The sequence below is a fragment of the Amycolatopsis heterodermiae genome, assembly GCF_034929455.1.
GTDB lineage: Bacteria > Actinomycetota > Actinomycetes > Mycobacteriales > Pseudonocardiaceae > Amycolatopsis > Amycolatopsis heterodermiae.
This window is the reverse complement of record NZ_JAYFSI010000001.1, coordinates 224,980-334,732: the sequence shown is the minus strand read 5'-3', so window position 1 is coordinate 334,732 and position 109,753 is coordinate 224,980. Positions and strand designations below refer to the sequence as shown.

Here is a 109,753-nt window from a genome sequence, read left to right as displayed (position 1 = left end):
GTTCGGGTGGAGCGACAAGCCCGCCCGGAAGATCCCGCGGGTCGCCGCGTTGTGGGACGAGCTGATGACCTCGCTCGGCTACGACCGCTACGGCGCCCAGGGTGGCGACTGGGGTGCGGCCGTCACGAACGCGCTCGCCGGCGTCGCGCCCGAGCGGGTCGCCGGGGTGCACGTCAACTTCGTGCCCGTGCGGATGGGGCAGGACGACTCGACGCCGGACGAGCGCCGGGCCTACGCCGACCTGGAGGAGTTCCGGCGGACCGGCGCCGGGTACTCGGCGCAGCAGGGCACCCGGCCGCAGACGCTCGGGTACGGCCTGACCGACTCGCCGGCCGGCCAGGCCGCCTGGATCGCCGAGAAGTTCTGGGCCTGGACCGACCACAAGGGACACCCGGAGGACGCCGTCTCCCGCGAAAAGCTCCTCGACGCGATCTCCGTCTACTGGTTCACCGCGACGGCCACCTCCTCGGCGCGGATGTACTGGGAGAACAACGACCGCGACCTGTCCCGGATCACCGTGCCGGCCGGGATTTCCGTGTTCCCCAAGGAGATCGTGCGGCCGTCGCGGCGCCAGGCGGAGCAGCGCTACGCCGACCTGCGCTGGTTCGAGAACCTGCCCGTCGGCGGCCACTTCGCCGCGCTCGAGCAGCCCGCACTCTTCGTCGAACAGGTCCGCGGCTTCTTCCGCCTGGTGCGCTAGCCGGCGCCGCAGTGTGACCGGTCCGACTGACGGGAAACCCCTCCTGGTGGATTGGTCCGTGCGGGTGGGCGGAGTAGCTTTCCGGGGGTGAACTTAGGGTGCCCTGTATTGCACATATGCGCATCTGACTATATGTTTGCTCTCGACGGTGAACCGGGAACGGAGGCGAAATGGGGCACGGACACGGGCACGGCCAGTCGGTCACGCCGGCGAGCGCGTCGGGCAAGTACACCCGCAGCCTGACGATCGCCCTCTGCGTCGGCGCCGGGTTCATGGTGCTGGAGTTCGTCGTGGGCTTCACGACCGGCTCGCTGGCCCTGATCTCGGACGCGGCGCACATGTTCACCGACGTCCTCGGGGTCGGCATGGCCCTGACCGCGATCATCCTGGCCCGCCGCTCCGGCCCCACGGTCAGCCGCACGTTCGGCCTCTACCGCGCCGAGGTGCTGGCCGCGCTCGGCAACGCGATCCTGCTGTTCGGCGTCGCGGGTTACGTCCTGATCGAGGCCGTCGGCCGGATCAGCGACCCGCCCGCGGTGCCCGGTCTCCCGGTGCTCCTGGCCGCGACGGCCGGCCTGGCGGCGAACATCGTGTCGTTCGCGGTGCTGCGCTCGGGCGCCAAGGAGAGCCTCAACGTCCGCGGCGCGTACCTCGAGGTGCTGGCCGACCTGATCGGCTCGGTGGGCGTCCTGCTCAGCGGCGCGCTGACGCTGCTCACGGGCTGGCGCTACGCCGACCCGATCATCGGTGTGGCGATCGGCCTGTTCGTGCTGCCCCGCACCTGGACGCTGGCGCGGCGGGCGTTGCGCATCCTCTTCCAGCACGCCCCGCAGGGCGTCGACGTCGGCGCGATCAGCGCGGAGCTGGCGGCGCTCCCGGGCGTCGCGGACGTGCACGACCTGCACGTCTGGACGCTGACGTCGGGCATGGAGGTGGCCTCGGCGCACCTGACGCTGGCCCCGCCGGCCCAGCAATCGGACGTCCTCACGGAGGCGCAGAACCTGCTCTCGACGCGGTACGCGATCGAGCACGCGACCCTGCAGGTGGAGGCGCCGCACTGCGCCCGCCGCTGCCAGGAGCTGTCCTGGTGACGCGGTCGTCCTGGTCCGAGTCGATCACCGAAGACTTCACCGCCCCGCGGGGGCTCACTGCCGAGCGGTTCCGCCTGGAACCCTTGGGGCCGCACCACAACGAGCGTGACCACGCGGCGTGGACGAGCAGCATCGAGCACGTGCGGTCGACGCCGGGCTTCGAGAGCGGGAGCTGGCCCCCGGCGGACGGGATGTCCCTGGAGCGCAACCTCGCCGACCTGCGCCGGCACGCCGACCAGTTCGCGAGCCGCGCCGGATTCACGTACTCGGTCGTCGAGGTGCCGGGGGACGACGTGATCGGCTGCGTGTACATCTACCCGGCCCGGGACGGCGCCGCCTCGGCGGACGTGCATTCCTGGGTCCGTGCCGACCGCGCCGACCTGGACCGGACGCTGTACCAGGTGGTGTCGGCCTGGCTGGCGGCCGACTGGCCCTTCGCGGACGTGCGGTACGCGCCCCGGCCGTAGCCGTTACGGCAGCGGCTGCGCGCCCCGGCCGGTGAGCATCAGCTTCATCTGGTCCATCTCCGCGCCCTGGGACGCGAGGATGCTGTTCACCAAGGCCTTCAGCGCCGGCAGGTTCGAGTGCTGCGACGCGTACTGCGCCATCGAGGTGCCGCCCTGGTGGTGGCGGAGCATCAGCTGTAGGAAGTAGACGTCGAACGCGCGGCCCGACAGCGAACGCAGCTTCGTCAGCTCCGTGTCCGTCGCCATGCCCGGCATCAGCGCGCCGCCGGACGGAGACACCGACTGAGGGGCCATCGACATGCCGTCGTGGCCCGACATCGGCTCCGTCATCCACTTCATCGGCGCGCCGATCGCCTGCTCCGGCTGGTCCCACAGCATGAGCCAGCCCTTCATGCGCCCGACCTGCTCGAGCTGTGTGCGCTCGATGTCGAACGCGAGCTGCTTGATCTCCGGGTCGGTCGTGCGGTCGCGGGCGATGCCCGACATCGTGACCGCCTGCAGGTGGTGCGTCGACATGTCCTGCGCGAAGCCGACCTCGACCGAGTCGCGGGCCGGGGTGGCCGTGGACGCCGGGTCGTCGACGGCGCGGGTGACGAACATCCCCGCGACGCCGCCGATCAGCAGGACCGCCAGCAGCGTCCCGCCGATGATCACCCAGCGCGACCACGTCGGCTGCTCGATGACCTCGTCCAGGTGGGTGTCGAGGTCGAGGTCGGCTTCGGAACTCACTGGGACGGCGCGCCCGAGGCGGGAGCGGAGGCCGGGGCGGACACCGGCGCGGTCGGCATGCCGGCGGAGGGAGCGCCCTGCTCACCCTGCGCGGCGGTGCTGCCCTTGTAGTCCATCGGCTTCGCGTCCGGGCCCGGCTTCGACGGGTCGAACGGCGGCGGGTTGTCCGGGTCGAACGAGCCCGGCACCGCGTCGCAGGACGCGCCGACCTCGGGGTAGACGCCGTTCGGGTTGCTGCGCAGGGCCGCGATGAACTCGTCGATCCGCGGGTCGTCGGCGCTGTCCAGCTTCAGCTGGTGGCCCCAGGACTGCAGCGAGATCGGCTTGTCGAGGCCGGGGTAGGGCGACAGCATCGTGAACGGCTTGTCCTTGGCGCGCACACTCAGCAGGTTCAGCGCGTCACCCGAGATCTGCTGCGGGTTGTAGGCGATCCACACGGCGCCGTGCTCGAGCGCGTGCACCATGTTCTCGGTGCGGACGGCGTTCGGGTAGACGATGCCGGTGCAGGTGGCCCACGTCTGGTCGTGCGGGCCGCCGAACGGCGGGGTCTTGTCGTAGGCGACGCGCTCGGTCGGGAGCACGTGCACGCTGCCGGTGTAGGTCGCGGTGACCACGCCGGGGATGCGCTTCGACGGGTCCGGGTCGGACGCGGTCGGCGCGAACGAGGCGGCGGCCTCTTCCCGGCCGGCCTGGTCACGCTTCGGCGCGGACGCGATCATGTAGTAGGTGATCACGGCGGCAGCCAGGGCGACGATGGCCACGACCGCGATGATCGTGCCCCACGGCGTGCCCTTCTTGCTCACGACGGACCCGCGGGCCGCCTTCACGGCCGACCCCTTTTTCCGAGTTGTCCGGTTCGCCATGGCTCCCGCGTTCTCCCTCTGGTGACTGCGGACGGATTCCCGCCCGGGCCAGTGTAGAGACCACGCGTCTGATCACGGTTAACACCTCACACGGAACCGCCCCGAGACCGCCGGAACCGCCCGACCTGGGCACACCTAGAATTCGCGGAGTGACTCCCGCCGCTCTCGCCGACCTGGTCCGCAGCTCCGCCGTGCAGGTACTGACCGCACGCGGCATCGACGACGCCGTGCTGCCGGAGCAGGTGACCATCGAACGCCCGCGCAACCCCGACCACGGCGACTACGCGACGAACCTGGCCCTGCAGGTGGCCAAGAAGGCGGGGCTGAAGCCGCGCGAGTTCGCCGAGGCGCTGGCCGAAGCGGTCGCGGCCACCGACGGCGTCGCCTCCGCCGAAGTGGCCGGCCCCGGTTTCCTCAACTTCCGCCTGGCCGCCGCGGCGCAGGGTGACATCGTGCGCCAGGTCCTCGACGCCGGCGACGCCTTCGGCCGCGGCGACGCGCTGGCCGGCACCCGGATCAACCTCGAGTTCGTCTCGGCCAACCCCACCGGCCCGATCCACCTGGGCGGCACCCGCTGGGCCGCGGTCGGCGACGCGCTGGGCCGCGTGCTCGGCGCGCAGGGCGCCGACGTCACCCGCGAGTACTACTTCAACGACGCCGGCGCCCAGATCGACCGGTTCGTCCGGTCCCTGATCGCCGCCGCGAAGGGCGAGCCGGCCCCGGAGGACGGCTACGCGGGCGGCTACATCAACGACATCGCCGCCGAGGTCATCAAGGCCGAGCCGAGCGCGCTCTCGCTGCCGGAGGACGAGCGCCACGAGACGTTCCGCCGGATCGGCATCAACCTGATGTTCACCGAGATCAAGCAGAGCCTGCACGACTTCGGCACCGACTTCGACGTCTACTTCCACGAGAACTCGCTGCACGAGTCGGGCGCGGTCGACGCCGCCGTCCAGCAGCTGAAGGACTCCGGGAACCTCTACTTCGAAGACGGCGCCTGGTGGCTGAAGTCGTCGGAGTACGGCGACGACAAGGACCGCGTCGTCATCAAGCAGGACGGCAACCCGGCCTACATCGCCGGGGACCTGGCCTACTTCAAGGACAAGCGCAACCGCGGCTTCGACCTGTGCATCTACATGCTCGGCGCGGACCACCACGGCTACATCGCCCGGCTCAAGGCCGCCGCGGCCGCGTTCGGCGACGACCCGGCCACGGTCGAGGTGCTGATCGGCCAGATGGTCAACCTGGTCAGCGAGGGCAAGCCGGTGCGGATGTCCAAGCGCGCGGGCACCGTGATCACCATGGAGGACCTGGTCGAGGCCGTCGGCGTCGACCCGGCCCGCTACGAGCTGATCCGCTACTCCGTCGACTCCACTTTGGACGTCGACCTGGACCTGCTGCGCAAGCACTCCAACGACAACCCGGTCTACTACGTCCAGTACGCCCACTCCCGGATCCGCTCGATCGAGCGCGCGGCCGCCGACCTCGGCCTCGAGTCCGATGTGGACGTCGACTTCGGACTCCTGACGTCGGACGCCGAGGGCGACCTCATCCGCACCGTCGGCGAGTTCCCGGAAACCGTGCGCCGTGCCGCCGACATGCGGGAGCCGCACCGGATCGCGCGCTACCTCGAAGAACTCGCGGGCGCCTTCCACAAGTCCTACAACTCGAGCCGCGTGCTGCCGATGGGCGACGAGGAGGCCACCCCTCTGACGTTCGCGCGGCTCGCGCTCTACAAGGCCGCACGTCAGGTGCTCGCCAACGGCCTCGCGCTGCTCGGCGTCACCGCACCGGAACGGATGTAATCGATGGCGCACCCCGCGGGCCCACGGCACGCCGACGTCTACCCCCACGCCGACTCCTCCGGGTTCCCGCCCGCGAGCGGCGACGAGCTCGACCACCTCTACCCGAAGGTCTGGCCCCGCAACACCTTCCGCGGCGCCGACGGCGTCGTGCGGATCGCCGGCGTCGACGTGCGCGAGCTGGCCGAGCAGCACGGCACGCCGCTGTTCGTGGTCGACGAGGCCGACTTCAAGTCCCGCTGCGCGGACTACGCCGAGGCGTTCGACGACCCGGCGCTCGTGCACTACGCGTCCAAGGCGTTCCTCTCCATCGAGATCGCCCGCTGGGTGGCCGAGCAGGGGCTGAGCCTGGACGTCTGCAGCGGCGGCGAGCTCGCCGTGGCGCAGCGCGCGAACTTCCCGGCCGAGCGGATCACCTTCCACGGCAACAACAAGTCGCCGGCGGAGCTCGAGGCCGCGGTCGTCGCGGGCGTCGGCACGGTCGTGCTCGACTCCTACTACGAGATCGCCCGGCTGGCCGACATCGCCGCGCGCCACGACGTCGTGCAGGCGGTGCTGATCCGGGTGACCGTCGGCGTCGAGGCGCACACCCACGAGTTCATCGCGACGGCCCACGAGGACCAGAAGTTCGGCTTCTCGCTGGCCTCGGGCGACGCCGCCGAGGCGGTGCGGCGGGTGCTCAACGCGCCGTCGCTGAAGCTGGCCGGCCTGCACAGCCACATCGGCTCGCAGATCTTCGACGCCGACGGCTTCGAGGTCGCCGCCCGCCGCGTCGTCGGGCTGCTCGCCGACCTGGCCAAGGAGCACGGCCCCGAGCTGCTCGACCAGCTGAGCCTGGTCGACCTCGGCGGCGGGTTCGGCATCGCCTACACCGACAAGGACAACCCGCCGCCGCCGGCGCAGATGATCACGCAGATCCGCGAGATCGTCCGCAAGGAGTGCGCCTACGCCGGGCTCCCGGTGCCGCGCATCGCCGGCGAGCCGGGCCGCGCGATCGCCGGTCCCGGCACGATCACGCTCTACGAGGTCGGCACCATCAAGGACGTCGCGCTGGGCGACAACGCGGTGCGCCGGTACGTGAGCGTCGACGGCGGGATGAGCGACAACATCCGGACCGCGCTCTACGACGCGGTGTACGACGTCCGGCTGGTGTCCCGCTCCGCGAGCGACAACGACCAGCCGGTGCACGCCGTGCTGTCCCGGGTCGTGGGAAAACACTGTGAGTCCGGCGACATCGTCGTACGAGACTGCTGGCTGCCCGACACGCTGGCTCCCGGCGACCTGCTGGCGGTCGCGGCGACCGGGGCCTACTGCTACTCGATGGCGAGCACGTACAACCGGCAGCCGCGCCCGGCCGTGGTCGCCGTGCGCAACGGCGGCGCCCGGCTGCTGCTGCGGCGCGAGACGACCGACGACATGCTGCGCCTGGAGGTCTGAGAACCGTGTCCGAACGCTGGGACTCTTCAAAGCGTGCCATCAGGGTCGCCCTGCTCGGCTGCGGGACCGTGGGCGGCGAGGTCGCCAGGTTGCTCACCGAGCAGGCCGCCGAGCTGGCCGCCCGGGCCGGCGTGCCGGTCGAGCTGGCCGGCATCGCGGTCCGCCGCCCGGACAAGCACCCCGAGCTGCCGCCGGAGCTGCTGACCGCCGACGCCGAGAAACTCGTGACCAGCGACGACGTCGACGTCGTGGTCGAGCTCGTCGGCGGGATCGAGCCGGTGCGCAGCTGGCTGCTCGCCGCGCTCAAGGCCGGGAAGTCCGTGGTCACCGCGAACAAGGCGCTGCTCGCCGAGCACTCCGCCGACCTGTTCGAGGCGGCCGACGCCGCCGGGGCCGACCTCTACTTCGAGGCCGCGGTCGCCGGGGCCATCCCGCTGCTGCGCCCGCTGCGCGAGTCGCTGGCCGGTGACCGGATCACCCGCGTGATGGGCATCGTCAACGGCACCACGAACTACATCCTGTCCGCGATGGACTCCACAGGCGCCGGTTACGCCGAGACGCTCGACGAGGCCAGCTGGCTCGGGTACGCCGAGGCCGACCCGACCGCCGACGTCGACGGCTACGACGCCGCGTCCAAGGCCGCGATCCTCGCGTCCCTCGCCTTCCACACCCGGGTGACGGCCGCGGACGTGCACCGCGAGGGCATCGCCGACGTCACCGCCGCCGACCTCGGCGCGGCCCGCCTGCTCGGCCGCACGGTCAAGCTGCTGGCGATCTGCGAGCGGGTGACCGACGACGACGGCGTCGAGTCGGTGTCCGCCCGCGTGCACCCGGTGATGATCCCGCGCAGCCACCAGCTGGCCGGCGTCGGCGGCGCGTTCAACGCCGTCTACGTCGAGGCCGACGCGGCCGGCGAGCTGATGTTCTACGGCCAGGGCGCGGGCGGCGCGCCGACGGCGAGCGCGGTGCTCGGCGACCTGGTCGCGGTGGCCCGCAACCGGGTGGCCGGCGGGCGCGGCCCGCGCGAGTCGGCGCACGCGGCGCTGCCGGTGCGGCCGATGGGCCAGACCCCGACCCGGTACCACGTAAGCCTTTCCGTGGCCGACCGCGCCGGGGTGCTCGCCCAGGTGGCGCAAGCGTTCGCCGCGCACGGCGTGAGCATCGCGGCGGTGCGCCAGCTCCACGTCGCCGACCGCGCGAGCCTGGTCGTCGTGACGCACCAGGCCCCGGACGCGGCCCTGCAGTCCACTGTGGACGAGATCGCGAAGCTCGACGTCGTCCACGAAGTCGTCAGCGTGATGCGCGTGGAAGGCGAAGACGCATGATCAGCCAACCTTGGCCGGGAATCATCGAGGCCTACCGGGACCGCGTTCCGGTCCCGGACGGTGCGCGGGTGGTCACCCTGGGGGAGGGCAACACCCCGCTGCTGCCCGCCCGGTACCTGTCCGAGCTGACCGGTTGCGACGTCCACCTCAAGGTCGAGGGCGCGAACCCGACGGGCTCGTTCAAGGACCGCGGCATGACCGTGGCCATCACGCACGCGCTCGCCAGCGGCCTCAAGGCGGTGATCTGCGCGTCGACCGGCAACACCTCGGCCTCGGCCGCCGCCTACGCCGTCCGCGCCGGGCTCACCTGCGCGGTGCTCGTGCCGCAGGGCAAGATCGCCATGGGCAAGCTCGCCCAGGCCGTGCTGCACGGCGCACGGATCCTGCAGGTCGACGGCAACTTCGACGACTGCCTCGAGCTGGCCCGCAAGACCGCGGCCGACTACCCCGTCACCCTGGTCAACTCGGTCAACCCGGTGCGCATCGCGGGCCAGAAGACCGCCGCCTTCGAGATCTGCGACGTGCTCGGCACGGCCCCGGACATCCACTGCCTGCCGGTCGGCAACGCCGGGAACATCACCGCCTACTGGGCGGGGTACTCGGAGTACGCGGCCGACGGTGTGGTGAAGAACACCCCGCGGATGTTCGGCTTCCAGGCGGCCGGCGCCGCGCCGCTCGTGCTCGGCGAGCCGGTGGCCGAGCCCGACACGATCGCGACCGCGATCCGGATCGGCAGCCCCGCGTCGTGGACCGCCGCGGTCAAGGCGAGGGACGAGTCGGACGGGCTCTTCGAGGCCGTCACCGACGAGAAGATCCTCGAGGCCTACCGGCTGCTGGCCGGGCGTGAAGGCGTGTTCGTCGAGCCGGCGTCGGCCACCAGCGTGGCCGGCCTGCTCGCGACGGCCGCCGACGGCCGGCTGCCGAAGGGCGCCACGGTCGTCTGCACCGTCACGGGTCACGGCCTGAAGGACCCGCAGACCGCCCTGGCGGGCAACGTCGAGGTCGAACCGCTGGCGGTCGACCCCTCGGCGGTCGCGGCGGCGCTGGACCTGCGGTGAGCGGGTTCCGCGTCACCGTCCCGGCGTCGACGGCGAACCTCGGGCCGGGCTTCGACGCGTTCGGCCTGGCGCTGGCGCTCTACGACGTCGTCGAGGTGCAGGTCACCGACGCCGGCCTCAAGGTCGAGGTGCTCGACGCGGGCGCGGGCGGCGTCGCCGACGTGCCCACCGACGAGACCCACCTCGTGGTGCGGGCCATCCGCCGGACCTGCGCGCACCTCGGCGTCGAGCCGCCCGGCCTGCACCTGCGCTGCTTCAACGCGATCCCGCACGCGCGCGGGCTGGGGTCTTCGGCGGCCGCGGTGGTGTCCGGAGTCGCCGCCGGGTACGCGCTGGCGGGCCGGGAGATCGACGAGTTCGACGCGCTGCAGCTGGCCGCGGGCTTCGAGGGCCACGCCGACAACGCGGCGGCGAGCCTGTTCGGCGGGCTCGTGCTGGCCTGGTGCGCGGGCGCGGAGTTCCACGCCGAGCGGCTCACCCCGCACGCGGCCATCCGGCCGGTCGTCGCGGTCCCGGCGGTCCGCTCGGCCACCGCGACCACCCGCGGCCTGCTGCCGGCGACCGTGCCGCACGCCGACGCCGCGCACAACGCGGGCCGCGCGGCGCTGGCCGTGCACGCGCTCACGGCCAAGCCGGAGCTGCTCCTGGCGGCCACGGAAGACCGCCTGCACCAGCACTACCGCGCGCCCGCCTACCCGGCGAGCACCGGGCTGGTGGACACGCTGCGTGCACAGGGCGTGGCCGCGGCGATCTCCGGCGCGGGCCCGACGGTGCTCGCGCTGACCACGACGGGAATATTGCCGCCAGGAGCGGGTGTTGAGGGTTTCGACGTCTACGAGCTGCCCGCGGATCTCGCGGGTGTGCAGGTTGCGGCTCAGTAAAGGCTGGGTCACGTGCCTGCGGTGGGTCCCGCCACGCGGGGGGTGGTTGTTGCACCCGGCACCGCCGCGGTCTACCCTCGGGGGCGTTCGATCACCGTGCGTTTCCGCACCCGGTGCCGGTCCTGGGAGCTTTCCCGGATGGCATCCTTCGTCGATCCGCCAGATCCGCACCGCCTGGCAAGCGGGGTAACGCGGAGGGACGCAGGCGGGTTTCCGGTTTCGGCGGTGCCGAATTTCGTGTCCTCCGAATGGAGGACGCAAACCCCTGTGGTGGAGGCGCTCCAGCTGTGTTTCGCACGGCCGAAGAGCTCATCTCCCGTATCGGGGGGCAGTTACGCCGGTTCGCGATCAGAAGCGAGCGGCAGTCCGCTGATCCGCCTGGAGGCGTGGATCGGTCAGGAAGGACATGTGTGAGCAACACCGATCTTTTGAGCGACGTGGGTAACGGCGCCGCGGAGTCGAACGGCACGGCCCCCGCTCCCAAGAAGACGGTCGGCGGGTTGACCGGCAAGACTGTGGCCGAACTGCGTTCGCTGGCTGGGGAGCTCGGCGTCGGCGAGACGACGGGCATGCGCAAGGGCGACCTGATCGCCGCGATCCGTGAGCGCCAGGGCAAGTCTCGCAAGCGTGCGGCGAACGAGACCCTGCCACTGGAAGGCGTCGGCGAACCGCCGAAGTCGTCCCCGAAGAGCGAGCCCAAGGCCGCCACGGCCCCGGTCGAGACGAAGCCGGAGCCGAAGAAGGCCGTGGCCGCGGAGGCTTCCGTCGAGGCGCCGGCCGCGCCGGCGGACACCCAGCCGCAGGCCGAGCGCCCGCAGCAGGACAAGCAGGACGGTCAGCAGGGCCAGGACGGCGCGCCCGAGGAGGGCGGCCGTAGCCGGCGTCGCCGCGGTTCCAACCGCGCCGCCGGCGCGCCCGAAAGCCAGGGCGGTGACCGTCAGAACGGCAGCGACCGCCAGGGCGGCGGCGACCGGCAGCAGAGCGACCGGCAGAACGGCGCGGACCGGCAGCAGGGCGACCGCCAGCAGGGCCAGGGCGGTGGCAACCGCGACCAGCAGCGTCAGGGCGGCGGCAACCGCAACGACCGCCAGGACGGCAACCGCCAGCGCAACCAGCAGGACGGCGGCAACCGCGGCGGCCAGGACAACCGCGCCCAGCAGCCGCAGGACGACGACGAGGAAGGCGGCCGTCGCGGCCGTCGCTTCCGCGACCGTCGCCGCCGGGGCAGCGGGGGCGGCCAGCGGGACGCCGGTTCGCCGGACACCGAGATCCGCGAGGACGACGTCCTGCTGCCCGTGGCGGGCATCCTGGACGTGCTCGACAACTACGCGTTCGTCCGCACCTCGGGCTACCTCGCCGGGCCGAACGACGTGTACGTCTCGCTTTCGCTGGTCCGCAAGTACGGCCTGCGCCGTGGTGACGCCATCACCGGCGTCGTGCGCCAGCCGCGTGACGGCGAGCAGCAGCGGCAGAAGTTCAACCCGCTGGTGCGCGTCGACTCGATCAACGGCCTGGAGCCGGACGAGGCCAAGCGGCGTCCCGACTTCACCAAGCTGACCCCGCTGTACCCGAACGAGCGGCTGCGCCTCGAGACCGAGTCGCACAAGCTCACGACCCGCGTGATCGACCTGATCATGCCGGTCGGCAAGGGGCAGCGCGCCCTGATCGTGTCGCCGCCGAAGGCCGGTAAGACCACGATCATGCAGGACATCGCGAACGCGATCTCCACGAACAACCCCGAGTGCCACCTGATGGTCGTCCTGGTCGACGAGCGTCCGGAAGAGGTCACGGACATGCAGCGCTCGGTGAAGGGTGAGGTCATCGCCTCGACCTTCGACCGGCCGCCGGCGGACCACACCTCGGTCGCGGAGCTGTCGATCGAGCGGGCCAAGCGCCTGGTCGAGATGGGCCACGACGTCGTCGTGCTGCTCGACTCGATCACGCGGCTCGGCCGCGCGTACAACCTGGCGGCCCCGGCGTCCGGCCGGATCCTGTCCGGTGGTGTCGACTCGACCGCGCTCTACCCACCGAAGCGGTTCCTCGGCGCGGCGCGCAACATCGAGAACGGCGGCTCGCTGACCATCTTCGCCACGGCGATGGTGGAGACCGGGTCGACGATGGACACGGTCATCTTCGAGGAGTTCAAGGGCACCGGTAACGCGGAGCTCAAGCTCGACCGCAAGATCGCCGAGCGCCGGGTGTTCCCGGCCGTCGACGTCAACCCGTCGGGTACCCGCAAGGACGAGCTCCTGCTGAACCCGGACGAGCTGGCCGTGACCGTGAAGCTGAGCCGGGTGCTGCACGCGCTCGACTCGCAGCAGGCCATCGACCTGCTGATCTCGCGGCTGCGCAAGACGAAGACGAACACCGAGTTCCTCATGCAGGTTTCGAAGACCGCCCTCGGCGGCAACGAAGACGACTGAGCCTCGGCCGAACGTCCGTGAAGGCCTCCTTACCGGCTCTCAGCGCCGGGAAGGAGGCCTTCACGGCTTTCCGGGGCGGGAATACCAGGTCAACGGGGTCTGTTCAAGTACTCGTCAGCCTGTCTGGCAGAATTACCCGCTGAAGTCCGGCACCGGTTCACCCCGCTCGAAGACTGGGGACCCGGAGCCAACGAGAGAGGACACCATGAAGAGCGGTATTCACCCCGAGTACGTGGTCACGAACGTCGACTGCGACTGCGGTAACACCTTCACGACGCGCAGCACCAAGACCAGCGGCAGCATCCACGTCGAGATCTGCTCCAACTGCCACCCGTTCTACACGGGCAAGCAGAAGATCATGGACACCGGTGGCCGCGTGGCGCGCTTCGAGGCTCGCTACGGCAAGCGTCAGAAGAAGGACGCCGACGCCAAGTAGCTTTTTTCACGGCGCCCACCCGCACGCGCGGGTGGGCGCCGTTCTTTTTGGATGGACACGGCGTGTGCAGAACCGAGCTGAGAGGTGGCAGAGGTGGATTCGAGCTCGCTCAAGGGGCTGCTCGCCGAACACGCGGAGCTGGAGACCCAGCTGGCGGACCCGGCGGTGCACGCCGACCAGGCGCGCGCCCGCAAGCTCGGCCGCCGCTACGCCGAGCTGACGCCCGTGGTGCGGGCCGTCCACGAGCTCGACACCACCCGTGACGACCTCGCGGCGGCGAAGGAGATGGCCTCGGAAGACGCGGAGTTCGCCGCGGAGGCCGAGCAGCTGAGCGCGCGGATCCCCGAGCTGGAGTCGAAGCTCACCGAGCTGCTGCTGCCGCGCGACCCGTACGACGGCTCGGACGTCGTCATGGAGATCAAGTCCGGCGAAGGTGGCGAGGAGTCGGCGCTGTTCGCCGGCGACCTGCTGCGGATGTACCTGCGCTACGCCGAGCGGCACGGCTGGAAGGCCGAGGTGCTCGACTCGGTCGACTCCGACCTGGGCGGCTTCAAGGACGTCACGCTCTCGATCAAGACGAAGGCGGCGGTCGTCGACGGCGTCTGGTCCCGCCTGAAGTTCGAGGGCGGCGTGCACCGCGTCCAGCGGGTGCCGGCCACCGAGTCGCAGGGCCGGATCCACACGTCGGCGTCCGGGGTGCTGATCTACCCGGAGCCCGAAGAGGTCGAGGTCGAGATCGACCCGAACGACCTGCGCATCGACGTCTTCCGCTCGTCCGGCCCGGGCGGCCAGAGCGTCAACACGACCGACTCGGCGGTGCGGATCACCCACCTGCCGACCGGCATCGTCGTCTCGTGCCAGAACGAGAAGTCGCAGATCCAGAACCGCGCCCGCGCGCTGCAGGTGCTGCAGGCCCGCCTCCAGGCGGTCGCCGAGGAGGAGGCCGCGGCCAAGGCGTCCGACGCCCGCCGCTCGCAGGTCCGCACGGTCGACCGCTCGGAGCGCATCCGCACGTACAACTTCCCCGAGAACCGCATCTCGGACCACCGGGTGAACTACAAGGCGTACAACCTCGACCAGGTCCTGGACGGCGACCTGGACGGCGTGCTGGACGCCCTGGCGACCGCGGACCGCGAAGAACGCCTGGCCCTCTCGGCCGGCTGACCCCTGAAACGACCGAAGGCCGTGCAGCTCTGCTGCACGGCCTTCAGTGTCTGCGCCCGAAGCTCAGCCGGCCCAGTTGCCCGAGACGAAGCGGAGGAAGATCGCGCCGCAGAGCAGGGAGTTCGCGTAGAGGACCACGTGCACCGTGCCGCGCAGCTGCGGGCGGCGCTCGCCGAACAGCACCAGCGCCACGTACATCACCAGGCACGGCAGCAGGTAGCGGTGCACCGACACCACGTTGCTGTTCATCGTCAGCATCACGATCGACGCGAACCCGAACAGCGCCAGCGGGACGCCCTTCGAGCGCAGCGCGACCAGGACGTACACCGACGACACGAAGAGCAGCACCAGGCCGATGAGCGGCAGGACGTGGCTCATCAGCGTCCACGAGTCCATCGGGGTGTCCCCGAGCAGCGCGTGGCCGGTGATCTTGGCTTCGGTCCAGAGCGTCTTGACGATGTTCGGGTCGAAGTGGTGGTACGACCAGGACGCCACGCCCTTGAGCGCGTTGAAGCTCGCGAACGCGCTGCCCGTCTGGACCTTCATGTACACCATCACGGCGCCGAGCCCGAGGAACGCGGCCGGGAACCACAGCAGGTGCCACGAGAGCAGGCCTCGCAGCTTCCAGTCCTTGGACCGCCAGAACTCCAGGAAGCACAGGCCGACGAACACCGCCGCGGTGACGCGCGAGGCGGTCAGCGGGATCAGGGTCAGGCCCATCCACAGCCACTGGCGGCGCAGCGCGAACAGGTAGGCCCAGAAGCCCAGCGCGCAGAACACCGCCTCGCTGTAGAACGAGTGCAGGAAGAACGCGGCGGGTGCGGAGAGGAACGCCGCGACGACCAGCCACGGCGCGCGCTCGCCCGTGAAGAAGTGCCGTCCGATCTTGAGCAGCGCCACCGCGGCCAGCCAGGTGGCCACCACGTTGACCAGGAACCCGGCGGCGAGCAGGCCGAGCGTGCCGAAGCTGACCGTCTGCACCAGCCAGACCAGGATCGGGAACACCGGGTAGAACGCCCGGGTCGGCACGTAGCTGCCGGTGTAGGCGTGCGCGGCGATCTCGCCGTAGTTGCCGGCGTCCCAGCGGTAGGTGTGCGAGAGCAGGCTCAGCGTCGAGCCGATGCCGGTCTTCGGGATCCCCTCGCTGGCCGGGGTGGAGGGCCCGAACAGCCACGCCACGGCGATCAGCACGACGTTCCAGGCCAGCACGATGGCCAGGACGCGGGCGTAGTCGCTGCGAAGCCAGCCCCAGCGGTCCCCGCGGGCGGGTTCCGCGGTCTCCGGCTCGGCCGCTTCGGCCGCCCGGGCCGGGACGGCGGTGCTAGTCATGCGAAACCTCCGGGACCGGCGCCTCGGCGGCCGAGGGCCGCTGCCGGAAGACGACCTTGTGGTAGAGCACGTAGTTCCAGACCAGGCCGACCGCGATCCCGCAGAACTTCGGGATCAGCACGTGCACCCCGGGGAACGCCTTGGTGACGGCCAGGATGATCAGCGCCTGCACCACCCAGAGGCCGAACGCGGTGACGGCGAAGAACAGCAGCGCCTGGCGGCGGACGTCGCCGTCCTTCGCGCGGAACGTGAAGTTCCGGTTCAGGCCGAAGCTGAGCAGCATGCCCGCGGTCGTCGAGATGAAGTTCGCCACGAACAGCGGGACGCCCAGCGTCACCAGCAGCGCGTAACCGAGCGCGTCGACCAGCGTGTTCGCCACTCCGACGATGCCGAAGCGCAGCTGGGTGGAGGTGATCAGCTTCACCGGGTGCCGCTTCCCGCGTCGGCGCCCTCACGGGCCGTGGCCGGTTCGGCCGTGCCCGTGCGCACCGACGCGACGCCGTACAGCGGCCGGTTCTGCACCTGCGAATACGTGCGGCCGATGTAGCTGCCGAGCACGCCGAGCATGATGATCTGGATCCCGCCGAGGAAGAACATCGCGACGCCGAGGAACGCCCAGCCGGGCACCGCGGTCTCCGGCGCGAACAGCTTGACCCCGCCGACGTAGAGGATGCCGAGGAAGCTCAGGAACGAGATCAGGTAGCCGAAGCGGGTGATCATCCGCAGCGGCGTCACCGAGAAGCCGAGGATGCCGTCGGCCGCGAAGCGCAGCATCTTGCGCAGCGGGTAGCCCGTCACGCCGGCGTGCCGCTTGTCGCGGTCGAACAGCACGGCGGTCTGCTTGAACCCGATGTAGCTGACCAGCCCGCGCAGGAAGCGGTCGCGCTCGCGGTACTTGCGCAGCTCGTCGACGACCTTGCGGTCGACGAGCCGGAAGTCGCCGGTGTTCTTCGGGATGTCGACCGCGGCCATCTTCCGCAGGAACCAGTAGAACGCCCCGGCGGTGAACTTCTTGAACGCCGAGTCCTGGCGCGAGCGGCGCTGGGCGTAGACGACGTCGAAGCCCTCTTCCCACTTCTCGATCAGCTCGAGCGCCACCCGCGGCGGGTCCTGCATGTCGCTGTCCATGATGACGGTGGCGTCCGCGTCGACCAGGTCGAGCCCGGCCGTGACGGCCATCTGGTGCCCGAAGTTGCGGGACAGCTCGACCACCGTGACCCGGTCGTCCCGGGCGCCGAGCTCGGTGAGCTTCTCCAGCGAGCGGTCCCGGCTGCCGTCGTCGACGTAGATGAAGCTGAAGGCGTACCGGTCCGCCAGGGGCGCGGTCACCTCGTCCACCGTCCTGTGCAGCAGGTCGATGTTCTCTTCCTCGTTGAAGATCGGGAAGATGAACGCCACCCGGCGGGTGATCGGCTCTGTGGGCACTGCGGGGCTCCCCGGAGTTTCGGTGCGAAAGGTACGGGCGGCGCCGTGGAGCAGGCGATTCCCCGACCCGGTGCCCTGCATCCTAGGAGATCGGACCGGCCGTCACGCCGGGACCCGGTCAGCCGGCCGCGGCGGCGAGCTCCCGCATCCGGCTTTCGCTGCCCTCCTCGCCGCCGAAGTGGACGGCCACGGCGTCCGCGCCGGCGTCCCGGTAGGCACGCGCGTCGGCGGCGGTCGTCGCGGCGTCCTCCCGCCACGCCATCCGCGCTGTGGCCCGGACGGGCCGGTCACCGGCCAGCGACCGCAGGGTCGCGACGCGCTCCCCGAACTCGGCGGGGGACAGGCCGGCGCTCTGCCAGGCCGAGCCGATCCGGGCGGCGCGTCGCAGCGCGACCACGGAGTTGCCCCCGACGGTGATCGGCACCGGGCCGGCCGGGCGCGGCTCGAAGTACCCGCCGCCGGGGCCGCGGCCGGTGCGGAACAGCTCCGCGAGCAGGTCGAGGGTGGCGTCGGTCCGCTTCCCCCGGGCCCGGAAGTCGGCCCCGACCTCGGCGAACTCGGGCTCGTTCCAGCCGGTGCCCACGCCGAGGTCGAACCGGTGCCCGGCCAGCCGGTCGAGCGTCGCGACCTGCTTGGCCAGCGCGAACGGCTCCCGCAGCGGCACGATCAGCACCGACGTCCCGAGCCGGATCCGGCTGGTCAGCGCGGCGATGTGGGCGAGGGTCACCAGCGGCTCGTAGACACCGCCGAAGACGTCGCCGAACGCGCCGGGCGGGATCAGGTGGTCGGGCAGCCACGCGGTGCGGTAGCCGAGGTCCTCGGCGGCGCGGGCCAGCTCGGCGGGACGGCCGGGCGGCAGGTCCGCCTGCTCGTTCGGCAGCACGATTTCGAGGTCCATCAGATCCTCCCGGGGAAATGTTCGGTCATGCCGGCGACGTTAGGTCTTCACATCGGTGTGAAGGTCAACCTCGGGGGTCGGATGCGGATCGGCGAGCTCGCGGAACGGACGGGCGTCAGCACGCGGCTGCTGCGCTACTACGAGGAGCAGGGCCTGCTGGCGGCGTCGCGTGACGCCAACGGCTACCGGTGCTACGACGGGGAGGCCGTCGTGCGGGTCCGGCAGATCCGCCGTCTCCTCGCGGCGGGGCTGAACACGGAGGTCATCGGGTCGGCCCTGCAGTGCGCGCGCGGCGAGGAGGCCCGGCTGGACCTCTGCCCGGAGCTGGCGCAGGTGCTGCACCGCGAGCTGACGGCGATGGACGACCGGATCGGGACGCTCCAGCGCCGTCGCCGCGCCCTGGCCGGGTACCTGACCGAAGAGGGCGGACGACCGCCCGCTCGATACGCTGGACGGCGTGGGACCGGCGCGTGTCCTGACGGGGGAGTTCCGCCTGGTGTGCCAGGCTCGACGAGGTGAAGGACGACGAGTGAATCGGCAGCCGCTGCGCCTGGCCATCATCGAGGCCACCCGCATTCTCGAGCGCGCGGGTGTCGCCTCGCCGCGGTTCGACGCCGAGGTGATCGCCGCGCACGTGCTCGGGGTCGAACGCGGGCGGCTGCCGATGGTGCCGCTGGTCGACCCGCCCGTCATCGAGGCGATCGGGCAGCTCGTCCAGCAGCGCGCGAAGCGGATCCCGCTGCAGTACCTCACCGGCTGGGCCGCGCTGGGTGACATCACCGTCGCGGTCGGGGCCGGGGTGTTCGTGCCGCGGCCGGAGACCGAGCTGCTGCTCGAATGGGGCGTCAAGTTCCTGCAGGGCCGGGAGTTCCCGGTCGTGGTCGACCTGTGCACCGGCTCCGGGGCGCTCGCGCTCGGCGTCGCGCACGCGCGCCCGGACGCGGTCGTCTACGCGGTCGACGTCGACCCGCAGGCGCTGGCCTGGGCGCGGCACAACGCGGACGTCCACGCCGACGCCGGTGACACCCCGATCCGGCTGTACTCCGGCGACATCGCCGACCCGACGATGTTCGCCGAGCTCGACGGCCTGGTCGACCTGGTGCTGTGCAACCCGCCGTACGTCCCGGACGGCACGCCGGTGCCGCCCGAGGTCGCCGAGCACGACCCGCCGCGCGCGGTGTTCGCCGAGGAGAGCGGCCTGGCGGTGATCCGCCACGCGATCGCGGCGGGCGCGCGCCTCCTGCGCCCGGGCGGCGGCCTGGCCATCGAACACGACGACACCCACGGCTCGGCGGTCCCGGCGTTGGTCCGGGCACGCCGGGTGCTGACGGCGGTCGAGGGCCACCTCGATCTGGCGGGCCGCGCCCGCTTCGTCACGGCCAAGCGGCTGGGCTGAGCCCTGTCCGCTGACTTCATCGTCGATCCACCGGGTAAGCGCCTCCCCGAATTCCTCGACTGGATGCCACCCCGCGAGCTGCTGCGCATGGTCCTCGAACTCATCGCCGACGAGATCGAGGACCCGGCGGTGGCCGCGAGCCTCCGGGAGTTCGTCGCCGGGGGCTATGCGTTCTTCGCCCTGAGCACCTACACGGCGACGCAGGCCGCCGAGATCATGAAGGTGATCCGGGAGAAGCTGCCGGCCGCGGCCTGGGAGTGGTTCCCGGACAGCGAGAGCGCGCGGGAGGTCGTCGCGGAGCTGGTCGAGATGGTCGAAGAGGCCGAGGCCGCGCCGCCGGGCCTGACAAAGCGGCCAGACTTTCGTCGTGGGGCAAGCGGGTAGATCCTCGCTTCGAGGCAGAAGGCAGACAGCGCGGCTCAATACGGTCGATCACGGGAAACCGCCGGTTTCCAGTGAAGGAGCCGCAGATGCGCGCCAGAACCCCGAAAGCGCTCGCCCTGCTCGCGGCCGTCGCCGTGCTGTCCGGCCTCGGGGCCGGGACCGCCGCCGCCGAGCCGCTCACCCGTGGCTGGCCCGCCCCGATCGACGCCGCGCACTGGGAGAACCAGGACCACATGACGTGGTCCGACTACAAGAAGGTGCCCGGGACGAACTGGGCCGACCCCTCGCTCAAGCCCACCCAGCGCACCTTCAAGGGCGCCGTCGTCCTCGCCGACTACCCCGACCAGGACTTCGTCGTCACGAAGGCGCCGAACTCGACCGTGTTCGGCAACCCCGGCCCGGCCGCCGCGAACATCCCGCGGGCGAACGTCGCGAAGTACTACCAGGACTTCCTCAACAAGCCCGAGGCGCTCAACAACGGGCACACCATCAACGAGTACTGGATGGAGGACTCCGGCGGCCGCTTCGGCGTGCAGCTGACGGCGTTCGGGCCCTACCGGATGCCCGGCCAGTCCTTCGAGTACGGCATGGAGTTCCAGCCGGACGCGTGCCCGCCGTCCGCGAACTGCGACCGCGACCTCCGCACGGACGCCGGGAACGCCTGGCGCGCCGACATCGGTGACGCCGCGAACCAGTTCGACTTCGTCTTCTACCTCTCCGCCGGCCAGGACGAAAGCTCGACCTGGCAGGAGTTCGGCGAGATGAAGTTCGGCACCAAGGAGAACGTCCCGGACGCCTTCGGCCCGCCGAACCACGACCTGCCGAACTATGCCGCCACCCGGTACGTCCCGTGGACGTCGTGGGCGTCGGCCGCCAGCATCTGGCCCAACGCCGGGAACGGCAGCTCGGTGCAGGCCGAAAGCTCCGGGCAGTCGACCTACGCCCACGAGTTCAGCCACATCCTCGGCATCGGCGACAACTACAACAACCCGTTCGGCATCCCGCCGTGGCGGGACTACTCCGGCGCCTGGGAAATGCTGTCCCGCGGCACGTTCAACGGTCCCGGCGGCCCGCACACGCGCTGGCAGATCCCGGCGACGCAGGGCAGCTCGATGGGCGCCCAGCACATGCTGCGCAACAAGATGAAGCTCGGCATCGTCGACCCGGCCGACGTCCTGCAGCTCGACCGCAACCAGCTCGCGGCGTCCGGGCCGGTGTCGGCGCGCATCACCGCGCGTGAGGCCGAGCCGCAGCCCGGCGCGTTCACCGGGCTGAACATCAAGCTCACCGGCGGCGACAAGAGCCCGAAGTGCGACAAGGCGACCGACCCGTTCTGCGACGGCGGCGGGTACGACAACTACACCGTCGAGGTCGTCGACCGGATGGGCGCGGACTCCTTCTCGCCCGACTCCGGCGTGCTGCTCGCCAAGACGAAGGACAAGGACAACGCGCCCTTCGAGTGGGTGATCGACGCCAACCCGGCCGACATCGGCATCACCGACTACACCAAGCCGGACGGCACCCCGGTGAAGATCACCATCGGTGACTACCGCCAGCTCAACGACGCGCTGTTCAAGGCGGGCACCGAGGCCGCGAGCCCGTACGAGTACACCGACCAGGCGAACCGGCTGAAGTTCCTGGTCACCGACCTCGCCCGGGACCGCAAGGGCGTGCTCTCGTACACCGTCACGGTCGCTTCGCTCGACGGCGCGGGCAGCCAGGCGCGCGGCGCCGCGGTGACCCCGGCGCTGCCGGCGTTCGCCCGCGGCGGGCTCGCGACCTGCGACTTCGGCCTGCTCAACACGGGTTCGGCGAAGGGTGCGAAGGCGCCGTACGACACCGACACCTACCGGCTGAGCGTCTCCACCGACGCGAAGGGCTGGCAGGTCCGGCTGCCGAACGAGCTGGCCACGGTGAAGTTCGGCCAGTTCACGAAGGTCCCCGCCTACGCGAAGCGCGGCGGCGGCGACCTGGCCGCCCGGGTGAAGCTCACGGCGACGTCGGTGAGCGACCCGTCGAAGACGGCCACCGCGAGCTGCACGGCGTTCGGCTTCTGACCCCGGCCCTCGTGGGTGGTGAGGAGGGTTCCGGCCCTCCTCGCCACTCACGAGGCTAGGCTGGCCGCCATGAGCGTGGTCTACGACTGCAGCAAGCGCGACTCCCGGGCCGACGGGCTCTCCGCGGCGGCCGGCGCGGTCCGGTCGAGCAGGCTGGTCGTGCTGCCGACCGACACGGTCTACGGCATCGGCGCCGACGCGTTCGACGCGGGCGCTGTCCAGGCGCTGCTGCGCGCCAAGAACCGCGGCCCGGACATGCCGGTCGGCGTGCTCGTCGGCTCGTGGTCCACTGTGGACGGTCTGGTGCTCGGCGTGCCGCCGCAGGCGCGGGCGCTCATCGAAGCGTTCTGGCCCGGCGATCTGTCCATTGTGCTCCCGCACGCGCCGAGTCTGCAGTGGAACCTCGGTGACGCGCGGGGCACCGTGATGCTGCGGATGCCGTTGCACCCGGTGGCCCTGGAACTGCTGCGCGACGTCGGCCCGATGGCCGTCTCGAGCGCGAACGTCTCCGGCCGCCCGCCGGCGAGCACCGCGCAGGAGGCGCAGGAGCAGCTCGGCGACTCGGTCGCGGTGTACCTCGACGGCGGCTCCAGCGGCGAGGCCGTCGCGTCGAGCATCGTGGACCTCACCGGCACCGAACCGGTGGTGCTGCGCGAAGGCGCCGTGAGCAAGGACGCCATCGCGGAGGTGCTGGGTGTCCCCGCGGAAACGTTGGCGTGAAGCCGGATCAAGGCGCCCGGCGCGGCACGATAGCGTGTCGCGGGTGACCCCGACCCCGCGAGCGTGACGCACCCGTGCCGCCCACATCCGGTCTTCTCCCGATCCGGGAATACATCCTCGTCGCGCTGACCGCGACGGCCGTGACCTACCTGCTGACCGGCGTCGTGCGCCGGATCGCGATCCGCGTCGGCGCGATCGCGAACCCCCGCGCGCGCGACGTGCACGTCGCGCCCATCCCGCGGATGGGCGGGATCGGCATCCTCCTCGGCGTCGCCGGCGCGATGGGCCTGGCCCACCAGCTGCCCGCGCTGTCGCACGGGTTCGACGCCTCGTTCGACTCGGTCGGCGTGCTGCTCGCCGCCGCCGTCATCTCGCTGATCGGCGCCCTCGACGACCGGTTCGAGCTGGACGCCTGGACGAAGCTGGCCGGCCAGGTCATGTGCGCCGGGATCCTGGTCATCTTCGGCGTGCAGTGGGTGTCGTTCTGGGTGCCGTGGGGCGGCACCGGCGGCTCGTTCGGCTCGGTGCTGGTGCTCGACAAGAACCAGGGCGCGCTGCTGACCGTCGTGATGGTCGTGGTGATGGTCAACGCGATGAACTTCGTCGACGGCCTCGACGGCCTGGCCGGCGGCCTCGGCTTCATCGCGGCGGCGGCCACGTGCGCGTTCTCGCTGGGCCTGCTCGACAGCTCCGGCGGCGACGTCGGCACGTACCCGCCCGCGCTGATCGCGGCCACGCTCGCCGGCGCCTGTCTGGGGTTCCTCCCGTACAACTTCCAGCCCGCCAAGATATTCATGGGCGACTCCGGCTCGATGATGATCGGCCTGGTGCTCGCGGGCGCGACGACGTCGGCGTCCGGGCGCGTGCCCTACCCGCAGTTCAGCGGCAAGGACGCGATCGCGCTGCTCTCGCCGCTGGTGGTCGTGGCGGCGGTGCTGTTCGTGCCGATGCTGGACCTGATCATGGCGGTCGTGCGCCGCACCCGCCGCGGCGAGAGCCCGTTCGCGGCCGACAAGATGCACCTGCACCACCGGCTGCTGGAGATCGGCCACTCCCAGCGCCGCGCGGTGCTGCTGATCTACTTGTGGGCCGGCATCCTGGCGTTCGGCGCGGTCTCGGTGACCCTGTTCGACGACGCGGCGGCGCTCTGGATCATCGGGGTCGGCCTGGTCTTCGCGGTGGGGGTCTCGATCATCCCGCGGCTGCGCTCGCGCAACCAGCCGCGCACCTAGTCAACAGGGGTCTCTACACTCGGACCTGAACCGAGCAGGGAGTCAACCGTGAGCGAGACCGAAACGCAGGAGCAGGAGAACCCGCACGCCAAGGTGGTGCTGCAGGCGGCCCGCGCCATGACGAAGGCTTCGCTGCTGGTGACTCCGCCGGCCGTGCTGGTCTGCATCGTGCTCTTCAGCATCCTCAACGGCATGCCCGGCTTCTGGGGCTCGCTCGTCGGCGGGGTGCTGGCGATGCTGGCGTCGCTCTCGACCCTGGGCATGATGCGCTTCAGCGCCGGCCAGGACCCGATGTTCGTCATGGTGATCGCGCTCGGCGGGTACGTCGTGAAGGTCGTCCTGCTGTTCGGCGCGCTGACGCTGCTGAAGGGCGTCACGGCGCTGCACCCGATGTCGCTCGGCATCACCATGATCGTGGCCATCCTGCTGGCCGCCGCGGCCGAGTTCGCCGCCTTCCGCAAGACCAAGATCCCGACGATCATCCCGTCCTGACGGCTGTCCGTTTTGCCGGGCAGGTCCGTTACGCTGGGTGAGCTGACATGCGGCCGCCCGAGTGTGACCGGGACCACAGCCGTGCGCTTGCGCGCGGCCTCCGGAAGGGTCCCGGACGGCTCGCCTGCGACGTTCCGGACGCGGTCCCGGCCGGCGCCGGACCTGGGTCCCGGGTCGACCCGGGACCTAAGTCCTGGGCTGATCGGTTGGTATGGAGTACGCCTGTACGGCACTGATTGACCTGCTGGTATGGTCCGCGTCAAGGGTGGCGGCCTCGGCCGCACGCTCCCTAAGACGAACCGCGATCAGCAGTGTGGCGACCGTGTAGTTCCGCCTCTTCCGCCGCTGGTCCGAAGTAGACCTGGGCAGTGTTCACGCGAGACAACCCCCGTGTGCAGAACGTGAATGTGTGTTCTGCGAACCGTGGGGTAGCCGCCTCCGACGTCCCGATGCGTATCGGGTACGTTAAGTCCAGATCGTGACGATTCCCCCGGCGGAGTGAACGCCGGCCGGGAGAACCGGAAGGAGCCCAGTGGGCGCGCTGGTATTGGCCGAGGGTGCTGTGTTCGCACCGCCCGGCGCCGAAAGCTTCGAGTTGCCGGCGTTGTTCGGCAACGTCACCAAGCCGATGCTGCTAGTCGTGCTCTCGGTGGTCATCATCGCGACGTACTTCCTGCTGGCGACCCGCAAGCTGCAGGTCGTGCCCGGCAAGGGGCAGTTCGTCGCCGAGTCCATCTACGACTTCAGCCGCAACAACATCGCGCGCGAACAGATCGGCTCGAAGGACTTCAAGCGGTATGTGCCGCTCGTTTTCTCGTTGTTCACTTTCGTACTGGTGAACAACCTCTACGGGATCATCCCGTTGCTCCAGTTCCCGACCATGGCGCGATTCGGTTTCCCGGTCGCCCTGGCGGTCCTCGTCGTCTACCCGGTGTACCACTACGCGGGCTTCAAGAAGCACGGCTTCGCCGGCTACTTCAAGAAGGAACTCGCGCCCCCGGGTGTGCCGAAGGCGGTCCTGCCGCTCTTCTCGCTGATCGAGTTCGCGGAGAAGTTCTTCCTCAACCCGCTCACGCTCGCCATCCGTGTTTTCGCCGCCATGTTCGCCGGTCACCTGATCCTGGCGGTGTTCACCCTCGGCGGCACGTTCCTGCTGACCGAGACGTCGAGCTGGGCGCTCAAGCCGGTTTCGCTCGTGGCCTGGATCTTCGCCATCGGGATGACCTTCCTCGAGGCCTTCATCCAGGTGCTGCAGGCCTACATCTTCGCCCTGCTTTCGGCGGGGTACATCGGCGCCGCGCTGGCGTCGGAGCACTGAGAACACAAGCCCCCGATCCACGCGAGCGCGTGGACCGAAGTGAAGGGAAACGCACGTGAGCAACATCGTTCTGGCCCAGGCCGCCGCCGAGCAGGCCGTCAACATCAACCCCGGCCTCGCCGCCATCGGTTACGGCCTCGGCGCGATCGGCCCGGGCATCGGTGTGGGCCTGATCTTCGCCGCGGTCATCAACGGCACCGCGCGTCAGCCGGAGGCCCAGGGCAAGCTGCAGGGCATCGGCTTCTCGACCTTCGTGCTGACCGAGGTTCTGGCCCTGATCGGCATCGTCATCTACTTCATCGCCTCCGCCGCCTGAGTCAGCAGCTCATCGCTTAAGGAGACGCCGTGCTGAAGAGTGCAATGCTCCTCGCCGCTGAAGGCGAGACGCACAACCCGATCATCCCCGACATCTCGGAGCTGATCCTCGGCATCGTCGCCTTCCTGATCCTGCTGTTCATCCTCAAGAAGTACGTCGTCCCTCGCTTCGAGGCCGCGTACGAAGAGCGTGCGCAGAAGATCGAGGGTGGCATCGAGAAGGCCGAGAAGGCCCAGGCCGAAGCCGAAGCCGCGCTGGCGCAGTACAAGGCGCAGCTGGCCGAAGCCCGGTCCGAGGCCGCGAAGATCCGTGACGACGCCCGGCTCGAAGCCGAGCAGATCAAGGCGGAACTGCGGGCCGACGCCGAGGCCGAGTCCCAGCGGATCGTCGCCCAGGGGCAGGCCCAGCTGCAGGCCCAGAAGGCGCAGATCATCGCCGAGCTGCGGGCCGACATGGGCCGCAACGCCGTGGAGCTGGCCAGCCGCATCGTCGGCGAGTCGCTCGAAGACGAGGCGCGCCGTCGTGGCACCGTCGACCGGTTCCTCGCGGAACTGGACACCGCCGGTGCTGCTGGTGGGGCGGGGAAGTAGACCGGAATGACGCTGCATGCTGCGAGCCGTGAAGCGCTCGGCCTCGCCGAGGAACGCCTCGGCGAGGTTCTGGCCGACGCGGGAGCCGACGCGGCCACGGTCGGCGACGAGCTGCTCTCGGTCGTCGACCTGCTGGACCGGGAGATCGGCCTGCGCCGGGCGTTGAGCGACGCTTCGACGACGCCGGAGGCGCGCACCGACCTGGCGCGCCGGCTGTTCGACGGCAAGGTGTCCGAACCGGCCCTCAAGGTGCTCGACACCGTGGCGGGCAGCCGCTGGTCCAGCCCTCGTGAGCTGACCGACGGGCTCGAGTCGCTCGGCCGCTCGGCTCTGCTGACCGCGGCCGAGAAGACCGGGAACGTCGACACCGTCGAGTCCCAGCTGTTCCAGGTCGCCCGCGTGGTGGCCCACCACCCGGAGCTCGAGACCGCGCTGTCGGACCTCGCCGGTCCCGCCGACGCGAAGCGCGCGCTGGTGCGCGGGCTGTTCGCCGACAAGGTGGACGTGGTCACCGAGACCCTCGTCGAGCAGGTCGTCCGCCGGGCCAAGGGCCGCGGCGTCGGCGTCGGGCTCGACAAGCTGGTGAAGCTGGCCGCGGAGCGCCGTCAGCGTTCGGTCGCGTACGTGACCAGCGCGAGCGCCCTGTCCGACGAGCAGACCGCCCAGCTGGGCTCGAAGCTCAACGACATCTACGGACGGCCGATCGCCCTGCACGTCGAGGTCGACCCCCGGCTCGGCGGCGGGCTCGTCGTCCGCGTCGGCGACGAGGTCATCGACGGGAGCGCGTCGGGTCAGCTGGCGGCCCTGCGCAGGCGGCTGGCCCGGGCCTAGCCCGGGTCACACAAGACTTTGCATACTGGCAAGAACGAAGCGAGAGCGGGAAAGACATGGCCGAGCTGACGATCTCCTCGGATGAGATCCGTAGCGCGATCGAGAACTACGTCTCGAGTTACGCCCCGGACGTGAGCCGGGAAGAAGTTGGCGTCGTGATCGACGCGGGTGACGGTATCGCCCACGTCGAGGGCCTCCCCTCGGCCATGGCCAACGAGCTGCTCGAGTTCCCCGGCGGCGTCCTGGGCGTCGCACTGAACCTGGACGCGCGCTCCATCGGTGCCGCGATCCTCGGCGACTTCGAAAGCATCGAAGAGGGCCAGCAGGTCAAGCGCACCGGCCAGGTCCTGTCCGTGCCGGTCGGCGACGGCTACCTCGGCCGCGTCGTCAACCCGCTGGGCGCCCCGATCGACGGTCTCGGCGACATCGAGACCACCGACCGCCGCCCGCTGGAGGTCAAGGCTGCTTCGGTGGTCGAGCGCCAGCCGGTGTCGGAGCCGCTGCAGACCGGCATCACCGCCATCGACGCGATGACCCCGATCGGGCGCGGCCAGCGCCAGCTGATCATCGGTGACCGCAAGACGGGCAAGACCGCCGTCGCCGTGGACACGATCATCAACCAGAAGTCCAACTGGGACACCGGCGACGAGAAGAAGCAGGTCCGCTGCATCTACGTCGCGATCGGCCAGAAGGGCTCCACGATCGCCGCGGTCAAGAAGTCCCTCGAGGACGCGGGCGCGATGGAGTACACCACCATCGTCGCCGCCCCGGCTTCGGACTCGGCCGGCTTCAAGTGGATCGCGCCGTACACCGGCTCGGCCATCGGCCAGCACTGGATGTTCGAGGGCAAGCACGTCCTCATCGTGTTCGACGACCTGACCAAGCAGGCCGACGCGTACCGCGCGATCTCGCTGCTGCTGCGCCGCCCGCCGGGCCGCGAGGCCTTCCCCGGCGACGTCTTCTACTTGCACTCCCGTCTCCTCGAGCGGTGCGCGAAGCTCTCGGACGAGCTGGGCGCCGGCTCGCTGACCGGGCTGCCGATCATCGAGACGAAGGCCAACGACGTGTCGGCCTACATCCCGACGAACGTCATCTCGATCACCGACGGCCAGTGCTTCTTCCAGTCGGACCTGTTCAACGCCGGTCAGCGCCCGGCCATCGACGTGGGTATCTCGGTGTCCCGCGTGGGTGGTGCAGCGCAGGTCAAGGCGATGAAGTCGGTCTCCGGCTCGCTCCGCATCGACCTGTCCCAGTACCGCGAGCTGGAGGCGTTCGCCGCCTTCGCCTCGGACCTCGACGACGCCTCCAAGGCGCAGCTCGAGCGCGGTGCCCGGCTGTACGAGGTGCTCAAGCAGCCGCAGTACTCGCCGATCCCGGTCGAGGAGCAGGTCTGCACGGTGTGGCTGGGCACGAACGGCCACTACGACTCGGTCCCGACCGAGGACGTGCGCCGCTTCAACCACGAGTTCCTCGACTCGGCCCGCCGCAAGCACGACGACGTCCTCGGCGCGATCCGCGACTCGGGCAAGTTCGAGGACGCGACCGCCGACAAGCTGGTCGCCGCGGTGAACGAGTTCAAGAAGGAGTTCACCACCTCCGAGGGCAAGTCCCTGGTCGAGTCGGACGCCGACGCGATGGACTCCGACAAGGTCGGGCAGGAGACCGTCAAGGTCAACAAGCCCGCCCCGAAGAAGTGAGCTGATAGCTCATGGCCGCACAACTCCGGGAACTTCGGTCGCGCATCAAGGCGACCAAGTCGATCGGCAAGATCACCAAGGCGATGGAGCTCATCGCCACCGCGCGCATCACCAAGGCGCGGGCGAAGGTCGCCGCTTCCCGGCCGTACGCCGACGAGATCACCAAGGTGCTCTCGGCGCTGGCCGGTGCGGCGGCCAACCTCGACCACCCCATGCTGGTCGAGCGCCCGAACCCGAAGCGGGCCGCTGTCCTGGTCGTGACCAGTGACAAGGGCCAGTGCGGTGGTTACAACTCCAACGTGCTGCGCGCGACCGAGGAGCTCCTCGCCCTGCTCCGCAAGGAGGGCAAGGAAGCCCGCGTCTACGTGACCGGCAACAAGGGCCTGAACTACTACCGGTTCCGCAACCGCGACGTGGTGGACGGCTGGACGGGCTTCTCCGACCAGCCGGGCTACACCGACGCGGTCGCGGCCGGTGAGGCCCTCGTGGCGTCGTTCATGTCCGGCGTCGACGACGAGCACGGGAACGCCGACGGTGTCGAGGGTGTCGACGAGATCCACATCGTCTACACCGAGTTCGTGTCGATGCTGACCCAGCGCCCGATCGCCAAGCGCGTCGCGCCGCTCGAGGTCGAGTACTCCGAAGGGGAAGAGGAGAAGCCCGCCGGGCTGCTCCCCAGCTACGAGTTCGAGCCGAGTGCCGACAAGCTGCTGGACGCGCTCCTGCCGAAGTACATCAACACGCGGCTCTACGCGGCGTTGCTCGAGTCGGCGGCGTCCGAGCTGGCCGCCCGCCGGACGGCCATGAAGGCCGCGTCGGACAACGCGAACGACCTGGTGGGGAACCTGACGCGGGAGATGAACCAGGCCCGCCAGGCGCAGATCACCCAGGAGATCTCCGAAATCGTCGGTGGCGCGAACGCGCTCACCGCAGCAGGAAGTGATGATTGATGACCAGTACTGAAGCCCCGCGCGCCAAGGGGCGCATCGTGTCGGTGACCGGTCCGGTCGTCGACGTCGAGTTCCCGCGCGGTTCCGTGCCCGACCAGTTCAACGCGCTCAAGGTCGAGATCGAGTTCGAGCAGCTCCGCAAGACCGTGACGCTCGAGGTCGCCTCCCACCTGGGTGACAACCTCGTCCGCACCATCTCGCTGCAGCCGCAGGACGGTCTCGTCCGCGGGGCCGAGGTCACCGACACCGGCGGCCCGATCACTGTTCCGGTGGGCGACAAGGTCAAGGGCCACGTCTACAACGCCCTCGGCGAGTGCCTCGACGAGCCCGGCTACGGCGACGACCTCGAGCGCTGGGGCATCCACCGCAACCCGCCGTCCTTCGACCAGCTCGAAGGCAAGACGGAGATGCTGGAGACCGGCCTCAAGGTCGTCGACCTGCTCACCCCGTACGTCCAGGGTGGCAAGATCGGCCTGTTCGGCGGCGCCGGCGTGGGCAAGACGGTGCTCATCAAGGAGATGATCACCCGTGTCGCCCGGAACTTCGGTGGTACGTCGGTGTTCGCCGGGGTCGGCGAGCGCACCCGTGAGGGCAACGACCTCTTCCTGGAGATGAGCGAAGACGGCGTCATCAACGACACCGCCCTCGTGTTCGGCCAGATGGACGAGCCGCCGGGCACGCGTATGCGCGTCGCCCTGTCCGCGCTGACCATGGCGGAGTACTTCCGCGATGTGCAGAACCAGGACGTGCTGCTGTTCATCGACAACATCTTCCGGTTCACCCAGGCCGGTTCCGAGGTGTCGACCCTGCTGGGCCGCATGCCTTCGGCCGTGGGTTACCAGCCGACGCTGGCCGACGAGATGGGCCAGCTGCAGGAGCGGATCACCTCGACCCGGGGCCGGTCGATCACCTCGATGCAGGCGATCTACGTCCCCGCGGACGACTACACCGACCCGGCCCCGGCCGCGACGTTCGCCCACCTGGACGCCACCACCGAGCTTTCGCGTGGTGTCTTCCAGAAGGGCATCTTCCCGGCGGTGGACCCGCTGGCGTCGACGTCGACGATCCTCGACCCGGCCATCGTCGGCGAGGACCACTACCGCGTGGCCTCCGAGGTCATCCGGATCCTGCAGAAGTACAAGGAACTGCAGGACATCATCGCGATCCTCGGTATGGACGAGCTCTCGGAAGAGGACAAGCTCACCGTCCAGCGCGCCCGCCGGATCGAGCGCTTCCTCTCGCAGAACATGCTGGTCGCGGAGGCGTTCACGCAGATCCCGGGCTCGACGGTGCCGCTGTCGGAGACCATCGAGTCGTTCGACCGCATCGCCAAGGGTGACTTCGACCACTACCCGGAGCAGGCGTTCCTGGGTATCGGTGGCCTCGAAGACCTCGAGAAGAAGTACAAGGAAATCACCAAGAAGTGACTTCCCTGAGGCGGCGGGGGCGGTGTCCACTGTGGACTCGAGCCCCCGCCGTTCTCATACCGGGATACGGACCTATTACACTCGGTGGTAACACCCCGAGCGAAGGAGTGCTACGTGGCTGAGATGTCCGTGGAGCTGGTGGCTGTCGAGCGCCGTCTCTGGTCGGGTACCGCCACTTTCGTGGTGGCCCAGACCACCGAAGGCGAAATCGGCATCATGGCCGGTCACGAGCCCGTGCTCGGGCAGCTCGTCGAGGGTGGCGTGGTCAAGGTGACGACCACCGACGGCGACTCGGTGTTCGCGGCCGTGCACGGCGGTTTCCTGTCGGTCACCGGCACCGGGGTGAGCATTCTCGCGGAGAGCGCCGAGCTCTCCGACGAGATCGACGTAGAAGCGGCGAAGGCGGCCCTGACCGGGGACGACGAGACCGAGCGGGCGAGGGCCTCGGCCCAGCTCCGCGCAGCAGGTCAGTCGGCCTGAGCGAGCGACGGGCAGGAGCCGGGCCGTGCAGATCACCGTGGTGGTAGTCGGGCTCCTGATCGTGCTCGTGGTGCTGGCCGGCTGGTACGGCCAGCGGTGGATCCGGATGCGCCGCGGCGGTGGCGTGAGCGTCGCGCTGCGGTGGCGTCCGGACAACGCGCGGGCCAGCTGGCACCTGGGGCTCGGCCGCTACGAGGGTGACGAGTTCGTCTGGTACCGCGTGTGGAGCCTGCGCAGCGGCCCGGACCGCGTCTTCCAGCGGGCGAGCATGCAGATCGCCGACCGCCGTGACCCGTCCGGCACCGAGGCCTACGCCGTTCCCGAAGGTGCGATCGTGCTGCGCTGCGAGTCCGAGACCCAGGAGGCGATCGAGATCGCCATGGGCCCGGGCGCGCTCACCGGGTTCCTCTCGTGGCTCGAATCCGCCCCGCCCGGGCGACGCCTGCCGCGCGCTTCCTGACGCTGTTTGTCTCACCCTGCTGTCTCAAACCGAGACAGCCACGGCCGCCGTTTTGGCCTACGGTTGAGCGCATGATCTTCATCGTGGTAAAGTTCCCGGTCAAACCGGAGCACGCCGAAGCCTGGCCGGACATCGTGGCGGACTACACCAAGAACACCCGCGGCGAGGCGGGCAACCGGTTCTTCGAGTGGTCCCGCAGCCTCGAGGACAAAAACACGTACGTGCTGGTCGAGGGCTTCGAGGGGCAGGACGCCGCCGTCGCGCACGTCGGCTCCGACCACTTCAAGTGGGCCGTCGCGAACCTGGGTGCCTACATCTCGGACAACCCGCAGATCATCAACGTCCAGGACGCCTCCGACTGGGGCCCGATGGCCGAGATCCAGCCCCACTAAACTGGGGGCCGTGACTCTCGTCGACATCCCCGGCTCCAAGTCCGTCACCGCCCGTGGCCTGTTCCTGGCCGCCGCCGCGCGGGGTACCACCGTGCTCGGCCGTCCGCTGCATTCGGACGACACGGAGGGCTTCGCCGAGGGGCTCGTGAAGCTCGGCTACCAGGTCGACCGGCAGCCGGACGCCTGGACGATCGAGGGCCGGCCTTCCGGGCCGGGTGTCGCCGAGGCGGACGTCTTCTGCCGCGACGGCGCCACCACGGCCCGCTTCCTGCCCGCGCTCGCCGCGGCCGGCACCGGCACGTTCCACTTCGACGCGTCCGACCAGATGCGCCGCCGTCCGCTGGGGCCGCTGACCGACGCGCTGCAGGAGCTGGGCGTCGACCTGACCTTCGAGGGCGAGCCGGGCCACCACCCGCTGACCGTCCGCGCGAACGGCGTCAAGGGCGGCGACCTGACCCTCGACGCGGGCCTGTCGTCGCAGTTCCTGACGGCGTTGCTGCTGCTCGGGCCGCTGACCGCGGAGGGGCTGCGGATCACGGTGACCGACCTCGTGTCGGTGCCGTACGTCGAGATCACGCTGGAGATGATGCGGCGTTTCGGCGTCGAGGTCCGCCGTGAGGGCCAGACGTTCGTCGTCCCGGCGCGGCCGTACCAGGCCTGCGACTACCCGGTGGAGCCCGACGCGTCGACGGCCAGCTACTTCCTGGCCGCGGCGGCCGTCACCGGCCGCACGGTGACCATCCCCGGCCTGGGTTCGACGGCGCTGCAGGGGGACGTGCGGTTCGTGGACGTCCTGGAGCGGATGGGCGCCCACGTCCAGCTCGAAGAGGACTCGGTGACCGTCGCGGGCCCTTCGGAAGGCCTGCGCGGCGTCACGGTCAACATGCGCGACATCTCCGACACGGTCCCGACGCTGGCGGCGATCGCGCCGTTCGCCTCCGGGCCGGTGCGGATCGAGGACGTCTACAACACGCGCATCAAGGAGTGCGACCGCCTGGACGCGTGCGAGGAGAACCTGCGCGCGCTCGGCATCCAGGTCGAGACGGGTCGCGACTGGATCGAAATCCAGCCCGGTGTCCCGGCCGGCGCGCTGGTCAAGTGCCGCCGCGACCACCGGATCGCGATGGCGTTCAGCATCACCGGCCTGCTGGTCGACGGCATCACGCTGGACGACCCGGAGTGCGTGAAGAAGACGTTCCCCGGCTTCCACCAGGCCCTGCGGTCGCTGCGCGACAGCTGGGGGATCTAGGAGGGCTGGCCGCCCGGCTGCCACAGCACGTCACCCTCGGGGTTGGCCAGCCGGGCCAGGATGAACAGCAGGTCCGAGAGCCGGTTGAGGTACTTCACCGCGATCGGGTTCGTCGTCTCCGGCTCGGCCTCGTACAGCTCCCACGCGCTCCGCTCCGCGCGGCGGGACACCGTGCGCGCCTGGTGCAGGAACGCCGCGCCCGGCGTGCCGCCCGGCAGGATGAACGACGTCAGCTTGGGCAGGCGGTCGTTGAAGTCGTCGCACCAGCCCTCGAGCCGCTCCAGGTACTTCTCGGTGATGCGCAGCGGCGGGTACGGCGGGTCGTCCTGGATCGGCAGGCACAGGTCGGCGCCGACGTCGAAGAGATCGTTCTGCAGCGTGCGCAGGACGTCCGTGATCTCGGCCGGCAGCCCGCCCATGGCGACGGCGAGCCCGATGACCGAGTTCGCCTCGTCGGTGTCGGCGTAGGCCCCCAGGCGGGGGGACGTCTTCGGCACGCGCGAGCCGTCGCCGAGCGCGGTCGTGCCGTTGTCGCCGACCTTGGTGTACACGCGGTTGATGCGAACGACCATGAACTCACCATAGCGGCCCCCGCCCGGGCCGAATCCGGGCGAGAGGGCATGATTGGCGGCCATGAGCGAGCACTTCGACGTGCATGGCGGAGCCCGGCTGGTCGGCGAGGTCGACGTGGTCGGCGCGAAGAACAGCGTGCTGAAACTGATGGCCGCCGCCCTCCTCGCGGAGGGCACCACGACCATCACGAACTGCCCGCAGATCCTCGACGTCCCGCTGATGGGCGACGTGCTGCGGAGCGTCGGCTGCGAGGTCGTCATCGAGGGCGACACCGCCACGATCACGACGCCCGCCGAGCTTTCGCACCGCGCGGACTCGGCGGCGATGGGCAAGCTGCGCGCGTCCGTCTGCGTGCTGGGGCCGCTGGTCGGCCGGCTGAAGCAGGCCGTCGTGGCGCTGCCGGGCGGTGACGCGATCGGCTCGCGGCCGCTGGACATGCACCAGAACGGCCTCCGCAAGCTGGGCGCGACGAGCACCATCGAGCACGGCTGCGTCGTCGCGAAGGCCGACACGCTGGTCGGCGCGCAGATCTGGCTGGACTTCCCGAGCGTCGGCGCGACCGAGAACATCCTGATGGCCGCCGTCCTCGCCGAGGGCACCACGGTGATCGACAACTGCGCGCGCGAGCCCGAGATCGTCGACATCTGCACGATGCTCGTGGAGATGGGCGCGAAGGTCGAGGGCGCCGGCACGTCGACGCTGACCGTGCACGGCGTGGAGCAGCTGCACCCGACCCAGCACAGCGTGATCGGCGACCGGATCGTCGGCGCGACGTGGGCCTTCGCGGCGTCGATGACCCGCGGCGACCTGACCGTGCGCGGGGTCAACCCGCACCACCTCGACCTGGTGCTGAACAAGCTGCAGCTGGCCGGCGCCGACGTCACCACGTTCGGCGACAAGGGTTTCCGCATCGTGCAGCCCGAGCGGCCGCAGGCGGTCGACTGGGTCACCCTGCCGTACCCGGGTTTCGCGACCGACCTGCAGCCGTTCGCGGTCGCGCTGTCGGCGGTTTCCGAAGGCACGTCGATGATCACGGAGAACGTCTACGAGGCGCGGTTCCGCTTCATCGAGGAGATGATCCGGCTTTCCGGCGACGCCCGCACCGACGGCCACCACGCGGTGGTCCGCGGCGTCGAGCGGCTCTCGAGCGCCCCGGTCTGGGCGTCGGACATCCGCGCGGGCGCCGGCCTGGTGCTGGCCGGGCTGTGCGCGGACGGCGTCACCGAGGTCTGGGACGTCTTCCACATCGACCGCGGCTACCCGCACTTCGTCGAGAACCTGAACCGCCTGGGCGCGAACATCAAGCGCGTCAGCGGCGAGCCCGACCGGACCTAGCCGCGATCCAGGTATCGTAAACTTCTGTAAACCGGTGGACAGGGGGTTGCGATGACGGCGCTACCCGACTGGATGGTGCTTCCGCCCGAAGGCCTCACGGTCGACGGGTATGACGCGCTGCCCGAAGCCGTCTGCCGCGTGATTGAGATCGTCGATGGAGCGATTGTCGTGAACCCGGCTCCACGCCGCCCCCACCAGAAGATCATCCGGCGGATGTCCTACGCGCTCGAAGAGGCGTGCGGGGCCGAACTGGCCGTCGAGTTCGACGTCGACCTCCGGCTGCGGGACGTGCCACTGCTCAATCGCCGTCCCGACCTGGTGGTCTACGACGCGACCCTGGATGCGGACGCGGTACTGCGTCCGGAGCACTGCTCCCTGGTGATCGAGGTGATGTCACCGGGGTCGATCACCGCGGACCAGACCGACAAGCCCGCAGAATACGCTCGCGCCGGGATTCCGCACTTCTGGCGTGTCGAGAACGAGACGGACGACGTCCGCGGGCTCACGATCTTCTGCTATCGGCTCGACCCGACGACCGGCGTCTACACCTCTTCCGGCGCCCACAAGGGAAAGCTGGCCGTCTCGGATCCGTTCGACCTCGCGATGGATCTGGCCGACCTGCTCTGAGTCAGGCGTCCTGCGCGCCCAGTGCGCGCAGGACGTACTCCAGCAGACGCTCCAGGTAGTCCGGCTCCACCGGGGCCCGGCGGACCACCATGCGCCAGTAGATCGGTGCGCCCAGGACGTCCATCGCCATCTCGACGTCCAGGTCCGCCGGCAGCTCGCCCCGGTCCATCGCACGCCGCAGCATCACCTCCGCGCGGTCGCGCCGGGGGACGCCGATGCTCGAGCGCGCGCTTTCGGCCATCTCCGGGTTCCGCGCGCCTTCCGCGACGAGGTCCGGCAGGATCCGCGAGAACAGCGGGTGCGTGAGCCAGTCGATCATCGCCTGCAGCGTCACCCGCAGGTCGCCGCGCAGTGAACCGGTGTCCTCGAGCACCGCGCGGGACACGCTGAACTCCGCGACCACCGCGGTGATCATCTCGTGCTTCGACGTCCACCGCCGGTACAGCGCGCTCTTGCCGACCCCGGCTCGCTTCGCCACGGCCTCCATCGACAGCCGCCCGTAACCCTGTTCGGCGAGCTCGTGCAGCACCGCGTCCGTGATGGCCTGGGTGACTTCGGGCTGGAGGACCGCGGCGCCGGTCGGGGTGCGTGCCATGAGCGGCAGTCTAGCGGGTGGACGAGACGGTACCGTCCCGTCTATATTGACGTCGGGACGGTACCGTCTCGTCCAAACGTTCAAGGAGGCATCCGTGCGACCGAGCGAACTCGTCGAGCACGCGCTCGACCTGCTGGTGAAGCACGACATGGCCGGGTTCGCCGGCCTGTGGGCCGAGGGCGGCGTCCTCGAGTTCCCGTTCGCCGCGGCGGGCTACCCGGCCCGCGTCGAGGGCCGGGACGCCATCGCCGACTACCTGCGCGGCTACCCCGACCTGCTCGACATCCGGGCGATCACCGCGAAGACCGTGCACGAGACCGCCGACCCGGCCGTGGTGGTCGTGGAAATGACTGCTGCGGGTGTCGTCGTCGCGACGCAGAAGCCGTACGAGCTGTCGTACATCGCCGTGCTGACCGTCGAAGACGGCGAGATCCGGCGCTACCGCGACTACTGGAGCCCGCTCGCCGCGGCCGAGCTGATGGGTGGCGTCGACGAGCTGATCTCGGCGTTCGCCGGGAGCGACCGTGGCTGACGTCCTGGTGCTCGGCGGCACCGGCACCACGGGGAGCCGGGTGGTCGCGGGCCTGCGCGCCCTCGGTGTCACCGCGCGGGCCGCCACGCGCAAGGTGAGCGAACCCGGCCAGGTGCGCTTCGACTGGACCGACCGCGGCTCGCAGGTCGCCGCGCTGCGGGACGTCGCCGCGGTGTACCTGCTCGCCCCGATCGGCGAGGCCGAGCCGGCGCGCCTGGTCGCACCCTTCCTGGCCGACGCGCTCGACGCCGGCGTGCGCCGGGTCGTGCTGCTCAGCTCGTCGGCCGTCACCGAGGACTCACCCGGGCTCGGCGAGCTGCAGCGCCTGGTGCGCACGGCGCCGGAGTGGGCCGTGCTGAAGCCGTCGTGGTTCATGCAGAACTTCACCGGCGAGCACCTCGTCGCCCAAGGCGTGCGGGACGGCGAGATCGTCACCGCCACCGGGGACGGCCGGGTGGCGTTCGTCGACGCCGGCGACATCGCGGCGGTCGCCGTCCGCGCGCTGACCGACGCCGAACCGCACAACACCGAACACGTCCTGACCGGCCCTTCGGCGTTGAGCTACGCCGAGGCGGCCGGGATCGTCGCCGCGCACACCGGACGTCCGGTGCGCCACCGCGCGGTGAGCACCGCCGAGTTCGCCGCTTTGGTTGCGGCGTCGGGGATTCCGGCGGAGTTCGCCAACGTCCTCGCCGCGCTCGACGAGGACATCCGGCGCGGCACCGAAGACCGCGTCACCCCGGCCGTCGAACAGGTCACCGGCCGGCCCGCCCGCTCGTTCCGCACCTTCGTGGAGGAGGAAATCCGATGAAGCAGCTCATGTTCACCGAGGACCCGCAGTTCTGGTTCGAAACCCTGCGCCTGTTCGGCCACGCGGCTTACGGCGGCTCGGACTTCGGCGAGGTGCTCGCCGCGGCGTCGACCGTGACGCCGGGGGACTACGACAGCTGGCACGACGCCTACCGCCGCCTGGCCGACCGGCTGTACGCCGAAGCGGCCGACGCGAGCCCGGTCACCGCGCGGGACCTGCTGCTGCGCGCGTCGACGTACTACTTCTCGGCGGACTTCTTCCTGCACGGCGACCCGGCGGACCCGCGGATCGCGGCGGCGTACGACCGCAGCGTCGAGTGCTTCCGTCGCGCGGCCGTCGCCGAGCCGGTCGAAATCCCTTACGAGGGAACGGTTCTGCAGGGCTACTTCTACCGCGCGCCCGGCGCCGGGCCGAAGCCGGTCGTGGTGATGCACAGCGGTTTCGACGGCAGCGCCGAGGAACTCCACTTCTTCGGCGCGGCGTCCGGCGCCGAGCGCGGCTACCACGTGCTGACCTTCGACGGCCCCGGCCAGCCGGCCGCGATGCACCGCGACAAGCTCGTGTTCCGGCCGGACTGGGAGCACGTCGTCACGCCGGTGGTGGACTTCGTGCTCGGGCTCGACGGTGTCGACCCGGAGCGGATCGCCCTGCTGGGCGTGAGCCTGGGTGGCGTGCTCGCCCCGCGCGCGGCGGCGTTCGAGCCGCGGCTGGCGGCGGTCGTCGCGGTCGACGGCGTCTACGACGCGGGTTCCGCGGTGACGTCGATGCTGCCATGGGACCGCGACGAGATCGTCCGCCGCGCTCGCGCGGAGCACGACGACGAGTTCGACGCGCTGCTCGCCGCCGGCCGGCAGGCCAACTCGACGCTGCGCTGGGCGTGCGACCACGGCCGCTACGTCCTGGGCGCGGCGACCGACCGCGAGTTCGTCGCGAAGTACCTCGAGTACACGCTCGACGGCGGCATCGCGGAGAAGATCACGTGCCCGACGCTGATCTGCGAAGCGGCGGACGACCTGTTCTTCGGCGGCGAGACGGAAACCGAGCCGCGCCGGCTGTACGCGCACGTGAACGCGCCGAAGACGCTGCTGACGTTCACTGCGGAGGAAGGCGCGGACGCCCACTGCCACGTCGGCGCCCAGCGGCTCGCGGCCGGCCGCATCTACGACTGGCTGGACCGCACGCTCTAGCCGACCCCCGCCCTCCCAGGGGGGCGTGCCCATGTCCAGTCTATCGGCACGCACCGACGAAACCGGCCGAGAAGGCGCGCGGCGGAACCTTTGTCCACAACGCGTCGGCGCTGTGGACAAAGGTCAGCCTTCGAGGGCCAAAGCCGCGCCGAAGCCGAGCAACGCCGTGCCCGTCACGCCGTCCATCGCTCGGCGCACCTTGCGCCGTTGCAGCCAGCCTCGTACCCGGTGCACGAACACCAGCAGCAGCACCTGCCACACCACACCCAGCGCCGCGACCGTGTACGCCAGCAGCAGCGAGTCCGCGAAACCCGACTCGGGGGTCAGGAACTGCGGCAGCACCGACAGGTACAGCACGATCACCTTCGGGTTGGTGATGTTGGAGAGGAACCCCTCCCGGAACCGCCGGCTCCGGGAGGCGCGAGCGCGCCGGACGTCGTCCAGTGCCTCGTAATCACCGCGCCAAGCGCCGCGCAGGGCCTGGATGCCCAGGTACACCAGGTAGGCCGCGCCGAGCCACTTCACCGTCTCGAACACCGGCTGGTAGCGGGTGATCACCGCGCCCAGGCCGAGTGCGGCCGCCGTGCCCTGCAGGAAGTTCGCGACGCTGATCCCGGCGCACGCCCAGCCGCCGCCGCGCGCGCCGCCGGTGAGGGCGTTCTTCAGCACCACCATCGTGTCCGGGCCCGGCATCATCGCCAGCAACGCCATCATCGCCGCGAACCCGGCGTAGGTGCCCCACGTCATCAGGACTCCAGGGCGAGGGCCGCGCCGAAGCCGACCAGGGCGGTGCCGGTGACGCCGTCGAGCGTGCGGCGGACCCGCCGCCGCCCGAGCCACGCGCGCACGCGGTGCACGAACACCAGCAGCACCAGCAGCCACAGCCCGCCGATCACCGCGACGGTGTAGGCCAGCGCGAGCGCGTCCCCCGTCGTCGTGCGCACCGGGTCGAGGAACTGCGGCAGCACCGACAGGTACAGCACGAGCACCTTCGGGTTGGTGATGTTGGACAGGAACCCTTCGCGGAACCGCCGGAAGCCCCCGCCGCGACGTCGTTGCTGCGTCTGCTCGACGACGTCGTAGTTCCCGCGGAATGCGCCGCGCAGCGCCTGGAACCCGAGGTAGACCAGGTAGGCCGCGCCGACCCACTTGAGGGCGAGGAACACCGGCTGCGACTTCGCGATGAGCACGCCGAGCCCGAGCGCGGCGGCGCTGCCCTGCACGACGTTCCCGCTGACGATCCCGAGCGACGCGAGCAGCCCGCCGCGGAATCCGCCGGACAGCGCGTTCTTCAGCATCACCATCGTGTCCGGCCCCGGCGCCAGCACGATCAGGACCACGATGACCAGGTAACTCCCGTACGAACTCCACGTCACGGCTGCCCACGCTAACCGACGGGTATCGGTCCGGTCTCGCGGATTTCCGTCACACCGCCCGGCGCGTGGTTTGCCCGTACAAGGCGCTGCTGATCTCGCTGACTTTCGGCTGGATCTTCCCGGCCGAGCTGCCCGAACCCCTCACCTTCGCCGACGCCGAAGATCGGCGCCTGCACCGGACCACCCGCCTCGACAGCTACGCCGAACGCGATCTCCGGTTCCGCCAGATCAACCACGCACAGAGGGTGTTCGAGCACGTACAGCGTGCTCGGCATTCGGCGCCGGGCACCTCGGCAGAGTAGTGTTCGGCCATGTCAGCAGGGGAAATCGATCTTCTACCCGGTGAGCGCGTGCTCTGGGCGGGAGAGCCGGTCCAGCGCCCGTTGTACGTCGCCGCCGACGGGGTGATCGCCCCCGCCGGACTCGTCGTCGCCGCGGCCGCGCTGTGGTTCCTCCTCACGCAGCAGCCCGCGGGCGCGGGCATGCTCGCCGGAGTGGTGCTGCTCGTGGCCGGCGTGTACGGCGCGATCGGCCGCTCCGCCGTCCGCTACCTCGCGCTCGGCCGGACGACCTACGCCGTGACGGACAGCCGGATCATCGCGCGGTCGGGCCTGTTCCGGCAGAAGGAACTCGCCAGCGAACTGGCCACCCTGTCGCCGCCGGTCCTCAAGCGCGGCGGCACGGGCACCGGCACGATCAGCTTCGGCGACACCGGATCGGTGACGCTGATCGGCGTCGGCGAGCCGAAGCGCGTCCGCGACCTGCTCACCAAGGCCATCGACGAGGCGAAGAGCCGCCAGGCCCCGCCGGAAGCGGACAGTTCGGCTGCCTGAGAGGCAACCCGGACGCCCGCCGGAGCGTGCCTCCGGCATGCAGGCGTACACGGGTGAACAGGTGCTGTGGACGGGCAAACCGGTTCACCGGACGATCCTGAGCCGCTACGACCACATCGCCGTGCCGCTCGCGGCCGTCGTCCTCGCGGTCGTGGGGTACTTCGCGGTGGACGAGACCGCCGCCGAAAGGCCGCACGCGCTCCTGGCGATGGTCGCGTGCGGCGGGCTGCTGCTCTTCCTCGCCGGCTCGCGGGCCGTGCAGCTCCGGCGCTTGACCTACGTGCTCACCGACCGCCGGCTGGTCGTCGACACCGGCGTCGTGTGGCGGCGCACGCGGACCCAGCCCCTCGCCGAGCTGGACGTGCCGGTCGTGCTGCCGGAGCGGGGCGGCGCCGGGACCATCACCTTCGGCCCGGTCGACCCGCGGCTCGTGGCCGCGGCGCGGTACGGCGCCCACCGGATCAAGGCCGTGCCCCTCCCGATCGTGCTGACGGGCATCGCCGAACCGGAGCGAGTGCGCGCGCTGTTCGCCGAGGCGATCGGCGAAGCCCGGCGCAAACAGGCGGCCGGCGAACCGGATGATTCGCTCTTCTGACCCGAGCCGGGCAACCGGCCGGCCCGCGGGCGCGTGTCCTCTCTGTCCACTGGGGAACGGAGAAACGATGGACCTGCCGACGAACGTGCTGCTGCCGGGCGAACGCCTGCTGTGGTCGGGCCGGCCGCGGCACGCCGCGCTCGACGGCCACGACTGGTACCGCCTGGTCTTCGGTCTGGTCTGGGTATCACTGGTGCTGGGGTTTCCCTTGCTCGGGCGCGGGTCGCTCCTGCTCGTGTCGCCGATCTTCGCCGCGTTCGGGCTCGCGATCGCCTGGGGCCCGGTCGTTCTCCGGCAACGGACGCTGCGCCGGGCGGTGTACGCGGTGACCGACCGGCGGGTCGTGGTGGCCGATCGCGTCTCGGGCCGGATCCGCGCCTCGGCGTACCTGGGCGCGCTGCCGCCGCCGGTGGTGCGGGCCGGGCGCAACGGCGTCGGCGCCGTCGCCTTCGGGAGCACCGGCGGCCTGCTGGGGTCGTTGACCGGGGCCGCGAACCCGGGTGCGTTCGCGGCTCGGTCCATGAGGCTGGTCGGCCTGCCCGATGCCGGGTACGTCCGGGACCTGATCGCGCAGGCCCAGGCGCGGCTGTGGGCCGCAGGCTGAGCATGGGTCGTCACTCGGACGTGTCCGATTCCACTCCGCAGCACAAGTTACCGGCCGGTACACTCCATGGGTCGTCCAGTGCCGGAGGTGCACAGTGCCGTACCCATCCGACCACGAGCGGGATCGCCCCTGGGTGATGCGCACGTACGCGGGCCACTCCTCCGCCGCCGCGTCGAACGAGCTGTACCGGCGCAACCTGGCGAAGGGGCAGACCGGCCTCTCGGTGGCGTTCGACCTGCCGACCCAGACCGGCTACGACCCGGACCACCAGCTGAGCCGCGGTGAGGTCGGCAAGGTCGGGGTGCCGGTCTCCCACATCGGCGACATGCGGCGGCTCTTCGACGGCATCCCGCTCGCCGAGGCCAACACGTCGATGACGATCAACGCACCGGCCATGTGGCTGCTCGCGCTGTACGTCTCCGTGGCGCGCGAGCAAGCCGAAACCGAGGGCCGGAACGTCGACGAAGTCCTCGCGAAGCTCACCGGCACCACCCAGAACGACATCATCAAGGAGTACCTGTCCCGCGGGACCTACATCTTCCCGCCGGGCCCGAGCCTGCGGCTGATCACCGACATGATCGCGTGGACCGTGCACCACGTGCCGAAGTGGAACCCGATCAACATCTGCAGCTACCACCTGCAGGAGGCCGGCGCGACGCCGACGCAGGAGGTCGCGTACGCGCTGTGCACCGCGATCGCCGTGCTCGACGCCGTCCGCGACTCCGGGCAGGTCGACGCGGCCGACATGGGCAAGGTCGTCGGGCGGATCTCGTTCTTCGTCAACGCCGGCGTCCGGTTCGTCGAGGAGATGTCCAAGATGCGCGCGTTCACCGCGCTCTGGGACGAGATCACGCGGGATCGTTACGGCGTAACGGATCCGAAGGCGCGCCGGCTGCGCTACGGCGTCCAGGTCAACTCGCTCGGGCTCACCGAGGCCCAGCCGGAGAACAACGTCCAGCGGATCGTGCTGGAGATGCTCGCGGTGTCGCTCTCCCGCGGCGCGCGGGCCCGCGCGATCCAGCTGCCGGCGTGGAACGAGGCGCTCGGCCTGCCCCGGCCGTGGGACCAGCAGTGGGCGCTGCGGATGCAGCAGGTCCTCGCCTTCGAGACGGATCTGCTGGAGTACGAGGACATCTTCGACGGCTCGCACGTCATCCAGGCCAAGGTCGACGAGATCATGGCCGGCGCGCGAGAGGAGATCGCCCGCGTCCAGGACGTCGGTGGCGCGGTCGCCGCGGTCGAGAGCGGTTACATGAAGTCGCAGCTGGTCGGCTCGCTGGCCGAATACCGCCGGGGCATGGAGAACGGCGAGCGGGTCCTGGTCGGGGTCAACAAGTTCGCGACGACCGAGCCGTCACCGCTGCAGGCCGAGGGCGCGAAGGCGATCGAGACGATCGACCCGGCCGTCGAGAAGGAAGCCGTCGCGGCGCTCGAGGAGTGGCGCGGCCGGCGGGACAACGACGCCGTCGCGCGTTCCCTGGCCACGTTGAAGGAGACCGCGCAGACGTCGGCGAACCTCTTCGAGGCCACTGTGGACTGTGCGCGGGCCGGGGTGACCACCGGCGAGTGGGCCGGCGCGCTGCGCGAGGTGTTCGGCGAATACCGGGCGCCCACCGGGGTTTCCGCGGCCGCCGCCGGCGGTGGCGACCCGGGGATCGAGCGGGTCCGGGAGCGCGTCCGCGCCACCGAGGCGGAACTGGGCGAGCGGCTGCGCATCCTGGTCGGCAAGCCGGGTCTCGACGGGCACTCCAACGGCGCCGAGCAGGTCGCCGTCCGCGCCCGCGACGTCGGCTTCGAGGTCGTCTACCAGGGCATCCGGCTGACGCCCGAGCAGATCACCGCGGCCGCCGTGCAGGAGGGCGTGCACGTGGTCGGGCTGTCGGTGCTCTCCGGCTCGCACCTGGAGGTCGTGCCGCACGTCGTCGACGGCCTGCGTGCTGCCGGCGCGGGGGACATCCCGGTGATCGTCGGCGGCATCATCCCGCCCGACGACGCCGCGTTGCTGACCGAACGCGGCATCGCGCGGGTGTTCACGCCCAAGGACTACGAGCTGACCGACATCATGGACGGCATCGTCTCGCTCATCCGGGAGCGCCACGGCCTCAGCTGAGGCCGGCCAGGATGTCCTTTGTGGACTTCACGGTGGCGAACTGGTTGGCCAGGTTCGCCGCCGTGACGCGGTACAGCTCGTCGGCGGTCACCTCCGGGAGGTCGAAGGTGAACGTGGCGTCGAGCGCGAAAGTCACGTCGTAGCCGAGGTTCCCGCCCATCCGCGCGGTGGTCTCGCAGCAGAAGTTCGTCTGGATGCCGGCGACCACGAAGCTCGTGATGCCGCGCTTGCGCAGCCACGCGTCGAGGTCGACGTCGCCGAGGAACGCCGAGTTGACCTGCTTGCCGAACACCAGGTCCGGGCGCGCGCCGTCGAGTTCGGGCTTGAAGTCGTTGCCCGCCTGGCCGGGCCGCAGCGGCGAGTCCGGCTTCGCGGAGTCGTGGTGCACGAGCACCACCGGGAGCCGCCGCTCCTGCCACGCGTCGAGCAGCGCCTTCATGTTGGCCTCGGCGCCGGGGTTGTTGCGCGGGCCCCAGAAGTCCGCCTCGTCGAACCCGCGCTGGACGTCGATCAGGATGAGTGCCGTTTCGGTCATGACGTCGAGTTTCGCTGGTTCACGACGTCCAGGGGAGTGGCAGAAGACGCGCGATGCGGTACTTTTCTGCCATGCGCACGATCGGCGTCCTGCTCCTGCCCGGCACCCGGATGTTCGACCTCGCGGTGATCGGCGAGGTCTGGGGCCAGGACCGCACCGACAGCGGGATCGGCCCGTTCACCCTGCGGCTGTGCAGCCCGGGCCGGGCCCGCACGGCCGTCTCGCCCTTCGGTGACGTCGCGGCGACCCACGGGCTGGCCGGGCTCGACGGCTGCGACCTCGTCCTGGCGCCGGGTCGTGACGACCCGCTCGCCTCGGTGCCGTCATCTGCGACCGCCGCGCTGCGGCGGGCCCACCGGGCCGGGGCGACGGCCGCCGGGCTGTGCAGTGGCGCGTTCACGCTGGCCGCAGCGGGCCTGCTGGACGGCCGCCCGGCGACGACTCACTGGCGTGACCTCGACGGCCTCGCGCGCGTCGCCCCGCGCGCCGACCTGCGGCGCGACGTGCTCTACACCGACGACGGCGGCGTCCTGACCTCGGCGGGTGTGGTCGGCGGCCTCGACCTGTGTCTCTACCTGGTCCGCCGTGACCACGGCGCGGACGTCGCCGCCGCGCTCGCGCGCCGCCTGGTGATGCCGCCGGCGCGGGAAGGCGGGCAGCGCCAGTACGTCGACAACCCCTTGCCGCCGTCGACCGCCCAGCCGGGCATGGCGTCCACAATGGACTGGGCGCTGGCCAGGATCGGCGACGACATCGGCGTCGAGGACCTCGTCGGGCACGCGCGGATGAGCGAGCGGACGTTCCACCGGGAGTTCGCCGCGGCCACCGGCGTGACGCCGGGACGCTGGCTGCGCGTCCAGCGCGTCCGGTACGCGCAGCGGCTGCTGGAGACGACCGAGCTGCCGGTCGAGCGGGTCGCGCAGCGGTCCGGGCTGGGCACGGCGGCGAACCTGCGGCGCCGGATGCGCGCCGAGGTCGGCGTCGGCCCCGACAGTTACCGGCGGACGTTCCGGCGGGTTACCGTCGGGGCATGACCGAGTACGAGCACATCCTGGTCAAGCGCGACGGCGACACCGTCACGATCACCATGAACCGCGCGGCACGGCGCAACTCGCTGTCCGCCGACCACCTCGCCGAGCTGCTCGCCGCGTTCCACGAGGCCGGGACGTCCGACGCGACCGGCATCGTCCTGGCCGGCGCCGGGCCGCTGTTCTCGGCCGGGCACGACTTCGGCGACGTCGCCGCGCGTGACCTGATGGGCGTGCGCGAGCTGCTGACGCTGTGCACGGACCTGATGCGCACGATGCAGTCGGTCCCGCAGGTCGTCATCGCGCGGGTGCACGGCCTGGCCACGGCCGCGGGCTGCCAGCTGGTGGCCTCGTGCGACCTCGCGATCGCCGCCGAATCCGCGGGCTTCGCGCTGCCGGGCGGCAAGGGCGGCTGGTTCTGCCACACGCCGGCGGTCCCGGTGGCGCGCGCGATCGGCCGCAAGCGCCTGATGGAGCTGGCCCTGACCGGCGACGTCGTCGACGCCCCGACCGCGCTCGACTGGGGCCTGGTCAACCGGGTCGTCCCGGACGAGCAGCTGGACGACGCCGTCGCGGAGCTGCTGGCGCGGGCGACGCGCGGCAGCCGGGCGAGCAAGGCGATGGGCAAGGTGACGCTGTACGCCCAGCTGGACCGGCCGGAGGCCGACGCGTACGCGATCGCGCTGGAGGTCATGGCTTCGGCGTCCCAGCTGCCCGGTGCCCGCGAAGGCATGGCGGCGTTCCTCGAGAAGCGCAAGCCCTCCTGGCCCGATTGAGCCGTCCCGGCTCCGGCCATCTTTTCTGGTGCCCGACGGCCGTACCATACGGTATGGTATGGCCATGGTGAGCAGGCAGGACTGGCTGGACGCGGGGCTGACGCTGCTGGCGGAGCAGGGCGCGCCGGCGGTGACGATCGAGCGGCTGACCGAGCGGCTCGGCCTGTCGAAAGGCAGCTTCTACCACCACTTCCGGGGCATCGGCGGCTACCGGACGGCGCTGCTGGAGCACGTCGAAGCCGAACGCACCACGCGGTTCATGGACGAGGCCGAGCGCGTGCGGGGCGACCGGCTGCGCACGCTGATGAAGCTCGTCCTCGCGCCCGGGCCGGGCCCCGAGCTGGAGATCGCCGTGCGGGCGTGGGCGCTGCAGGACGCCGAGGCGCGGGTGGTCCAGGAGCGCGTCGACCGGACCCGCGCGGACTACCTGACCGAGGTCTGCGGCGACGCGGAGCTCGGGCAGGCGCTGTACCTGGTCGTCGTCGGCGCCGGGCAGGTCGTGCCGCCGCTGTCGGGTGACCGGCTCAAGAGCGCGCTGGAACTCGTACTGGGGAGACGATCATGACCGAGCTCGAGCCCTTCCTCGACGGCGCCGACTACGTCGAGTTCAAGGAGATCGCCAGCGAGAACAGCCTGCGCGAGTTCGTCGCGGGGGTCTTCGGCTGGAGTCCCGGATGGGTGAAGGTCCTGTTCGGCGTCCGGTACCTGCTGGCGCGGGCCCTGCGCCTGGAGACGGCGCGGGTGCCGCGCCGCCGCCGGTCCGCGGCCATCGGCTTCGAGCCCGGTGACGCGGCCGGGCTCTTCACCGTGCGGGCGGGCGACCCGGAGCGCTACCTGGTCGTCGGCGCGGACGACAGTCACCTGAGCGGGTACCTGACGGTCGAGGTCGTTCCCAGCGCCCGGCGGCGGTTCCGGGTCGGCACGATCGTGCACTTCCACAACCGCGTCGGGCCGGCCTACTTCGCGCTGATCAGGCCGTTCCACCACCTGGTCATCCGCGGGATGCTCAAGGCCGGAGCCGCTCGGCCAGCATGAGCTGGGCCCACGCGGCGATCGACTGGGCGTCGGTGATCCCGCCGGTCAGGATCAGTTTCTCGATTTCGTCGCGCGAGAACCAGGCGCTGCGCATGTCCTGCTCTTCGAGCTCGCGCTCCGGCTCACCCTCGGTGAGCTCGGTGGCGAGGAACACCCAGCCGCGCTGGCTGCTCATGCCGGGCGCGACGTCGAGCTGGCCGAGCGTGACCATCGAGCCGGCGCGCAGCCCGGTCTCCTCGCGCAGCTCGCGGGCCGCGAGCTCCCCGGGCGGCACCTCGGCCAGGTCCGGCGCGGTGCCCTGCGGGAACTCCCAGCGGCGTTCGCCGATGGGGTAGCGGAACTGCTCGACCAGCCGGAACCGGTCGCCGTCCTGGGCGATGACGAGCGCGTACGCCGGTTTGTCGATCACGCCGTAGATGCCGGCCGAGCCGTCGGGACGGCGGATTTCGTCCTCCCGCACGGTCATCCAGTTGTTCCGGTACACCTCGCGGGACGCGACACGCTGAATGGGGTCCACCCGACCAGTATCCCGGACCTGTCCTACCCTCCTCGGGTGCGTCTCGTGATCGCGCGGTGCCAGGTCGACTACGCCGGCCGGCTCACCGCCCACCTGCCGATGGCCACCCGGCTGCTGCTCGTCAAGTCCGACGGCTCGGTGTCGGTGCACTCCGACGACCGCGCGTACAAGCCGTTGAACTGGATGAGCCCGCCCTGCTGGCTGATCGAGGACGGCAAGATCTGGATCGTCGAAAACAAGCAGGGCGAGAAGCTGGTGATCTCGATCGAGGAGATCTTCCACGACTACGCGCAGGCCCTCGGCGCGGAACCGGGCCTGCAGAAGGACGGCGTCGAGGCGCACCTGCAGGAACTGCTGGCCGAGCACATCAAGACCCTCGGCGACGGCTACACCCTGGTCCGCCGCGAGTTCCCCACCCCGATCGGCCCGGTCGACATCATGGCCCGCGACGCCGACGGCAAGTCGGTCGCGGTGGAGATCAAGCGCCGCGGCGAAATCGACGGCGTCGAGCAGCTGACGCGCTATCTGGAACTGCTCAACCGCGACCCGCTGCTGGCCCCGGTGCAGGGGGTGTTCGCGGCCCAGATCATCAAGCCGCAGGCCCGAACCCTGGCGGAGGACCGCGGAATCCGCTGCCTGACCCTGGACTACGACGAACTGCGCGGCATCGAGTCCGACGAGTTCCGGCTGTTCTGAGTGGTCGAGCCGGGGCGTTACGTCCACTACAAGGGCAACGAGTACGAGGTGCTCGGGGTGGCATCGCACAGCGAGACCGAAGAGCAACTGGTGGTCTACCGAGCGCTGTACGGCGCGATGGGGCTGTGGGTCCGCCCGTTGGCAATGTTCACGGAGACGGTCGAAACACCGAGCGGTCCGGTGCCACGCTTTCGCCGGAAGACGTCCTGAGCCTCATCTGACGTCGAGCGGGATCGAGTATCTCTTGCCCAACCTGCCTGGCGATCCGCGACGGTGAAGAAAGTGTCGCGGCTTCGGCCTGTGACGGCGTCGTGGGGCGGCGGAGGTCGGCTTCTTGGTCCGTCATCCTTCTTGATCGTGCGCCGGGGATCATCGGTTGCCCATCGGGGCGGTCTTCGGTGCGATACCGAATCGATGCCGTTTTCGTGTATCTGATTCGGGTGCCATTACTCCGGTTCGGAAATTGTTGACCTGATAGCGCGCGTGAAGGTGAGCGGTTCATTTCTCGGGGTTATCTTAATGCGCTGTTCGGGTGAGGTGCGGTTCCTTTGCCTCCGGCTCGTGGGATACTCGATTCGAGGGGTTCCGCCGGTGCGTCCGGCGTGGCCGGAGGGTGGTGCGCTCGGCCGTCTTTCTTTGCCGTGCCAACGTTTTCTTTCCGCCTTGAGCTTGGTGTGCGCATGTTCTCCGGTCGGCGTGCGCGCGTTTTCGCCTGCACGGAGGAGGAAGTCATGCGTTATCGCCCGCTCGGTTCCGATCCGCTCGACCCGCGGCTCGGCCGGTTCATTCCGGACGACTGGGAGCACGTCGAACGGTATCCGCTGTCCGCGCTCGCGGACGACGACCGGCCGACGCGGTCGCCCGTGGTCATCGGGGTCAACTGGTACTCCGCGTTCGACAAGCCGGAGAAGGACGAGAAGTCCGGCGAGTTCTTCATCGCGAAGGCGGGCGCCGCCGCGCTCGGCCGGGTCCGCGGCGGGCACTGCGTGTGCCTCGAGCCGGGTGGCACCCCGGACACCGACGCCAACTACGCCTTCTACGACCAGGGCGCGGAAGGCGCCTGCGTCGGCTTCGGCTGGTCACGGTGCATGTCGCTGTTCAACGGCGGCGAGTACACCGCCCGCTGGCTCTGGGACGCGGCCAAGAAGCGCGACGAGTGGCCCGAGACCAACCCCGGTGACGACAACGGCACGTCGGTCCGCGCGGCGGCCGAGGTGCTCAAGGACGCCGGGCACGTCCTCTGGGACGACTCCTACCGCAACGACGACTGGCAGGCGCGCGAGAAGTACGTGCCCGACGTGAAACAGGGCATCGCGGCCTTCCGCTGGGCCAAGTCGGTCGACGACGTGCACGCCGTCCTCGGCAACCCGCGGGCCGACGAGCTCGGCGCGGTGCCGCTGCTCAACTCGTGGGGTCCGGGCTACCCGCACCGCACCTACCTGCCCGATGCCGTGCTCGCCCGGCTGATCGAAGAGGAGGGCGAGATCGCCGTCCCGACCGATCGATGATCCACTACTGAGTCGCTCCCGCGGCGCAGAGGGCGCGTTTCCGCTGGTCAAAGACCGGGAAACGCGCCCTCTGTGCACAATGGACACGTCAGCGTGCCGACCCTGAATCCATGCAGTACTGTCCGGATCCGACAGGACGCTGGTGATTCCTGTCGGTTGTTGTCCAGTTTGACAAGTACAGCCGGGAGGTGGGTCGGGTGCTTCTCGCCGATGCGAACCTGCGACTCGACGCCAACGCGATCGACTACATCGAGTTGGCGTTCTATTTCGTCCTGGTGCTCGGCATCGGGTACCTGGCACGGCGGCAGGTGTCGAGCAGCCTCGACTTCTTCCTGTCGGGCCGTTCGCTACCCGCCTGGGTGACCGGCCTGGCGTTCATCTCCGCGAACCTCGGCGCGGTCGAGGTCATGGGCATGTCCGCCAACGGCGCCCAGTACGGCCTGCCGACCGTCCACTACTTCTGGATCGGCGCGATCCCGGCGATGCTGTTCCTCGGCATCGTGATGATGCCGTTCTACTACGGCTCCAAGGTCCGCAGCGTTCCCGAGTTCATGCGCCGCCGCTTCGGCAAGCCGGCGCACCTGGTCAACGGCATCAGCTTCGCCGCCGCTCAGATCCTGATCGCGGGCGCGAACCTGTTCCTGCTGGCCAGCGTCGTGAACCTGCTGCTGGGCTGGCCGCTGTGGGTGTCGATCATCATCGCCGCCGTGATCGTGCTCTCCTACACCGCGCTCGGCGGGCTCTCCGCCGCGATCTACAACGAGGTCCTGCAGTTCTTCGTGATCGTGATCGCGCTGGTGCCGCTGACGATCATCGGCCTGGTCAAGGTCGGCGGCTGGCAGGGCCTGGTCGACAAGGTCACCAACAGCCCGGGCGGCACCGCGCAGCTGCACTCCTGGCCCGGTGACAACCTGACGGGCTTCGGCAACAACATCCTGTCGATCCTCGGCATCGTGTTCGGCCTGGGCTTCGTGCTCTCGTTCGGCTACTGGACGACGAACTTCGTCGAGGTCCAGCGCGCGATGGCGTCGAAGAGCATGTCCGCCGCGCGGCGGACGCCGATCATCGGCGCGTTCCCGAAGATGCTGGTCCCGTTCATCGTGATCATCCCCGGCATGATCGCCGCGGTCACCGTGTCCGAGTACGTCAAGGACAAGCAGGTCCTGCTCGACGGCGGCACCGCGGAAAGCGGCGTCACCTTCAACAACGCACTCCTGCTGCTGATGCGCGACCTGCTGCCCAACGGCATGCTCGGCATCGCGATCGCCGGCCTGCTGGCCTCGTTCATGGCCGGCATGGCCGCGAACCTCAGCTCGTTCAACACGGTCTTCACGTACGACATCTGGCAGACCTACATCAAGAAGGACAAGCCGGACGGGTACTACCTGCGCCTCGGGCGCATCGTGACGTCGGCCGGCACGGTCCTCGCCATCGGCACCGCGTTCATCGCGTCGAACTCCGGCAACATCCTGAACTACCTGCAGGACCTGTTCTCGTTCTTCAACGCGCCGCTGTTCGCGACGTTCATCCTCGGCATGTTCTGGAAGCGGATGACCCCGCACGCCGGCTGGAGCGGCCTGGTGCTCGGTACCGCGTCCGCGGTCACCGTCTGGGGCCTGTCCCAGGCCGGGGTGATCGGCCTGAGCGGCCAGGGCACGAGCTTCGTCGCCGCGGGCACCGCGTTCGTCGTCGACATCGTGGTGAGCGTCGTGGTCTCGCTGGCGACCAAGCCCAAGCCGGACGAAGAGCTGGTGGGCCTGGTCTACTCGCTGACCCCGAAGTCGACGCGCCAGCACGACAACACCGGCGAGAACTCGGGCTGGTACCGCAAGCCGGGCCTGCTCGCGGGCATCGTCCTCATCCTGACCATCGCCCTCAACGTCATCTTCTAGGAGGTCCGTCATGGCTACCGAGTCCGGCGCGCGCCCCAAGAAGGCCGGCGCTTTCGACATCCGGCTGATCATCGCCCTGCTGATCGGCGTCTACGGCGTCATCCTCACGGTGATGGGCATCTGGTTCACCTCCGAGGCCGAACGGCAGAAGGCGGCCGGGGTGAACATCAACCTGTGGGCCGGCATCGGCATGCTGGTGGTGTCCGCGCTGTTCTTCGTCTGGGCGCAGGTCCGTCCGCTGGTCGTGCCGGCGGAGCCGGAGACCACCGAGGCCGCCGACACCACACCCGCGGCGGGGGAATAGCCGGGTTGTCCGGACAGCGGCACGATCGTGCCGCTACCGTGCACCGCGTGCTCCCTGACGTTCGGCGCCGCCGTCTCCCGAAGCTGTTCCTGCTGGTCACCGCCCTCACGCTGACGCTGACCGCGTGCGGGCAGGACCTCGGCCGGTCCAACTTCGCGCGGACGACGGTGCCCGCCGCGGCGGGCACCGGCCCGTCCTCCGACGGCCCGATCACCGACGCCGCGGTGGCTGCGAACGTGCTGCGCACGGTCAAGCCGTGCCAGTTCCTCACCAAGGACGCCCTCGGCCCGCTCGGCCTCGGCACGGTCGAGGAGGACCCGACACCGTCGTCGATCTCCTACGACCGCTGCACCAACAAGGTGAAGGACCCCGGCGGCAAGGAGATGCGGCTCGACTTCGAGATCGGCAGCACCCTGCTGCCGCGGGCGGACAAGACGACCGGGCAGGTCGGCGGGCTGCCGCTGCGCGTCGACAAGACCGACGACTCCGACTGCACGGTCGCGGCGATGACGGCCCTGAACCCGGACACCGCCGTCACGGTGACGGTCGCCTACGCGGGTGATCCCTGCCGTCCCGGGCAGACGGTGCTGGACGCCGTCGTCCAGAAGCTGCACAACTCGCCGGAGAAGTACCCGACGCCGCCGGGCACCCTGCTGACCGCCGACGCGTGCACGATGGCGGAGTCCTCGGTGGTCGCCTCGGCGGCGCCGTCGCCGAAGCAGGCGCCGACGGGCCTGCACAGCTGCGACTGGACGAGCAACGGCGCCAACCCGACGGTGTCGGTCGAGTTCCTGCCGGGCCTGCCCCCGCTCGTGGGCGACGGTTACTCCAAGGTGGACCTCGGCGGCGGGATCACCGGCTTCCAGAAGAAGGGCACCGCCAGCGCGGCGGAGTGCAACGTGGAGTGGCAGCACCGGCCGTGGCAGGGCGACGACGTCGAACTGGCCCAGGTCCGCTACCGGAACTACAACACCCAACCGGACACGGACGACGCGTGCGGCAAGGCCGTCACCGTCGCGAAGAACGTCGTCACGAAGCTGCCGAAACCCTGATCTGGCGTACGGCCGCGCGGAGATGTAGGAAGAGGGCACCCACCCGCCGATGTTGCCGGAGGTTGCCGTGAAGAAGATCATCAACGATCCGGCGAACGTGGTCGCGGAGTCACTGCGGGGCCTCGCCGCCGCGCACGCCGACATCCTCCGCGTCCAGGAGGACCCGGACGTCGTGGTCCGGGCCGACGCCCCGGTCGCGGGCAAGGTCGCCGTGATCTCCGGCGGTGGATCCGGGCACGAGCCGCTCCACGGCGGGTTCGTCGGCCTCGGCATGCTCGCCGCCGCCGTCCCGGGCGCGGTGTTCACCTCGCCCACCCCGGACGCCGTGCAGGCCGCCGTCACCGCGACGACCGGTGACGCCGGTGCCCTGCTGATCGTCAAGAACTACACCGGCGATGTGCTCAACTTCGAGACGGCCGCCGAGCTGGCCGCCGCCGAGGGCCTCGAGGTGCGCAGCGTCGTGATCGACGACGACGTCGCGGTCAAGGACTCGACCTACACCGCGGGCCGCCGCGGGGTCGGCGGCACGGTGCTGCTGGAGAAGATCACCGGCGCGGCCGCCGAGCGCGGTGACTCGCTCGACGCGGTGACCGCGCTGGCGCAGAAGGTGATCGGCCAGGTGCGCTCGATCGGCGTCGCGCTGACCGCGCCGACCGTCCCGCACGCCGGCACCCCGAGCTTCGAGCTGGCCGACGACGAGATCGAGTTCGGCATCGGCATCCACGGCGAGCCCGGCCGCGAGCGGATCCCCCTCGAACCGGCCGACGCGCTGGTCGGGCGGCTGGTCGAAGCGGTCGTCTCCGACCTGCCGTTCGCCTCCGGGGACAAGGTCCTGCTGTTCACGAACTCGATGGGCGGCACCCCGCTGGTCGAGCTGTACCTGGCGCACGGCATCGCCGAGCGACTGCTGGCCGAGCGTGGGATCGTGGTCGAACGCCGGCTGGTCGGCCCGTACATCACCAGCCTCGAGATGCAGGGGATGAGTCTGACGTTGCTCAAACTGGACGACGAGCTGACCGAGCTCTGGGACGCGCCGGTCAACACCGCGGCCCTGCGGTGGGGGGTCTGATGACCTGCAAGTCCGAAGGGGTCGCGGCGGCCGTGCGTGCCGCCGCGGCGGTGGTCGCCGAGCACCGGGCCGAGCTGGTCGAGCTCGACCGCGCGATCGGCGACGGCGACCACGGCGAAAACCTGAACCGCGGCTTCACGGCCGTCGTCGCGGCGCTCGACGCGGCCGAGCCGGACACCCCGGGCGGTGTCCTGAAGCTCGTCGCGACCACCTTGATCTCCAAGGTCGGCGGCGCGGCGGGCCCGTTGTACGGCACGGCTTTCCTGCGTGCCTCGGCCAAGCTGGGCACGACGGCCGAGCTCGACGTCCCGGCCTTGCTGGACGCCCTGCGTGCCGGGCTCGAAGGCGTCCAGGCCCGAGGCAAGGCCGTGGAAGGCGACGCGACCATGGTCGACGCCCTGATCCCCGCGCTCTCGGCCGCGGAGAAGGCGGCCGAAGACGGTGGGGACGTCGCCGCGGTGCTGACCGCGGCCGCCGACGCGGCCGACCGCGGGGCCGAGTCCACAGTGGAGCTGGTGCCGCGCAAGGGCCGGGCGTCCTACCTGGGCGAGCGGGCGGTGGGCCACATGGACCCCGGCGCGCGGTCGTCGGCACTGCTGCTGCGGGCGTTCGCGGGAGCCGCCCGGTGAGCGTCGGCATCGTGCTCGTGTCGCACAGCGCGAAGATCGCGGAAGGCCTCGCCGAACTGGCCGCCCAGATGGCCCCGGACGTCACGATCGTGGCGGCCGGCGGCCTGCCGGACGGTGAGATCGGCACGGACTACGACGAGGTCGTCGCGGCCACCCAGCGCGCCGACTCCGGGGCCGGGGTCGTGCTGCTCTACGACCTCGGCAGTGCCCAGATGACGGCCGAGCTGGCCGTCGAATCGCTGGCCGACCCCTCGGCCGCTCTCGTCGCCGACGGCCCGCTGGTCGAGGGCGCGATCGCCGCGGCCGTCGCGGCGCAGGCCGGGCAGGACCGCAAGGCCGTGGCGGAGGCCGCCGCGGGAGCCGGGATGCCCGAGGACCTGCTGCCCGCCGATCCGGCCACCCCAGGCGATGCTGCGGAGGTCGAGCTGGAGCTGCACAACGAGGTCGGGCTGCACGCGCGGCCGGCCGCGGTGCTGGTGCGCACGCTCAGCGCGTTCGACGCCGAGGTGAAGGTCCGGCTGGGCGAGCAGGAGGCCGACGGGCACAGCGTGCTGGCGCTGATGTCGCTCGGTGCCCGCCAGGGTGACCGGATCCGGCTGGTGGCGAGCGGCCCGCAGGCGGCCGAGGCGCTGGCGAAGGCGAAAGAGCTGGTGGACGGCAATTTCGGCGAGTGAGCCCGCGTCGCCGACCGGGTGACGTGCGTGGTTCTGACTCGATTCCGTCTGGGCTTCAGATGGCGGCGCGTGGCAGTATCGGGGCAATTACCGGCGAGTAACATCACTGGAGGCCTCGATGGCGCGGGACATCTCGACAGTCGGAGTGGTCGGCCTCGGCACGATGGGAGCCGGTATCGCCGAAGTGCTCGCGCGCAGCGGGCTCGACGTCGTCACGGTCGAGCTCGACGAGACGGCGGTCGCCCGGGGCCGCGGGCACCTCGAGCACTCCACCGAACGCGCCCTTTCCGGCGGCAAGCTCGACGAAGCCGGCCGGGAGGCGCTGCTGGGCCGGATCCGGTACAGCACTTCGCTCTCCGATCTGTCCGATGTGGACCTGGTGGTCGAGGCGATCCCGGAGAGCCTGGCGGCCAAGGCCGACGTGTTCGCGCAGCTGGACAAGATCACCCGGCCGGAGGTCGTGTTCGCGTCCAACACGTCGTCGCTGTCGATCACCGAGATCGGCGTGCACACCGCGCGCCCCGGCAAGGTCGTCGGCATGCACTTCTTCAACCCGGCGCCGGTGCAGAAGCTCGTCGAGATCGTGAAGACCGTGGTCACCGAGCCGGAGGTGGTCACCGACACCGTCGCGTTCGCCGAGCGGCTGGGCAAGGTGCCGGTGGTGATCGGCGACCGGGCCGGGTTCATCGCCAACGCGCTGCTGTTCGGCTACCTCAACCACGCGGTGCGGATGTACGAGCAGCGCTACGCCACGCGTGAAGACCTCGACGCCGCCATGCGGTTCGGCTGTGGGTACCCGATGGGCCCGCTCGCGCTGCTCGACCTGATCGGGCTGGACACCGCGAACGAGATCCTCGACACGATGTACCACCAGTCCCGCAACCGGCTCCACGCCCCGGCGCCGCTGCTCAAGCAGATGATCACGGCGGGCCTGCTCGGCCGCAAGACCGGCCGTGGCTTCTACACCTACGACGCGCCGGACTCGCCGAACGTGGTCGCGGACACCGCGGTGACGTCCACTGTGGACGGAGTCGCGCCGAGGCCGGTCGCGAAGGTCGGCGTGGTCGGCACCGGCACGATGGCCACCGGCATCGCGGAGGTCTTCGCCAAGCGCGGCCTCGACGTCGTGCTGCGGGCCCGGAGCCTGGAGAAGGCGCAGGCGTCGGTGGCGAAGGTGAAGAAGTCGCTCGACAAGGCCGTGGTCAAGGGCAAACTGTCCGAAGAGGACGCCGCTCTCGCCTTGGCGCGCATCACGCCGGTCACCGATTTCGACGCCCTCGCCGACGTGGACCTGGTCGTCGAGGCGGTGGCCGAAGAGCTTTCGGTGAAGCAGGCGGTGTTCGCGGCACTGGACGAGGTCGTCCGCCCCGGCGCGGTCCTGGCCACGACGACGTCGTCCCTGCCGGTGATCGAGTGCGCCGCGGCGACCTCCCGGCCGTCCGACGTGGTCGGCCTCCACTTCTTCAACCCGGCCCCGGTGATGAAGCTGGTGGAGGTGGTCTCGACGATCGCGACGGCACCGGACGTGGTCGCCACGGCGAGTGCGGTCTGCCAGGCGGTCGGCAAGCACGCCGTCCACTGTGGAGACCGCGCCGGGTTCATCGTCAACGCGCTGCTCTTCCCGTACCTCAACGACGCGGTGAAGATGCTGGAGGCCCACTACGCCGGAGCCGACGACATCGACACGGCGATGAAGGTCGGCTGCGGCCTGCCGATGGGTCCTTTCGAGCTGCTGGACGTCGTCGGCCTCGACGTCTCGCTGGCCATCCAGCGGACGCTGTACAACGAGTTCCGCGAGGAGGGCTTCGCGCCGGCGCCGCTGCTGGAGCACCTGGTGACGGCCGGGCGGCTGGGGCGGAAGACCGGGAAGGGCTTCAAGGACTACTGAGATCCGACCCCCGGTGGGACGCCTCGCCGAGGACCGGGTTCCCGTCGATCGCTACTGGTAGTACCCCTCGACCGGGACGCGGGCCTCGTCGAACAGGGCGGGGCCCTCCAGCTTGTGCCCGCCCCAGGTGACCGGCGGGCGCAGGGTGAGGAACTGCTCGGTCGACAGCGCGTACACGACCCGGCCGAGCCCGGACCGCTCGATCGCGCCGGCGCACATGCCGCACGGCTGGGTGCTGGTGAACATCGTGGTCGTCGCCGCGACCTCCGAGGCCAGGTTCTGCGCCGCCCAGCGGGCGAGCTTCAGCTCGGGGTGCGCCGTGATGTCGTTGTCGGTGAGCGAGGTGTTGCGGTCCTCGACGAGGACCTGGCCGTCGGCGTCCGCCAGCAGGGAGCCGAACGGCGGGTTGCCGTGCACCTCCCGCGCCTCGCGGGCCAGCTCGATCGCCCGTCGCAGCAGGGTTTCTTCGGTGTCCTTCACAGCTTCTCCTTCCAGGACGCGGCAATCGCCGCGAGGTCTCGCCAAGCCGCCTCCGGGTGGAGGGTTTCGGCCGGGTCGCCGTCGAACGGGTCGAGCACGACGGTGTCCGCGCCCATCGCCCGCAGCTGCGTCAGGTCGTCGAGGACCTGGTCGAGCGTGCCCTCGCCGGCGCGCCGGTCCGGCCCGGTCACCGGCGTGTCCGTCAGCCGCAGCAGGACCCGCGGCGCGAACGCCGGTACCGGCTCGTCGCCGGCCAGCTTCTTCAGGCGTCCCAACCCTTCCCGGAGCCCGGACAGGGTCAGTCGCAACGGGTGCCACGCGTCGCCGAGTGCGATGGCGCGGCGCAGCCCCGCGTCGCTGTGCCCGCCGAGCCAGAGCGGGATCGGGCCCGCGCGGTAGTCGTCGTGCTCCGCCCAGGCCGCGCGGATCGCCCGCAGGTACTCGGTGGTGAGCTTCCCGCGTTCCTCGAACGGGACGCCCAGCGCGTCGAACTCCTGCTTCGCCCAGCCGATCCCGGCGCCGAGCACCAGCCGGCCACCGCCGCTGAGCTGGTCGAGGTTCGCCGCCATCCGGGCGACCAGCAGCGGGTGGCGGTAGGGCACGACCAGGACGGTGGTGCCCAGGCGCACCCGGTGGGTGACGCCGGCCAGCCACGACAGCGTCGTGAACGGCTCGTAGAACGGCGCCGGGTACTGCGCCGCGACGTCCGGGGTGATCGCGACGTGGTCGGACACCATCAGCAGGTCGTAGCCGAGGCCCTCCACGGTCTGCGCCCACGAGCGCAGTGCGCCGGGATCCGTGCCGGGGCCGAAGTTGGGGACGTTCACGCCGATCTTCACCCGACAAGGCTATCGAGGCGAAAGCGCTGATCGGAAGGGATCGGTCACGGCGTTCCCCGGCGTCGGCCGTGGATCTCGCGGTATATTCGCCCGATGACCGAGAGTCTCGATCCGACCGACTGGGCCATCCTGGTCGAGCTCCAGCGCGACGCCCGGCTGCCCCTCACCGAGCTGGGCCGCCGGGTGAACCTCAGTGCGTCCGCCACGACGGAACGGCTCCGCCGGCTCGAATCCACCGGCGTGATCACCGGGTACCGCGCGGACATCGACCTCGGCAAGGTCGGGTACGCGGTGCTCGCCGTCGTCCGGCTCAAGTACCCGGGCAGCCGCCACGAGCCGCTGCACAAGCTGCTCGCCGAGCGCTTCGAGATCCTCGAATGCGTGCGCACCACCGGCGACGACTGCTACACGCTCAAGGTCGCCGCCGCTTCGATGGCCCACCTCGAGCGCACGATGGACGAGCTGGCCCAGTTCGGCAGCACGACCACGAGCATCGTCTACAGCCAGACCCTGCCCTACCGAGGACCGCAGGAGCCCGCCCGTGACCTCGACTCCTGACCGGATCGTCGTGTACGGCGTCACCGGCTCGGGCAAGTCGACGCTCGCCGCGCGGATCGCCGAGCGCACCGGCCTGCCGTACCACTCCGCGGACGACCTGACCTGGGAGCCGGGCTGGGTCGCGGTGCCCGACGAGGAGCAGCGCCGCCGCATCGCCGAGGTCTGTGCGGGGGAGCGCTGGGTCCTCGACGCCGCGTACAGCCGGTGGAAGGACGTCGTGCTGCCCCGCACCCAGCTCATCGTGGGTCTCGACTACCCGCGCTGGCTTTCGCTGGGCCGCCTGGTGCGCCGGACGGCCGTGCGGTCGGTGACCCGCGAGCGGATCTGCAACGGCAACGTCGAGTCGTTCCGCCAGATGTTCTCCGCGGACTCGATCATCCGCTGGCACTTCAGGTCGTTCGCGCGGAAGCGGACGACCATCCGGGGCTGGGCCGCCGAACCGCCGTGTCCCTCGGTCGTCCGGCTGACGTCCGCGCGCGAGACCCGCCGCTGGCTCGCCACGCTCTGATCTCACGTGCCCGGCGGCAGCAGCGGGCCGCCGCTCCAGTGCTGGAACACCAGGTTCGTGTGCACGCGGGCGACCTCGTCGCGGGCGGTCAGCTCGTCGAGCACCAGCCGTTGCAGCTCGCCGGCCGAGCTGGTGGCGACGTGCGCGAGGAAGTCGTCCGGCCCGGTCAGGTGGTAGACCGCGCGCACCTCCGGCAGGGACAGCAGGTGCTCGATGAACGGGTCCACCAGCGGCCGCCGGTGCGGGCGCACCTGGACGAACAGGAACGCCTCGAGTGGCCGCCCGAGCTTCGCCGCGTCGACCGACGCGTGCTGCCCCGTGATCACGCCGGTGTCCCGCAGCCGCGCCACCCGGTCCAGGCACGTCGACGGCGCGATGCCGACCGCGGCCGCGAGGTCCTTGTTGGTGATCCGGGCGTCGTTCTGCAGCAGACGCAGAATGTCAAGATCAACCGGACTGAGTTCGACGTTCTCGGACATTCGCGAATGATATCCGAGACTGTTGCCTCGGATCCGGTGAAAGATCGAGCATGCTCGTATGACTTCCGCGCTGCGCACCCGAGCTGTCCACGCCGGCCGTGACGACCTCACGGACCTGGGCGTGCACGCCGCTCCGCTGGACCTGTCCACGACCTACCCGTCCCGGGACAGCGCCGGCGAAGCCGCCCGGATCGACGAGTTCGCCGCCGGTGGCGAGCTCGCCGGCCTGCCGATCTACGGCCGGGTGGGCAACCCGACCGTCGACCGGTTCGAGCGGGCACTGGCCGAGCTCGAAGGCTTCGACCACGGCGTCGCGTTCGCCAGCGGCATGGCCGCCGTGTCCGCATGCCTGCTTTCCGCGGTGGCGCAGGGGAAACGGCACGTCGTCGCCGTGCGCCCGCTGTACGGCTGCAGTGACCACCTGCTCGAGTCGGGCCTGCTCGGCACCGAGGTCACCTGGGCCGCGCCGGACGCCGTCGCCGCCGCGCTGCGGCCCGACACCGGCCTCGTGTTCGTCGAAACCCCGGCGAACCCCACCCTGGCCGAGGTCGACATCGCCGCACTCGCCGCTGTCTGCGGCGACGTGCCGTTGTTGGTGGACAACACTTTCGCGACGCCGGTGCTGCAGCGCCCGGGCCGCCACGGCGCCCGGATCGTGCTGCACAGCGCGACGAAGTTCCTCGGCGGCCACGGCGACGTGATGGGCGGGGTCGTCGCGTGCGACGCGGAGGAAGCTGCCCGGCTGCGGCAGATCCGCTTCGCCACCGGCGGCGTGCTGCACCCGCTCGCCGGATATCTCTTGCTGCGCGGGCTTTCCACCCTGCCGCTGCGCGTCAACGCGGCGTCGGCGACCGCGGCGACGCTCGCCGAGCGGCTCGCCGCCCACCCGGCGGTGACGGCCGTCCACTACCCGCGCCTCGGCGGGCCGCTGGTGGCGTTCGAGGTCGACGGCGACCCGCATGCCGTGATCGGCGCCGTCCGGCTGATCACGCCGGCCGTCAGCCTGGGCAGCGTCGACACCCTGATCCAGCACCCGGGGTCGATCAGCCACCGGATCGTCGACGCCGGCGACCGTCACGACGCCGGCGTGTCCGAGCAGCTCATCCGGCTTTCGGCCGGGCTGGAGGACGTCGAGGACCTCTGGCACGACCTCGACCAGGCGCTGAAGGCGGTCTAGCCGCAGCAGCCGCCACCACAGCACCCGCCGCCACCGGCCGGGGCCGCGGCACCGCTCGCGGCCCCGGTGAGGGCGACCGTGGTGAGCAGCTTGACGGTGTCGTGGTGGCCCTCCGGGCAGGCGGCCGGCGCGCCGGACTCGCTCATCGGGCGCAGGAGCTCGAAGGTCTCGGTGCACTCACGGCAGCGGTAGGCGTAGGTCGGCATGCACGGATTATCGCCGGGCCGGGCCCCGGATGGGAAGCTGGGCGCGTGCAGCCCCCTTCGCTCGCCGACGTCGCGCACCTCGGCCAGGTCGTCCCGTCCCTGCTCGCCACGCTCGGCGTCCCCGGTTGCGCGAACACCCTCGCGCTGCCGGAGGCGCGGAGCGCGGCGGTCCTGCTCGTCGACGGACTCGGCTGGGAGCTCCTGGCCGAGCACGCCGCGGACGCCCCGGTGCTGACGGAACTGGCCAACCGGACGTTGCGCGTGGGGTTCCCGTCGACCACCGCCGCCGGGGTGGCCGCGATCGGGACCGGTCTCGCGTCCGGCGAGCACGGCATGGTCGGCTACACCTTCGAGATGCCGGGCAACGGCGTGCTCAACGCCTTGCGCTGGCGTAGCCACGAGGACGGCAGCGACCTGCGCGGCGCCCTTCCGCCGCGTGAGGTCCAGCCGCTGCCGACGACGTTCGAGCGCGCCGCCGAGGCCGGGATCGACGCCGCGGTGGTGTCTTCCGCGCAGTACGCCGACACGGCGCTGACGCGGGCGACCCAGAGCGGCGCGCGCTACGCCGGGGTGCACGCGCTCGGTGACCTCGCCGCCCGGACGTTGTCGGTCCTCGAAGGGCGCGCGTTCTGCTACGCCTACCACAACGAACTCGACCTGCTGGGGCACGTGTACGGCCCGGGTTCGCTCGCGTGGCGGATGCAGCTGCGGCAGGTCGACCGGCTCGTGGAGTCCCTTGTGGACGGTCTGCCGTCCGGTGCGCTGCTCGCCGTGGTGGCCGACCACGGGATGGTCACCGTCGACGACAAGCTCGACCTCGAGGACGTGCCGGAGCTGCTGGCGGGCGTCCGGACGTTCGGGGGCGAGGTCCGGGCCCGGCACGTCTACACCGAACCGGGTGCCGCCGCCGACGTCCTCGCCGCTTGGCGCGCGGTGCTGGGCGAGCGGGCGTGGGTGCGCTCGCGGGAGGAGGCCGTCGCCGAGGGCTGGTTCGGCCACACCGTCAGCGACCGGGTGCTGCCGCGGATCGGTGACGTCGTGGCGGCGGCCCGGGACCGGTTCGGGATGGTGCGCGGGCTGGCCGAGGCCGTCGAGACGTCGCTGGTCGGGCAACACGGTTCCCTGACCACCGCCGAGCAGCTGGTGCCGCTGGCGATCGCCCAGGGCTGACCGATTGCGGGAACGGGGGCCCTCGGGAACTTTCGGGAGAGAGCTGCCGACCTGTCCACTGCGTGCCGGACTGACGGGAGTGGGCGGAATGAGCGTGCTGGACGGGATCGGGGTCGTCGGGGCGGGTGGTGAGGGCCGGGCCGTGGCGGCGTGGCTCGCCGCGCGGGACCTGCCGGTGCACCTGTACACGCGGGATCCGGGCGCCGTGGGGGAGATGGTGCGGCGCCGGAAGATCGTCGCGAGCGGGACGCTGGCCGGGCGGTTCCCGCTGCGCGCGGTGACCGGCGACCCGGCCGACCTCGCCGGGCGCGCCGTCGTGCTGGTCGCCACCGTCACCACCGCCTACCCGGAGGTCGCCGCCCGGCTCGCGCCGTACTTGAGCGCCGGGCAGGTCGTCGTGTTGTTCTCCAGCAAGCTGTGCGGGAGCGTCGAGTTCGCGCACGCGCTGGCCGGCGCCGGGGCACCGGACGTCGACGTCGTCGAGACCGACGCCCTGTTCGCCGCGCGGCCGTGCGGGACCGGCGGGGTGACCGTGCTCGGGACCAAGGGCTGGAACCTCGTCTCCGGCAGCACCGTGGTCGCGGTCGAGCGGCACGCCGGGCTGCTGCGCGAGTGGTTCCCGATGCTGGAGGTCGCGCGCAACCCCGTCGAGCGCGGGTTGCACGACTTCGGGGCCGTCGCGCACGTGCCGATCGCGCTGGCCAACCTCGGCGCCATCGACCGAGCCGAGGAGTTGCTCTTCTATGTCGAAGGGGTTTCCTCGCGCACGATCGCGTTGCTGGAGCGCACCGAAGCGGAGTTCGCCGCGGTGGCCCAGGCGTACGGCGCCCGGCTACTGCCGATGACCGAGGTTCTCGACCGCTACTACGGCTGCCCGGCCACCACGCTGCTCGACGCGCTGCGGACGGTGAAGCCGTACCGGACGATCGCGGCCCCGACCAGCCTCGACCACCGGTTCCTCACCGAGGACATCCGGTCCACGCTCGTGCCGCTGCAGGCACTGGCGAGGTGCGCCGGGGTCGCCACGCCGATGGTCGACGCCGCGATCACGATCATGTCGGTGCTGAGCGGGGAGGACTTCCGCCGCACCGGGCGGACATTGCGACGGTTGGCCTGGGACGGCCTCGGCCACGACGGGATCCTGCGCCGCTTGGGGGCCGGCCGCCGGGAGGCGGAGCGAGCCGCTTGAGCCCTTCGGCGGGCATCACCTGTGCCTGGGGCCAGCCGAGGGGAGACGGAGCGCTCTGAGCCTTCGGCGGGACACGTGCCTGGGTAGGCATCACACGTGATTGGCGGGGCATCACACGTGACGGAAGGGGCATCACGTGTGATTGGAGGGGCATCACGCGTGATTGGGCGGCCGACTCGCGTGATTGGGGAGTCGACACGCGTGCCCGGCTGGATGGCTCGCGTACTTGGATGGACGACTCGCGTATCTGGGCGGACGACTCGCGTATCTGGGCGGACGACTCGCGTATCTGGATGGACGACTCGCGTATCTGGATGGACGACTCGCGTACCTGGGCGGACGGCTTGCGGACCTCGAGCGTCGGCCCGCGGGCCTGGGTGGACGGCTCGCGTACCTGGAGGGACGACTTGCGGACCTGGGCGGACGGCTTGCGTGCCTCGCGGGTCGGCCCGCGGGCCTGGAGGGGCGGGTTGCGTGCCTGAGGGGTGGGTTGGGCGCCGGTGGGGCGGTGGGTGGGGTGGGGCGGTTAACGTTCGGGGGTGCCTCGACGTAACCGTCCTGGGCCCCGGGCGGGCGGTGGGCCGCCTGAGCGGGAGCTGGGTGCTGCCACCGGGTGGGCGCGTGCCGAAGCCGCGGACGACGGTGAGTGGCTCGTGCGGACCGTGCCGGGGGCGCAGGCCACGAAGTTCTACCGCTGCCCCGGCTGCGACCACGAGATCCGGCCGGGCACGCCGCACCTCGTCGTCTGGCCCGCCGACGAGACCGGGTCCGTCGCCGACCGGCGGCACTGGCACCGGCCCTGCTGGGACGCCCGGGCGCGCCGGCGGCCGAACCGCCGCCGCTGAGCTGCTTCTCTCTGGAGTTGTCAAACAACGCCCGGCTCAGCGCCGGTAGTGCCGCGACAGCGCGCCCTCGTACACCTCCTCCGTGTACTCGGTGAAGCCGAGCCGCTCGGCCACCCGCAGCGACGGCTTGTTGTCCACGTTCACGCTCGCCAGCACCGGCAGGGACGGCTGCTCGTGGGTGCACCACTCCAGTACCGCGCTCCCGGCCTCGACCGCGTAGCCCTTGCCCCACGCGGACGGCCGGAACCGGTAGCCGAGGTTGAGCACCTTCTCGCCGTGGAAATCGCGCGTCCGCACGCCGCACACGCCGATGACCTCGGTGCCGCCCGGTTCGGTCACCGCGAGGTAGCCGAAGCCGTGCTCGGCCCAGTGCGCCAGCCAGCCCGTGAACATCTCCGACGCCTGCCGCACGTCGGGTGGGTCGGGGTGGAAGCGGTTGGTGCGCGGATCCGTGTGGATGTCGACCATCGCCTGCCGGTCCGCCTCGTGGGGCGGACGCAGCAGCAGCCGGCCGGTTTCGATGTCGGTGAACACGTCGGCGAAGCTAGCGCGCGGGTCCGACAAAATGACGCGCATGACCGAACTGCCGCTGGTCCTCCTCCACGCCTTTCCCCTGGACGCCCGCATGTGGAACGCGGTGCGCGAACCCCTCGCTTCACACCTTCGGGTGATAACCCCGGACCAGCGCGGACTCGGCCGCTCGCCGCTGCCGGAGTCCGATCGCGAGCCGAGCCTCGAGGACGCCGCGCGGGACGTGCTCGCCCTGCTCGACCGGCTGGACCTGGACCGCGTGGTGCTCGGCGGCTGCTCGATGGGCGGCTACCTCGCGATGGCCGTGCTGCGGCTTGCGCCGGAACGGGTCGGCGGGCTCGTCCTCGTCGACACCAAGGCCACGGCCGACACGCCCGAGGCCGCGCAGAGCCGGCTGGACGTCGCCGCGCGCGTCGAGCGGGAGGGCACCGCGGGCTGGCTGGCCGAGGCGAACCTGCCGAACCTGCTGGCGGAAGCGACGCGGGAGCAGCGGCCCGACGTCGTCGAGACGGTCCGGGAGATCATCGAATCGCAGCCGCCCGCCGGGATCTCGTGGACCGCGCTGGCGCTGCGGACCCGGCCGGACTCCCTCGACCTGCTGCACGACGCCGGTGTCCCGGCGCTGGTCGTCGTCGGGGAAGAGGACCGGATCACCCCGGTCGAGGCCGCGAGCGCGATGGTCGAGGCCATGCCCGGCGCCACGCTCGTGGTGCTGCCCGGGGCCGGCCACCTGACCCCGCTGGAGGACCCGGCGGGGGTCGTCGAAGCGATCCTCTCCTGGTACCCGGCGACTCACGAGAAGTAGGCAGCGAGCGCTTCGCGTGCTTCGGGAAGGCGGTGCGGGAACCGCTTCGCGATGAGGAAGCGCCACGCGACGGCGAAGAGTTCTCGCAGCTGGATACAGGCTTCGAGCGGGACGTCCGCCGAGCCGGGGTAGGCGGCGAGGTGCTCCGGGCCGCCCTGCCGGGCCAGGATCCCCAGGTCCCAGCCGAGCGGCCCGCACCAGGTGTCCTCGAAGTCCAGCCAGCAGGGCCCGGCCTCGGTGGCGATCAGGTTGCCGGGATGGGCGTCGCCGTGCAGCGGCCGCACGGCGACGTCCGGCAGCGCGGCCTCGATCCGGGCGGCTTCGGCGCGCAGCCGGGGCGCCGCTCCGTCCATCGCGTCGCCGTGCCGGTCGAGGATCCGCCCGAGGTCGTCGAGGGGGCCGCGGCGGGGCAGTTCGCCCGGGTAGTCCTGCAACGCCGAGTGCAGCCGGGCCAGCGATCCGGCGACGACGTCCGGTGCGTACCGGTGGTCCGGATCGTGCGGTGTGTGGTGCCAGAGCGTGACCGGCAGGCCGTCCGCGAAATGCGGTCCGGCCGGGGGATCCGCAGCAGGTGAGACGACGAGCACACCACGTTCGGTGAGGAACCGCGAGACGGCGACGTCGCGGGCCAGCCAGGCCGCCGGCTCCGGCCGGGCCAGCAGCGTCGTCGCCGGCACGCGCGCGACCAGCGGACCCAGTCTCACCAGCACGTTCGAGCGTTCGTGGAGCACCTCCGGGGAGTGCTCCGGCAGCCCCAGCCGGGTGGTCACGGCGAGGGCCGCCCGCACCGCCGCCAGGGTGTACTCGTCGGCCATGCGCCGATCTTGCCAGCCGGTGCGCGCGACTGTCGGTAGCGAGGGCTACGATCCCTTCAAGCCGCCGGACCGGGCGTTCCCGAGCTCGGTGGCACGACGATGACCACCACAAGGTTTCAAGTGTTGGAGGCAGGAGTGACGGCCGTAGCCCCCAAGCCGATCGCGACGCGCCCGTACCCCGCGCACGAGTCGGTCAAGGGTTCGTACCTGCTGCGGTTGTTCCGCACGACGGACCACAAGCAGATCGGGATCATGTACCTGGTCACGTCGTTCGCCTTCTTCATGGCGGGCGGCGCGATGGCCATGCTCATCCGTACCGAGCTGGCGCGACCCGGGCAGCAGTTCCTTTCGCAGGAGCAGTACAACCAGCTCTTCACCATGCACGGCACGGTGATGCTGCTGCTGTACGCGACGCCGATCCTCTTCGGCTTCGCGAACTTCGTGCTCCCGCTGCAGATCGGCTCGCCGGACGTCGCGTTCCCGCGGCTCAACGCGTTCTCCTACTGGCTGTACCTCTTCGGCGGCCTGATCGTGCTGTCGGGCTTCCTGACGCCGGGTGGCGCCGCCGACTTCGGCTGGTTCGCCTACACCCCGCTGTCGGACGCGATCCACTCGCCGGGCGTCGGCGCGGACCTGTGGATCTCCGGCCTGGTGGTCTCCGGTCTGGGCACCATCCTCGGCGCGGTCAACATGGTCACCACCGTGGTCTGCCTGCGCGCGCCGGGCATGACGATGTACCGGATGCCGATCTTCACCTGGAACATCCTGGTGACGTCGATCCTGATCCTGCTCGCCTTCCCGATCCTGACCGCGGCCCTGATGGGCCTGCTGGCGGACCGGCATCTGGGTGCGCACGTGTTCGACCCCGAAAACGGCGGGGTGATCCTCTGGCAGCACCTCTTCTGGTTCTTCGGCCATCCAGAGGTCTACATCGTGGCTCTACCGTTCTTCGGGATCGTGTCGGAGATCTTCCCGGTCTTCAGCCGCAAGCCCATGTTCGGCTACAAGAGCCTGGTCTGGGCGACGCTGGCCATCGCGGCGCTGTCGGTCGCGGTGTGGGCGCACCACATGTACGCCACCGGCGCTGTGCTGCTGCCGTTCTTCTCCTTCATGACGTTCCTGATCGCGGTCCCGACCGGCGTGAAGTTCTTCAACTGGATCGGCACGATGTGGAAGGGCCAGCTGTCCTTCGAGACGCCGATGATCTTCTCGATGGGCTTCATCGTCACGTTCCTCTTCGGCGGCCTGACCGGCATCCTGCTGGCCGCGCCGGCGATCGACTTCCACGTGTCGGACAGCTACTTCGTCGTCGCGCACTTCCACTACGTGCTCTACGGCACGATCGTGTTCGCCACCTTCGCCGGCATCTACTTCTGGTTCCCGAAGATCACCGGCCGGATGATGGACGAGAAGCTCGGCAAGTGGCACTTCTGGACCACGTTCATCGGCTTCCACGGCACGTTCCTCGTCCAGCACTGGCTGGGCGCGGAGGGCATGCCGCGGCGGTACGCGGACTACCTGACCAGTGACGGCTTCACGACGCTGAACACGATCTCCACGATCGGTGCGTACATCCTCGGTGCCTCGACGCTGCCGTTCATCTGGAACGTCTTCAAGAGCTACCGGTACGGCGAGATCGTCACGGTGGACGACCCGTGGGGCTACGGCAACTCGCTCGAGTGGGCGACGTCCTGCCCGCCGCCGCGGCACAACTTCACCGAGCTGCCCCGGATCCGCTCCGAGCGGCCGGCCTTCGAGCTGCACTACCCGCACATGATCGAGCGCATCCACAAGGAAGGCGAGATCGGGTTCTTCGGGAAGCAGAAGGTCAACAGCCACGCTTCGGCACCGTCGCAGGTGCTCACCGAGAAGCTCATGCCGGGTGACCACAGCAAGGACAACTCGGGCGAGCAGTAAGACACCCCGAACGAGTGAGAGCGCGTGCCCGGCTTTTGTGAAGCCGGGCACGCGCTCTACTTATGTCCAAGGCCGGACCGGCAGACTGATCGTGCAGCGTTGCCGAGCGAGGGATGACCAGTGACCCAAACCCCCGTCCTGATCACGACGACCGGCCCCGACAAGCCCGGCGTCTCGTCCGTGCTGTTCGCGGTGCTCACCAGGCACGACGTCGACGTGCTCGACGTCGAGCAGGTCGTCATCCGCGGGCAGCTCGTGCTCGGGGTGCTGGCCGGGGTCTACCGCGACCCGGAGGGGCTGCAGGAGTCCGTCGAGCAGGCGATGGCGTCCGTCGGCATGGAGGTCGACGTCAAGATCGGGGCGGCGATCGGCGAGGACCCGTTCGCGCTCGGCCGCCGCGACTCCACGCACGTGCTGGTGGTGCTGGGCCGCCCGGTCACCGCCCGGGGCTTCTCCGAGGTCGCGCGGCGGCTCGCGGCGCTCGGGGTGAACATCGACGGCATCCGCAGCGTCGCCGACTACCCGGTGACCGGCCTGGAGCTGTACGTCTCGGTCGACGAGGACACCCCGGACGCCGACGCCGCGCTGCGGTCGGTGCTCGCCGACGCGGCGGTCGAGGTGGGCGTCGACATCGCGGTGGAGCGGGCCGGGATCACGCGGCGGGCGAAGCGGCTGGTGGTGTTCGACGTCGACTCGACCCTGATCCAGGGCGAGGTCATCGAGATGCTGGGCGCGCACGCCGGGGTCGAGCCGGAGATCCGCGAGATCACCGAAGCCGCGATGCGCGGCGAGCTGAACTTCACCGAGTCGCTGGAGCGGCGCGTCGCGCTGCTGGCCGGGCTGCCCGCGACGGCGATCGACGAAGTCGCCGCGTCGATCGAGCTGACGCCGGGTGCCCGCACGACGATCCGCACGCTCAAGCGGATGGGGTTCCGCACGGGCGTGGTCTCCGGCGGGTTCACGCAGGTCATCGGCACTCTGGTGAAGGACCTCGGCCTCGACTTCGCGGCGGCGAACGAGCTGGAGATCGTCGACGGCAAGCTCACCGGCCGAGTGGTCGGCGAGGTCGTCGACCGCGCGGGTAAGGCGAAGGTCCTTCGCCGCTTCGCCGGCGAGTACGACATCCCGCTGGAGCAGTGCGTGGCGGTCGGCGACGGCGCCAACGACATCGACATGCTGTCCGCGGCCGGCATGGGCGTCGCGTTCAACGCGAAGCCCGCGCTGCGCGAGGTGGCGGACACCGCGCTTTCGCACCCCTACCTCGACGCCGTGCTGTTCATGCTCGGCCTCACCCGCGGCGAGGTCGAAGCGGCCGACGCCGCCGACGGACTCGAGCTGATGCGTCCGTGAGCAGCGTTCTCGACCCGTTGGGCGCCCGCTACGCCTACTGGCTCGGCCTGCCGCCCGAGGACACTTCGGACACCTCCGACGAGCTGCCGGAGGAGGTGCGCGCGATGCCGGTGATCCTGCGCATCGAACGCGCCGAGCCGCCGGGGCGCACGCCGCTGCTGGAGGCCGCGGCGGCGGCCGCGCTGGCGGTCTGCCTGGACAAGCGGGCTGAGCCCGAAGGCGAGTGGGCCGAGCCGATGCACGCGTGGCTCGACAACCGGATCCGCAAGGTCGCGCGGCGGGCGCGGGGCGCGCATTGGGCGGCGGTGCAGGACCTGCCGGGCATCACCGTCGAGGTCGACGGCGCCGAGGCGCGGGCCCTGGTGCCGGGCCTGGTCACCGAGACGCCCAAGGACGTGTCGCGGCTCCAGATCTCGGGCAGCGAACTGCCGCCGGACGAGCCGGGCCCGATCCCGGACGGCGTCCCGCTGCTCCTGCTCAACCCGCAGGTCCCGATGACCGTCGGCAAGGGCGCCGCGCAGGTCGGGCACGCCACGATGATCCTCGCGGCCCTGCTGGACGACGACCGGCTCGCCGGCTGGGCCGCACAGGGCTACCGGACCGCGGTGCGCACGCCGAGCGTCGCGCGGTGGAAGGAACTGCACCCGGGTGACGACCCGGAAGGCGCGTGGCGGCGCGACCGCGTCATCGCCGTGCGGGACGCCGGGTTCACGGAGGTCGATCCGGGCACCATCACCGTTCTTGCCCAGTGGGACCCGGAACAAGTGTTGTCCTGACCCGGTTGGAGCCGACATGGGACTCGAAGTACAGCGTGACGGCCGGCATTCCTTCGTCGGGCGCAACGACCGCGGCGCCGAGGTCCGGCTGGGCCGGACCGGCGCCGAAGGGGCGTTCTCGCCCGCGGAGCTGCTGCAGATCGCGGCCGCGGGCTGCAGCGCGGTGACGGCCGAAGAACTGATCACGCGGCGGGTGGGCGAGGACGCCAAGTTCCGCGTGACCGTCACGGCCGATCGGCGGGAAGGCGCTTCCGAGCTGGACGCCGTGCACGTCGCGTTCGATGTCGACGTGTCGACTTTGGCGGAGGATCAGCGTGAGGCGCTGGCCGGGGCCGTGGACCGCGCGATCGAGCGGCTCTGCACGGTGAGCCGGACGCTCAAGAAGGGAATCCCGGTGACGGAGGAGTTCCCGGCCGCGTAGGCGGTCAGTTCTCGCTGGACTCCCAGACCACGTACGCCTGGTCCGCGTCGGTCGTCATGGCTTCGATGAACTTCTCGTTGTCGAAGCCCGGCAACGCCTGCAGGCGCTCGATGAGCGCGTCCGCGGCCGGGTCGCCGCTCGGCACCGCGGTGCCCTTGCCGTCGGTGCCCACCAGCATGAAGAAGACGTCTTCGTTCCAGGGGCCGTCAGGGATGACTCTGACCATCACCGAGGCCAGGTCGGACCAGGTGACGGCCTCTTCGCTGCCGTCCGCTAGGCGCCGCCGCACTCCGGTGTCGTCGACACTGACAGTCCGGGACTGTGCGCTGGACGAATCCTGGGTCAACCGGTGCTCCCTTGTCGCTCGGTTGCTTCACCGTACCGGTCGGTGTTGTGGACCGCGTCACGCGGGCGCGGCTGCGTCCAGCCGGCGCAGGGCGTCTCGCGCCACCTTCGGGTCCATCGTGGGCCAGAACGGCGGCAGCGACGCACGGAGGAATCCGCCGTAGCGGGCGTTCGCCAGCCGCGAATCCAGCACCGCGACGACCCCGCGGTCGGTCACCGAGCGGTGCAGCCGGCCGGTGCCCTGCGCCAGCAGCAGCGCCGCGTGCGTGGCCGCCACGGTGAGGAACCCGTTGCCGCCGCGGGCTTCCACCGCGCGCTGGCGGGCCGAGGACACCGGGTCGTCCGGGCGCGGGAACGGGATCCGGTCGACCACGACGAGCTGCAGCGACGGCCCGGGGACGTCCACGCCCTGCCAGAGGCTGAGCGTGCCGAACAGGCAGGTCCGGACGTCCTCGGAGAACTTCTGGACCAGCAGCGACGTCGCGTCCTCACCCTGGCAAAGGATCGGGAAGTCCAGGCGCTCGCGCATCTCCTCGGCCGCCTGCTTGGCCGCGCGCATCGAGGAGAACAGGCCCAGCGTGCGCCCGCCCGCCGCCTCGATCAGCTCGGCCAGTTCGTCCATTGTGGACGAGGCGAGGCCGTCACGCCCCGGCGGCGGCAGGTGCTTGGCCAGGTAGAGGATGCCGTTGCGCTGGTGGTCGAACGGCGAGCCGACGTCGAGGCCGATCCACTTCGGGCCGGTGTCCGCGTCGGACGGTGCTTCCTTGTCCGTCGCGGCTCCGGGCGCCTTCTCGACGCGCGCCGCGCCCGGCGGCAACCCCCACTGGCGCGCCATCGTGTCGAACGTGCCGCCCAGCGTCAGCGTCGCCGAGGTCAGGATCGTGGTGTGCAGGTTGAACACGCGCTCGCGCAGCAGGCCGGCGACGCCCAGCGGCGCGACCTTCAGCGCCGGCGGGCGCGGGTTGGACGAGAACTTGTCGCCCGCGAGCCACACGACGTCACGCTGGTGCGCCTGGTCTTCGTCGAACGCCTCCAGCAGCCGGACGGCGGTGTCGTGCACCTCGTCGAGCAGGGTGCGCGCCAGTTTGCGCGCGGTGGCCCCCTCGACGTCCTCCTTGCGGTCCGAACCGAGCGCGGAGATGCACGCGTGCGCGGCGTCGCGGACCGCCGGGATGGCGCCCTTCAACGCCTGCGGCAGCGCGTCCATCCGGCCGGCGGGCAGGTCGTCGACGATCAGGGCCAGCCCGTCACCCGCTTCCAGCAGGCGGTCGGCGACGTCGGCGTCGATCAGCTTGCCGCAGCGGCGGGCGGCGGACGCGCACATCGCGCTGGTCAGCTCGCCGGTGGCGACCGAGGTGACGCGGTCGACCAGGTCGTGGGCCTCGTCGATGATCACGACGTCGTGGTCCGGCAGGACCTGGTAGCCCTGCAACGCGTCGATGGCCAGCAGTGCGTGGTTGGTGATGATGACGTCGGCCCGGCCGGCCTCGGCGCGGGCCTTCTCGGCGAAGCAGTCCGTGCCGATCGGACAGCGGGACGCGCCGAGGCATTCCCGTGCTGTCACGGACACCTGACGCCACGCCTGGTCCGTGACGCCGGGCACGAGCTCGTCGCGGTCGCCGGTTTCGGTGTCGGACGCCCATTCCCGCAGCCGCGTGACCTCCTTGCCGAGGCGCGAGACCGCGAACGGGTCGAAGAGCTGGGCGTCCTCCGGCTCGTCCGGCGCGCCGGAGTCCAGCCGGTGCAGGCACATGTAGTTGCGGCGGCCCTTGAGGATCGCGAAGGTCGGTTCGCGGCCGAGAGGCTTCTTCAACGCCTTCGCGAGCCGGGGAAGGTCGCGGTCGACGAGCTGGCGCTGCAGCGCGATGGTGGCCGTCGACACCACGACCGTGGCTTCCTTCTCGACGGCGTGCCGGATCGCGGGCACCAGGTAGGCCAGCGACTTGCCGGTGCCGGTGCCGGCCTGCACGGCCAGGTGCTCGCCGGTGCGGATGGCGCGGCCGACCGCGTCGGCCATCTCGACCTGACCGGGCCGCTCGGCTCCGCCCACCGACTCCACCGCGTGGGTCAGGAGTTCGAGGACGCCGGGGAAGTCAGTTCGAGCGGGCACAGCGACACATTAGCCGCCACGACCGACAGGATCGGTGATCCGTCGCGAACGGGCCACTCGCGCCGTCGTGTAGACGGCGATGGGCCCGCCACCGTGATGGCGGGCCCACCCCGTCAGGCAGTGTCAGTCCTCGGTGCCGCGCGAGACCAGCTTCCACGTGAGCGGCAGCAGGCCGGCGGCCACGACGATCTTCAGCGCGTCGCCGATCAGGAACGGCGTGACGCCCTTGGCGAACGCCGTCGAGAGGTCGAACCCGGTCGAGGCCATCAGCCACGGCACGCCGAAGGCGTAGATCACGACGTTGCCGAGCACCATGGTGCCCGCGGTGCGCAGGGGCGTCCGGTCGCCGCCGCGCCCGGCGAGCGCGCCGACGAGGGCGCCCGCGAACACGAACCCGACGACGTACCCGGCGCTCGCGCCGGACAGGCCCGCGGTGCCGTGCTGGAACCACGGCACGCCCACGGCGCCGACGAGCAGGTAGACCAGCATCGACGCGGCCCCGCGCGACATGCCGAGCGACGCGCCGACGAGCAGCGCGGCGAACGTCTGGCCGGTCATCGGCACCGGGCTGCCCGGCACCGGGACGACCAGCTGCGCGGCGGCGCCGGTGAGCACGGCACCGCCGGCGACCAGCGCGATGTCGCGGACGAGCGTGCCGGGCACGAGGTCGGCCAGCACGGGCCGCTTGGCGGCGAAGGACAGCGAAGACACAGAACCTCCCGAGTTGGGTCCGAGGCGTGGTCCGGTCGGCCACCGGTCCAGCCTCACACGCGTTGATCGAGGTTAACGCTGGTTATCTCCCGGAGTACCGCTCGAGTTGCGTTCCTCACCGGCCACTCGTCCGGGTGGACCCGCTCGGACGGCCGTGCGCGCCCGCCGATCGGCGAAGAGGCTGACTGCGAACCGTCACGGAACGAGGAGGCCGTTGCATGCGAAACGCCGGGAAAAGGACGATCCGGTTGCTGGCCGTGACGGCGTTGGCCGGCCCGCTCCTGGTCGCGGCGGCGCCCGTGACGTCCACCGGCTGGGCGGCGGCCGGCTCGCTCGACGTCATGCTCGACAACGAGCACGTCGTCACCGGTGACCTGGCCAAGTGCACCGCCGACGGCCCGGCGAGCGCCCGGACCGAGGGCGGCACGACGGGGGACATCGCGACGTTCGGGACCGGCGAGTCCGGCTGCGGCCGCTCGGGTGACGTGGCCATCGCGCAGGCGTCCGGGCACCGCTTCGAAGCGTCGGTCCTCAAGCGCTACGGCGGCCCGGTGATCACCGTCCGGACGTTCTCGGCGAAGTGCGCGACGTCGGCCACCGGCAGCGGCGGCGAGGTGTCGATCGGCGCCGTCACCGGCATCACCGTGCCCGCCGAGATCCCGCCGAACGACCGGATCGTCATCCCCGGCGGCCCGGCGGGCACCGCGCTGGCCACGGTGATCCTCAACGAGACGGTGACGCCCCAGCCGCCGGACGGCAGCCTGGTGACGCACGCGCTGCACATCGTGCTGTTCCCGCAGGGCGGCCCGGCGAGCGGCGACATCTACCTGGGCACGGCCGCCTGCGACCCGTTCGGCAAGAAGAAGTAGCTACGCGGTCTTGAAGCGGCTCGCGGCCGAGACGAACTCGCCCGCTCGCGTCGCCAGGTCCGGGAGGCTGCCGGCCGGCGTCAGGGCGTCGCCCAGCAGCGGGGTCGCCGCGGCGACCGCGATCGCGCCCGAGCGCAGGTAGCTCTCGACGTCGGCCAGGTGGACGCCGCCGGTCGGCACCAGCGGCACGTCCGGCAGCGGGGCGCGGACCGCGCGCAGGTAGGCGACCCCGCCGATGGCGGCGACCGGGAACACCTTCACCGCGGCCGCGCCGAGGCGCCAGGCCTGGTCGATCTCCGTCGGCGTCAGCGCGCCGCAGATCACCGGGACACCGAGGGCGTCCGCGCGCTCCAGCACCGCCGGGTTGACCGTCGGCGTGACCAGGTAGCGCGCGCCCGCGTCGACCGCGATGTCCACATCGGACGCCTCACGGACGCTGCCCGCACCGACCAGCGCGTCTTCACCCAGCGCCAGGCGCAGCGCGTTGATCGCCGCGGGCGCGCCCGGCGTCGTCAGGGTGGCTTCGAGCAGGCGGATCCCCGCCGCGTGCAGGACGACGCCCGCGTCGGCGAAGCGTGAGGCGTCCGCCGAACGCAGGATCGCGACGAGCCGGTGTTCCGCCAATGCGGCCTTCAGGTCCTTCATCCGACGTGCGCCTCACCCGTGTGCGTGACCCCGGCCTCGTCGAAGTCGCGCAGCGCGGCGTCCACCGAAGCCCGGGCGATCCCGGCCGTGTGGTCGAGCAGCACGCGGACGCCGAACCCGGCCCGCGCCGCGTCCAGGGCCGTCGCGCGCACGCAGTAGTCGGTGGCGATGCCGACGACGTCAACGTCGGTCACGTCGTGCTCGCGCAGCCAGGCCTCCAGGGACTTCCCGTCCCCGGACGCGCCCTCGAAGCCGGAGTAGGCCGCGCTGTACTCGCCCTTCGAGAACACCGCGCCGATCGGGACGACGTCGAGCGCGGGGTGGAAGGACGCGCCGGGCGTGCCCGCCACGCAGTGCGGCGGCCAGCTCTCGACGAAGTCGGGCGTCTCGCTGAAGTGGTCGCCCGGGTCGACGTGGTAGTCGCGGGTGGCCACGACGTGCGAGTAGCCGCCGGTCGCGGACAGCGCGGAGATCGTCTCCGCGGCCGCGGCGCCGCCGGCGACGGCGAGCGAGCCGCCTTCGCAGAAGTCGTTCTGCACGTCCACCACGATCAGCGCGGTTGCCATGGTGACCTCCGGTCGTCCGGTCAGAGGAAGAGGGTCGGGATCGCCGGGTCGCCGTGCGAGAGCTTCAGGCCCTCCCACGGCAGGCTGACCAGGCCGCGGCGCAGCCGCTGCCGCGCGTCGTCGAGCGTAGGCAGATCCGGCTCGACCCGGCCAGCACGGATCAGCGGCAGCTGCAGCGGCCGGTCGTTCGGCTCCGGCTCGGGCGCGGCCCCCGACGTCGTCCAGACGACCTCTTCGACCGCCGTGCCGGTGCCGCGGTGGCGCCGCAGCGCGGACTTGCGCCCGCCGCGGGACTCCTTGTGCGCGCTGCGCTTGGCGACCGGCTTGCCGTCGACCTCGACCAGCTTGTAGACCATGCCCGCGGTCGGCGCGCCGGACCCGGTGACCACCGAGGTGCCGACGCCGTACGCGTCCACCGGCTCGGCGCGCAGCGCGGCGATGGCGTGCTCGTCGAGGTCGCCGGAGACGACGATCCGGGTGTCCTTGGCGCCGAGGGAGTCCAGCTGCTCGCGGGCGCGGCGGGCGAGCGGGCCGACGTCGCCGGAGTCGATCCGGATCGCGCCGAGCTCGGGGCCGGCGACGCGGACGGCGGTCTCGATGCCGGCGGTGATGTCGTAGGTGTCGACCAGCAGGGTCGTGTCCGGGCCCATCTTGTCGACCTGGGACCGGAAGGCCTCCTCTTCGCTGTCGTGCAGCAGCGTGAAGGCGTGCGCGACGGTGCCGCGGGTCGGGATGCTGTAGCGGCGGCCGGCCTCGAGGTTGGACGTCGTCGCGAAGCCGGCCAGGTAGGCGGCGCGCGCGGCCGCGACGGCGGCCCACTCGTGCGTGCGGCGCCCGCCCATCTCGATGATCGGGCGGCCGTGCGCGGCGCCGGACATCCGGGCCGCGGCCGAGGCGATCGCGCTGTCGTGGTTGAGGATCGACAGGACCAGCGTCTCCAGCAGCACGCACTCGGCGAACGAGCCGCTGGCGGTCAGGATCGGAGAGCCGGGGAAGTACAGCTCGCCCTCGGCGTACCCGTCGATGTCGCCGGAGAACTCGTAGTCGGCGAGCCAGGCCAGCGTCGTGTCGTCGACCACCGCGGTGGCCTCGAGCTGCGCCAGCTCGGCGTCGGTGAAGCGGAAGTCCGCGATCGCGTCGAGCACCCGGGCGGTGCCCGCGACGACGCCGTAGCGGCGGCCGTCCGGTAACCGCCGGGCGAACACCTCGAACACACATGGACGCTCGGCCGTCCCGTCGGCCAGCGCGCTGCCCAGCATGGTCAGCTCGTAGTGGTCGGTGAGCAGCGCGGTGCTGGCCGTGGCCGGCTCGGGTGAACCCATGCCGCCACCCTATTCACCCACATGGCCGGACCTGGCGCGGCGTACCCTCGCGCCCCCGTGACACCATGGGGTGCATGTCCACGCCTGTCGCATCCGAGCAGACGCAGGTCGAGCCGGCCGGTGCCGAGGTCGCCGAGTCGGACACACCGTGGCGGACCGTGGTGTGGAACGACCCCGTCAACCTGATGTCGTACGTGACGTACGTCTTCCAGAAGCTGTTCGGGTACAGCCGTGACCACGCCACCAAGCTGATGCTGGACGTGCACCACAAGGGCAAGGCGATCGTGTCGTCGGGCAGCAAGGAAAAGGTGGAGGTGGACGTGGCGAAACTCCACGCGGCGGGCCTCTGGGCCACCATGGAGCAGCCCTCGTGAACGGTTGGCGACGCAAGGGCGCGGTCATCCACGCCGGCTTCGAGCAGCAGGAAGCGGCGGTGCTGCGCGGCCTGGTCAGCCAGCTCGAGGACATGCTCACCGCGCGCGCCGAGGAGGCGCCGCAGGACGAGCTCGCCGAGCTGACCGGCATCCGCACCGGCCCGACCGAGTCGCCGGACGACCCGGTGCTCTCGCGGCTGCTGCCCGACTTCCACCGGCTCGACCCGGACAACCCGACCCGTGAAGACCTCGACTCGGCCTCGGCGATGCGCTCGCTGCACGAGCCGGAGCTGCTGGACATCAAGGTCGGCGTGGCCAAGATCGTGCTCGACACGCTGCCCCGCGACGGCGGCAACGTCCGGTTGACCGAGGAGCAGGCCGACGCCTGGCTGGGCGCGCTCAACGACGTCCGGCTGGCGCTGGGCACCGCCCTCGACGTCACCGAGGACATGCCCGACGAGCTGCCCGAGGACGACCCGCGTGCGCCGCACCTCGGCGTCTACCACTGGCTGACCTGGGTGCAGGAGACGCTGATCCAGGCGCTGACCGGATGATCACCGACGTTCCCGGCGTCCTGGTCGGGCACCACGAACGGCTCGGGGACGGCTGGGCGACCGGGACGACGGTGGTGCTCGTCCCGGACGGCGCGGTCGGTGCCGTCGACCAGCGCGGCGGCGCGCCCGGCACCCGCGAGACGAACCTGCTGGAGCCGGAGAACCTGGTCCAGCGCGTGAACGCGGTCTGCCTCTCCGGAGGCAGCGCGTACGGGCTGGCCGCGGCCGACGGCGTCATGCGGTGGCTCGGCGAGCGGAACCTCGGCTTCCCGGTGGGCGCGCAGCCGCACGAGGTCGTGCCGATCGTGCCCGCGGCGGTGCTGTTCGATCTGCCGCGCGGCGACTGGGGCAACCGGCCCGACGCGTCCTTCGGCTACGCGGCCTGCGAGGCGGCTTCGGACTCGTTCGCGCAGGGGACGGTCGGTGCGGGCGCCGGTGCGGCCGTGGGGTCGTTGAAGGGCGGGATCGGCTCCGCGAGCGAGGTCGTGGGCGAGTTCACGGTCGGGGCGCTGGCGGCGGTCAACGCGGCGGGCGAGGCCGTCGACCTCACGACGGGCCGGGCGTACGCGGCCGACCACGGCGACTTCGGCGTCACGTGGCCTTCGCGGCCCGCCGACCTGCCGTCCCGGCGGACGGACCTGAACACGACGATCGGCGTCGTCGCGGTCGACGCGGCGTTGTCCAAGGCCGAGGCGCGGCGGCTCGCGGTCGCGGCCCAGGACGGGCTGGCCCGCGCGGTCCGCCCGGCCCACACGATGTTCGACGGCGACACGGTGTTCGCGCTGGCCACGGGCGCGCGGGAGCTGCCGGAGGCCAGCGGCCCGTTCGGTGCAGCGGTGCGCGCGGGGGCGCTGGACGCGCTGTGCTCGGCGGCGGCGCGGGTGTTCGCCAGAGCGATGGTGCACGGCCTGCTGGCCGCGACCACGGCCGGCGGGGTCCCGGCTTACCGCGAGGTCTGGCCCGAGGCGTTCGGCTAGAGGTCCGGGAGCGGGTCTTCGGGGCCGTCGTGGGTGGCTTCGAGGTTGGCGGCCCGGACGGCGCTTACGTACTCCTCGTCGATCTCCAGGTGCAGGCCCGCGACGGTGAGCACCGGGCCGAGCGACGGGTGGACCTCGACCGGGCCGATCTCGGTGTGCCGGGGCAGCCGGTCGTAGACGGTCTTCGGCGTGTAGCGCCGGAAGCGGCCGCCGTAGAGCACCGTGATGCCGTGGTCGGTGACCACGACGAAGAACGCGGCCCGGGTGCGGACGCCGTTGACGTACAGCGAGATGCCCGGGATCAGGTACTGGATCCGCTCGCCCTTCTCGAGGAACTCGCGGCACCGTTCTCGGGCTTTCGAGGACATCGGCATGCCCTGATTGTCCTGGTGAGCGCAATATCTCAGAGTCTGGACAGCTTGTGTCCACCACCTAAGATGGCGGTGTGCTCCGGATCCGCCGTGAACTCGTCGACGAGATCGTCGCCCACGCCCGCCGTGACCACCCCGACGAGGCGTGCGGGGTGATCGCCGGGCCGGAGGGCTCGGATTCCCCCGAACGGTTCATCCCGATGCTCAACGCGGCGCGGTCGCCGACGTTCTACGAGTTCGACTCGGGTGACCTGCTGAAGCTCTACCGCGAGATGGACGCCAAGGACGAAGAGCCGGTGGTCATCTACCACTCGCACACCGCCACCGAGGCGTACCCGTCGCGGACCGACGCGTCGATCGCGGCCGAGCCCGGCGCGCACTACGTGCTCGTGTCGACGCGGGACCCCGAAGTGCACGAGTTCCGGTCGTACCGGATCGTGGACGCCGAGATCACCGAGGAGCCGGTCGAGATCGTCGGCTGAGCCCGCTCGGAACAAACCGCGCGCCGCAGGCGTCTGCGTGTAGGAACCCACCGGAGGTAAGAACCCATGGCCGTGACCGTCTCCATCCCGACGATCCTGCGCACCCACACCGGCGGCGAGAAGTCCGTCGAGGCGAAGGGCGCGACCGTGCTCGAGGTCATCGACGACGTCGAGGCCCGGCACGCCGGCCTCAAGGCGCGCCTGGTGAAGGAGGAGAAGCTGCACCGCTTCATCAACGTCTACGTCAACGACGAGGACGTGCGCTTCGCCGGCGGCCTCGAGGCCGAGGTCAAGGACGGCGACACCCTGACCATCCTCCCCGCCGTGGCCGGTGGCTGATCGATGGCTCGCTTCGAGTCCCTGCTCGACGCGCTCGGCGGCACCCCGCTGGTCGGGCTGCCCCGGCTCTCGCCGACGCACGACGTGCGCCTCTGGGCGAAGCTGGAGGACCGCAACCCGACCGGCTCGATCAAGGACCGCCCCGCGCTGGCCATGATCGAAGCCGCCGAGCGCGAGGGCAAGCTGCGGCGCGGCTCCACGATCCTGGAGCCGACGTCCGGCAACACCGGCATTTCGTTGGCCATGGCCGCCAAGCTCAAGGGCTACGGGCTGGTCTGCGTGATGCCGGAGAACACCTCGACCGAGCGCAAGCAGCTGCTGCAGGCCTACGGCGCGCGGATCGTGTTCTCCCCGGCTGCGGGTGGCTCGAACGAGGCCGTCCGGCGGGCGAAGGAGCTGTCCGCGGCGAACCCCGAATGGGTGATGCTGTACCAGTACGGCAACCCGGCCAACGCCGACGCGCACTACCGCGGCACCGGCCCCGAGCTGCTCAAGGACCTGCCGACGCTGACGCACTTCGTCGGCGGCCTCGGCACGACCGGCACGCTCGTCGGCTGCGGGCGCTACCTGCACGAGGCGAAGCCGGACGTCCAGATCATCGCGGCCGAACCGCGCTACGGCGAGCTGGTGTACGGCCTGCGCAACCTCGACGAGGGGTTCGTCCCGGAGCTGTACGACCCCAGCGTGCTCAACGGCCGCTACTCGGTCGGCGCGTACGACGCGCTGCGCCGGACGCGGGAGCTGCTGGAGCACGAAGGCATCTTCGCGGGCATCTCGACGGGCGCGGTGCTGCACGCGGCATTGGCCGTCGCGGAGAAGGCCGTGGCCGCGGGCAAGCTGGCCGACGTGGCTTTCGTCGTCGCCGACGCGGGGTGGAAGTACCTGTCGACGGGGGCGTACGCGGGCTCGCTGGACGAGGCCGCCGAGCGGCTCGACGGGCAGCTCTGGGCCTGACCTACTCGGTCTTCCAGAGCTCGGGCAGGGCCAGGTCGACGTCGTCTTCGGCGGCCAGGCGCTGGAACGTGCCCATCGTCGTGTCCAGGTCGTCGAACAGCTTCGGGAGCAGCTTCAACGGCTTGGACAGCGGGCGCCAGAACGCGTCCCAGTGCACCGGGCGGACGATCTTCGGCCCGAGCGCGCCGACCGTCTCGCGCCAGTACTCCTCCCGCCACGCCTCGGACTGCTTCCCGGCGGCTCCGGCGCCCAGGTAGACGACGTCGGCGGAGTACCCGGCCATCGCCCCCGGGACGAAGTTCGCCGACGGGTGGACCAGGACGTTCCCCGCGGGGTGCGCGACGTGGAACGAGTAGCAGCGGCCGGTCTTGAACGCGCTCGCCTTCGCCGGCACCCGGACGGGTCCGGTGATCTCGCCCGGCACCCGGTCGCCGTCGCTGTGGCGGGCGTCGACGCCGGTCACCGTGAACTCGCCGAAGCGCACCGGCTCGCCCGGAACCAGCTCGTGGAACGGTTCGGCGGTGAGGTCGTAGCCCTCCTGGACCCGGCGCGTCGACGGCGAGCCGCAGAGCGTGGCGCCGGTCAGCTGGGCGACGACCGGCGCGTCCAGGACGTGGTCCACATGGGAGTGCGACACCAGGACCGCGTCCAGCTTCGTGACTCCGAGCTTCCGCAGGCACTCGTCGATCCGGCTCCGGGACGGTGAGACCCGGGTGGCCAGCTTCAGCAGCGACGGCCGCGAGAAGAAGCCGTCGACGAGGATCGCCGTGGTGCCGTCGGTGATCAGGACGTTGGACACCCCGGCGAACGTGGTGCGGATCTTCCTTTCGGGCATGCTGACAGCATGAAGGTCATCGGGCTGCTGGGCGGGATGAGCTGGGAATCGTCGAGTGAGTACTACCGCTTGGTAAACGAACGGGTGAAAGCGCTTCTCGGGGGCTTCCACTCCGCGCGCACCGTGCTGTATTCGGTGGACTTCGCCGCGATCGAAGCGATGCAGGCCGAGGGCCGCTGGGACGACGCGGGCGCGGAGCTGAACCGCGCCGCCCGCGCGCTGGAGGCCGCCGGTGCCGACTTCGTCGTGCTCTGCACGAACACCATGCACAAGGTTGCCGAGCAGCTGACCGACGGCCTGGGCATCCCGCTGCTGCACCTCGCCGACGCGACGGCGGCTGCCGTCACGGCCGCCGGGATCCGCCGGGTCGGGCTGCTCGGGACCGGGTTCACCATGAGCCAGCCGTTCTACCGTGACCGGCTCGCCGCGCACGGCCTCGACGTGCTCGTGCCGGACGACGGCGACCGCGACCTGGTGCACCGGGTCATCTACGACGAGCTGGTGCTCGGCGTCGTGAAGCCGGAGTCGCGCGAGGCCTACCGGGGCGTGATCGCACGGCTCGTCGAGGCCGGGGCCGAAGGCGTGATCTACGGGTGCACCGAGATCGAGCTGCTGGTGGGTCCCGAGGACAGCGCGGTGCCGACGTTCCCGACCACCCGGCTGCACGCCGAGGCCGCGGTCGACTACGCGCTCGGCAAGGCCCCGCTGCCCGCGTGAGCCTCGTGCTGGGCGACGGCCTTGCGCCACAGCAGGTCGCGCTCGTCGGTGGTGAACAGCGCCGACGGGATGCCGAAGACGTCACCCACCGCCGTCCACCAGGCTTCGGGTGACTCGAGCACCTCCTTGACGCCGTGGGTGTCCAGCGTCAGCGCCCGCAGGGTGTCGACGCCCGCCGCGTCCCGGCGCAGCAGCGCGCAGACGCGCACGAACCCGGACTCCGGCGCCGTCGACAGCCATGCGTGCTTCTCGGCGAAGTCCGCCATCTCGGCCGGGCCCGGCGCGAAGTCGAAGCCGACGAAGCTGCCCGACGGGTCGTGGTCGAACCGCCAGCCACCCGGCGCCACCTCCGACGGCCGCAGCCGGTAGGTGTGCGGACCTTGGGTGTACGTGCCCTCCCGCAGGGGGAGCGGCTCGTGGATGCCGTCACCCAGCCCGGCGTCGACCAGCCACGACGCCGACGGGTCGTCCGGCAGGCCCGTGACGGTCAGCGCCAGGTGGTTGCGGCTCACGTTCGGCTCGCCGCCCGCGCCCTGCACCCCGCCCAGGTGCCGGGTGACGGCGTAACCGAGGGCTTGCAGCAGCGCCGAAAAGGCGCCGTTGAGGTGGTAGCAGTACCCGCCGCGGCCCCGCAGGATCCGCGCCAGCGACGCCGTCGGCTCCAGCGAGGTCGGCCGCCCGAGCTGCACCTCCAGCGCTTCGTACGGCACGCGCTCGACGTGCGCCGCGTGCAGCCGCCCCAGCGCGGCGAGGCTCGGCGGCTCCGCCTCGAGGCCGAGCCGCTGCAGGTATCCGGTGACGTCCATGGCCCGAACGCTAGCGGCGGGCACTGACAAAACCCTCGTGGCCGCCTCGGGCGGTGGCCCAGCTCGCCGACGATCCTGCTTTGCCGGTGCCCGCCACTCGTGTCCACGCGGCTGCGGGAGTCGCGGGCGGCGCGGCACCCTCATGGCGGCCTCGGCAGCGGCAGGTGACCGGCTCGACGGGAGATCCGGTGCTGCTGTGCCGGACCGCCCGAGCACGGGCGTCGGGCACCGGCAGAACCCCGGACCTGCGGCGAGTCGGCCAGCTGTCGCCGCGCGAGGCCGCCACCGCGGTGCTGCTGTGCCGGGCCGCCCGTCGACAACCGCAGCCGCGTGAACACGAGCGCCGGGCACCGGCAAAATCCCCGGATCAGGGATTTCACCCGAGGCGGACCCGCCGTACCCGGACGTAGCCTCGAGGACGTGAGCACTCTGCCTGTGATCCCGGACCCGGAAACCGACGCCCGCAAGCGCGTGCTGCCGCCCAAGCCGAAGGCGGTCGCGCTCGTCGCGTTGTCCTTCACCCTGCTGCTCTACCTGGTCGAGCTGGCCGACGTGATCCTGCCCGGCGACCTGACCCAGGGCGGCATCCACTCGCGCGAGCTGTCCGGCCTGGACGGCGTGCTCTTCGCGCCCGTGCTGCACGCCGGCTGGTCGCACCTGTTCGCCAACACCGTGCCGGTGCTGCTGTTCTCCTTCCTCGCGATGGCCGCGGGGATCGGCCGGTTCGCGCTGGTCACGGCCATCATCTGGCTCGTGTCCGGGCTCGGCGTGTGGCTGATCGGGCCGGCGAACGCGGTGACCGTCGGCGCGTCCGGGCTGGCCTTCGGCTGGCTCGCCTACCTGCTGGTCCGCGGCATCTTCAACCGCGCGGCCGGGCAGATCCTGGTCGCCGTGGTGCTGCTGGGCATCTGGAGCGGGATGCTGCTGGGCCTGCTGCCGGGCAACACCGGCGTCTCCTGGCAGGGGCACGTCTTCGGCGCGCTGGCCGGAGTCCTGGCGGCCTGGCTGACCGGCCGCACGGGGAAGTCGCGCAAACCCGCTCCCGCGGCCACGGGTAACCTCGGGGTGTGACCCTGCCGCTCGCTGATGCCCCGATCGGTGTGTTCGATTCCGGCGTCGGCGGGCTGACGGTCGCGCGGGCGATCCTCGAGCAGTTGCCCGCCGAGCAGCTCCGCTACGTCGGCGACACGGCGCACAACCCGTACGGCCCGCTCCCGATCGCCACCGCCCGCAGCTACGCGCTCGCGGCGCTCGACGAGATCGTCGAGAGCGGCGTGAAGGCTCTGGTGATCGCCTGCAACACGGCGTCCGCGGCCTGCCTGCGCGACGCTCGTGAGCGCTACGACGTCCCGGTGATCGAGGTCGTCCTGCCGGCCGCGCGCCGCGCCGTCGTCGCGACGCACACCGGGCGGGTCGGCGTGATCGGCACCGAGGGCACCGTCCGCTCGCGGGCCTACGAGGACGCCTTCGCCGCGGCACCGGGCATCTCGCTCACCAGCGTCGCCTGCCCGCGGTTCGTGGACTTCGTCGAGCGCGGGATCACGTCGGGGCGGCAGGTGCTCGGGCTCGCCCAGGGGTACCTGCAGCCGCTGCTGGACGCCGAGGTCGACACGGTCGTGCTCGGCTGCACGCACTACCCGCTGCTGCAGGGGGTGCTGCAGATCGTCATGGGCCAGGAGGTCACCCTGGTGAGCAGCGCCGACGAGACCGCGAAGGACGTCGTCCGCGTGCTGACCGAGCGGGACCTGCTGACGACCAGGGAAACCCCGCCGCGGCACGAGTTCCTCGCCACCGGCTCGGCCGAGCCGTTCACCCGGCTCGCCCAGCGCTTCATGGGCTTCGCGCCGGGTGTCCTCGCTCCCACCACCGCGTGATCACGCCTTCGGGCGCTTAGGGTGGCGAAGTGCGACTGACCATCCTCGGGTGCTCCGGCAGCATCCCCGGGCCGAACGCCGCCGCGTCCGGTTACCTGGTCGAGGCCGAGGGCTTCCTGCTCGGCCTCGAACTGGGCAACGGCACGCTGGCTCAACTGCAGGCCGTGGCCGACCCGTTCGACCTCGACGCGCTCGTGCTCACCCACCTGCATCCCGATCACTGCGCCGACGTCAGCGCACTCACCGTCCTGCGCCGCTATCACCCGGCGCCGCCGTACCCGGCCCGCCCGCGGCTGCTGCCGCTGTACGGGCCCGCCGACGCGCACGTCCGGCTCGCGAACGCGTACGCGCCCAACGAGTCGGAACGGGCCGACACGGACCTCTCCGACGTCTACGCCTTCCACCCGCTGCGGCCCGAGCCGTTCCGGATCGGGCCGTTCGAGGTGGTCGCGGTCGAGGTCGACCACCCGACCCCGGCGTTCGGCCTGCGCGTCTCCTACGGCGGCCGGATCCTCGCCTTCACCGGCGACACCGGCCCGTGCCGGGCGCTGAACGAGCTCGCCGACGGCGTCGACCTGCTGCTCGCCGAGGCGTCCTGGACGGATTCGGCGGAGCGCCCGGCCGGCGTGCACCTGTCCGGCAAACAGGCGGGTGAGCTGGCGCGCGACGCCGGTGTCGGTCGGCTGCTGCTGACGCACATCGCGCCGTGGACCGACCCGGGAGCGGTGCTGGCCGAGGCCGCGGCCGAGTTCCCCGCGGCCGAGGTCGTCAAGCAGGGTGCCGTCTACGACGTCTGAGCGGCGCGGTCCTAGAGTGCTCTTCGTGGCTCGAAAAGATGGCAGGAACGACGACCAGCTCCGCGACATCAAGATCACCCGGGGGTTCCAGCAGTGGCCGGCGGGGTCCGTGCTGATCGAATTCGGCAACACACGGGTCCTGTGCGCCGCGAGCGTCACCGAAGGCGTGCCGCGCTGGCGGGCCGGCTCCGGCCTCGGCTGGGTGACGGCCGAGTACGCGATGCTGCCGTCCGCGACGAACACGCGTGGTGACCGCGAATCGGTCAAGGGCCGCATCGGCGGCCGCACGCACGAGATCTCGCGGCTGATCGGCCGCTCGCTGCGGGCCTGCATCGACCTGGCCGCGCTGGGCGAGAACACGATCGTCATCGACTGCGACGTCATCCAGGCCGACGGCGGCACCCGCACGGCCGCGGTGACCGGCGGTTACGTCGCGCTCGCGGACGCCATCACCTGGCTGGCCGCGGCGAACCGGCTCAACGACCCGCAGCCGCTGTCGTCTTCGGTGGCCGCGGTGAGCGTCGGCGTCGTCGACGGCCGGGTGCGCCTCGACCTGCCGTACGAGGAGGACTCGCGCGCCGAGGTCGACATGAACGTGGTCGCGACCGACGCCGGCACCCTGATCGAGGTCCAGGGCACCGGCGAGGGCGCCACCTTCGCGCGGTCCACTTTGGACAAGATGCTCGACCTGGCCCAGGCCGGCTGCGAGGAGCTGACCCGCCTGCAGAACGAGGCGCTGGCGCTGCCGTACCCGGGCGAGCTGCCGGAGCCGCGTCCGGACAAGAAGAAGGGCTCGAAGTGACGAAGCTGCTTCTGGCCACTCGCAACGCGAAGAAGCTCGGCGAGCTTCGCCGGATCCTGCTGGCCGAGGGAATCTCGGGCATCGAGGTCCTGGGTCTGGAGGACGTCCCCTCGTTTCCCGAAGCGCCCGAGACCGCGCCGGACTTCGAGGGCAACGCAGTGGCGAAGGCCCGTGACGCGGTGGCGGCGTGCGGTCTGCCCGCGATCGCGGACGACTCGGGCATCGCGGTGGACGCGCTGAACGGCATGCCGGGCGTGCTGTCGGCCCGCTGGTCCGGCGGCCACGGTGACGACGACGCCAACCTGAACTTGGTGCTGGCCCAGCTGAACGACGTCCCGGACGAGCGCCGCGGCGCCCAGTTCGTCTGCGCGGCGGCTCTGGTGCTGACGTCCGGCGAGGAGACGGTGGTCCGCGGCGAGTGGCGCGGAACGCTGGAGCGCGCCCGCCGGGGCACGAACGGCTTCGGCTACGACCCGATCTTCCGCCCGGACGGCGAGACCCGGACCTCGGCGGAGATGGAGCCGTCCGAAAAGGACGCCGTCTCGCACCGGGGGCGGGCACTGCGGGCGCTTCTCCCGGTGTTGCGGGAACTCGCCGGAAGCTAGTCGTCGAGTCACTTGTCGCTCGGGCCGAGGATCGCGACTTCGCAGTCGTGTTCGATCTTGTCCGCGTTGGGCGGCTGGGTGTCGCTTCCGTACGTCCACGGGGACTCGTCGTTGTCCGGGGTCTCCACCACGTGCATGCCCTGGTCGTTCATGCACTGCACCCACTTGTGCATGTTGTCCTGGTAGGCCGGGTTCTCGCGGTCCATGCCCCACGGCAGCAGCGGCAGCTTCGACCGGCACGCGTCGCCCGCGGCCTTGTGGTCCGCGCTCCACTTCTCCGCGCCTTCGATGCTGTTCGGCTGGGTGTCGACGTCCGCGTCGTGGTCCTTCATGCACGTGCGCCACGGCTCGATGAGCCGCTGGGACTCCTCCGCCGTCTCGTCGACGCGGTGGCGGGGGCGGCCGCCGTCCGCGTCCGCCGACGGCGGGGCGGAAGTCCCGGAAGTCGCCGACGCAGACGCGGGTGTCGAGAGCGAAGCCACCTGGGGAGCCGCGGGCGGCGGGGACGAGCACGCGGCCACGCCGAAGGCCAGCACCGAGAGCACAACCAACCGAAGTGCCATGGGACGAGCATGACCGGCGCTTTTCAGGAACTCGTCAGCACGGCGTGAGCGACTCATGCCAGCGCCTGCGTCGGCGGCATCCGGGCGGCGCGCAGCGACGGGTGCAGGCCCGCCAGCACGCCGACGACCAGCGCGCCGAGCACCCCGCCCAGCACGGACAGCGGCGGGATCACTGGTGGCCAACCTTGGTACGTCGCGTATCCCAGCGTGACCAGTACACCGGCAGACGTCCCGGCGAGGCCGCCGAGGCCGGACAGGGCCACCGCCTCCGTCAGGAACTGGTCGCGGATCTGGCCGCGCGTCGCGCCCAAGGCGCGTCGCAGGCCGATCTCACGACGGCGTTCCAGCACCGAGATGAACATCGTGTTGGCGACGCCGACCCCGCCGACCAGCAGCGCGACCCCGGCCAAACCCAGGAACAGCGCGGAGAACGCCGTCTGCGTCGCCTGTTTCGCTGCCAGCGCGTCCGACGGCCGCGACACCTGGACCAGGCCGGGCAGCTCCGGGTTCAGCGTCGCCGGGAGCACCGCGCGGACGTCGGTGATCGCGTCCTCGCGGGACTTCACGTAGATCACCGTCGGGTGGCCGTCGAAGCCCAGGAACCGGGCCGCCGAGCCCCAGCCGACGAGGACCGCCCGCTCGACGTCCGGGGCCAGCGGCATCGGCGCGAGGACCCCGGTGACCGTGTACCAGGTGGTCCCGATCATCACGACCGGCGGCGGCTGACCCGGGACCAGGTAAGGGATCCCGAGCCGGGACGCCGCGACGTAGCCCAGCGTCACCACGGGCAGGTCCGCAGTCTCGAACCGTCCTGATTGGACACTGCCGTTCAGCGCGTCGAGCAGATCCGGCGACGCGGCCAGCACCGAAAGGCCCGAGCCGTCCTGCGGGTCCGTGCGGTCGGAGCGGCGGACGACGGCGTGGGTGTTCGCGACGGCCGCCGCCGTGGTCACCGGGCCGATCCGCCGGACGCTGCCCAGCGCCGACTCCGGCAGCACCACCGGCGGCGTCTGGTTCGGCTGCGGCTCGGCGCGGAGCAGGTTCGTGCCCAGCGCCGTCAGCTTGTCCAGCAACGCCGCCTGGCTCGACGCCGGGATGCCGGTGACCACGATCATCGTCGCGATGCCCAGCGCGATCCCGAGCGCGGACAACGCCGCCCGCAGCCGCCGGGTCCGGATGCCGAGCAGGCCGAGGGACAGCACGTCGGCCGGTGAAAGGCGCACCGGCTTCACCGCGAGTCCCGCACGATCCGGCCGTCGCGGAACTCGACCCGCCGGGGCAGCCGCGCCGCGATGTCCCGGTCGTGCGTGATGACCGCGAGCGTGGTGCCGTCGGCGTGCAGGCCGGTCAGCAGGTCCAGCACGGCCTGGCCGTTCGCGGTGTCCAGCGCGCCGGTCGGCTCGTCGGCCAGCACCAGCGCCGGGTCGTTGACGACGGCGCGGGCGATCGCGACGCGCTGGCGTTCGCCGCCGGAGAGTTCGTGCGGCCGGTGCGCGACGCGGTGCGCGAGCCCGACCCGGCCGAGCGCCTCCAGCGCCAGCGGGCGACGGCGGCGCCGCGGCACGCCCGCGTACAGCAGCCCGGTCGCCACGTTGTCCACAGCGGACAGTCCGTCGGTCAGGTGGAACTGCTGGAACACAAACCCCAGCCGCCTGCCGCGCAGCGCGGACAGCTGCCGGTCGGACAGCCGCGTGACGTCCTCGCCGTCGAGTTCGACCGTCCCGGACGTCGGCAGGTCGAGCGTCCCGGCGATGTGCAGCAACGTCGACTTGCCGGAGCCGGACGGCCCGACGATGGCCAGCAGTTCGCCGTCGGACACGGTCAGTGTGACGTCGTCGAGCGCGACGACGTCCCCGGGATAGCGCTTGCTCACCCCACGCAGGGCCAGCACCGGCGTCACGACGTCGTCACCACCTTCAGGCCCTCGGCGACGCCCGCACCGCGGATCTCGACGAGGTCGCGCGCGAACATCCCGGTCTCGACGGCTTTCAGCGTCCCGTCCGGCAGCTGCACGGCGTAGCCGCCTTCGCGCAGCGCGATCAGCGCGCCGACCGGGACCGCGAGCACCCCCGCGTGCGTCTCGGTCGTGATCCGCACCTGCACCGCCGCGGAATCGAGGTCCGCCACGGACTGCGGGTCGTCCGGCGTGACCAGCACGTTCACCTTGGGCGGTCCCTGGCCCTCCGCGACGTCCGTGCTCACCGACGTCACCTTCGCCGGGACGCCCTGGCCGTCCGGCCGCACCACCGAGACCACCGCGCCGGTCTTGATCGCCGCGACGTCCGAGGCGTCCACCGGCGCGACCACCACCTTGGTCGTGGACGTGACCGTGAGCAGCGGTTCCGCGACCGGGTCGCCGGGCTGCGCGGTCACCGAGTTGACCCGCACCGGGCCGGCCAGCACCGCGACCTGGCCGACGTCGAGGGTGCCGGTTTCGTCCAGGCCCACCTTCTTCTGCCACTTCTTCAGGGTTTCGGCGAACGTGAACGTCTTCGGGTGCCCGACCTGGTACCCCAGCGCGGCCAGGTTGGCGGCGACCATCGTGACGTCCGGCCCGGTCAGGTCCGGGTTGTCGAGCTTGCGGAACAACGGCGTGTCACCGAAGAACACCGGCACCGGGTGACCGTCCACTGAGTACAGCGGCTTGCCGCGCTGGGCGACGTCGCCCAGCGCGGGCAGCTTCGTCACGGTCCCGGCGCCCGTGCCCTTCAACGGCTGGGGCGTGCCGAAGCCGAGGGTGCCGGTGAAGGACCGGGTGTTCGCGAGGTCCGTCTTGCGGACGGCGACGGTCTGCACCGCGGGCGGCGGCGCGGCGGTGGCGGCGGTGCCGCGCCCGTGCTCGACCACGAAGAACGCCGTGGCCCCCAGCAGGACCACGACGACGGCGGTGACCAGCAGCCACACCCACCGGCGCCGGCCACCCGATCGGGTTGTGCTCATGGCGTCACCCTCACAGCGGAATGTCAGGGACCCATGAGGAAATCGTGGTCTTCCGGTAGCCGCGCTTATGCTCGGGATCATGTGCGCCCACATCGTGCTGGCCGAGGACGACGCCAAACAGGCCGAGCTCGTCCGGCGCTACCTCGAACGGGAGCAGCACACCGTGGTCGTCGTCGCGGACGGCACCGCGGCGCTGGACCTGGTCCGCCGGCACCCGCCGGACCTGCTGGTGCTCGACGTGATGCTGCCCGGCACGGACGGCCTCGAGATCTGCCGCAGGCTGCGCGCCGAGACCGACCTGCCGGTGCTGATGCTCACCGCACGCTCCACAGAGGACGATCTGCTCGCCGGGCTCGACCTCGGCGCCGACGACTACGTCACCAAGCCGTTCAGCCCGCGCGAGCTGATGGCGCGGATCCGCACGCTGCTGCGGCGTGCCGCCCCGGCCCGCCCCGGCGGCACGACCAGGGTGGGCACGCTGAGCGTCGATCCGCTGCGGCACGAGGTGACCGTCGACGGCCGGGCGATCGACTGCACGCCGGGCGAGTTCCGGCTGCTGGAGCTGATGGCCGCCCAGCCGGACCGGGTGTTCACCCGCGGCCAGCTGCTGGAGCACCTGCACGGCTTCGACCGCTACATCACGCAGCGCGCGATCGACGTGCACGTGATGAACCTGCGCAAGAAGATCGAGGCGCAGCCGCGGCGCCCGGCGCGGCTCGTCACGGTCTACGGCGTCGGCTACAAGCTGACCGCGGGCGCCGATGCGCCGTAGCCTCCTCCTGCGGTTGTTCGTGCTCTCGGCCCTGGTCGCGGTGGCCTCGATCGCCGCGACCGCGTGGCTCGCCGCGCGCACGACGTCCGGCGCGATCCAGCAGGAGCAGGGCCAGGCGCTCGCCGACGACGGCACCATCTACCGCGGCCTGCTGAAGTACGCCGCGACCCACCCGAACTGGCACGACGTCGCCGCCGAGGTGCGCGGTACCGCGTCGATCACCGGCCGCCGCATCGCGCTGACGCTGACCGACGGCACGCCCGTCTTCGACTCGGCCACCGACGGCCGGCCGCTGCCGCTGCGGCCCTCGATCGTCGTCGACCCGCTGCAGGTCGACTCCGGGCTGGGGCAGCAGACCACCGCCGACCGGATCGACCCGGACGCCGTCGGCCCGTACGCGCTGCCGGCCGAGGACCGCACGCGCCTCGGCGCGCTCGCCCAGCGGGTCCTGCGGTGCGTCCAGGCCCGCTCCGGCGTCGGGACCGTCGTGACGTCGCCGGGCGGGCATCCGCGGATCGAGGGGGCCGACCCGTTCGTGCTGTCGTCGTGCAACGGCAGCACGCTCAGCCTGCCGACGAAGACCGAGCAGGCCGCGCTGGACCAGCTGTCGGCGCTGGTCAGCGCGTGCCTCAACCGCGGTCCCGAGTCCAAGCCGCTCGCGCAGGTGCAGGTGCTGCTCGACTTCACCTGGGTGCAGAAGGGCGTGGTTCGGACCGCTGAGTCGAACCAGGCCGTGCAGTCGTGCCTGAGCGCCGCGCGGCGGGAGCAGCTGACGCCGTTCGTCGCGCCCGCCGCGTCGCTCTACCTCACCGCGCCGGGCGGCGAAGCTCCCGCGGGCTTCACGTTGTCGCCGGAGAACAAGGTCCGCCTGTTCGAGGTCGCGGGCGGGATCCTGCTGCTGACGCTGCTGGTCACGGTGCTCGCCGGGGTCCGGCTGATCCGGCCGCTGCGCGCGCTCACCGGCGCGGCGAAGCGGATGGAAGGCGGCGAGAGCGGCGCCCAGGTCAAGGTGCGCGGGCGTGACGAGATCGCCCGGCTCGGGACCGCGTTCAACGCCATGTCCGCGAGCCGCGAGCGCCTGGAGGAGACGCGCAAGGCGATGGTCAGCGACATCGCGCACGAGCTGCGGACGCCGCTGAGCAACATCCGCGGCTGGCTGGAGGCGACGCAGGACGGCATCAGCCGGCTCGACGACGAGCTGGTCGACTCGCTGCTCGAAGAGGCCGTCCACCTGCAGCACATCGTCGACGACCTGCAGGATCTCGCGCTCGCCGACGCCGGCGCGCTGCGCCTTCACCCCGAGCCGGTGGACGTGCCGCACCTGCTGGCCCAGGTCGTGGCGGCGCAGAGCCCGGCGGGCGTCTCACTCTCGGTCGAAGCGCCGGACGCCCTCGAGGTGACGGCCGATCCGGTGCGGCTGCGCCAGGCCGTCGGCAACCTGGTGGCCAACGCGGTCCGGTACACCCCGGCCGGCGGTGTGGTGGTGGTCCGCGGCGGCCGGGACGGCGACGACGTCGTCATCGAGGTCGCCGACACCGGCGCCGGGATCGAGGCCGCCGACCTGCCGCACGTGTTCGACCGGTTCTGGCGGGCGGACAAGGCGCGGACCCGCGGGAGCGGCGGCAGCGGCCTGGGTCTGGCCATCGTCCGGAAGCTGGCGGAGGCCCACGGTGGCACGGTCACCGCGGCCTCCGCACCGGGTCAGGGCTCGACGTTCACGCTGCGGCTGCCCGCTGGTACAGCGGCTCGGTGACCGCGGTCGTGAACTGCGGGCCGAACAGGTAGCGCGTGCAGTCCGGCGTCTGGTCGAGGCAGAGCGAGCCGTCGGCGTGCAGGTACCAGGCCTCGGTGTCGACGCCGACGACCACGCCGTAGCCGGTCTTCTCGGAGAACGCCGTCAGCCGCGGGCCGCCGCTGGCACCGCCGCCCATGTCGCATGGCACGCCCCACTGGCCGCGCGGCACCGGGACCTCGTCGTTGCCCGGGTTCTCCTTCGGCTGTCCCCAGCAGTGCGCGGCGCGCTGCCCGGTGAACTCCGGACGACCCTGGTGGCCGGGCTGTTTCGCGGCGCGCGGGTAGCCGAACTCCTGGGCGGGCAGGCTGCCGGGCAGGCCGATGCCGAGCGGCTGGGCGGCCCGGGTGACGTCGGCGGCGCGCCGGCCGTGCTCGTCCGGGTTCAGCACCAGGAACGCCTGGTCGTGGCCGCTCTGCTGGTCGTCGCTCACCCAGGTCGTGTCGGCGAACGCCGTGCGGGCCACGAAAGCGCCGTACGGGCGGGTGTTGTCGCGGAAGCCGGGGACGAACAGCAGCTTGTCCGTCCACTGTGGATCGTTGCCGATCAGGTCCATGGTGTGCACGCAGTGCCCGCCGGTGACGACGGTGCTGCGGTTGGCCGCGGCGACGAGCGTCGCGGTGCAGCTTTCGTCCTCGCCGCGGTCGACGAAGAACAGCCGTCCGATCGTGCGGTCCACGGCGGTGCCCGGGGCGAACCCGGCGCCGTCCGGGCCGTCGGCGGGTGGTGCGCCGGGGGTGGACGGGCCGGTGGGCATCGCCGCGATGCGTTCGGGCGTCCAATAGTCGAGCACGGCTTGGCGCTGGGCGGCGGTCACCGCCAAGTCGTGCGTGACGACGGTGCCGGCGGCGTGCGCGGGCGTGGCCCCGAGCGCCGCCGCGGCCAGCACGGCCGCGGCGAGCACGGGGATCTTGGTTGCCTGGAACAAAAGAGCCTCCCTTTCGTGACCCGGGCAGCGTCCCGAAAGGGTGTGTGGAACCGATGAGCGAGCGGTCAGGCGGTGATCAGGCGGCCAGGCCGAGGTCCCGGATCAGCTTCGCCACGTGGCCCGTCGCGCGGACGTTGTAGAAGGCGTGGGCGATCTTGCCGTCGGGGTCGACGACGAACGTCGAGCGGATCACGCCCATGTACTTCTTGCCGTAGTTGATCTTCTCGCCGTACGCGCCCCACTCGGTGATGACGGTCTTCTCCGGGTCGCCCAGCAGCGGGAACGTCAGCTCTTCCTTCTCGGCGAACTTCGCGAGCTTCGCCTGCTTGTCCGGCGAGATGCCGACGACCTGGTAGCCGGCGTCGTTCAGCTCGGCGAGGTTGTCGCGGAAGTCGCAGGCCTGCTTGGTGCAGCCCGGCGTGCTCGCCGCCGGGTAGAAGTAGACGACCACGGACTGGCCGCGGAAGTCGCGCAGGGACACCTCCTTGCCCTCGCTGTCGGGCAGGGTGAAGTCCGGGGCGTCGTCACCCGGGGAGAGGCGATCGGTCATGCGTCGAGCGTAACGGGCGCCGGCTCAGGCGGTTCCGCAATACGTGACCACGGCTTCTTCGGTCGTGCTCGGCCGGATCCGCAGCCGGAGCTGGGTCTGGTCCTGGGGCATCGCGAAGGCGAAGGTGACGCGCACCGAGCGGCCCGGCAGCACGTCCTTGCCGGCGTCGGCGATGCCGGTGAAGCCCTGCGTCGTGTCGACGACCTGCTTCACGGCCGTGCCCTGCGCGGTGGCCGTGACCGTGAGGCCCGAGAGCTTGTACGTCGTGGAGCCGGCGTTCGTCAGCTGGACGTCGAAGGCCGCGCCGCGCGGGCTCTGCGGGTACGCCGAGAAGCTGGGCTTGAACGACTGGGGTGAGCCGACCGAGATGGTGACGCCGCTGGCGAACCGGTGGTCGGCGCCGAACTTCAGGTCGTTGCCCGCCTGCGCGGCCCCGGCGCCCGCGGGGGAGCCGCCCGCGCCGAGCGCGGCGGTGCCTTCCTGCGCCGAAGGGACCCCGCACGCCACCGCCAGGCCCAGCAGTCCTGAGGTGAACATGATCTTGCACGTGCGCGCGAGCGCCATCGCGGGTACTCCAGTCGGCGGTTCGGGGGATGCCGTTCGGCAGCGGGGTGTGCCGGGCGAACGCGCTCCACTCTGGCCGTGATCGCTCGGGGTTACGAGGCGCCACGGGGGGTTGTCGCGCACCTGGTGCCGCCCCGTGGCCAATCCGTGACCGGAACGGCACGGGTGGTGACAATCACCATCTACATGCCACTTAAACGGCGAGCGCGAACAGCAGGATGAAGATCGCCACCCCGGCCACCCAGGCGGCCATGAGCCAGCCGAAATCGCGGACCGGGTCGACCGCGCGGCTCTCTTCGCCGGGCACGTAGACGCCGCGTTCCTCGAACCAGTCGGCCCAGCGGGCGAACCAGCCGAACGGGTTTCGCGACGCCATGGTTCACCTCCGGGTACGGGCTTCCCCGTCACCCTACGGGTTCGGCGCCGGGGACCGGAAGGCGCGTGATGATCAGGAGTTTCGTCCCGGGGAGGGCGCTCATTCGAGCGCGTTCGACGCCTTCGATGGACGTCGGGGACGGCGGCGGTCGGGGCCGGACCACCGCGAGTGGTCCGGTCGGCCGGAGACCGTCGGGCCGCCGCCCCGATCGGTGGAGGCGGCGGCGGTCGCGGTCCGTGTCCGTCTCACGGACCGCAAGGGGACACGCCACGGTCGAGTGAACCTCGGCGTCACTCGTGTAGAGCTTTTCGGTGGTCTCAGACGACGCCGTTGCGCTGCAGGATCGACACGGCACGCACCGTGGCGTACCCGCGCCATTCGAGCTCGGCCGCGGGCGAGTAGCTCGCGAAGTCGACCCGCCAGCCGCCGTCGTCCTGCTGCTCGCCGGCGAGCCGCCGCAGTTCGGCGTCGATCACGTCGTCCTTGAACAACGCGCGCGCCGGCCGGTCCGGCAGGGGCGCGAAGTCGAGGGCGCGCAGGGTCTCGCCTTCGGATCCGCCGGCCACCGCGGCGAGACCGTCGGCCGGGACGAACGCCCCGAGGTGGTCCAGCAGCTCGCCTGCCTCGGGGTGCAGGTCGTGGGCGGCGTCGGCGAACTGCACCGCGAACGAGAGGGCGATCGCGTGCGGCGCCTCGGAAAGAGCCCGGATGGCGTCGAAGCAGTACCGGGTCGCCCCGGCCAGCCAGGGGTGCTCACGCACGGCCCGGTCGTGGCGCGCGACGCGCAGGGCGACGGCGGCCGCGAAGGCCGTGCTCTGCAGCGTGGCTTCGTCCGGATCGGCCTGGACCCAGAACGGCGCGCACCCGGCCGGATCGGCCACCGGCAGCGCGAACGGCAGCCCGCCGTCGGGGCGGGAGGCGCCCGCCAGCCAGTCACAGAGCCGGGCCGCGTGCGGCGAAGTGTCCGGAGCGACGTCTTCGAAGACCTCGAAGGCGTGCAGGGCACCACCGGGCTGGCTTTCCGGCGCCCGCAGGTCCGGCTCCAGGCCCCAGCCGTAACCGCCGTCAGGATTCCGGTAGCCATCAACGGCGGCGAGCACGGCTTGTGTGTCCGTGGTGCCCTGCAGCAGCTCGAAACGGCGCCGGTCGAGAAGCCGGGCGTGCATGGCCATGAAGGACGCCGCGGCGGAGAGGTTCGCAGTCACCCGGCCAGGGTCGCACCCACCGGGGTCAGGGTCTTGAACGGATCGGCGCGCCAGGGCAGCGGCGTGCCGGCGGGTCGCGGCTGAGGGGACGGCACCGGCGAGTGGGGCGGTCGGCGTGGAACGGGATGCGCCGGTGTGCGGCGCCGGGGTGGTCCTTGAGCGGATGGCATCGCCGTGTCCCGATCGGCGTCGGATTGAAGCCGGATGCGCAGGTCAGGGCAGCTGCGGCCCCGGCGTCGCGGCCTCGCGCAGCCGGGCCGCGTCCTGGCCCGGTGGGGCGCCGAACAGCCGCCGGTACTCGCGGTTGAACTGAGACGGGCTGTCGTAGCCGACCAGGTGGCCGACCCCCGCTACATCCCCCGCGTCGGCGACCAGCAGTGAACGCGCCTCCTGCAGCCGGATGCGCTTCTGGAACTGCAGGGGGCTCATCGATGTCACCGCCCTGAAGTGCCGGTGGAACGCCGATGGGCTCATCCCGGTCAGCCGCGCCAGCTCGTCGATGCGCATCGGCTCCGCATAGTTCTCGCGGACCCAGCGGATGGCCCGGCTGACGTGGGACAGGCTGCTGTCGGCCAGCCCGATCTGGCGCAGCAGGGCACCGTGCGGGCCGGTGAGCAGGCGCCAGAGGATCTCCCGCTCGATCAGCGGGGCCAGGACCGGCGCGTCCGCGGGGTGGTCGAGCAGGCGCAGCAGCCGGACGGTGGCGTCGAGCAGGTCGGGGCCGGCGTCGCCGGTCGCGATGGGGGACGGGTCGCGCGGCCACGGGCGGGGCGGCGTCTCCAGCAGCAGCGGCGCGATGGCCGCGGGCCGCAGCTCCAGGCCCATGCCCAGGGCCGGCGTCCGCGGCGACGCGCCGACGAAGTGGCCGGTCACCGGCAGGTCCGTGGTGACGAGCAGGTACTGCCCGGCCCGGTATTCGTGCAGCTGCTCGCCGAGCAGCAGGCGCTTCCCGCCCTGCGCCATGACGACCAGCAGCGGCTCGGTCAGCGAGTGGTGCGGCTCGGCGGAGTCCACTTTGGACAGCAGCAGGCCCGGCACGCGCGTGCGCAGGTCCGGGTGGGCGTGCGCGGCGATGAGGTCGCGGATGTCGTCGAGCATGACCTCAAGAGAACCAAGGTCGGCAGGATCGTGCAAGAGGTCGAGTGGATCGATCTACCACTGAGCTGGCACATCGCGTTTCCTGGTAGTAGCCAATCCGACACGCAAGGAGCGTTTCATGTCACTCGACCAGTACGTCACCCTCGGCCGGTCCGGACTGCGCGTCAGCCCGTTCGCCCTCGGCGCGATGACCTTCGGCGAGGACCCGGGCGGCGCCGGCTGCAGTGTCGAGGAGTCCGAGAAGATCCTCGCCTCCTACCTCGACCTGGGCGGGAACTTCGTCGACACGGCCAACTTCTACACCAACGGCCACTCGGAGAAGATCCTCGGCGACTTCTTCGCCGCGCAGCCCGGCCGGCGCCAGCACGTCGTGCTCGCGTCGAAGTTCTTCGGCAACATGTTCCCCGGCGACCCGAACGGCGGCGGCGCGGGCCGGGCGTCGATCATCGCCCAGCTGGAGCAGACGCTGCGGCGCCTGCAGACCGACTACCTCGACCTCTACTGGCTGCACAACTGGGACCGCGCCACGCCGATCGAGGAGACCATGCGGACCCTCGACGACCTCGTGCGCGCGGGCAAGATCCGCTACGTCGGGTTCTCGAACACCCCGGCGTGGGTCACCGCGCAGGCCCAGACGACCGCGCAGCTGCGCGGCTGGACGCCGCTGATCGCGCTGCAGGTCGAGTACTCGCTGCTGGCCCGCACGGTCGAGGGTGAACTCGCGCCGTTCGCCCGGGACCAGGGGATCGCGCTGACGCCGTGGAGCCCGCTGAAGAACGGCTTCCTGTCCGGCAAGTACCGCCGCGGCGCCGGCACCCCCGAGTCGGCCCGCACGGCGTACGTCGGCGGCCCGAGCGAGGCGGAGTTCGACGTCATCGACGTCGTGGCCGCGATCGCCGGCGAGCTCGGCACGACGTCCGCGGCGGTGTCCCTGGCCTGGCTGCGCGCCCGCCCGGGCACGGTGGTCCCGATCGTCGGTGCGCGGCGCCTGGAGCACCTGACCGGCAACCTCGCGGCGCTGGAGATCTCCCTGTCGGCCGGCCAGCTCGCCCGGCTGGACGAGGTGTCGGCGCCGACGCTGGACTACCCGGCCCCGATGCACGGCGCCCAGCGCGCGATGCTCCAGTTCGCGGGCACCACGGTCGACGGCGAGCCGTCGGCGGTCTACCCGCCGCTGCTGCAGAGCGACGTCCGCTACTGACCGCTCACCCGGGCCAGGACGGCGTCGAGGCCCTTCCGGACGCTGTCGGGCAGGCCGTCGCCGCGCAGGTCGGTCAGGAACTGCTCGTTGATGCCGCCCGGGGTCATGTGCTTCCCGGCCAGGTCCTCGAGCGTGCCGGGGTGCGTGAGCAGCGTCCGGCCCAGCTCGCCGAAGACGTGCGCCACGTAGGCGTCCGCCTCTTCGGCCGCGACGCCGTGCTCGGTCATCCAGCGCGCGATGGTGGCCAGCTGGTCGAGGTGCGCGGCGAAGGTGGCGGTCGCCGTGGAGAACGTGGCCAAGGCCGCTTCGTCCCGTGGGACGACGACGTCGCCGACGCTCTCGAACAGCGCCCGGGCGACGGGGTCGTCAGGGTAGAGGGCAGTGCGGCCGGCGCCCCGGCTCACGGTCGGCAGCGGGATGGACCGGACCTGCCGGGCGGCCGGAGCGGTCCACTCCCGCAGCTGCTCCAGCGACACCCCGGCCAGCACGCTGACCACCACGTGTTCCGGCCGGAAGACGAGGCCGGCCAGCACCTCCCGCGCGACCTGCGGGCGTACCGCGACGACGATCGTGGTGGTGCTGTCGAGCACTTCCTGGTTGCCGCCGCACACCCGCACGTTCGGGAACCGGGCGGCCAGTGCGTGCGCGACGTCGTGGTTGCGCGGCGACAGGAAGACGTCCGGCGGGGCGGCGACGCCGAGGCCTTCGACGATCGCCGCGGTGATCTCGCCGGTGCCCACGAACCCGTACGACTGCATGGCGAACCCTAACCGCGGAACGTGCGGCGGTAGGCGTCCGGGGCCACGCCGACCGTGCGGTGGAAGTGGCGCCGCAACGTCGTCGCCGTGCCCATGCCGACCGCTTCCGCGATGGCGTCCACGCTGCTCGCCGACGTCTCCAGCAGCTCCTGGGCGCGGCGGATGCGCTGGGTCAGCATCCACTGCAGCGGGGTGGTGCCGGTGACCGCGTGGAAGTGGCGGGTCAGGGTGCGGGCGCTCATGTTGGCCTGCCGCGCCAGGTCCTCCACCGACAGCGGCCGGTCCAGCCGCTCGGCCGCCCACGGGAACAGCTCGGTCAGCGGGTGGTCGGCCCGGTCGGGCACCGGGGCCGGGACGAACTGGGCCTGCCCGCCGTCGCGGTGCGGGGGCACGACCAGGAGGCGGGCGATCGTGTTGGCGGCCGCCGAGCCGTGGTCGGTGCGGACCAGGTGCAGGCACAGGTCCATCGCCGCGGCCTTGCCCGCGGACGTCAGGACGCTGCCGTTGTCGACGTAGAGCACGTCCGGGTCGACCTGGACGCCGGGGTAGCGCGCGGCGAGCGCGGCGGTGTGGGCCCAGTGGGTCGTCGCGCGCAGGCCGTCGAGCAGGCCGGCGGCGGCCAGCACGAACGCGCCGGTGCACAGCGACGCCACCCGCGCGCCCCGCGCGTGGGCCTCGCGGACGGCGTCGAGCAGGTCGGCCGGCGGGTCCACGTCGACGTCGGCCCAGCCCGGGACGAGCACCGTGTCGGAGCGGGCCAGCCGGTCGAACCCGTGCTCCGGCTCCAGCCGGAACCGGCCGACCACGACCGGGGCCGAGCCGCAGACGGCGAAGTCGTACCGCGGGTTCTCGCCGAAGACCTCCGACGCGATGGCCAGCTCGAACGACAGCATCCCGTCGGTCGCGGCGAGCGCCACAGTCTTCATGTCCGGAATTGTACGCATGATGGCGTTCCGGACACTGGTCGCGCGACGCCGCCGTCGTGAGGATGGCTGCATGACATCGGTTCTGGTTTACGGCGCCTACGGGCACACCGGGCGTTTCGTGGTGGCCGAGCTGCGCGAACGCGGGTTCGAGCCGATCCTCTCCGGCCGTGACGCGGCGCGCCTGCCGGGCGGCCGGGTGGCGACGGTCGACAACCCGGCGTCGCTCGACCGCGCTCTGGAGGGCGTGGCCGCGGTGATCAACGCAGCAGGACCGTTCGCGGAGACGGCCGCGCCGCTGATCGAGGCGGCGCAGCGGGCGGGCGTGCCCTACGTGGACGTCGCGGCCGAGCTCGAGGCCAACCTCGACACCTTCGCGCGCGTCGCGGACGGTGTCGTCGTCCCGGCGATGGCGTTCTTCGGCGGCCTGGGCGACCTGCTGGCCACGGCGGCCATGGGCGACTGGACGAGCGCGGACGAGATCCACGTCGCGTACGGCCTGAGCGGCTGGCACCCGACGGCGGGAACGCTCGCCGCGGGCCGCGTCTCCCGCGCCCGGCGGGGCGACCGGCGCATCCGGTTCGCAGACGGCCGCCTGCAGTACGCCGACGATCCGCTGCCGAAGCTCAGCTGGCCGTTCCCTGCCCCGCTGGGCCCGCAGCCGGTGCTGGGTGAGTTCACGATGGCCGACGTCGTGACGATCCCTCGCCACCTGGCTGTCCCCTCGGTGACGACGTACATGACTGCGGTGGCGGCCGCGGGCCTGTCGGCGGCGCAGGAGCGTGCGGGGGCACCGGAGACGTTCGTGGTCGACGTGGTGGTGCGATCCGGTGGCGAAGAACGCCGGATCACGGCGCGCGGCCAGGACATCTACGCGGTCACGGCACCGCTCGCGGTGGAAGCGGTGGAGCGAATCCTGACGGGCCGCACCAAGACGAAGGGGGTTGTCCCGGCGGGAGAGCTGTTCGACGCCCCGGACTTCCTGAAGGCGCTGGCACCCCACGTCACGATCGACTGAGCTCGAGAATCGCGCTCGCCACCTCGGAGCGGAGCAGCGTCGACCAGATGATCTCGCCGGGCGCCGGTTGCATCTCCGCGAGCGGAGACGGCTCGGGTTGCCAGTCGTCCGGCGTGACGCCGGGAACGCAGTCGAGGAGCAGGGCGAAGATCGCCGGATCGGGAACGCCTTCGGCGATGATCGCCAGGTAGGCCTCGTGATCCTCGCCGACGCGTACCAAAGCTTTAACGCGGTGGTGGCGGAACTCGGCCACGGCAAGGTTTCCGGTCGTGAGCGACAGGGAGACGAGGCCGATCACCATGCGCTTCATCTCGCGGCGCCAGGCAACCGCTTGCTCGGCCGTGAAACGCTTCCAGTCCCAATCACCTGGGAGCAGATGTGCGCTCGAAACGGTCTTGCCGTCGGTGCACTCACGCTTGATCGACGCGTAGAAGTCACGCTGCGGGCTGTCGGCTTGGCGGTGCCCGGCTGCGCCGATCCACCATCTGCCGAGGTCGCGCGGCAGTCCCTCCGGCAGGCCGTCGTCGGGCAGCCGGGTGACGACGGCCCGCTGGTCGCCGGTCTTGACCTTGAACCACACCCGGTCGCACAGGGCCAGGATCCGGCGAGCCCCGCCGGCGTCCCGCAGTTCCGGAACCGCCTGCGCGGCCGTGACGACCGGGTTGTCCATCTCTTCGAGTGGGCGGCCGAGATCCGGCGGCAAGAGGCCGAGGTCGGCCAGGCATCTCTTCGTCGGGCGGACGCCGACGGGGACCTGGGTCATGATCGAAATGCTAGAGAACCCCGTGACGGCGGGTGCTGGCGGTCACACGCTGAGCTACTTCGGCAGGCCGCCGAGGTCGTCGATCTCGGCGGCGCTGAATCCGGTCATCAAGGAGACGGCAGCGCTGTCGGTGCCGTTGAGCTGGCCGAGCGCGGCCTTGACGCCCGCGTTGATCTCGTCGCGGTGAGCGTCGACGTACTCGCGGACAGCGGCATCGACGATGTCCTTCTTCGAGCGCGACAGGAAATGAGCCGCGTGGGACACGAGTTCGTCGGTCGCGGCGTCTACCTTGATCGGCGCGGTGGCGGCCATGACCGAACTCCCCTCGATGTGGTGCGAGCGCTCTCGTGGTACCAGAGTACCAGTGGGTACTCCGGGAAGGCGGCGTGCGCGTTCCCGGCTCGACAGGCGGGGCGTAGTGCTCGGCGGGCCGATCCGAAGGTGAAGGCGCTGGCGCCCCACGTCACGATCGAGTGGGTGCGGGGAATCGAGTGGGCCCGGAGAGACTCGAACTCTCACTGGCACGGACCTAAACCGTGTGCCTCTGCCAATTGGGCTACGGGCCCTGCGCATCCGGAAGCGTAGCGTGCTGCGGCGTCCGCCACGCCGGGCCGTGGCCGGTGCGGGGTCTCGGCAGGGGGCCAGCTAACGTTGGGCGCCAGCAGTCCCTTGCGGCGGAGGAGGACACGTGGCCCGCGACCCCGAGACGATCGAGCGTGAGATCGAGCAGGCTCGAACCGCCCTGGCGGCGACGCTCGACCAGCTGACCGTCAAGGCCGACCCGAAGAAGCTCGCGGACGCGGCCAAGGACGGCGTGCGCGCCAAGCTGGACAACCCCAAGGTCAAGTACCCGCTGATCGGTGCGGGTGTCCTCGTGCTCGCCCTGCTGGTGCGCAAGCTCTTCAAGTAACGGCTCAGGCGCGAGCCGGCTTGGCCGGGGCCTTGCTCTCGACCTCGGGGGCGGGCTCGGCCACCGGCTTGGGCTCTTCGACCGCCTTCGGCAGCTGCTTGCCCGTCGGCAACGCCGGTTTCTTCTCGACGGCCGGCTTTTCGACGGCCTTCTCCGCTGTCTGCTGCTTCGGCACGCTGCCGGGCGGCGGGACCTCGAGCGGCGGGAGCTTCGGGAGCGTCAGCCGGGCGGTCATGTACGTGCTGGTGAAGTCCAGCGCACTGCCGTTGATCAGGTGGACCACCGTGTTCCGGCCCTCCCCGCCGAGCTCCTCGACCAGCTGGTCGGCCCGGTCCCGCGCGGCGATGATGCCCGGCGCCCTGGCGGTCAGCTCCTTGCCGTGGCCGCTGACCGTGATCGCCCAGTCGGCGTCCTGTTGGACGTACGTCGCCGTGATCGCTTCCACCATCTGCCTCACGCCCCTCTCCCTCTCCAGCAAACCCTCACGCGTACGTGACCCGGTCACCCCGCCGTTATGACGTGGTTTCCGCCACCCTGTGCACGGCCGCGCAAGTCCAGCATTCCTTTGTACCGTGTCATCGATACCGTAGAGCAACTCTGTGTCACAAGACACGGAGCGCAAAGTGCGCTGCGTAACGACCGAATGGCCTAATGCACGAGCAGATTACCGTGCACGGCCCCGAAGTCCAGCCCAGAGGACGTCCATCGCGTACTCGGTGGCCATTTCGGGGGTCACTTCATCGTGGCGCTCGCACCAGATAGCGAGCCGTTCGCACGCTCCGACGACGAATTCCGCAGCCGCCTCGGCCTGCAGGTCGTCATCTCCGGTGAAATATCCGCTCATCAGTGCGGCGATGAGGTCGGTCTGCTGCCGGCGGGTTTCTTCGACCTCGTCGGCGGCCGGCGTGCCGATCAGCGCCATCTCGTGCCGCAGCAGCGACCACGCTTCGCGTCGCTCCCGGATGAACACGAAGAACGCCAGCAGGCCGCGCCGCAGGGCGTCCTCGGCGCTGGTCGCCCCGACCGTCGCCTGCTCGGTGACCTCGCGCAGGATCGCCCTCGACTCCCGGATGCACGCCAGGAGCAGGCCTTCCTTCGAGTTGAAGTACTCGTAGAGCATCGGCTTCGAGACGCCCACCAGCTCGGCGATCTCGTCCATGGACGCCGCCGCGTAGCCGCGCTCCGAAAACACCTGCTCGGCGACCTCGATCATCTGCCGCATCCGCTCGGCCCGGGGCATGCGCTTGCGTTTCGCGGTGGTCACGGGCAACACTCTACCGGTAGTAACCTACTCTCAGTAAGCTGGACGACGGGTAACAGGCAATCGGGAGGCGCGCCATGGGCAACCGCACGGAGACCGGGGTCGTCATCGTCGGGACCGGGTTCTCCGGTCTCGGCATGGCGATCCAGCTGCGCAAGGAGGGGCGCGACGACTTCGTCATCCTCGAGAAGGCCCACGACGTCGGCGGCACCTGGCGGGACAACAGCTACCCGGGGTGCGCCTGCGACATCCCGTCGCACATGTACTCGTTCTCCTTCGAGCAGAACCCGGGCTGGTCGCGGGCCTACTCGCCCCAGCCGGAGATCTGGCGCTACATGCGCGAGGTGGCCGACAAGCACGACCTGCGCCGGTTCGTCCGCTTCGGCCAGGAGATGACCGGGGCCCGCTGGGACGCCGACGAGAACCGCTGGCACGTCGCCACGAGGGGCGGCGACGAGTTCGCGGCGGGCGCGCTGGTCGCCGGCGTCGGAGCGCTGCACCTGCCGCAGATCCCGGAGCTGCCGGGCATCGAGACGTTCGCCGGCCCGGCGTTCCACTCCGCGCGCTGGCGCCACGACGTCGACCTCGCGGGCAAGCGCGTCGCGGTGATCGGCACCGGCGCCAGCGCCGTCCAGTTCGTGCCGAAGATCGCGCCGGAGGCCGAGCGGCTGACGCTGTTCCAGCGCACGCCGCCGTGGATCATGCCGAAGGGCGACCACGAGATGTCCGGCCGCACGCGGGCGCTGTTCAAGGCGTTCCCGCCGGCCCAGCGCGCCTACCGCAACCTGCTGTACTGGATGCTCGAGGCGCGCGCGATCGGCTTCAACGGCCAGTCGTGGGTGATGAAGCTCGGCCAGCGCCTGGCCAAGCGCAACATCGACGGCGCGATCAAGGACCCGGCGCTGCGCCGCAAGGTCACCCCGGACTACACCATGGGCTGCAAGCGCGTGCTCATCTCCAACGACTACTACCCCGCGCTGGCACGGGACAACGTCGACGTCGTGACCGACGGCGTCCGAGAGGTCCGCGAGCACAGCGTCGTCGACGCGGCCGGGGTCGAGCACGAGGTCGACGCCATCGTCTACGGCACCGGGTTCCACGTCACCGACGCCTTCGACGACCTGGAGATCGTCGGCCGCGACGGGCGCAACCTCGGCAAGGAGTGGGCGACCGAGGGGATGCGGACGCACCTCGGGATCACCGTCGCCGGGTTCCCCAACCTGTTCTTCCTGCTCGGCCCCAACACCGGCCTGGGCCACAACTCGGTGGTGTTCATGATCGAGGCGCAGATCTCGTACGTCGCCGAGGCGCTGCGGCTGGCGGCGGGCCGCGCGCTCGAGCCGAAGCCCGAGGTGCAGGAGCGGTTCAACACGCAGATCCAGCGCAAGCTCGCGAAGGGCATCTGGACCCGCGGTGGCTGCAAGAGCTGGTACCTCGACGCGAAGGGCGTCAACCGGACGATCTGGCCCGGGTTCACCTGGCGCTACTGGCTGGACACGCGGAAGGTGCGGCGCGAGGACTACCTGGTGGGCTGAGGCCGATCGGTCCCTCACCGGCGGCCAAGGGCCGGTGAGGGACCCGGGGATCAGCGGGAGACGTACCGGCGGAGACGGGCGATCAGGTCGACGGTCGGCAGCTCGCACAGCTCCGCCATCCGCTCGAGGGCCGGCAGGTCGAGGGCGACCTCGCCGGGGCCGTGGTCACCGGCGGTGCGCAGGCGGTCTTCGGCCCAGCGGCGCAGGGGGAGCAGCTCGGGCGGGGCGTCGGCGACGACCTTGCGCAGGTCGACGCGGACCCGGCCGGGCTCGTCGACGAAGACCCGGCGGTGCACCTTGGCCAGCAGGTCCTGGGGCAGCTCGTCCATCGCGACGCACAGCTCGACCAGCCGCACCACGGAACACTGTCTGGTGCCCAGTTCGTAGGTGGCCAGCGTCTGCAGCGAGATCTCGCTCTGCAGGTGCTGGTTGAGCTCCTTGCGCGTCCAGCCTCGGCTGCGCCTGAGCTTGCGGAGCTCGTCCCCGAGTATCCGCTGGTAGTCCTCGGCGTCGATCAGCACATCAAGTTCCCCTGCCGTGTTCCTCCCACGGCACCTTCACGGAGGTGACAGTTTCCGTGCAGGTGCACCCTCACGTGTATGTAAGTGCGCAGGTGCCCGCGCATTACGCGGATTCGGGCATGTCTTTGATACCGATTACGCGAGTTAGGCCGAT

General features: G+C 71.2%; 126 protein-coding genes, 1 tRNA gene and 1 pseudogene (1 of these 128 cut by a window edge). 82 read left to right on the top strand and 46 right to left on the bottom strand.

Annotated elements, in window-relative coordinates:
- The 3 genes from VA596_RS01700 to VA596_RS01690 all read left to right on the top strand — a co-directional run.
- Nucleotides 1–700 carry the 3' portion of an epoxide hydrolase family protein gene (locus VA596_RS01700; RefSeq protein ID WP_323322869.1) on the top strand. It extends 407 nt beyond the left edge of the window, so only the last 700 of its 1,107 coding nucleotides appear in the window; its start codon lies beyond the left edge, outside the window; its stop codon occupies nt 698–700.
- 170 nt (nt 701–870) lie between these two features.
- On the top strand, nt 871–1,791 hold the full coding sequence (locus tag VA596_RS01695; RefSeq protein WP_323322867.1) for a cation diffusion facilitator family transporter: 921 nt from the start codon (nt 871–873) through the stop codon (nt 1,789–1,791).
- Nucleotides 1,788–2,258: a GNAT family N-acetyltransferase gene (locus VA596_RS01690; protein ID WP_323322865.1), complete on the top strand. Its 471-nt coding sequence runs from the start codon at nt 1,788–1,790 to the stop codon at nt 2,256–2,258. The genes VA596_RS01695 and VA596_RS01690 overlap by 4 nt, the downstream gene beginning before the upstream one ends.
- A gap of 3 nt (nt 2,259–2,261) precedes the next feature.
- Here the strand turns inward: VA596_RS01690 and VA596_RS01685 are convergent, their stop codons facing one another.
- Together VA596_RS01685 and VA596_RS01680 are read right to left on the bottom strand one after the other, a co-directional pair.
- Nucleotides 2,262–2,987 (bottom strand): DUF305 domain-containing protein, encoded by a 726-nt coding sequence (locus VA596_RS01685; RefSeq protein WP_323322863.1) that lies wholly within the window; start codon nt 2,985–2,987, stop codon nt 2,262–2,264.
- Nucleotides 2,984–3,814, bottom strand: coding sequence for a DUF3105 domain-containing protein (locus VA596_RS01680; RefSeq protein ID WP_323322861.1), 831 nt, complete (start codon nt 3,812–3,814; stop codon nt 2,984–2,986). The genes VA596_RS01685 and VA596_RS01680 overlap by 4 nt, the downstream gene beginning before the upstream one ends.
- Nucleotides 3,815–3,999: 185 nt before the next feature.
- Between VA596_RS01680 and argS the strand changes: the two genes are divergently transcribed.
- The 8 genes from argS (at nt 4,000) to prfA (ending at nt 14,376) form a co-directional block, all read left to right on the top strand.
- Nucleotides 4,000–5,655 carry an arginine--tRNA ligase gene (argS, locus tag VA596_RS01675; RefSeq protein WP_323322859.1) on the top strand — a complete coding sequence of 552 codons (1,656 nt, stop codon included), beginning with the start codon at nt 4,000–4,002 and terminating at the stop codon, nt 5,653–5,655.
- A gap of 3 nt (nt 5,656–5,658) precedes the next feature.
- On the top strand, nt 5,659–7,089 hold the full coding sequence (gene lysA, locus VA596_RS01670) for a diaminopimelate decarboxylase (RefSeq protein ID WP_323322857.1): 1,431 nt from the start codon (nt 5,659–5,661) through the stop codon (nt 7,087–7,089).
- A 5-nt stretch (nt 7,090–7,094) separates the two neighbouring features.
- Nucleotides 7,095–8,414, top strand: a complete 1,320-nt coding sequence (locus VA596_RS01665) for a homoserine dehydrogenase (RefSeq protein WP_323322855.1) — start codon at nt 7,095–7,097, stop codon at nt 8,412–8,414.
- Entirely contained in the window at nt 8,411–9,472 is a 1,062-nt protein-coding gene (thrC, locus tag VA596_RS01660; RefSeq protein WP_323322853.1) for a threonine synthase, read from the top strand. The genes VA596_RS01665 and thrC overlap by 4 nt, the downstream gene beginning before the upstream one ends.
- A complete protein-coding gene (gene thrB / locus VA596_RS01655; protein WP_323322851.1) occupies nt 9,469–10,353 on the top strand; it encodes a homoserine kinase in 885 nt (294 codons plus the stop codon). Before thrC ends, thrB begins: the two co-directional genes overlap by 4 nt.
- A gap of 410 nt (nt 10,354–10,763) precedes the next feature.
- The gene (gene rho / locus VA596_RS01650) at nt 10,764–12,776 is read left to right on the top strand and encodes a transcription termination factor Rho (RefSeq protein WP_323322849.1); all 2,013 of its coding nucleotides are present in this window, start codon (nt 10,764–10,766) and stop codon (nt 12,774–12,776) included.
- Between the two features lie 205 nt (nt 12,777–12,981).
- Complete coding sequence (gene rpmE / locus VA596_RS01645) at nt 12,982–13,212, top strand: 50S ribosomal protein L31 (protein ID WP_323322847.1); 231 nt, start codon at nt 12,982–12,984, stop codon at nt 13,210–13,212.
- Nucleotides 13,213–13,305: 93 nt separating this feature from the next.
- Nucleotides 13,306–14,376, top strand: a complete 1,071-nt coding sequence (prfA, locus tag VA596_RS01640; RefSeq protein ID WP_323322845.1) for a peptide chain release factor 1 — start codon at nt 13,306–13,308, stop codon at nt 14,374–14,376.
- A 63-nt stretch (nt 14,377–14,439) separates the two neighbouring features.
- Here the strand turns inward: prfA and VA596_RS01635 are convergent, their stop codons facing one another.
- The 4 genes from VA596_RS01635 to VA596_RS01620 form a co-directional block, all read right to left on the bottom strand.
- Nucleotides 14,440–15,705: a mannosyltransferase family protein gene (locus VA596_RS01635; protein WP_323322843.1), complete on the bottom strand. Its 1,266-nt coding sequence runs from the start codon at nt 15,703–15,705 to the stop codon at nt 14,440–14,442.
- On the bottom strand, nt 15,698–16,129 hold the full coding sequence (locus VA596_RS01630; RefSeq protein ID WP_323322841.1) for a GtrA family protein: 432 nt from the start codon (nt 16,127–16,129) through the stop codon (nt 15,698–15,700). Before VA596_RS01630 ends, VA596_RS01635 begins: the two co-directional genes overlap by 8 nt.
- Entirely contained in the window at nt 16,126–17,130 is a 1,005-nt protein-coding gene (locus tag VA596_RS01625) for a glycosyltransferase family 2 protein (RefSeq protein ID WP_323322839.1), read from the bottom strand. The genes VA596_RS01630 and VA596_RS01625 overlap by 4 nt, the downstream gene beginning before the upstream one ends.
- A gap of 118 nt (nt 17,131–17,248) precedes the next feature.
- Entirely contained in the window at nt 17,249–18,028 is a 780-nt protein-coding gene (locus tag VA596_RS01620) for a TIGR03619 family F420-dependent LLM class oxidoreductase (RefSeq protein WP_323322837.1), read from the bottom strand.
- Nucleotides 18,029–18,109: 81 nt separating this feature from the next.
- On the opposite strand from VA596_RS01620, the pseudogene VA596_RS01615 reads away from it, so the two are divergent.
- The 18 genes and pseudogenes from VA596_RS01615 to aroA all read left to right on the top strand — a co-directional run.
- Nucleotides 18,110–18,445, top strand: a pseudogene (locus VA596_RS01615) (MerR family transcriptional regulator); the annotation flags it as partial.
- Nucleotides 18,446–18,557: 112 nt separating this feature from the next.
- On the top strand, nt 18,558–19,424 hold the full coding sequence (gene prmC, locus VA596_RS01610) for a peptide chain release factor N(5)-glutamine methyltransferase (RefSeq protein WP_323322833.1): 867 nt from the start codon (nt 18,558–18,560) through the stop codon (nt 19,422–19,424).
- 63 nt (nt 19,425–19,487) lie between these two features.
- Complete coding sequence (locus VA596_RS01605; RefSeq protein WP_323322831.1) at nt 19,488–19,808, top strand: glycoside hydrolase family 25 domain-containing protein; 321 nt, start codon at nt 19,488–19,490, stop codon at nt 19,806–19,808.
- Between the two features lie 86 nt (nt 19,809–19,894).
- The gene (locus VA596_RS01600) at nt 19,895–21,865 is read left to right on the top strand and encodes a M6 family metalloprotease domain-containing protein (RefSeq protein ID WP_323322829.1); all 1,971 of its coding nucleotides are present in this window, start codon (nt 19,895–19,897) and stop codon (nt 21,863–21,865) included.
- 69 nt (nt 21,866–21,934) lie between these two features.
- Nucleotides 21,935–22,585, top strand: coding sequence for an L-threonylcarbamoyladenylate synthase (locus VA596_RS01595; protein WP_323322827.1), 651 nt, complete (start codon nt 21,935–21,937; stop codon nt 22,583–22,585).
- Between the two features lie 74 nt (nt 22,586–22,659).
- Nucleotides 22,660–23,817 (top strand): glycosyltransferase family 4 protein, encoded by a 1,158-nt coding sequence (locus VA596_RS01590; protein ID WP_323322825.1) that lies wholly within the window; start codon nt 22,660–22,662, stop codon nt 23,815–23,817.
- A 48-nt stretch (nt 23,818–23,865) separates the two neighbouring features.
- Nucleotides 23,866–24,309, top strand: a complete 444-nt coding sequence (locus VA596_RS01585; RefSeq protein ID WP_323322823.1) for a hypothetical protein — start codon at nt 23,866–23,868, stop codon at nt 24,307–24,309.
- Nucleotides 24,310–24,841: 532 nt separating this feature from the next.
- A complete protein-coding gene (gene atpB / locus VA596_RS01580; protein ID WP_323322821.1) occupies nt 24,842–25,627 on the top strand; it encodes a F0F1 ATP synthase subunit A in 786 nt (261 codons plus the stop codon).
- 55 nt (nt 25,628–25,682) lie between these two features.
- Nucleotides 25,683–25,943 carry an ATP synthase subunit c family protein gene (locus VA596_RS01575; RefSeq protein ID WP_323322819.1) on the top strand — a complete coding sequence of 87 codons (261 nt, stop codon included), beginning with the start codon at nt 25,683–25,685 and terminating at the stop codon, nt 25,941–25,943.
- Between the two features lie 44 nt (nt 25,944–25,987).
- The gene (locus VA596_RS01570; RefSeq protein WP_400537996.1) at nt 25,988–26,533 is read left to right on the top strand and encodes a F0F1 ATP synthase subunit B; all 546 of its coding nucleotides are present in this window, start codon (nt 25,988–25,990) and stop codon (nt 26,531–26,533) included.
- Nucleotides 26,534–26,539: 6 nt separating this feature from the next.
- Entirely contained in the window at nt 26,540–27,364 is an 825-nt protein-coding gene (locus tag VA596_RS01565) for a F0F1 ATP synthase subunit delta (RefSeq protein WP_323322815.1), read from the top strand.
- A gap of 56 nt (nt 27,365–27,420) precedes the next feature.
- Nucleotides 27,421–29,061, top strand: a complete 1,641-nt coding sequence (gene atpA, locus VA596_RS01560) for a F0F1 ATP synthase subunit alpha (protein WP_323322813.1) — start codon at nt 27,421–27,423, stop codon at nt 29,059–29,061.
- Nucleotides 29,062–29,072: 11 nt separating this feature from the next.
- Complete coding sequence (locus VA596_RS01555) at nt 29,073–30,011, top strand: F0F1 ATP synthase subunit gamma (protein WP_323322811.1); 939 nt, start codon at nt 29,073–29,075, stop codon at nt 30,009–30,011.
- A complete protein-coding gene (gene atpD, locus VA596_RS01550; RefSeq protein ID WP_323322809.1) occupies nt 30,011–31,438 on the top strand; it encodes a F0F1 ATP synthase subunit beta in 1,428 nt (475 codons plus the stop codon). Before VA596_RS01555 ends, atpD begins: the two co-directional genes overlap by 1 nt.
- A gap of 114 nt (nt 31,439–31,552) precedes the next feature.
- On the top strand, nt 31,553–31,918 hold the full coding sequence (locus VA596_RS01545; protein WP_323322807.1) for a F0F1 ATP synthase subunit epsilon: 366 nt from the start codon (nt 31,553–31,555) through the stop codon (nt 31,916–31,918).
- A gap of 25 nt (nt 31,919–31,943) precedes the next feature.
- Entirely contained in the window at nt 31,944–32,378 is a 435-nt protein-coding gene (locus tag VA596_RS01540; RefSeq protein ID WP_323322806.1) for a DUF2550 domain-containing protein, read from the top strand.
- A 71-nt stretch (nt 32,379–32,449) separates the two neighbouring features.
- The gene (locus VA596_RS01535; protein WP_323322804.1) at nt 32,450–32,770 is read left to right on the top strand and encodes a putative quinol monooxygenase; all 321 of its coding nucleotides are present in this window, start codon (nt 32,450–32,452) and stop codon (nt 32,768–32,770) included.
- A 10-nt stretch (nt 32,771–32,780) separates the two neighbouring features.
- Nucleotides 32,781–34,019 carry a 3-phosphoshikimate 1-carboxyvinyltransferase gene (aroA, locus tag VA596_RS01530; RefSeq protein WP_323322802.1) on the top strand — a complete coding sequence of 413 codons (1,239 nt, stop codon included), beginning with the start codon at nt 32,781–32,783 and terminating at the stop codon, nt 34,017–34,019.
- On the opposite strand, the gene VA596_RS01525 is transcribed toward aroA, so the two are convergent.
- Nucleotides 34,016–34,591, bottom strand: a complete 576-nt coding sequence (locus VA596_RS01525) for a cob(I)yrinic acid a,c-diamide adenosyltransferase (protein WP_323322800.1) — start codon at nt 34,589–34,591, stop codon at nt 34,016–34,018. The genes aroA and VA596_RS01525 overlap by 4 nt on opposite strands.
- 61 nt (nt 34,592–34,652) lie before the next feature.
- Between VA596_RS01525 and murA the strand changes: the two genes are divergently transcribed.
- Together murA and VA596_RS01515 are read left to right on the top strand one after the other, a co-directional pair.
- A complete protein-coding gene (gene murA, locus VA596_RS01520; RefSeq protein ID WP_323322798.1) occupies nt 34,653–35,927 on the top strand; it encodes a UDP-N-acetylglucosamine 1-carboxyvinyltransferase in 1,275 nt (424 codons plus the stop codon).
- Between the two features lie 51 nt (nt 35,928–35,978).
- A complete protein-coding gene (locus tag VA596_RS01515; RefSeq protein ID WP_323322796.1) occupies nt 35,979–36,554 on the top strand; it encodes a Uma2 family endonuclease in 576 nt (191 codons plus the stop codon).
- A 1-nt stretch (nt 36,555) separates the two neighbouring features.
- Here VA596_RS01515 and VA596_RS01510 read toward each other — a convergent pair whose 3' ends face one another.
- Nucleotides 36,556–37,149: a TetR/AcrR family transcriptional regulator gene (locus tag VA596_RS01510; protein ID WP_323322795.1), complete on the bottom strand. Its 594-nt coding sequence runs from the start codon at nt 37,147–37,149 to the stop codon at nt 36,556–36,558.
- A gap of 94 nt (nt 37,150–37,243) precedes the next feature.
- Here VA596_RS01510 and VA596_RS01505 point away from each other — a divergent pair, with 94 nt between their 5' ends.
- Genes VA596_RS01505 through VA596_RS01495 form a run of 3 tightly spaced genes read left to right on the top strand, consistent with a single transcriptional unit; the run spans nt 37,244 to nt 39,679 of the window.
- Nucleotides 37,244–37,681, top strand: a complete 438-nt coding sequence (locus tag VA596_RS01505; RefSeq protein WP_323322793.1) for a nuclear transport factor 2 family protein — start codon at nt 37,244–37,246, stop codon at nt 37,679–37,681.
- Nucleotides 37,674–38,492, top strand: a complete 819-nt coding sequence (locus VA596_RS01500) for an NmrA family NAD(P)-binding protein (RefSeq protein ID WP_323322791.1) — start codon at nt 37,674–37,676, stop codon at nt 38,490–38,492. Before VA596_RS01505 ends, VA596_RS01500 begins: the two co-directional genes overlap by 8 nt.
- On the top strand, nt 38,489–39,679 hold the full coding sequence (locus tag VA596_RS01495; RefSeq protein ID WP_323322789.1) for an alpha/beta hydrolase family protein: 1,191 nt from the start codon (nt 38,489–38,491) through the stop codon (nt 39,677–39,679). The genes VA596_RS01500 and VA596_RS01495 overlap by 4 nt, the downstream gene beginning before the upstream one ends.
- A gap of 123 nt (nt 39,680–39,802) precedes the next feature.
- Here VA596_RS01495 and VA596_RS01490 read toward each other — a convergent pair whose 3' ends face one another.
- The 3 genes from VA596_RS01490 to VA596_RS01480 are packed head-to-tail and all read right to left on the bottom strand — an operon-like array spanning nt 39,803 to nt 41,330.
- Nucleotides 39,803–40,426, bottom strand: a complete 624-nt coding sequence (locus VA596_RS01490) for a LysE family translocator (protein WP_323322787.1) — start codon at nt 40,424–40,426, stop codon at nt 39,803–39,805.
- Entirely contained in the window at nt 40,426–41,055 is a 630-nt protein-coding gene (locus VA596_RS01485; protein WP_323322785.1) for a LysE family translocator, read from the bottom strand. Before VA596_RS01485 ends, VA596_RS01490 begins: the two co-directional genes overlap by 1 nt.
- 11 nt (nt 41,056–41,066) lie before the next feature.
- The gene (locus tag VA596_RS01480; RefSeq protein ID WP_323322783.1) at nt 41,067–41,330 is read right to left on the bottom strand and encodes a hypothetical protein; all 264 of its coding nucleotides are present in this window, start codon (nt 41,328–41,330) and stop codon (nt 41,067–41,069) included.
- A 36-nt stretch (nt 41,331–41,366) separates the two neighbouring features.
- Between VA596_RS01480 and VA596_RS01475 the strand changes: the two genes are divergently transcribed.
- The 4 genes from VA596_RS01475 to VA596_RS01460 all read left to right on the top strand — a co-directional run bounded on the left by VA596_RS01475 (nt 41,367) and on the right by VA596_RS01460 (nt 45,197).
- Nucleotides 41,367–41,888 carry a PH domain-containing protein gene (locus VA596_RS01475; RefSeq protein ID WP_323322782.1) on the top strand — a complete coding sequence of 174 codons (522 nt, stop codon included), beginning with the start codon at nt 41,367–41,369 and terminating at the stop codon, nt 41,886–41,888.
- Nucleotides 41,889–41,925: 37 nt separating this feature from the next.
- Complete coding sequence (locus VA596_RS01470) at nt 41,926–42,483, top strand: PH domain-containing protein (RefSeq protein ID WP_323322780.1); 558 nt, start codon at nt 41,926–41,928, stop codon at nt 42,481–42,483.
- Between the two features lie 67 nt (nt 42,484–42,550).
- On the top strand, nt 42,551–43,087 hold the full coding sequence (locus VA596_RS01465) for a hypothetical protein (RefSeq protein ID WP_323322778.1): 537 nt from the start codon (nt 42,551–42,553) through the stop codon (nt 43,085–43,087).
- 94 nt (nt 43,088–43,181) lie between these two features.
- The gene (locus VA596_RS01460) at nt 43,182–45,197 is read left to right on the top strand and encodes a protein meaA (protein WP_323322776.1); all 2,016 of its coding nucleotides are present in this window, start codon (nt 43,182–43,184) and stop codon (nt 45,195–45,197) included.
- On the opposite strand, the gene VA596_RS01455 is transcribed toward VA596_RS01460, so the two are convergent.
- On the bottom strand, nt 45,190–45,732 hold the full coding sequence (locus VA596_RS01455) for a cysteine hydrolase family protein (protein WP_323322774.1): 543 nt from the start codon (nt 45,730–45,732) through the stop codon (nt 45,190–45,192). The genes VA596_RS01460 and VA596_RS01455 overlap by 8 nt on opposite strands.
- A gap of 71 nt (nt 45,733–45,803) precedes the next feature.
- On the opposite strand from VA596_RS01455, the gene VA596_RS01450 reads away from it, so the two are divergent.
- The 4 genes from VA596_RS01450 to VA596_RS01435 all read left to right on the top strand — a co-directional run bounded on the left by VA596_RS01450 (nt 45,804) and on the right by VA596_RS01435 (nt 48,571).
- On the top strand, nt 45,804–46,766 hold the full coding sequence (locus VA596_RS01450) for a GlxA family transcriptional regulator (protein ID WP_323322772.1): 963 nt from the start codon (nt 45,804–45,806) through the stop codon (nt 46,764–46,766).
- Nucleotides 46,763–47,536, top strand: a complete 774-nt coding sequence (locus VA596_RS01445; protein ID WP_323322770.1) for an enoyl-CoA hydratase-related protein — start codon at nt 46,763–46,765, stop codon at nt 47,534–47,536. The genes VA596_RS01450 and VA596_RS01445 overlap by 4 nt, the downstream gene beginning before the upstream one ends.
- Before the next feature lie 64 nt (nt 47,537–47,600).
- Entirely contained in the window at nt 47,601–48,101 is a 501-nt protein-coding gene (locus VA596_RS01440; RefSeq protein ID WP_323322768.1) for a TetR/AcrR family transcriptional regulator, read from the top strand.
- A complete protein-coding gene (locus tag VA596_RS01435) occupies nt 48,098–48,571 on the top strand; it encodes a DUF2867 domain-containing protein (protein ID WP_323322766.1) in 474 nt (157 codons plus the stop codon). The genes VA596_RS01440 and VA596_RS01435 overlap by 4 nt, the downstream gene beginning before the upstream one ends.
- Here the strand turns inward: VA596_RS01435 and VA596_RS01430 are convergent.
- A complete protein-coding gene (locus VA596_RS01430) occupies nt 48,543–49,088 on the bottom strand; it encodes an NUDIX hydrolase (protein ID WP_323322764.1) in 546 nt (181 codons plus the stop codon). The genes VA596_RS01435 and VA596_RS01430 overlap by 29 nt on opposite strands.
- Before the next feature lie 36 nt (nt 49,089–49,124).
- Here VA596_RS01430 and nucS point away from each other — a divergent pair, with 36 nt between their 5' ends.
- From nucS to VA596_RS01380, 10 genes are all read left to right on the top strand, one after another.
- Nucleotides 49,125–49,784 carry an endonuclease NucS gene (nucS, locus tag VA596_RS01425; protein ID WP_323322762.1) on the top strand — a complete coding sequence of 220 codons (660 nt, stop codon included), beginning with the start codon at nt 49,125–49,127 and terminating at the stop codon, nt 49,782–49,784.
- A complete protein-coding gene (locus VA596_RS01420; RefSeq protein ID WP_323322759.1) occupies nt 49,785–49,994 on the top strand; it encodes a DUF1653 domain-containing protein in 210 nt (69 codons plus the stop codon).
- Nucleotides 49,995–50,515: 521 nt separating this feature from the next.
- Nucleotides 50,516–51,292, top strand: a complete 777-nt coding sequence (locus VA596_RS01415) for a hypothetical protein (protein WP_323322757.1) — start codon at nt 50,516–50,518, stop codon at nt 51,290–51,292.
- 197 nt (nt 51,293–51,489) lie between these two features.
- Nucleotides 51,490–53,184 carry a sodium:solute symporter family protein gene (locus tag VA596_RS01410; RefSeq protein WP_323322755.1) on the top strand — a complete coding sequence of 565 codons (1,695 nt, stop codon included), beginning with the start codon at nt 51,490–51,492 and terminating at the stop codon, nt 53,182–53,184.
- 10 nt (nt 53,185–53,194) lie between these two features.
- Nucleotides 53,195–53,488, top strand: a complete 294-nt coding sequence (locus VA596_RS01405; protein WP_323322753.1) for a hypothetical protein — start codon at nt 53,195–53,197, stop codon at nt 53,486–53,488.
- 47 nt (nt 53,489–53,535) lie between these two features.
- Complete coding sequence (locus VA596_RS01400) at nt 53,536–54,540, top strand: DUF3558 domain-containing protein (protein WP_323322750.1); 1,005 nt, start codon at nt 53,536–53,538, stop codon at nt 54,538–54,540.
- Between the two features lie 67 nt (nt 54,541–54,607).
- The gene (gene dhaK / locus VA596_RS01395; RefSeq protein ID WP_323322747.1) at nt 54,608–55,609 is read left to right on the top strand and encodes a dihydroxyacetone kinase subunit DhaK; all 1,002 of its coding nucleotides are present in this window, start codon (nt 54,608–54,610) and stop codon (nt 55,607–55,609) included.
- Nucleotides 55,609–56,238, top strand: a complete 630-nt coding sequence (dhaL, locus tag VA596_RS01390) for a dihydroxyacetone kinase subunit DhaL (RefSeq protein ID WP_323322745.1) — start codon at nt 55,609–55,611, stop codon at nt 56,236–56,238. Before dhaK ends, dhaL begins: the two co-directional genes overlap by 1 nt.
- Nucleotides 56,235–56,912, top strand: a complete 678-nt coding sequence (gene dhaM, locus VA596_RS01385; RefSeq protein ID WP_323322743.1) for a dihydroxyacetone kinase phosphoryl donor subunit DhaM — start codon at nt 56,235–56,237, stop codon at nt 56,910–56,912. The genes dhaL and dhaM overlap by 4 nt, the downstream gene beginning before the upstream one ends.
- 118 nt (nt 56,913–57,030) lie before the next feature.
- Entirely contained in the window at nt 57,031–58,800 is a 1,770-nt protein-coding gene (locus tag VA596_RS01380; RefSeq protein ID WP_323322741.1) for a 3-hydroxyacyl-CoA dehydrogenase family protein, read from the top strand.
- Between the two features lie 51 nt (nt 58,801–58,851).
- Here the strand turns inward: VA596_RS01380 and VA596_RS01375 are convergent, their stop codons facing one another.
- Complete coding sequence (locus VA596_RS01375; protein ID WP_323322740.1) at nt 58,852–59,280, bottom strand: nucleoside deaminase; 429 nt, start codon at nt 59,278–59,280, stop codon at nt 58,852–58,854.
- Complete coding sequence (locus tag VA596_RS01370) at nt 59,277–60,119, bottom strand: LLM class flavin-dependent oxidoreductase (protein ID WP_323322738.1); 843 nt, start codon at nt 60,117–60,119, stop codon at nt 59,277–59,279. The genes VA596_RS01375 and VA596_RS01370 overlap by 4 nt, the downstream gene beginning before the upstream one ends.
- Nucleotides 60,120–60,212: 93 nt before the next feature.
- Here VA596_RS01370 and VA596_RS01365 point away from each other — a divergent pair, with 93 nt between their 5' ends.
- The gene (locus VA596_RS01365) at nt 60,213–60,677 is read left to right on the top strand and encodes an Lrp/AsnC family transcriptional regulator (protein ID WP_323322736.1); all 465 of its coding nucleotides are present in this window, start codon (nt 60,213–60,215) and stop codon (nt 60,675–60,677) included.
- Complete coding sequence (locus tag VA596_RS01360; RefSeq protein WP_323322734.1) at nt 60,661–61,185, top strand: P-loop NTPase family protein; 525 nt, start codon at nt 60,661–60,663, stop codon at nt 61,183–61,185. Before VA596_RS01365 ends, VA596_RS01360 begins: the two co-directional genes overlap by 17 nt.
- A 2-nt stretch (nt 61,186–61,187) precedes the next feature.
- Here VA596_RS01360 and VA596_RS01355 read toward each other — a convergent pair whose 3' ends face one another.
- On the bottom strand, nt 61,188–61,664 hold the full coding sequence (locus tag VA596_RS01355) for an Lrp/AsnC family transcriptional regulator (protein WP_323322732.1): 477 nt from the start codon (nt 61,662–61,664) through the stop codon (nt 61,188–61,190).
- 58 nt (nt 61,665–61,722) lie between these two features.
- On the opposite strand from VA596_RS01355, the gene VA596_RS01350 reads away from it, so the two are divergent.
- Entirely contained in the window at nt 61,723–62,841 is a 1,119-nt protein-coding gene (locus VA596_RS01350; RefSeq protein ID WP_323322730.1) for a trans-sulfuration enzyme family protein, read from the top strand.
- Here VA596_RS01350 and VA596_RS01345 read toward each other — a convergent pair.
- Complete coding sequence (locus VA596_RS01345) at nt 62,838–63,047, bottom strand: FmdB family zinc ribbon protein (protein ID WP_323322729.1); 210 nt, start codon at nt 63,045–63,047, stop codon at nt 62,838–62,840. The two genes, VA596_RS01350 and VA596_RS01345, sit on opposite strands and share 4 nt — an antisense overlap.
- A gap of 45 nt (nt 63,048–63,092) precedes the next feature.
- On the opposite strand from VA596_RS01345, the gene VA596_RS01340 reads away from it, so the two are divergent.
- The 3 genes from VA596_RS01340 to VA596_RS01330 all read left to right on the top strand — a co-directional run bounded on the left by VA596_RS01340 (nt 63,093) and on the right by VA596_RS01330 (nt 66,251).
- The gene (locus VA596_RS01340; RefSeq protein ID WP_323322728.1) at nt 63,093–64,217 is read left to right on the top strand and encodes an alkaline phosphatase family protein; all 1,125 of its coding nucleotides are present in this window, start codon (nt 63,093–63,095) and stop codon (nt 64,215–64,217) included.
- An 88-nt stretch (nt 64,218–64,305) separates the two neighbouring features.
- Nucleotides 64,306–65,406 (top strand): NAD/NADP octopine/nopaline dehydrogenase family protein, encoded by a 1,101-nt coding sequence (locus VA596_RS01335; RefSeq protein ID WP_323322725.1) that lies wholly within the window; start codon nt 64,306–64,308, stop codon nt 65,404–65,406.
- 539 nt (nt 65,407–65,945) lie between these two features.
- Entirely contained in the window at nt 65,946–66,251 is a 306-nt protein-coding gene (locus VA596_RS01330; protein WP_323322723.1) for a hypothetical protein, read from the top strand.
- A 36-nt stretch (nt 66,252–66,287) separates the two neighbouring features.
- On the opposite strand, the gene VA596_RS01325 is transcribed toward VA596_RS01330, so the two are convergent.
- Entirely contained in the window at nt 66,288–66,827 is a 540-nt protein-coding gene (locus VA596_RS01325; RefSeq protein WP_323322721.1) for a GNAT family N-acetyltransferase, read from the bottom strand.
- Between VA596_RS01325 and VA596_RS01320 the strand changes: the two genes are divergently transcribed.
- On the top strand, nt 66,826–67,587 hold the full coding sequence (locus tag VA596_RS01320; RefSeq protein ID WP_323322718.1) for an alpha/beta fold hydrolase: 762 nt from the start codon (nt 66,826–66,828) through the stop codon (nt 67,585–67,587). The two genes, VA596_RS01325 and VA596_RS01320, sit on opposite strands and share 2 nt — an antisense overlap.
- On the opposite strand, the gene VA596_RS01315 is transcribed toward VA596_RS01320, so the two are convergent.
- Nucleotides 67,575–68,402, bottom strand: coding sequence for a phosphotransferase (locus VA596_RS01315; RefSeq protein WP_323322716.1), 828 nt, complete (start codon nt 68,400–68,402; stop codon nt 67,575–67,577). The two genes, VA596_RS01320 and VA596_RS01315, sit on opposite strands and share 13 nt — an antisense overlap.
- Nucleotides 68,403–68,537: 135 nt before the next feature.
- Here VA596_RS01315 and ctaD point away from each other — a divergent pair, with 135 nt between their 5' ends.
- The 4 genes from ctaD (at nt 68,538) to VA596_RS01295 (ending at nt 72,866) form a co-directional block, all read left to right on the top strand.
- A complete protein-coding gene (gene ctaD, locus VA596_RS01310; protein ID WP_323322714.1) occupies nt 68,538–70,319 on the top strand; it encodes an aa3-type cytochrome oxidase subunit I in 1,782 nt (593 codons plus the stop codon).
- A gap of 120 nt (nt 70,320–70,439) precedes the next feature.
- Entirely contained in the window at nt 70,440–71,669 is a 1,230-nt protein-coding gene (serB, locus tag VA596_RS01305; RefSeq protein ID WP_323322712.1) for a phosphoserine phosphatase SerB, read from the top strand.
- Entirely contained in the window at nt 71,666–72,445 is a 780-nt protein-coding gene (locus VA596_RS01300; RefSeq protein ID WP_323322710.1) for a peptidyl-tRNA hydrolase, read from the top strand. The genes serB and VA596_RS01300 overlap by 4 nt, the downstream gene beginning before the upstream one ends.
- Nucleotides 72,446–72,461: 16 nt before the next feature.
- Nucleotides 72,462–72,866 (top strand): OsmC family protein, encoded by a 405-nt coding sequence (locus VA596_RS01295; RefSeq protein ID WP_323322708.1) that lies wholly within the window; start codon nt 72,462–72,464, stop codon nt 72,864–72,866.
- Between the two features lie 4 nt (nt 72,867–72,870).
- Here VA596_RS01295 and VA596_RS01290 read toward each other — a convergent pair whose 3' ends face one another.
- From VA596_RS01290 to VA596_RS01280, 3 genes are all read right to left on the bottom strand, one after another.
- The gene (locus VA596_RS01290; protein WP_323322706.1) at nt 72,871–73,212 is read right to left on the bottom strand and encodes a hypothetical protein; all 342 of its coding nucleotides are present in this window, start codon (nt 73,210–73,212) and stop codon (nt 72,871–72,873) included.
- Nucleotides 73,213–73,269: 57 nt separating this feature from the next.
- Nucleotides 73,270–75,321, bottom strand: coding sequence for an ATP-dependent DNA helicase (locus VA596_RS01285; protein ID WP_323322704.1), 2,052 nt, complete (start codon nt 75,319–75,321; stop codon nt 73,270–73,272).
- A 123-nt stretch (nt 75,322–75,444) separates the two neighbouring features.
- On the bottom strand, nt 75,445–76,032 hold the full coding sequence (locus tag VA596_RS01280; protein ID WP_323322702.1) for a biotin transporter BioY: 588 nt from the start codon (nt 76,030–76,032) through the stop codon (nt 75,445–75,447).
- A gap of 248 nt (nt 76,033–76,280) precedes the next feature.
- Here VA596_RS01280 and VA596_RS01275 point away from each other — a divergent pair, with 248 nt between their 5' ends.
- Entirely contained in the window at nt 76,281–76,901 is a 621-nt protein-coding gene (locus tag VA596_RS01275; RefSeq protein ID WP_323325588.1) for a choice-of-anchor P family protein, read from the top strand.
- On the opposite strand, the gene VA596_RS01270 is transcribed toward VA596_RS01275, so the two are convergent.
- Genes VA596_RS01270 through VA596_RS01260 form a run of 3 tightly spaced genes read right to left on the bottom strand, consistent with a single transcriptional unit; the run spans nt 76,902 to nt 79,434 of the window.
- On the bottom strand, nt 76,902–77,546 hold the full coding sequence (locus tag VA596_RS01270) for a bifunctional 4-hydroxy-2-oxoglutarate aldolase/2-dehydro-3-deoxy-phosphogluconate aldolase (RefSeq protein ID WP_323322700.1): 645 nt from the start codon (nt 77,544–77,546) through the stop codon (nt 76,902–76,904).
- Nucleotides 77,543–78,112: an isochorismatase family protein gene (locus tag VA596_RS01265; protein ID WP_323322698.1), complete on the bottom strand. Its 570-nt coding sequence runs from the start codon at nt 78,110–78,112 to the stop codon at nt 77,543–77,545. The genes VA596_RS01270 and VA596_RS01265 overlap by 4 nt, the downstream gene beginning before the upstream one ends.
- A gap of 20 nt (nt 78,113–78,132) precedes the next feature.
- On the bottom strand, nt 78,133–79,434 hold the full coding sequence (locus VA596_RS01260; protein ID WP_323322696.1) for a nicotinate phosphoribosyltransferase: 1,302 nt from the start codon (nt 79,432–79,434) through the stop codon (nt 78,133–78,135).
- Between the two features lie 74 nt (nt 79,435–79,508).
- Here VA596_RS01260 and clpS point away from each other — a divergent pair, with 74 nt between their 5' ends.
- From clpS to VA596_RS01245, 3 genes are read left to right on the top strand one after another with little or no spacing between them, the layout of a single operon-like run.
- A complete protein-coding gene (clpS, locus tag VA596_RS01255; RefSeq protein WP_103348337.1) occupies nt 79,509–79,808 on the top strand; it encodes an ATP-dependent Clp protease adapter ClpS in 300 nt (99 codons plus the stop codon).
- A complete protein-coding gene (locus VA596_RS01250; protein ID WP_323322694.1) occupies nt 79,805–80,362 on the top strand; it encodes a DUF2017 domain-containing protein in 558 nt (185 codons plus the stop codon). The genes clpS and VA596_RS01250 overlap by 4 nt, the downstream gene beginning before the upstream one ends.
- Entirely contained in the window at nt 80,359–81,339 is a 981-nt protein-coding gene (locus VA596_RS01245; protein WP_323322692.1) for a P1 family peptidase, read from the top strand. The genes VA596_RS01250 and VA596_RS01245 overlap by 4 nt, the downstream gene beginning before the upstream one ends.
- Here VA596_RS01245 and VA596_RS01240 read toward each other — a convergent pair.
- Nucleotides 81,336–81,713 (bottom strand): hypothetical protein, encoded by a 378-nt coding sequence (locus VA596_RS01240; RefSeq protein ID WP_323322690.1) that lies wholly within the window; start codon nt 81,711–81,713, stop codon nt 81,336–81,338. The genes VA596_RS01245 and VA596_RS01240 overlap by 4 nt on opposite strands.
- Before the next feature lie 71 nt (nt 81,714–81,784).
- On the opposite strand from VA596_RS01240, the gene VA596_RS01235 reads away from it, so the two are divergent.
- The 3 genes from VA596_RS01235 (at nt 81,785) to VA596_RS01225 (ending at nt 83,485) form a co-directional block, all read left to right on the top strand.
- Nucleotides 81,785–82,192 carry a M67 family metallopeptidase gene (locus VA596_RS01235; RefSeq protein ID WP_323322688.1) on the top strand — a complete coding sequence of 136 codons (408 nt, stop codon included), beginning with the start codon at nt 81,785–81,787 and terminating at the stop codon, nt 82,190–82,192.
- A 66-nt stretch (nt 82,193–82,258) separates the two neighbouring features.
- Nucleotides 82,259–82,531 carry a MoaD/ThiS family protein gene (locus tag VA596_RS01230; RefSeq protein ID WP_323322686.1) on the top strand — a complete coding sequence of 91 codons (273 nt, stop codon included), beginning with the start codon at nt 82,259–82,261 and terminating at the stop codon, nt 82,529–82,531.
- Between the two features lie 3 nt (nt 82,532–82,534).
- Nucleotides 82,535–83,485 carry a PLP-dependent cysteine synthase family protein gene (locus tag VA596_RS01225; protein WP_323322684.1) on the top strand — a complete coding sequence of 317 codons (951 nt, stop codon included), beginning with the start codon at nt 82,535–82,537 and terminating at the stop codon, nt 83,483–83,485.
- Between the two features lies 1 nt (nt 83,486).
- Here VA596_RS01225 and VA596_RS01220 read toward each other — a convergent pair whose 3' ends face one another.
- On the bottom strand, nt 83,487–84,320 hold the full coding sequence (locus VA596_RS01220; protein ID WP_323322682.1) for an MBL fold metallo-hydrolase: 834 nt from the start codon (nt 84,318–84,320) through the stop codon (nt 83,487–83,489).
- A gap of 9 nt (nt 84,321–84,329) precedes the next feature.
- Between VA596_RS01220 and VA596_RS01215 the strand changes: the two genes are divergently transcribed.
- A complete protein-coding gene (locus VA596_RS01215) occupies nt 84,330–85,037 on the top strand; it encodes an aspartate/glutamate racemase family protein (protein WP_323322680.1) in 708 nt (235 codons plus the stop codon).
- Here the strand turns inward: VA596_RS01215 and VA596_RS01210 are convergent.
- The gene (locus VA596_RS01210; protein WP_323322678.1) at nt 85,004–85,843 is read right to left on the bottom strand and encodes an arylamine N-acetyltransferase family protein; all 840 of its coding nucleotides are present in this window, start codon (nt 85,841–85,843) and stop codon (nt 85,004–85,006) included. The two genes, VA596_RS01215 and VA596_RS01210, sit on opposite strands and share 34 nt — an antisense overlap.
- Nucleotides 85,844–86,263: 420 nt before the next feature.
- On the opposite strand from VA596_RS01210, the gene VA596_RS01205 reads away from it, so the two are divergent.
- The 5 genes from VA596_RS01205 to rdgB are packed head-to-tail and all read left to right on the top strand — an operon-like array spanning nt 86,264 to nt 89,921.
- Nucleotides 86,264–86,914 (top strand): rhomboid family intramembrane serine protease, encoded by a 651-nt coding sequence (locus VA596_RS01205; protein WP_323322676.1) that lies wholly within the window; start codon nt 86,264–86,266, stop codon nt 86,912–86,914.
- Entirely contained in the window at nt 86,911–87,717 is an 807-nt protein-coding gene (gene murI / locus VA596_RS01200) for a glutamate racemase (RefSeq protein ID WP_323322675.1), read from the top strand. The genes VA596_RS01205 and murI overlap by 4 nt, the downstream gene beginning before the upstream one ends.
- 29 nt (nt 87,718–87,746) lie before the next feature.
- The gene (locus VA596_RS01195; protein WP_323322673.1) at nt 87,747–88,514 is read left to right on the top strand and encodes an MBL fold metallo-hydrolase; all 768 of its coding nucleotides are present in this window, start codon (nt 87,747–87,749) and stop codon (nt 88,512–88,514) included.
- 25 nt (nt 88,515–88,539) lie between these two features.
- Nucleotides 88,540–89,316 (top strand): ribonuclease PH, encoded by a 777-nt coding sequence (gene rph, locus VA596_RS01190; RefSeq protein ID WP_323322671.1) that lies wholly within the window; start codon nt 88,540–88,542, stop codon nt 89,314–89,316.
- Nucleotides 89,313–89,921: an RdgB/HAM1 family non-canonical purine NTP pyrophosphatase gene (rdgB, locus tag VA596_RS01185; RefSeq protein ID WP_323322669.1), complete on the top strand. Its 609-nt coding sequence runs from the start codon at nt 89,313–89,315 to the stop codon at nt 89,919–89,921. The genes rph and rdgB overlap by 4 nt, the downstream gene beginning before the upstream one ends.
- 8 nt (nt 89,922–89,929) lie before the next feature.
- Here the strand turns inward: rdgB and VA596_RS01180 are convergent, their stop codons facing one another.
- The 4 genes from VA596_RS01180 to VA596_RS01165 are packed head-to-tail and all read right to left on the bottom strand — an operon-like array spanning nt 89,930 to nt 93,424.
- Nucleotides 89,930–90,484 (bottom strand): hypothetical protein, encoded by a 555-nt coding sequence (locus VA596_RS01180; protein ID WP_323322667.1) that lies wholly within the window; start codon nt 90,482–90,484, stop codon nt 89,930–89,932.
- A gap of 53 nt (nt 90,485–90,537) precedes the next feature.
- Nucleotides 90,538–91,716 carry an ABC transporter permease gene (locus tag VA596_RS01175; protein WP_323322665.1) on the bottom strand — a complete coding sequence of 393 codons (1,179 nt, stop codon included), beginning with the start codon at nt 91,714–91,716 and terminating at the stop codon, nt 90,538–90,540.
- Complete coding sequence (locus VA596_RS01170; RefSeq protein ID WP_323322663.1) at nt 91,713–92,384, bottom strand: ABC transporter ATP-binding protein; 672 nt, start codon at nt 92,382–92,384, stop codon at nt 91,713–91,715. The genes VA596_RS01175 and VA596_RS01170 overlap by 4 nt, the downstream gene beginning before the upstream one ends.
- The gene (locus VA596_RS01165) at nt 92,381–93,424 is read right to left on the bottom strand and encodes an HlyD family efflux transporter periplasmic adaptor subunit (RefSeq protein WP_323322662.1); all 1,044 of its coding nucleotides are present in this window, start codon (nt 93,422–93,424) and stop codon (nt 92,381–92,383) included. Before VA596_RS01165 ends, VA596_RS01170 begins: the two co-directional genes overlap by 4 nt.
- 79 nt (nt 93,425–93,503) lie before the next feature.
- On the opposite strand from VA596_RS01165, the gene VA596_RS01160 reads away from it, so the two are divergent.
- Together VA596_RS01160 and VA596_RS01155 are read left to right on the top strand one after the other, a co-directional pair.
- A complete protein-coding gene (locus tag VA596_RS01160) occupies nt 93,504–94,196 on the top strand; it encodes a response regulator transcription factor (protein ID WP_323322660.1) in 693 nt (230 codons plus the stop codon).
- Nucleotides 94,186–95,949 (top strand): HAMP domain-containing sensor histidine kinase, encoded by a 1,764-nt coding sequence (locus VA596_RS01155; RefSeq protein ID WP_323322659.1) that lies wholly within the window; start codon nt 94,186–94,188, stop codon nt 95,947–95,949. The genes VA596_RS01160 and VA596_RS01155 overlap by 11 nt, the downstream gene beginning before the upstream one ends.
- Here VA596_RS01155 and VA596_RS01150 read toward each other — a convergent pair.
- From VA596_RS01150 to VA596_RS01125, 6 genes are all read right to left on the bottom strand, one after another.
- Nucleotides 95,912–96,916, bottom strand: coding sequence for a trypsin-like serine peptidase (locus VA596_RS01150; RefSeq protein WP_323322657.1), 1,005 nt, complete (start codon nt 96,914–96,916; stop codon nt 95,912–95,914). The genes VA596_RS01155 and VA596_RS01150 overlap by 38 nt on opposite strands.
- Before the next feature lie 76 nt (nt 96,917–96,992).
- Complete coding sequence (gene bcp, locus VA596_RS01145; protein WP_323322655.1) at nt 96,993–97,466, bottom strand: thioredoxin-dependent thiol peroxidase; 474 nt, start codon at nt 97,464–97,466, stop codon at nt 96,993–96,995.
- A 24-nt stretch (nt 97,467–97,490) separates the two neighbouring features.
- Nucleotides 97,491–98,030, bottom strand: a complete 540-nt coding sequence (locus VA596_RS01140; RefSeq protein WP_323322653.1) for a hypothetical protein — start codon at nt 98,028–98,030, stop codon at nt 97,491–97,493.
- 193 nt (nt 98,031–98,223) lie between these two features.
- Nucleotides 98,224–98,406, bottom strand: coding sequence for a hypothetical protein (locus VA596_RS01135; RefSeq protein ID WP_323322651.1), 183 nt, complete (start codon nt 98,404–98,406; stop codon nt 98,224–98,226).
- A 317-nt stretch (nt 98,407–98,723) separates the two neighbouring features.
- Nucleotides 98,724–99,611: a hypothetical protein gene (locus VA596_RS01130; protein WP_323322649.1), complete on the bottom strand. Its 888-nt coding sequence runs from the start codon at nt 99,609–99,611 to the stop codon at nt 98,724–98,726.
- A gap of 213 nt (nt 99,612–99,824) precedes the next feature.
- Nucleotides 99,825–100,709 carry an AraC family transcriptional regulator gene (locus VA596_RS01125; RefSeq protein ID WP_323322647.1) on the bottom strand — a complete coding sequence of 295 codons (885 nt, stop codon included), beginning with the start codon at nt 100,707–100,709 and terminating at the stop codon, nt 99,825–99,827.
- A gap of 118 nt (nt 100,710–100,827) precedes the next feature.
- Between VA596_RS01125 and VA596_RS01120 the strand changes: the two genes are divergently transcribed.
- On the top strand, nt 100,828–101,910 hold the full coding sequence (locus VA596_RS01120; RefSeq protein WP_323322645.1) for an aldo/keto reductase: 1,083 nt from the start codon (nt 100,828–100,830) through the stop codon (nt 101,908–101,910).
- On the opposite strand, the gene VA596_RS01115 is transcribed toward VA596_RS01120, so the two are convergent.
- Nucleotides 101,904–102,668 carry an NAD(P)-binding domain-containing protein gene (locus VA596_RS01115; protein WP_323322643.1) on the bottom strand — a complete coding sequence of 255 codons (765 nt, stop codon included), beginning with the start codon at nt 102,666–102,668 and terminating at the stop codon, nt 101,904–101,906. The genes VA596_RS01120 and VA596_RS01115 overlap by 7 nt on opposite strands.
- Before the next feature lie 8 nt (nt 102,669–102,676).
- Complete coding sequence (locus VA596_RS01110) at nt 102,677–103,594, bottom strand: helix-turn-helix domain-containing protein (RefSeq protein WP_323322641.1); 918 nt, start codon at nt 103,592–103,594, stop codon at nt 102,677–102,679.
- A 70-nt stretch (nt 103,595–103,664) separates the two neighbouring features.
- Between VA596_RS01110 and VA596_RS01105 the strand changes: the two genes are divergently transcribed.
- On the top strand, nt 103,665–104,609 hold the full coding sequence (locus tag VA596_RS01105) for an NAD(P)H-binding protein (protein ID WP_323322639.1): 945 nt from the start codon (nt 103,665–103,667) through the stop codon (nt 104,607–104,609).
- On the opposite strand, the gene VA596_RS01100 is transcribed toward VA596_RS01105, so the two are convergent.
- The 3 genes from VA596_RS01100 to VA596_RS01090 all read right to left on the bottom strand — a co-directional run bounded on the left by VA596_RS01100 (nt 104,596) and on the right by VA596_RS01090 (nt 105,938).
- Entirely contained in the window at nt 104,596–105,372 is a 777-nt protein-coding gene (locus VA596_RS01100; RefSeq protein WP_323322637.1) for a hypothetical protein, read from the bottom strand. The two genes, VA596_RS01105 and VA596_RS01100, sit on opposite strands and share 14 nt — an antisense overlap.
- A 54-nt stretch (nt 105,373–105,426) precedes the next feature.
- Nucleotides 105,427–105,684: a hypothetical protein gene (locus VA596_RS01095; protein WP_323322635.1), complete on the bottom strand. Its 258-nt coding sequence runs from the start codon at nt 105,682–105,684 to the stop codon at nt 105,427–105,429.
- Between the two features lie 180 nt (nt 105,685–105,864).
- Nucleotides 105,865–105,938, bottom strand: a tRNA-Leu gene (locus tag VA596_RS01090).
- Between the two features lie 122 nt (nt 105,939–106,060).
- On the opposite strand from VA596_RS01090, the gene VA596_RS01085 reads away from it, so the two are divergent.
- Nucleotides 106,061–106,282, top strand: a complete 222-nt coding sequence (locus tag VA596_RS01085; RefSeq protein ID WP_323322633.1) for a DUF3618 domain-containing protein — start codon at nt 106,061–106,063, stop codon at nt 106,280–106,282.
- Between the two features lie 4 nt (nt 106,283–106,286).
- On the opposite strand, the gene VA596_RS01080 is transcribed toward VA596_RS01085, so the two are convergent.
- Together VA596_RS01080 and VA596_RS01075 are read right to left on the bottom strand one after the other, a co-directional pair.
- On the bottom strand, nt 106,287–106,730 hold the full coding sequence (locus VA596_RS01080; RefSeq protein WP_323325586.1) for a hypothetical protein: 444 nt from the start codon (nt 106,728–106,730) through the stop codon (nt 106,287–106,289).
- Nucleotides 106,731–106,946: 216 nt separating this feature from the next.
- Nucleotides 106,947–107,504, bottom strand: coding sequence for a TetR/AcrR family transcriptional regulator (locus tag VA596_RS01075; protein ID WP_323325584.1), 558 nt, complete (start codon nt 107,502–107,504; stop codon nt 106,947–106,949).
- 116 nt (nt 107,505–107,620) lie between these two features.
- Between VA596_RS01075 and VA596_RS01070 the strand changes: the two genes are divergently transcribed.
- A complete protein-coding gene (locus tag VA596_RS01070) occupies nt 107,621–109,078 on the top strand; it encodes a flavin-containing monooxygenase (RefSeq protein ID WP_323322631.1) in 1,458 nt (485 codons plus the stop codon).
- Nucleotides 109,079–109,128: 50 nt separating this feature from the next.
- Here VA596_RS01070 and VA596_RS01065 read toward each other — a convergent pair whose 3' ends face one another.
- Nucleotides 109,129–109,599 (bottom strand): helix-turn-helix domain-containing protein, encoded by a 471-nt coding sequence (locus VA596_RS01065; protein WP_323322629.1) that lies wholly within the window; start codon nt 109,597–109,599, stop codon nt 109,129–109,131.
- Nucleotides 109,600–109,753: the final 154 nt, after the last annotated feature.

Excerpts from the sequence above, each read along its gene's own strand:
- VA596_RS01695 (WP_323322867.1), top strand. The coding sequence starts at position 871 with ATGGGGCACGGACACGGGCACGGCCAGTCGGTCACGCCGGCGAGCGCG.
- lysA (WP_323322857.1), top strand. The coding sequence starts at position 5,659 with ATGGCGCACCCCGCGGGCCCACGGCACGCCGACGTCTACCCCCACGCC.
- thrC (WP_323322853.1), top strand. The coding sequence starts at position 8,411 with ATGATCAGCCAACCTTGGCCGGGAATCATCGAGGCCTACCGGGACCGC.
- rpmE (WP_323322847.1), top strand. The coding sequence starts at position 12,982 with ATGAAGAGCGGTATTCACCCCGAGTACGTGGTCACGAACGTCGACTGC.
- VA596_RS01635 (WP_323322843.1), bottom strand. The coding sequence starts at position 15,705 with ATGACTAGCACCGCCGTCCCGGCCCGGGCGGCCGAAGCGGCCGAGCCG.
- VA596_RS01620 (WP_323322837.1), bottom strand. The coding sequence starts at position 18,028 with ATGGACCTCGAAATCGTGCTGCCGAACGAGCAGGCGGACCTGCCGCCC.
- VA596_RS01605 (WP_323322831.1), top strand. The coding sequence starts at position 19,488 with ATGCCACCCCGCGAGCTGCTGCGCATGGTCCTCGAACTCATCGCCGAC.
- VA596_RS01600 (WP_323322829.1), top strand. The coding sequence starts at position 19,895 with ATGCGCGCCAGAACCCCGAAAGCGCTCGCCCTGCTCGCGGCCGTCGCC.
- VA596_RS01595 (WP_323322827.1), top strand. The coding sequence starts at position 21,935 with ATGAGCGTGGTCTACGACTGCAGCAAGCGCGACTCCCGGGCCGACGGG.
- VA596_RS01570 (WP_400537996.1), top strand. The coding sequence starts at position 25,988 with ATGCTCCTCGCCGCTGAAGGCGAGACGCACAACCCGATCATCCCCGAC.
- VA596_RS01565 (WP_323322815.1), top strand. The coding sequence starts at position 26,540 with ATGACGCTGCATGCTGCGAGCCGTGAAGCGCTCGGCCTCGCCGAGGAA.
- atpA (WP_323322813.1), top strand. The coding sequence starts at position 27,421 with ATGGCCGAGCTGACGATCTCCTCGGATGAGATCCGTAGCGCGATCGAG.
- VA596_RS01555 (WP_323322811.1), top strand. The coding sequence starts at position 29,073 with ATGGCCGCACAACTCCGGGAACTTCGGTCGCGCATCAAGGCGACCAAG.
- atpD (WP_323322809.1), top strand. The coding sequence starts at position 30,011 with ATGACCAGTACTGAAGCCCCGCGCGCCAAGGGGCGCATCGTGTCGGTG.
- VA596_RS01535 (WP_323322804.1), top strand. The coding sequence starts at position 32,450 with ATGATCTTCATCGTGGTAAAGTTCCCGGTCAAACCGGAGCACGCCGAA.
- VA596_RS01525 (WP_323322800.1), bottom strand. The coding sequence starts at position 34,591 with ATGGTCGTTCGCATCAACCGCGTGTACACCAAGGTCGGCGACAACGGC.
- murA (WP_323322798.1), top strand. The coding sequence starts at position 34,653 with ATGAGCGAGCACTTCGACGTGCATGGCGGAGCCCGGCTGGTCGGCGAG.
- VA596_RS01515 (WP_323322796.1), top strand. The coding sequence starts at position 35,979 with ATGACGGCGCTACCCGACTGGATGGTGCTTCCGCCCGAAGGCCTCACG.
- VA596_RS01510 (WP_323322795.1), bottom strand. The coding sequence starts at position 37,149 with ATGGCACGCACCCCGACCGGCGCCGCGGTCCTCCAGCCCGAAGTCACC.
- VA596_RS01495 (WP_323322789.1), top strand. The coding sequence starts at position 38,489 with ATGAAGCAGCTCATGTTCACCGAGGACCCGCAGTTCTGGTTCGAAACC.
- VA596_RS01490 (WP_323322787.1), bottom strand. The coding sequence starts at position 40,426 with ATGACGTGGGGCACCTACGCCGGGTTCGCGGCGATGATGGCGTTGCTG.
- VA596_RS01480 (WP_323322783.1), bottom strand. The coding sequence starts at position 41,330 with ATGCCGAGCACGCTGTACGTGCTCGAACACCCTCTGTGCGTGGTTGAT.
- VA596_RS01475 (WP_323322782.1), top strand. The coding sequence starts at position 41,367 with ATGTCAGCAGGGGAAATCGATCTTCTACCCGGTGAGCGCGTGCTCTGG.
- VA596_RS01470 (WP_323322780.1), top strand. The coding sequence starts at position 41,926 with ATGCAGGCGTACACGGGTGAACAGGTGCTGTGGACGGGCAAACCGGTT.
- VA596_RS01465 (WP_323322778.1), top strand. The coding sequence starts at position 42,551 with ATGGACCTGCCGACGAACGTGCTGCTGCCGGGCGAACGCCTGCTGTGG.
- VA596_RS01455 (WP_323322774.1), bottom strand. The coding sequence starts at position 45,732 with ATGACCGAAACGGCACTCATCCTGATCGACGTCCAGCGCGGGTTCGAC.
- VA596_RS01450 (WP_323322772.1), top strand. The coding sequence starts at position 45,804 with ATGCGCACGATCGGCGTCCTGCTCCTGCCCGGCACCCGGATGTTCGAC.
- VA596_RS01445 (WP_323322770.1), top strand. The coding sequence starts at position 46,763 with ATGACCGAGTACGAGCACATCCTGGTCAAGCGCGACGGCGACACCGTC.
- VA596_RS01440 (WP_323322768.1), top strand. The coding sequence starts at position 47,601 with ATGGTGAGCAGGCAGGACTGGCTGGACGCGGGGCTGACGCTGCTGGCG.
- VA596_RS01435 (WP_323322766.1), top strand. The coding sequence starts at position 48,098 with ATGACCGAGCTCGAGCCCTTCCTCGACGGCGCCGACTACGTCGAGTTC.
- VA596_RS01415 (WP_323322757.1), top strand. The coding sequence starts at position 50,516 with ATGCGTTATCGCCCGCTCGGTTCCGATCCGCTCGACCCGCGGCTCGGC.
- VA596_RS01405 (WP_323322753.1), top strand. The coding sequence starts at position 53,195 with ATGGCTACCGAGTCCGGCGCGCGCCCCAAGAAGGCCGGCGCTTTCGAC.
- dhaL (WP_323322745.1), top strand. The coding sequence starts at position 55,609 with ATGACCTGCAAGTCCGAAGGGGTCGCGGCGGCCGTGCGTGCCGCCGCG.
- VA596_RS01380 (WP_323322741.1), top strand. The coding sequence starts at position 57,031 with ATGGCGCGGGACATCTCGACAGTCGGAGTGGTCGGCCTCGGCACGATG.
- VA596_RS01365 (WP_323322736.1), top strand. The coding sequence starts at position 60,213 with ATGACCGAGAGTCTCGATCCGACCGACTGGGCCATCCTGGTCGAGCTC.
- VA596_RS01355 (WP_323322732.1), bottom strand. The coding sequence starts at position 61,664 with ATGTCCGAGAACGTCGAACTCAGTCCGGTTGATCTTGACATTCTGCGT.
- VA596_RS01350 (WP_323322730.1), top strand. The coding sequence starts at position 61,723 with ATGACTTCCGCGCTGCGCACCCGAGCTGTCCACGCCGGCCGTGACGAC.
- VA596_RS01345 (WP_323322729.1), bottom strand. The coding sequence starts at position 63,047 with ATGCCGACCTACGCCTACCGCTGCCGTGAGTGCACCGAGACCTTCGAG.
- VA596_RS01335 (WP_323322725.1), top strand. The coding sequence starts at position 64,306 with ATGAGCGTGCTGGACGGGATCGGGGTCGTCGGGGCGGGTGGTGAGGGC.
- VA596_RS01320 (WP_323322718.1), top strand. The coding sequence starts at position 66,826 with ATGACCGAACTGCCGCTGGTCCTCCTCCACGCCTTTCCCCTGGACGCC.
- VA596_RS01325 (WP_323322721.1), bottom strand. The coding sequence starts at position 66,827 with ATGCGCGTCATTTTGTCGGACCCGCGCGCTAGCTTCGCCGACGTGTTC.
- VA596_RS01315 (WP_323322716.1), bottom strand. The coding sequence starts at position 68,402 with ATGGCCGACGAGTACACCCTGGCGGCGGTGCGGGCGGCCCTCGCCGTG.
- VA596_RS01295 (WP_323322708.1), top strand. The coding sequence starts at position 72,462 with ATGGGACTCGAAGTACAGCGTGACGGCCGGCATTCCTTCGTCGGGCGC.
- VA596_RS01270 (WP_323322700.1), bottom strand. The coding sequence starts at position 77,546 with ATGAAGGACCTGAAGGCCGCATTGGCGGAACACCGGCTCGTCGCGATC.
- VA596_RS01265 (WP_323322698.1), bottom strand. The coding sequence starts at position 78,112 with ATGGCAACCGCGCTGATCGTGGTGGACGTGCAGAACGACTTCTGCGAA.
- VA596_RS01260 (WP_323322696.1), bottom strand. The coding sequence starts at position 79,434 with ATGGGTTCACCCGAGCCGGCCACGGCCAGCACCGCGCTGCTCACCGAC.
- clpS (WP_103348337.1), top strand. The coding sequence starts at position 79,509 with ATGTCCACGCCTGTCGCATCCGAGCAGACGCAGGTCGAGCCGGCCGGT.
- VA596_RS01245 (WP_323322692.1), top strand. The coding sequence starts at position 80,359 with ATGATCACCGACGTTCCCGGCGTCCTGGTCGGGCACCACGAACGGCTC.
- VA596_RS01240 (WP_323322690.1), bottom strand. The coding sequence starts at position 81,713 with ATGCCGATGTCCTCGAAAGCCCGAGAACGGTGCCGCGAGTTCCTCGAG.
- VA596_RS01230 (WP_323322686.1), top strand. The coding sequence starts at position 82,259 with ATGGCCGTGACCGTCTCCATCCCGACGATCCTGCGCACCCACACCGGC.
- VA596_RS01225 (WP_323322684.1), top strand. The coding sequence starts at position 82,535 with ATGGCTCGCTTCGAGTCCCTGCTCGACGCGCTCGGCGGCACCCCGCTG.
- VA596_RS01220 (WP_323322682.1), bottom strand. The coding sequence starts at position 84,320 with ATGCCCGAAAGGAAGATCCGCACCACGTTCGCCGGGGTGTCCAACGTC.
- VA596_RS01215 (WP_323322680.1), top strand. The coding sequence starts at position 84,330 with ATGAAGGTCATCGGGCTGCTGGGCGGGATGAGCTGGGAATCGTCGAGT.
- VA596_RS01210 (WP_323322678.1), bottom strand. The coding sequence starts at position 85,843 with ATGGACGTCACCGGATACCTGCAGCGGCTCGGCCTCGAGGCGGAGCCG.
- VA596_RS01180 (WP_323322667.1), bottom strand. The coding sequence starts at position 90,484 with ATGGCACTTCGGTTGGTTGTGCTCTCGGTGCTGGCCTTCGGCGTGGCC.
- VA596_RS01165 (WP_323322662.1), bottom strand. The coding sequence starts at position 93,424 with ATGAGCACAACCCGATCGGGTGGCCGGCGCCGGTGGGTGTGGCTGCTG.
- VA596_RS01160 (WP_323322660.1), top strand. The coding sequence starts at position 93,504 with ATGTGCGCCCACATCGTGCTGGCCGAGGACGACGCCAAACAGGCCGAG.
- VA596_RS01155 (WP_323322659.1), top strand. The coding sequence starts at position 94,186 with ATGCGCCGTAGCCTCCTCCTGCGGTTGTTCGTGCTCTCGGCCCTGGTC.
- bcp (WP_323322655.1), bottom strand. The coding sequence starts at position 97,466 with ATGACCGATCGCCTCTCCCCGGGTGACGACGCCCCGGACTTCACCCTG.
- VA596_RS01140 (WP_323322653.1), bottom strand. The coding sequence starts at position 98,030 with ATGGCGCTCGCGCGCACGTGCAAGATCATGTTCACCTCAGGACTGCTG.
- VA596_RS01135 (WP_323322651.1), bottom strand. The coding sequence starts at position 98,406 with ATGGCGTCGCGAAACCCGTTCGGCTGGTTCGCCCGCTGGGCCGACTGG.
- VA596_RS01125 (WP_323322647.1), bottom strand. The coding sequence starts at position 100,709 with ATGCTCGACGACATCCGCGACCTCATCGCCGCGCACGCCCACCCGGAC.
- VA596_RS01120 (WP_323322645.1), top strand. The coding sequence starts at position 100,828 with ATGTCACTCGACCAGTACGTCACCCTCGGCCGGTCCGGACTGCGCGTC.
- VA596_RS01115 (WP_323322643.1), bottom strand. The coding sequence starts at position 102,668 with ATGCAGTCGTACGGGTTCGTGGGCACCGGCGAGATCACCGCGGCGATC.
- VA596_RS01110 (WP_323322641.1), bottom strand. The coding sequence starts at position 103,594 with ATGAAGACTGTGGCGCTCGCCGCGACCGACGGGATGCTGTCGTTCGAG.
- VA596_RS01105 (WP_323322639.1), top strand. The coding sequence starts at position 103,665 with ATGACATCGGTTCTGGTTTACGGCGCCTACGGGCACACCGGGCGTTTC.
- VA596_RS01100 (WP_323322637.1), bottom strand. The coding sequence starts at position 105,372 with ATGACCCAGGTCCCCGTCGGCGTCCGCCCGACGAAGAGATGCCTGGCC.
- VA596_RS01095 (WP_323322635.1), bottom strand. The coding sequence starts at position 105,684 with ATGGCCGCCACCGCGCCGATCAAGGTAGACGCCGCGACCGACGAACTC.
- VA596_RS01080 (WP_323325586.1), bottom strand. The coding sequence starts at position 106,730 with ATGGTGGAAGCGATCACGGCGACGTACGTCCAACAGGACGCCGACTGG.
- VA596_RS01075 (WP_323325584.1), bottom strand. The coding sequence starts at position 107,504 with ATGCGGCAGATGATCGAGGTCGCCGAGCAGGTGTTTTCGGAGCGCGGC.
- VA596_RS01070 (WP_323322631.1), top strand. The coding sequence starts at position 107,621 with ATGGGCAACCGCACGGAGACCGGGGTCGTCATCGTCGGGACCGGGTTC.